Below are 98,309 nucleotides of genomic sequence, written 5' to 3'. Positions count from 1 at the left end.
CTGGCATGCGGGCGGTGCCAGTTGTACTGATGAAGCCAGGCAGGCAGGTGCCTGCCGCGCTCATCCGAGCTTGCATATGAGCGCGCGTAGGCCCACTCGCGCAGCGCCGTCTGGATGAACCTCTCCGCTTTACCGTTGGTTCGTGGGCTGTACGGCTTGGTCCGGCGGTGTTTCAGCCTCAGCCGCCGGCACAGGCGCCGAAAGCGGCGGGAGCGATAGCAGGCGCCGTTGTCGGTGAGTACCCGGGTAAAACGGATGCCCAGGCTGATGTAGTAGCGCATCGCCTGCAGCAGAGCTATACAAGCGCTCCAACTCGTCTCGTCCGGGTGAACGCTGCTGAAGGCCACTCGCGAGTGATCGTCGATGGCTACATGGACATACTCCCATCCAGCGCCAGGCGTGCTCTGTTGGCGGTCACCAGTCACACGATGCCCCGGTCGCTCGAAGCAACCCAGCTTCTTGATGTCCAGATGCAGGAGATCCCCGGGGGCATCGTGTTCGTAGCGGTTGTCGGGCCTGGCCGGGGACAGGGCAGCCAAGCGGTTCAACGCCTTGCGCTTGAGAATACGCGCCACTGTGCTCTGACCGACCCCCAGCGCCTGGGCAATCTGGCGGTAGGTCTGGCGCTGCTGACGACGTTCGATGATCCGGTCCACGGTAGTCGTGTCGGTCGCAAAGGGGCTTCGGGCTGGGCGTGACGTACGGTCCTGAAGGCCCGTGAGGCCTTCTTCGCGGAAGCGACGCACCCACTTGAAGACCGTTCTCACACTGACGCCCTGAGCTTGAGCCACCTCTCTTGGGCGTAACCCTTCATCGATCACACGAGCGGCCAGCAGGGCTCGACCATGCGGAGTAAGACGGGCATTCTTATGGGTGTTCATCCGGGCCTCCTGGAGGTTGGTTTGGTTCGCACCCCCAGTTTTCCGGGTAGGCTCCGGATGAACAACCTACCGAGAGATCACACCTAGAGGGCGATCACCACCTGCTGGGCGTCGAGCGGTTCCTCATCGACCAGGCCGATGCGCTGCAGGCGAGCCACCACGCTGGGTTTGGTCCAGGCCAGGTAGAGCTTTCCACCGCGCGCATGACAGCGACGCGCCTGGCGCTGCAACAGATGAAAGAAGGCGCCCCCCAGATTAGCGACCCCCTGACCGATGAACTCTTGATTGTTGTCGAGCCGCTGCCCGGTGCTGGCCGCAATGGCGCGCGAGATGGCCACGGCCTGCACCAGGCCGAGCAGCCCCAGCGCCATGGCGCCGGGCGTCAGGAGGCGCAGGTTTTCCAGCGACAGATCAGGCGCCGAGAGCGGCGGCAGTCCTGCCTGCACCTCGGTTACCCGCTGAATGCTCTGGCCCTGCGGATCAAGCCAGGCCGCCAGCAGGGTCGTTGCCAGAATCGCCACGATCATACCGGGCCAGCGTGGCAGCCAGCGCTGAAAGGCCAGGCACACGAGGATGGTGGCCGCCGTGATCAGCAGCGCCAGAGGCTGAATGGCATCGAGACGCGCCACAAGCTGGGGCCACAACGACAGGAAGCTGCCGTTTTCGACGGCCTCGAGACCCAGTGCATGGGGTAACTGGCTGGCGGCAATGATCAGCGCCGCCCCGGCCGTGAACCCCGTGATCACCGAATGCGAGACCAGCTCGACCAGAGCGCCCAGGCGCGCCAGGCCCAGCAGGATCTGGAACACGCCCGCCAGAAAAGTCAGGGTCATCGCCAGGGTGATAAACTCGCTGGTTCCCGCTTCGGCGAAGGGTTGCAGGGTGGAAAACAGCGCGATCGACAGGGCCGCTACCGGGCCACTGACCATTTGCCGCGATGAGCCGAACAACGCCGCCAGGATGACCGGCACGATGGCCGCATACAGCCCGTATTCCGCGGGTAGGCCGGCCAGCAGGGCATAGGCCACGCCCTGCGGCAGCACCAGGACGGCACCGATCAGGCCGGCAATGGCGTCGGTGCGCAGCGAGCGCGGCGTCTGTCGCGGCATCCAGTCGAGAAACGGCAGGCAACGCCGCCAGCGGGTATGGCCAGCGCCTTTCATCAACGAACCCCTGACCGCGCCATCCAAAACAGCGTCTCGGCAGGAGGGAGCAGCCAGCAACGACCTGGCAGCTCGAGCACCGGGGTCCAGTCATCGGCATGCGTCATGGAAACCACCTTGACGAGAAGGCCATTGCCGGGCTGACAACAGCGTGAATCGACTCCCGCACAATGCCGACATCGTCCTTTGCAGACCAGCGATTTATTTGCACCCTGAACCCAGCTGAGGTTGGCCTAATACGCCATGCGCGGCCATCGCCTCGGTGCCGAAGGCCTACGGACAGGCGCTGTCATCAAATAGTAATGCGCGACAGCGCATAGTAACCGGCTTGATCATGATGGCCGGGCCGAGAGCAAACCCTTGGCTGGAAGGCCATGATGCAACGCCTCTTGGCTGACCCGACTGCGATGACCACCTGTTACTACACCGACAAGTTGATACCCTCGGCCTCATGACGACACTCATCACATTGCTCGAAGGCCTGGCCCTGCACCTTGCATGGTGGGGCCGGGCACTGACCCGCTGGCGCGATCCCCGCGCCCCCATGACGCTGCGCCGCGCACTACTGCTGCTGGTGGCGTTGCCGGTGTTCATGCTGGTACAGGGCCTGCATGCGGTCTGCCTGCTACTGGATGAGCTGCTGTTTCCAGGATACCGCCGAGTGCGCGTCGGCCAGGCGCTGTTCATCACCGGCCTACCCCGCAGTGGCACCACCTTCCTGCATCGCACCCTGGCCATGGACCGCCGGCGCTATACCACGCTCACCACCTGGGAGGCCCTGCTGGCGCCCTCGATCACGCAACGCAAGCTGCTGCACGGGCTCGGCAAGCTGGACTACGCCCTGGGCGGATGGGGGAGGCGCGGCCTGGACGCCGTCATCCGGCGCGCGGTCGGTGACTTCGCCGAAATCCATGATGTCGGCCTGAACGCCGCCGAAGAGGACTACCTGACGCTCTTGCCCGCCGGCGGCTGCTTCATTCTCATGCTGGTATTCCCGGGCAGCCCCGGCCTCCTTGAGCTGGGCCACTTCGACCGCCGAATGAGTCCCGGACGACGCCGGCGCCTGTTACGCTTCTACGAGCGCTGCCTGCAACGCCAACTGTATGCCGATGGGCAGCAACGACACCTGCTCTCCAAGAATGCCGCCTTCGGCTCCTGGCTGGAGGGGCTCCGGCAGCAGTTTCCCGAGGCTCGCTTCATGGTCTGTGTGCGCAATCCCATCACGGCGCTGAGCTCCCAGCTCAGCTCGGTGCACAGCGCCGCCGAGCTCTGCGGCACCAAGGCCGACAGCGCCCGGTTTCAACACGACTTTCTCGCCATGTTCGGCGAGACACTCGACCACCTGAACGACACCCTGGCCAACGAGTCCATGTCCCCGGGAGCCGTCATCGACATGGACGACCTGCGTGAGCAGCCGTCCCTCATCATCACCCGAGCCATGGCAGGGATCGGCGAACCAATGGGTCCGGAGCTGGTGCACCATGTACAGCAGTTGCCCACCGGTACCGCGAGCCGACACCAGCATTCGGCCGAGTCACTGGCAATCCCGCGTGACACCATGGAAGCCGTCATGCAGCCGGCTTACCTGGGCCTCCTAGCCCTGCCTCAGCGAATCAGGATCAGCACGTGAACGAGACCGCCACCCCCTTACCGCCCGAGCCCGGCATCGACGCGCGGAAGTTGCGCATTGCCTTCTTCTCCGACTCCCTGGCCGAACGCAATGGCACCGGCTCCTACTACCACGACCTGATCGATCAACTGCGTTCCCGCGTCGAATCTGTCGAGATCCTGCAGCCCGAAGCGTCGAACGGCTTCCACCCTTTCCGTTTCCCCCTGCCGGGCGATGCCACCCAGCATGTCGCGGCACCCAACCCCGTCAGGATTAGCCGAGCCCTGGCGCGGCTTCAACCGCATGTCATCGTCAGCGTGACACCCGGCCCTTACGGCCTGCTGGGCCCCTGGATGGCGCGTCGTCAGGGCTGCGCCTTCATCTCCGCCTACCATACGCACTTCGAGGGCCTGGCCGACCTGTACTGGCGCCCCTTCAAGCGGCAACTGATTAGCGGTTGCCTGAGCTCCGCCAATCGCTTTCTCTGCCAACGCAGCAGCACGGTGCTGATCCACAATCAGGCGCTGGACGATACGGTCATGGGCCTGGGCGCCAGGCGATGCGATGTCATGGGCACCCCCCTGGCCCGCCACTTTGCCGAAACACCGCCCGCCCCGCTGCCGGAAGACCTGCAACAGGTCTGCTTCGCAGGCCGACTGGCGGCGGAAAAGAACATCGACACCATCCTCGAGGCCGCGCGCCACTGGCCGTCCATCCGCTTCGTGATCGGCGGCGATGGCCCGCTCAAGTCGCGGGTCGAAGCCGCCGCCAGCGAACTGCCTAACCTCGATTACCGGGGCTGGCTGTCGCGGGATGCCTTGTGCCAACTGATAGACGACTCCAGCCTGCTGGTACTGCCCTCCCACCAGGAAACCTTCGGTTCCATCGCCCTCGAAGCCATGGCACGCGGACGCCCGGCCCTGGTGTCGGACAACATCGGCATTCATGACTGGCCACAGCTCGCGAACGGACTCTGCAAGATCCATCACGGCGAAACCCTGAGCGATGCCATCGGCCGTCTACAGGCCAGTCCGCCCGGTTTCCTTACCGAAGTGGCCTCCCGCGCGCGGGAGGCGGCCCTGCAGCTCAATGACGACACGCTCGAGCAATGGCTTGGCGTGCTGACCGCACAGGCCACCGCCCGACCATGAAAACCCTGCTCTCGATCCACGATGTTATGCCGCACACCCTGGCGCGCGTCGCCTCGATCATCGACACGCTGAGAGCCCAGGGTCACGCGAATCTGACGCTGCTGGTCGTGCCCGGCAAGGACTGGCAGCACGGCGACATCGCCACCCTGACCCGCTGGCAGCAGGAGGGGCTGGAACTCGCCGCCCATGGCTGGCACCACCGCGCCTGGCGGATCAAGGGGCTCCGGCATCGCCTGCACGCCGCCCTGCTCTCGCGTCGCGCGGGGGAGCACCTGGCGCTCGACGGCGACGCCATCGCCCGGCTCATGCAGGCCGCCGCCGACTGGTTCCCGCAGCACGACCTGGCACCCCCCAGCACCTATGTGCCACCCGCCTGGGCACTCGGCACAATTCCGCGATCACGCCTCATGACCCTCCCCTATCAACGCATCGAGGTCACACGCGGCATGCTTGACCTGCACAGTGGACAGCTCGACAAGCTCCCGCTGGTCGGTTTCGAGGCCGACACGCGCTGGCGTGAGCAGGCACTCCGGACCTGGAACCGGCTCCAGATCCGCCAGGCACGCCGCGGCGCCCGCCCGTTACGCCTCGGCATTCACCCCTACGACCCCGAGCTGCGCCTGGCACAGGACCTGCAACGCCTCATCGCCGAACCCTGGCAAGCCCTGCGTTACGACCAGCACCGAGGCTAGGCCGACATCGTCCCTGCGCCCGGTACCGATACATGCACCCCGCTGCTGGCTAGATAGAGCTCGGTGACTCGAAGGCATCTGCTCCCTGCCGCCCCATGGCGAGAAAAAGCAACGTTGCACACATCGTCGAGGAGACTGACGGCAAGGTGCATGGCGTCGTAATCGCGCGCCGGGCGTGAGGCCGAGTGGAGGAGGAGGATCAGGAAGGAATCTGTACGTCGCATGATCCGCAGACACAAAAAAACCGCCTTCGAGGGCGGTTTCTTGTGCTCTGCAATCTGTTGATCTGCTGGGAAAAAATTCCGATGGTGCCGACACCAGGAGTCGAACCCGGGACCTACTGATTACAAGTCAGTTGCTCTACCAACTGAGCTATGTCGGCTCGGAACGATCTCAGCCTGTAATGCAGAACATGAGAGCGTTGGCGTGGCTGGGGTAGCAGGATTCGAACCTGCGCATGCTGATACCAAAAACCAGTGCCTTACCACTTGGCGATACCCCAGCATTTGTGGTGGCCAGAGACGGAATCGAACCGCCGACACGAGGATTTTCAATCCACTGCTCTACCGACTGAGCTATCTGGCCGCGCCAACGGTGCGTATTAAACCCCAAATCCCGTTTTGCGTCAACCTTTTCCGTGCAATTCTCTCTGTGCGTTTCAGACAACCGCCGAATCGGCTGACTGACGCGTTCGCCCAGGCAGTCTTTCGGCCCTGTTCAGCGGCGGGTCACGCCTCGGGCGGTACGTAGCCTTCCGCCTGGTCGGTCTCCTGGTTGTCGAAGAAGCGTTCCATCTGCTCCATCAGATAGGCGCGGTCCGTGGCGTCGAGCATGTTGAGGTGTTTTTCGTTGATCAGCCGTGTCTGCTGTGCCTGCCATTCGTCCCAGGCACGCTTGGACACACTGGCCTGAATCTCGCGGCCTTTCTCGCCGGGTAGCGGCGGAAACGGCAGCGCTTCGAGCTCTTGTTGATACTTGCGGCAGAATACGGTCTGGCTCATCGCGATGGCTCCTTGGCTGAAGCAGGGTCTCAATCCGGGTCGGCGTGGCCTGCCGGAGCTGACAGGGTGAAGGGTTGCAACGCCTCCAGCAAGCCTTTCACCGGCGCGGCCAGGCCAATGCTGGACGGCTCGGCCGGGTCGTACCAGTGCCAGCCTTCGGCGACGCTATCGCGCCGCGCTACCCTCGCCGGTTGCGGCGTGATCTGCAGACGGAAGTGGCTGAACACATGGGTGAAGGTCGGCCAGCAGGCAGCAAGTTCGGCCCCGGCCGCATGCTGGTCGCGCCAGGCCTTCAGCGATGCCATGTCGTCGAACTGCGGCAGGCTCCAGAGCCCGCCCCAGAGACCGCTGGAGGGCCGCTGCTGAAGCAGGACGCGCCCATGCTCGTCCTGCAGCAACAACATCAGGGTCTCCCGCGTGGGGGTGGCCTTCCTGGGCTTGGATTCCGGAAAGCGCTTCTGCTCGCCCCTAGCATTGGCCACACAGTCCGCTTCGAAGGGGCAGCGACCACAGTCCGGCTGACCGCGCCGACACAGGGTCGCGCCCAGGTCCATGATGGCCTGGGTGAAGTCGACCACTCGCTGGTGCGGCGTGTAATGCTCGGCCAGGGCCCACAGACGACGTTCCACCGCCGGCCGGCCCGGCCAGCCCTCCACGCCGTGCAGACGGGTCAGCACGCGCTTGACGTTGCCGTCCAGAATCACCGCACGCTGACCAGTGCTCTGGGCGATGATGGCCCCGGCCGTGGAGCGCCCGATGCCCGGCAGGGCGGCCATGGCCTCGAGGCTGTGTACCGGAAATGCCCCACCATGCTCGTCCATGACCACGCGTGCCGCCTTGTGCAGGTTGCGCCCCCGGGCGTAATAGCCAAGGCCGGTCCACAGGTGCAGTACCTCGTCCTGCTCAGCCCCGGCCAGCGCGGCAACATCGGGAAAGCGCGCCATGAAGCGCTCGAAATAGGGAATCACCGTTGTCACCTGGGTCTGCTGGAGCATGATCTCCGAGACCCAGACCCGGTAGGGCGTTCGCTGTTGCTGCCACGGCAGATCATGCCGACCGTGGACGTCGAACCAGTCCAGCAGGCGTCGCTGAAAGGTTTCGGGTGGCAGAATGGCGGGCGGTATTTCGGTCATGGTCGGGCTCGACACGCAAAAAAGCGCCGATCGCGGGGACCGGCGCAGGGACTGGCTTACGCTTTGCTCACTTCAATAGACTCTCGATGGCGTTACGAAGTTCACTGCCCGTCCTGTTTTCGAGCTGATCCATGGCATCGTCGAGTCGCTTGTTGACTTCCTCGCCGGCACGCTCGGAAACCTCCTCACGCAGCAGGGCGCCGAGCGAGGCCTGAAGCGCCTGACGATCGAAGCGACACCACTGGGCACTGTCACCGCTCAACTGCCCCTCGCAGTGGACCGGGAAAGGCACCTCCTGCAAGCGCGGGTTGACCTCGCAGGCGGCATCGACCGTGTCGGTAAAGCGCGCCCGGGCATTCAGGTCGAAGCGCTCACTGGCCACGTCGAGCTGACCCTGGCCTTCGATACCGATCCCCGGAATCGACGCGCTGAGGTCATCACTTTGCGCCACGCCATCGCGAATCACGAAGCTCGCCCGGGCCGACTCGATCGGCGTGACTGCCTGCCATTCGCGGCTGGTGCGCTTGCCTTCGAGACTGGCCACGGTGCTGCAAAGCTGGCGAGAGATGTTGACCTCACCAAGCTGCCCCTTGTCGAGCCGGGCATCCAGCCGGCCGCTCAGGGCACGCTTCAATTCGGGGAGGGTGTTGCCCTGGCTTTCCAGCGAGCCGCTGCTCTGCAACCGTCCCTGGATGGCCGTGGGCTGCTCGGCCAGTGACGCCATCAGGCTGCCCAGGCGAACATCGCTGACCGTCGGCGAAAGCTGCCAAGCCAGGGGGCTCTGGCGCGCATCGAGGACGCCGGTGGCAGACAGCCGGCCTTCATGAAAACCGGCCTCTAAGTGTGTCAGCCGGTGCTGGCCCTGTTCACCCTGCAGGCGCAGCACCACATCCCGGAATGACTGCTTGAGCAGCTGCAACTCGCCGAGCTCGAGGCTGGCATCAAGGTCCAGCCCGCCAAGCCAGTCCGCTGGCAAAAGGCCCGAGGTCGGTTGAGCATGCGCCTGCTCGACCGGGTTCAGGCTGGCACTATCCTGGCCTTCAGCATCGGGCGCCTGGGGCGGCAGATAGGCATCCAGGTTCAGGCCGTCACCCTGCAGGTCGAGCATCAGGCGCGAGCCATCGAAGCGCCCGCCCAGCTGCCCGTTGAAGGTGCGGTCATCCAGGTTCAGCGTCAGGTCGCTGAGCGTGAGGCCGTGGCGATCGCCCTCCAGCGAGCTGGTCAGCCCCAGCGAGTCGAGGGCGGTGTCACTGGAGGTGGTCGGCAGGGCATCGAGGCGTGTCAGCCAGGGGCGAAGCGACAGCGGCTTGAGGCTGACCTGGCCCGCATAGGCCCAGGTCGGCACCAGCTCGCTGAACTTGAGGCGGCCCGTCGCTTCCAGGCCATCCGGGCCGGTCAGCGTGATCTCGCGGAGCTGGGCCGTCTGCTCTGCCAGGTCGGCATCCAGTTGAAAGCCTATGGCCAGTGGCAGACGCTTCTCGCCGAGCCGCGGGTCGAGCAGGCTGACATCCAGCTGGCCATCGGTCAGCTCGAGCTGCTGCTGATCCTGGTCGAAGATCGCCTCGGCGGCATTCAGGCTGGCCTTCTGCGTGGACTCATCCCCCGCAAAGCGTGAATCGGCCTGCAGGGTCAGCTTCTGGAGCACATGTCGTCCCTCGGCCAGCCCCAGGTCGACCCGAGTCTTGAGGGTGACATCACTGATCAGCAGCGGCGCTTCATTGGCCCGACTGTCGTCGAGGACCAGGCGCAGACTGGCATTGAGCGGAAAGGCTTCATCCGGGTTGACGTTGCTGCCCGTCATGCTGAACTGCTGCAGGGTGACTTCATTGCCGGACTGGCGATCCCGGTAATGGATCTGGCCCTGGCGGACCTGGACGCTGGCAATGTTCAGCGCGACCGAAAGCACCGTGCCATCCGGGCTCGGGCCGGCGCTGGCCGGCGCCAGGGCCTGCTCAGCTTGTTCACCACGATCGCGCAGGCGGTCGACCAGCCCCTGCCAGTTGCCACGCCCCTCGGCATCACGCTCCAGGTTGAGGCGCAGACCATCGAGGGTCAGCCCCTCGATGGCGATCTCGCCCCCCAGCAGCGGCGCAAAGGCCAGGCTGACCTCGCCGTGCTCAAAGGCGGCAAAGGGGCGATCCTGTAGGCCCTGCTCGGGCAGCCTGGCCTCCGCGGAGGCGACACTCACCCCCAGGCGGGGGTAGAAGGACCAGGTGAGCGGGCCATCAAGCTCCAGTTCCAGGCCACTGTGCTCGCGCACCACATCGACCAGACGCGGCTTGAGATCATCGGGATCAAAGAAGGTCGTGACAAAGACCACCGCTGCCACCGCCACCAGGCCCAGAATGCCGATGGTGGCTAACAGGGTACGCAGGATTCGCTTCATGGCCCGGCTCCTTTGGGCGGCAGGTCGAGTTCGAAATAATCACCCGTCTGTGTCAGACGATAGCCCAGGCGTCTCAGCAGCAGCTGGTCCGCCATGGCCAGCTGCGAGCTTATCACGCGCAGCTGACGCCCTTCCTGGCTGGCCGACTGGTGCGTCAGGGTAAGCAGTCGCGACCCGACCCCGCGGCGCCGGGTCGACTTGCGCACACACAGGTGGCCGAGCCACCAGGCCTCGGACTGGGGCGTCACGGCCACCGCCCCGAGCAGCCGGTCATTGAAATGCGCGCAGCAGAAAAAACGGGCCGCCTCGGCCAGATGCTCGCTCACGAAGTCCTCCGGCGCCTGCGGCATGCGCTCGGCGGGGGCGTCTTTATAGATGCGCAGAAGATCGGTTCGCACCTGGGCATCTGCCTCCCAGGCGGCCTGATCGACTCGCTGGAGCGTGACCGGCATGCAGGATCCTCGCGTTGGGGGGGCAGCGGATGCCGCTACCGCTGAGTGGTTCGCATTGTAGCGGATCGGGGTGGCGTTTCACTATAATGGCAAAGCGTCGCCGCCCCACCCGGGCATCCGCGGCTATTCGAGCCCTCGCGGCCGGCCCAATTCCGACAAGCGCCCCGGCGCTGGAGACCCAACATGTCCGAGCGTACCGCCACGGTCAGCCGTGATACCCAGGAAACCCAGATCACGGTCGCCCTCAATTTCGACGGAGAGGGGCAACTGACCGGCACATCCGGTGTCCACTTCCTCGATCACATGCTCGACCAGGTGTCTCGGCATGGCCTTGTCGACATCGACATGCAGGTCAGCGGCGACCTGCACATCGATGCCCACCACACGGTCGAAGACCTGGGCATCACCCTGGGCCAGGCCGTCGCCGAGGCCATCGGCGACAAGCGCGGCATTTACCGTTACGGCCACGCCTATGTGCCTCTGGACGAAGCCCTGTCACGAGTCGTGATAGACTTCTCGGGACGCGCTGGCCTGTTCCTGAACGTCGAGTTCACGCGTGCCGTGCTGGGTCAGATGGACACCCAATTGTTTCAGGAGTTCTTCCAGGGCTTCGTCAACCATGCCGGCGTGACGCTGCATATCGACAACCTGAAGGGCCACAACGCCCACCACCAGGCGGAAACCATCTTCAAGGCCTTCGGCCGCGCGCTGCGCATGGCCGCCGCCGAAGACCCGCGCATGACAGGCCGCATGCCGTCCACTAAGGGTAGCCTGTGACAGCGGCACTCGACAGACACGCCAAGCACCGTGCCATCGGGAGGGCAGTTCCGCCTCTCTTCACGCCGTGCTTCCTGAACCCGTCGACTGATACGAGGAAGTTCCCATGACCATTGCCGTCATCGACTACGGAATGGGCAACCTGCATTCCGTCGCCAAGGCATTGGAGCACGTGACCCACGAAAACGTCGTGATCACCCGTGACGCACGACGCATCCACGGCGCCACGCGGCTGGTACTGCCCGGCCAGGGCGCCATTCGCGACTGCATCGGCGAGCTGGAACGCACCGAACTGCGCGGCATGGTCGACGAGTTGCTGGCCCGCCAGAACAAGCCCTTGCTGGGCATCTGCGTCGGCCAACAAATGCTTCACGAGCACAGCGAGGAAAATGACGGCGTCGACTGCCTGGGCTTCATGCCCGGCGAGGTACGCCGCTTCCCCGCCGACATGAGCGACGAGAGCGGCAATCGCTGCAAGGTGCCGCACATGGGCTGGAACCTGGTGCACCAGCATCAGTCGCATCCGCTCTGGGAAGGCATCGACCAGAACGAGCACTTCTACTTCGTGCACAGCTACTATGTCGAGGTCGAGGACGACAGTGTGCTGTTCGGCGCCACCGATTACGGCCGCGTCAAGGCCCATGTCGCCACCGGACGCGATGCCACCTTCGCGGTGCAGTTCCATCCGGAAAAGAGCTCCCGCGCCGGCCTCAGGCTGCTCGAAAACTTCGTTCAATGGATGCCCTGAACGGCGCCCGCTCTGGAGGATTCAACATGTTGGTAATTCCCGCCATCGACCTCAAGGATGGCCAGTGCGTTCGCCTCAAGCAGGGGCGCATGGATGACGCGACCACGTACGGGGACGACCCGGTCGCCATGGCGGCCCGCTGGGTCGAGGCCGGCGCCCGGCACCTGCATCTGGTCGACCTCAACGGCGCCTTCGAAGGACGGCCGATCAATGGCGAGGCGGTCACCGAGATCGCTCGCGCCTACCCCACGCTGCCGATCCAGATCGGCGGCGGCATCCGCAGCGCCGCCACCATCGAGCACTACCTGAACGCCGGCGTGTCCCAGGTCATCATCGGCACCAAGGCGGTCAAGGAGCCGGACTTCGTCACCCAGATGTGCCGCGACTTCCCGGGCCACATCACCGTCGGCCTGGATGCCCGCGATGGCTTCGTGGCCACCGATGGCTGGGCCGAGGTATCGACGCTCAAGGCCACCGAGCTGGCCAAGCGCTTCGCCGACGACGGTGTCTCAGCCATCGTCTACACCGACATCGCCCGGGACGGCATGATGGGCGGGGTCAATATCGAGGCCACCGCCGAACTGGCCCGCCAGGGCGGCCTGCCGGTCATCGCCTCCGGCGGCGTCACCAACCTAGATGACCTGCGCGCCCTGGTGGAAGCCGAGGAACCGGGTATCCTCGGCGCCATAACCGGCCGTGCCATCTACGAAGGCAGCCTGGACCTGGCCGAGGGCCAGCGGCTGTGCGATGAACTCACCCGCCACCGAACCGAGAGCTGAATCATGGGACTCGCCAAGCGCATCATTCCCTGCCTGGACGTCGACGCCGGACGGGTGGTCAAGGGCGTCAACTTCGTGGGTATCCGCGATGCCGGTGACCCGGTGGAAATCGCCCAGCGCTATAACCACCAGGGCGCCGATGAGATCACCTTCCTCGACATCACCGCCAGCCACGAGGACCGCGCCACCACGGTGGAAATGGTCGAGCGCATCGCCGGGGAGGTCTTCATCCCGCTGACCGTGGGAGGTGGCATTCGCACCTGCGACGACATTCGCACCATGCTCAATGCGGGTGCCGACAAGGTCTCGATCAATACCGCCGCCGTGCACGACCCCGACTTCGTGTACGAGGCCGCCGAACGCTTCGGCAGCCAGTGCATCGTCGTGGCCATCGACGCCAAGTGGGTTTCCGCGGACGGCGAGACCCCGCGCTGGGAAATCTTCACCCATGGCGGACGTCGCCCCACCGGGCTCGACGCCGTGGAATGGGCACAGAAGATGGTCGAACTGGGCGCCGGCGAACTGCTGCTGACCAGCATGGACCGCGATGGCACCCGCCAGGGCTTCGACATCGGCGTGACGCGTGCCATCAGCGACGCGGTCAGTGTCCCGGTGATCGCCTCCGGCGGCGTCGGCAACCTCGACCACCTGGTGGAAGGCATCAAGGACGGCGGGGCCGACGCGGTACTGGCGGCCAGCATCTTTCACTTCGGGGAATACAGCATCCCTGAAACCAAGCGCCACATGACCGACAACGGCATCGAGATGCGCCGCTGAGGCGGCCGCGACCGGCTCAGGGAGCCGGCGAGACCGCCTCGAGGTGCTCCGCCAGCGCTGCCAGGCCTTGCTCGGCGCTGGCGGCCACCTTCACCGCAAAGAGGTCATCGGCTCGGGTGCGGCCCAGATTGAGGCACGCCAAGGGCTGCCCTGCCTGGGACGCCCGGCGTGCAAACCGATACCCCGAATAGACCATCAACGACGAGCCGACCACCAGCAGGCCAGCGCTTTCATCCAGCAGCGCGAAGGCCTCCTCTACCGTGTGGCGCGGCACGCTGTCGCCGAAGAAGACCACATCCGGCTTCCAGATGCCTTCACGGCAACCGGCGCAGGCCGGTACCCGAAAGTCGCTGAAATCCCGTTCCAGGTCAGCATCGCCATCCGGCGCAGCATGCGCCCCCAGCGCCAGCCACTGCGGGTTGAGGCTACCCAGCTCGTCATGCAGATCCTGACGCGGGCGCGTCGCGCCACAGCTCATGCAACGCACCACATCGGCGCGCCCATGCAGGTCGATGACTCGCCGAGAGCCAGCACGCTGATGCAACCCGTCGACATTCTGGGTAATGATCCCGGCAATGCTGCCTTGCCGCTCAAGGCGCGCCAGGGCATGGTGAGCCAGATTGGGCTGTGCCTCGTGCAGGGTGCGAAAGCCAACCAGGGCGCGTGCCCAGTAACGCTGACGTGCCGCCGTGGATGACATGAATGCCTGATGCTGCATGGGCGGCGAGCGCTTCCAGTCACCCTGGTCGTCACGGTAATCGGGGATGCCGCTGGCCGTGCTGATGCCCGCCCCCGTCAATACGGCCAGCCCCGGCGTATCGGCCATGAAGACGGCCAGTGAGGCGATCGAGTCTTGCTGCATGGGGCTCCCTGCTTGGCTGTCGAGCTTCGAGAATGGCCTTGTTGGACCGAAGTTGTCTAGAATGGGTTTCCTATCCTGGGCAAGGACTTTCGATGGCCTGGCTAGAATACCTGCTACCGCTGATCTTTCTGTTTCCGCTCGCGGCCACCGCCATGGTCGTGCTTGCCCTGCGCAACCTGCATGACGCCCGGGTCAGCTCGCCGTTCGATGCCCATCGCCTGCGTGAACCGGGACAATCCCTGCGTGACCGGCTCGACCAGGCCTTCACCGGCCTGTTCCTGAATGGCGCCTTGGGGCCGATCATCACCCTGACCCCACTGGTCTACGGCATGGGGCGCATGCTCTTCGCCGACCAGCAGAACTGGTTGGAGTGGAGCCTCTATGGCGCCCTTTCGACCGTCCTGGTGCTGGTCTTCTGCCTGCGCCTGATCCGCGACTTCCAGCGCATCCGACGCCTCAAGCTGGGGCTGGCCTGCGAACTGGCCGTGGGCCAGGAGCTGTCGCGCTTAATCCGCCCGGAGGCCCACCCTTACTTCGTCTTCCACGACGTCAGTCTCGACACCAGCCTGGACCATGTCGCGGTCACGCCGGAGGGCGTCTTCGCTATCGAGACGCGCGCCCGCACGCCGGCCGTGCTGCCCTCCGGCGAGCAGAGCAATGTCGTAGTCGTGGAAGAAGACCGGTTGCGATTCCCGGGCTGGAAGGAACGCCAGCCGCTACGCGAGACCCGTCAGGCCAGTCGCTCGCTGGCCAGCTGGCTGGAAGAGCGGACCGGTCAGTCGGTGCCGGTACAGGGCGTACTCGTCATGCCCGGATGGCAGATCGAGCAGGCCGACCGAGCCGGCGACCTGCTGGTGGTCAACGGCGAGGGACTGGCCGATTATCTCGACCAGCCGCCCTCGAACCGGCAAGCGGCCCGGGCGTTCGACGACGCGACCCACGACGCCGTCATCCGCGTTTTGCGCCAGCATGCGCTGTCGAACCCGGGCAAGACGGCTTAAAAGGCCGCGATCTTGACCCGGGCCGGGCAATTCCCCAGGCCCAGCCTCACCAGGCTCTCCGGCGCCGGAAAGTCCGTCAGGCGTTGAGCATCGATACCGATGCGCACCTCGGTCAAAAGCCGGTTACCGCCTCCCCCGCACTCCAGGCGCAGAGCGCGCCCGCGGCCCTCTCCGAAGGCAGACTCGAAGGCACTGATCAGGTCATTGCGACGCACCTCGCCGCCACGCTGGGTGACCACGAAGTCGGTGAAGACACTGGCATTGACCGCCTCGACCAGCGCCACCGAGGCGCCGAACAGGTCTTCGGCGGAGAGCCTCAGGCAGGCCGCGTGCTTGGCATACTGGTAGCGCCCCAGACAGCTCGCCCGCCCCGGCATGACGACGTCCAGCTGCGCATCCAGTCCCTCGTTAAGCCCCAGCGTCGGGTGCCCACAGAAGCCGCCGGCGGGACGCTCACGCTCGATGAAACACCCCTGCCGCCGCCAGCGCTGCCGCTCCACCCCACGCTGATCCAGCCGATGCGGCAGAGACGGCCAGAGCCCATGCAGCACAAAGCCGGTCTCGCTGCCACGCCGCAAGCTCGCCTCGCGACACTCGCGGGGCGGATCATGGCGAGTGGCACAGAAGCCCGGGTGCCAGGTCAACGCCAGGGTGTAGTGATCGAAGCCCTCGGCCGCGATCGACCCCACTTCGCCGGGCGTCTTGGCCATGGCCGGCAGTGAGCCCAGCAGACTGATGCCCAGCATCAGCGCCATCGCCAGACGAAACCGCCCCCCTGAGGACCAGGCAGTGAGTAGTGCTTGCCAGCGGCATCGGCGCGGATAATAGTCCGCTAGCCCCGACAGAGATATAGATCTTCTATCCATGAATCTGATCACATTCGATGTTTTTCGCACCCTGGGCATGCCCGGTGTGCGTTATATCAAGCCCGATCACATGTTCGAGCATCTCGAGAAAATTCGCCATGCATCCAGCGCGTGCTGAGCGCCAGCGGCGCCGGTCGTTACCCGGACGGCGTCTCCCTGCCCATTCGCGCCTGAACCGCGGCCGGCCGCTCAGTCGCCCTTGAGACGCCCGCCCATCTCCTGGGCCAGATCCACGGCGTAGTGGTCGGTCATGCCACCGATGAAGTCGAGCATGCGGCGATAGCTGTCATACAGCGACCAGGAGCGCAGCGGCGTGTTCTCGCCGATCAGCGCCAGCACCCGCTGGTGCTTGAAGTTGGAGTGCCCGGTGTGGTGCAGCTCGTGCGCGGCGCCGATGAAGGCCTCAAGCAGAATGCCCAGGGTCGTGTAGGCGCCGATCTCCAGCTTGGCCTTGCGCTCATTACGGAAGATGCGCTCACGGGCCAGATCCTTGGCGGCCTTCACACCCCAGTCCAGGTCCGGGTGGCAGAGCTCCAGCAGGTCATGCTGCAGGGTGCCGGCCAGCAGTTCGCCCTCGTGCTGTACGAAGACCCTGGTCACCTCCTTGACCGCCTGCTCCATGGCCGCACCGCGCAGGGCGGCGATGCGCCGCCGCTGGGAGACGCCATCCTCGCGCATGGTGGCATAATCCGGCGGCTCGCCACCGGCAATCTGGGTCAGGATATCGGCCACTTCCTCGAAGCGCAGGATGCCCATTTCCAGGCCATCCTCGAGATCCAGCAACGCATAGCAGATGTCATCGGCGGCCTCGACCAGCCAGGCCAGCGGATGCCGGCACCAGCGGTTCTCGCCCTGGGGGAGCAGACCGAGGCGGTCGGCCACCTCATTGAGCAACGGCAGCTCGCTCTGGTAACAGCCGAACTTGCCCCGCGATCCGCCATGATCCACCGCCCACGGGTACTTGAGCAGCGTCCCCAGGGTAGCGCCGGTCAAGCGCATGCCACCGCGAAACTGGTTGTACTCGATCTGGGTGACGATACGAAAGCCCTGTGCATTGCCCTCGTAGGTCAGCAGATCTTCACGCTCCATGTCCGAAAGGCCGTCCAGCAGGCCACTGCCATCCAGGGCGGCCCGCTTGAACCAGTCGCGGATGGCGTACTCCCCGGCATGGCCGAAGGGCGGGTTGCCGATGTCATGGCCCAGGCAGGCCGCCTGCACGATCACCCCCAGATCCGCCGGCGTGATACCGGCAGGCAGGCGGTGGTGCAGCTCCTCGCCGACACTCATGCCCAGCGAGCGCCCCACGCAGCCCACTTCCAGGGAATGCGTCAAGCGGGTGTGAATATGATCGTTGTCGGTCAGCGGATGCACCTGGGTCTTGCGCCCCAGGCGACGAAACGAGCCGGCGAAGACAATGCGATCGTGATCCTTGTGAAACGGGCTACGGCCTGTCTCGCCGCGCGCCACGCCGCGTTCATCGTGCAGGCGGGCCGGGTCGAGCAGGCGCTCCCAGGTCATCTGCGTCATGGAGCCTCCTTGAGACGCCCATTCTGGCACCAAGGCCCGGTCGCGCCCAGCCATTGGCGCGGATTTTTGCGCTCCTGTCGTGCGTCCTAGCTGTGTTAGTGCGTGCACCAGGTATGGCTTATATAACGCCCTGGTCCCTCAAGGCCTGCCGGGCGGCGTCATCCAGTCCCAGCTCGGCGAGCAGGCTCGCGGTGTGTTCGCCGAGCCGGGGCACCGGAAAGTGCAAGTCAGCTGGCGCTTCGCTCATCTTCACCGGAAAACCGGTGGTCGGCACCTGGCCGTGTTCGCCCTGGTCGAGCTGCAGCATCATCTGCTGGGCCACCACCTGGGGATCCTCGAAGGTCTCCTGGAGGTCCTGCACACGCCCGCAGGGCACACCGGCTTCATTGAAGTGGGCAATCCATTCCTCGACGCTGCGCTGTGAAATGACCCGGTTGAGCAATTCGCGCAGCGGCTCGCGGTTGGCCATGCGCCGGCGGTTGTCGGCGAAGCGCTCTTCCTCCAGCAGCTCCTGCATGTTCAGGGCACCCAGGAAACGCTCGACCATGATGTCATTGCTCGGCGCAATGGCGACCTCGCCATCGCTGGCCTGGAAGAGCCCGTAGGGATAGAGCATGGGGTGGTCATTGCCGGTGCGCTGCGGCACCTCGCCGGTGGCGAAGTACTCCGCCGCCAGGTAGCCCATCATGCTGATCAGGCCATTGGTCAGCGCCGTCTCGACGATCTCGCCCTGCCCGGTGCGCGCGCGTCGCACCAGGGCCGCACTGATGCCGAAGGCCAGGTTCTGGCTGGCCACCATGTCGCTGATCGGCGGTGCGGCGCGCATGGGCTCGCCGTCCGGCGGCCCGTTGACGCCCATGAAGCCGCTCATGGCCTGGGCGATGAAGTCGTAGGCCGGCCGGTCACGATAAGGCCCGGTGGAACCGAAGCCATTGATGCGCCCCACCACCAGGTGGGGAAAGCGCTCGCGCAGGGTGGCGTCATCCAGCCCCATCTTGGCCATGACCCCCGGGCGGAAGTTTTCCACCAGCACATCGGCGTCATCCAGCAGGCGACAGAGGATCTCCCTGCCCGCCTCCTGACGCAGATCCAGCGTCAGCGAGCGCTTGTTGCGATTGAACTGGGCGAAGTACCAGCTAAAGCCGTTCACCATATTGCCCTGGGAGCGCACGATGTCGCCCCGGCCGGGCGGCTCGACCTTGATGACTTCGGCACCATGGTCGCCCAGCATCTGGGTACAGAAGGGCCCGGAAATCACCCGGGTCAGGTCGATCACGCGAATGCCCTCGAGAGAGCCTCCGGACCGGGACGGCGTATCTGACATCATCATCCTCGTGCAGTGGGAGCGGCGGAAGCATCATGCAGCGCCAGGCGCGGCCCCGCCCGGGAAACCCCCGCCCGGGAAACCTGGGCCGGCAGCGTCCGACCCATCAGGCGGGAGGCGATACCGGCGGCCTCTATCATGCTGTCGAGGCTCAGGCCGCTGTCGATGCCCATTTCGTCGAGCAGGTAGACCAGATCCTCGCTGGCGATATTGCCCGAAGCGCCGGGCGCGAAGGGGCAACCGCCCAGCCCGCCGATGGCGCTCTCGTAGTCCTCGACCCCCAGCGCCAGCCCCTGCATGACATTGGCCAGCCCGATGCCGCGGGTGACAAGCGATCGGTCGCTGCAATATAGGACGCCAGCCAGCATTTCGCCCATGCCCCTTTTGGTTAGGAAAACACGGCTCCCTCGGGGAGCGCAGTGCCGAGTCGCAATATGCTATGGTCCAGACGCTGTCATCGTATCCCTCTGCAACCGGAGCCCGACCCATGTCCAGTGAAGCCCCTGCTACCCCGGCAGCCCGTCTGGCGGCCCTGCGCGAGGCCATGCGCGAACACGCCATCGATGCCTGGTGGCTGCCGTCTTCCGACCCGCACAACTCCGAGTACCTGCCGGCGCACTGGGGTGGCCGCGCCTGGCTGTCAGGCTTCGATGGCTCGGTGGGCACCCTGGTGGTGACGCAGGAGCGCGCCGGCCTCTGGGTCGACAGCCGCTACTGGGTCCAGGCCGAAGCACAGCTGGCCGGCAGCGGCATCGAGCTGATGAAGCTCCACCCCGGCCAGGGCGACGCGCCGATCGACTGGCTGGCCGAGCAGTTGCCCGCCGGTGCCACCCTGGGCTTCGATGCCCAGGTGGTTTCTCTGGCCAGTGCCCGGCGGCTGGAAGCGACCCTGTCGGCCGCGGATATCCGGCTGCACGGTGACAGCGACCTGCTCGACGCCATCTGGCCGGACCGCCCTGCCCTGCCCGAGGCGCCGCTCTATGCCCACGATCCAGCCTATCTGGACGAGAGCCGCGCCGCGCGTCTCGCCCGCGTGCGCGAAGCAATGGCCCAGCATGATGCCGACTGGCACCCCATCTCGACGCTGGACGATATCGCCTGGCTGACCCAGCTGCGCGGCAACGACGTCGACTTCAACCCGGTCTTTCTGGCCCACCTGCTGCTCGGCCGCGAGAGCGCGACGCTGTTCATCGCCCCCGGCAAGCTGAATGACTCGCTGACGCAGGCGCTCGCCGACGATGGCATCGAGGTGGCGCCCTACACGGAGTGGGCGGCTCGTCTGGCCGCACTGCCCGAGGCATCGCGCGTGCTGATCGACCCGGCCCGCCTGACCCTGGGCACCCGCGAGGCCCTGCCGGGCATGACCGACCTGATCGAGGCCTACCAGCCCAGCACCCTGCTCAAGGGGCGCAAGAGCGAAAACGACCTCAAGCACGTCCGCCAGACCATGGAAGAGGACGGCGTCGCCCTGTGCGAGTTCTTCGCCTGGCTGGAAGCGGCGCTCGAGCGCGGCGAGACGGTCACCGAGTTGACCATCGACGAGCAGCTCACCGCCGCACGTGCCGCACGCCCCGGCTTCGTCAGCCGCAGCTTCTCGACCATCGCCGCCTTCAATGCCAACGGCGCCCTGCCGCACTATCACGCCACCCCCGAGGCCCACTCAACCATCGCCGGCAATGGCCTGCTGCTGATCGACTCCGGTGGCCAATACCCCGGCGGCACCACCGACATCACCCGGGTGGTGCCGGTCGGCGAGATCAGCGCGGCACAGCGCGAGGACTATACCCTGGTGCTCCAGGGCACCATCGGGCTCTCGCGTGCCCACTTCCCGCACGGTATTCCCTCGGCGCAGCTCGACGCCATCGCCCGGGCGCCGCTGTGGCGCACCGGCCGCGACTACGGGCATGGCACCGGGCATGGCGTGGGCTACTTCCTCAACGTACACGAGGGCCCGCAGGTCATCGCCTGGCAGGCACCCACGGCCCCGCACACCGCCATGCAACCGGGCATGATCACCTCCATCGAGCCCGGTGTGTACCGCCCCGGCCAATGGGGCATCCGCATCGAGAACCTGGTGGCCAATCGACCGGCGAGCGAGAGCGAGTTCGGTGACTTCCTGTACTTCGAGACACTGACGCTGTGCCCCATCGACACCCGCTGCATCGAGCCCAGCCTGCTCGACGCCAGCGAGATCGACTGGCTCGACGCCTATCACGCCGAGGTCCGCGAACGGCTCGCCCCCAAGCTCGAGGGCGACGCTCTGGCCTGGTTGGAAAAACGCACCCAGCCGCTGGCACGCCAACAGAAGTAGCGAGGAACGAGAAACGAGAAACGAGCAGGATGGTGGCCCCAGCCGCTCAGCCTCCAAAACCTCACGCGAGACACGCGGCTCGAATCTCGCAGCTCGTGGCCCGTGGCTCGTGGCTCGCTAGCTCAATCCTCCGCCATCTCCGGCAGCAGCGTCTTGAGCTTGCGGGTCAGGGTGTTGCGGCCCCAGCCGAGCAGCTCGGCGGCGTCGCCCTTGCGCCCGCCGGTGTGCTTGAGGGCGGTCTCGATGAGGATCTTCTCGAAGTCGGGCACGGCTTCCTCCAGCAGGTGGGTGTGGCCGGCGGCCAAGGCACGGTCCGCCCAGTCGCGGAAGGCCACGCGCCAGTCTCCGGAGGCCCCGCCGCTTGAAGCTTCGCGCAACTCCGGGGGCAGGTCCTCGACCATGACCTCGCGCCCCGAGGCCATCACGGTCAGCCAGCGGCAGGTATTCTCCAGCTGGCGCACATTGCCGTGCCAGGGCAGGCGAGTCAGATGCGCCTCGGCGTCCTCGGTCAGCACCTTGGCATCCGTCGACAGCTCCTTGGCAGCCTCGATCAGGAAGTGCCGGGCCAGCCGCGGAATGTCCTCGCGGCGGTCGGCCAGCTTGGGCAGATGCACGCGGATCACATTGAGGCGGTGGAACAGGTCCTCACGGAAACGCCCCTCCTGGACCAGTTCCTCGAGGTGCTGGTGAGTCGCCGCGATGATGCGCACGTCCACCTTGACCGGGGTGTGGCCGCCGACACGATAGAACTCGCCATCCGCCAGCACGCGCAGCAGCCGGGTCTGGGTCTCGGCCGGCATGTCGCCGATCTCGTCGAGAAACAGGGTGCCACCATCGGCCTGCTCGAATCGCCCCTGACGCTGCGCCGTGGCGCCGGTGAAGGCGCCCTTCTCGTGGCCGAACAGCTCGGACTCGATGAGATCGCGGGGAATGGCTGCCATGTTCAGGGCGATGAAGGGCTTGCTGCCGCGCGGGCTGTGCTGATGCAGCGCCTGCGCCACGCGCTCCTTGCCGGTCCCCGACTCGCCGTTGATGAGCACCGTGATGTGCGACTGCGCCAGCCGGCCGATGGCCCGAAAGACCTCCTGCATGGCCGGGGCCTCGCCGATGATCTCGGTCTCCAGTCCCTCGGGCGGGGTGGTCGGTCGTTGGCGCTCCCGGGCATGCGCCACGGCACGCCGGACCAGGGCCAGGGCCTCGTCCACATCGAAGGGCTTGGGCAGATACTCGAAGGCACCGCCCTGATAGGACGCCACGGCACTGTCGAGATCCGAGTGCGCCGTCATGACGATCACCGGCAGATCCGGATGCGCCTCGCGCACCCGGGCCATCAGGTCCAGGCCGTCGATGCCCGGCATGCGGATATCGGTCACCAGCACATCCGGTGGCTCCTCGAGCAGGCGTGGCAGGACGTGATCGGCACGCTCGACGCACTCGACCGCCAGGTCGGGCTGCGCCAGCGCCCGCTCCAGCACCCAGCGGATGGCGCGGTCGTCGTCGACGATCATGACGCGAGCGGCTTCACTCATGAGGTTTCTCCAACGGAATAAGCAGGCGGAATTCGGTATGGCCGGGCGCGGAGTCGCATTCGATCAGCCCGTGGTGGCGGTGCAGGACCGACTGAGCAATCGACAGCCCCAGCCCACTGCCCTCGGCGCGCCCCGAGACCATGGGATAGAAAAGGGTTTCGCGCAGCCGCTCCGGAATCCCTGGGCCGTTGTCGATGAGCGACACCTCGCAGACCAGACGGTGTCGCTCGGCGCCCAGGGTGAACTGGCGGCGCGCCCGGGTGCGCAGCATCAGGCTGGGCGCCGGCACCGCGGACTCGGTCATGGCCTCCACGGCATTGCGCGCCACATTGAGGATGGCCTGGATCATCTGCGCCTCATCGCCGGTGAGTTCCGGCAGGCTCGGATCATAGTCGCGGATGATGGTCACCCCCGGCTGCTCGACCACCAGCAACGAGCGCACGCGCTCCAGCGCCTTGTGGATGTTCAGCGGCGCATGCCGCCCGACCTGATTAGGACCGAGCATGGCATCCACCATGTCGCGCAGCCGGTCGACCTCCTCGATGATGATTCGCGTGAACTCCGTCAACTGCGAGTCTCCGAGGTCGCGCTCGAGCAACTGCGCCGCCCCGCGGATGCCCCCCAGCGGGTTCTTGACTTCATGGGCCAGCCCCCGCGCCAGCACCTTGATGGTCTCCTGACGGGTCTGCAGGGCTTCTTCCCGCGAGATGCGCAGCAGCCGATCACGCGGCTCGACCTCCAGGAGCAGCTCGTCGGCCGTCAGCGGCGTGACGGTGTAGTCCACGGTCAGCGTTTCGCCGGTCGCCAGGGTCAAGCGCGCCTCACGCTGGGTGAAGGGGTGAAACTCGTCACGCGCCTTGGCCAGCAGCTCGCCCATGTCCTCAACGCTGGTCACCAGTTCTGGTAACGCCTGGCCCTGCACCCGCATGAAACTGATCGCCAGCAGCGCCTCGGCAGCCGGGTTCATCCAGCGCAACTGCAGGCGCCCATCGAGCAGCAGGACAGCGGTAGTGAGATGCTCCATCAAGCGTTGGTACATGGACAGGCTCGCGATGATCAGGAAATGGGTAGCCGGGACCGTTTCGCCAGGCACGATACGCCGGCCTCGGCCGCACTGATGGAAACCGCTGCAAAAAGCGCGCCACCCTGAAGCACCGCGCGACATGGGGATTCACAAAAGGTGATGGGATACGTCACGCACCATTTTAGTGCACCCGCATCCCGCCTGCACAGAAGGATGCCGGCAAACCACCCTGCTCGCACCACCAGGGCCCAGCCCCGGCCTCATGGCTCCGCACCGGTGTCCTCGGAGCGCCCGGGCCGGGGAACGCTGGCCCGCCGCACATGCAGGATCACCGGCGCGGAGCGCCGCAGCACCCGTGCACCCTGACCGAGCAGCTCGGCCTCCAGGCGGTGCCGGCCGCGCGCCAGATTGGTGAGCGGCAGGGCCGGCTCACGTGTTGCCTGGCCAACGGGCTCGCCATCGAGCCGCAGACGCCACCGATGCCCCGCGCGCAGGGCCGGCCGAATGGCCAGGCGCACCATCACATTGCCCGCGGCACCGTTGGGCAGCGTGCTCTGATCGGCCGGTTCGTCAATGGCAAAGCGCGCATAGGGCGGCGCTGCCGTCTTGTCTTGCGGGGCCGGGGCAGGAGTGGACGTGGCCGATGACCGCGCCGGGACGATGCTGATCGGCGCCAGCTCGACGAGCTCGCCGCCGCTGGCCGGATCATCCGAGTAGCGCACCAGCCCCTGGGCATCGGTTGTGCGATATAGTGTCTCGGCCGAGGCGGCCAAGGAAAGAAAGAGAGTCAGGCAGAGCACCAGGCCCCGCCGGCCAGTCCGCTTCATGCTCAGGCTCCCGGCGTTGGCCACGCCGACATGGCTCACGCCCCGACTATAGATGAGCGCCGCGGCCTTTGCCGGGCCGGGGCCCAGCAGCCTTCACGCATCGCCGGTACCACTGGCCGGTGACGCAGTAAAAAAAGGGCACGCCCGCAGGCGTGCCCTTGTCGATACCGGAGTCGGCCGCGCCTCAGCAGCTGTAGTACATGTCGAACTCGATCGGGTGCGTCGTCATGCGCAGGCGCTCGATGTCCTCGGACTTGAGCTCAATGTAGGCATCGATCGTCTCGTCGGTGAAGACGCCGCCTTCGGTGAGGAAGCTGCGATCGGCGTCCAGGGCTTCCAGCGCCTGATCGAGGCTTTCGGCCACGGTGGGAATGGCCTTGCCCTCTTCCGGCGGCAGGTCGTAGAGGTTCTTGTCCATGGCATCGCCGGGATGAATCTTGTTCTTGATGCCATCGATGCCGGCCATCAGCATCGCCGCGAAGCACAGGTAGGGGTTGGCGGTCGGATCCGGGAAGCGAAGCTCGACGCGCTTGCCCTTCGGACTGGCGGTATACGGGATACGGATGGAGGCGGAGCGGTTACGGGCGCTGTAAGCCAGCATCACTGGCGCCTCGAAGCCCGGCACCAGACGCTTGTAGGAGTTGGTCGAAGCGTTGGCGAAGGCGTTCAGGGCGCGTGCGTGCTTGATCACGCCACCGATGTAGTACAGCGCCATTTCCGAGAGGCCGGCGTACTCGTCACCGGCAAACTGGTTCTGGCCGTCCTTCCAGAAGGACTGGTGAACGTGCATACCGCTGCCGTTGTCGCCCACCACCGGCTTGGGCATGAAGGTCGCCGTCTTGCCGTAGGCGTGGGCCACGTTGTGCACCACGTACTTCATTTCCTGAAGTTCGTCGGCCTTCTTCACCAGAGTGTTGAACTTGACGCCGATCTCGTTCTGGCCAGCGTTGGAGACCTCGTGGTGATGCACCTCGACGCTCTGGCCGATGGCTTCCAGGGTGTTGCACATGACACCCCGGATGTCGTGGAAGCTGTCGACCGGCGGCACCGGGAAGTAGCCCCCCTTGACGCGCGGGCGGTGGCCCATGTTGCCGCCCTCGACGTGGCGGTCGGTGGCCCAGGCCCCTTCCTCGGAGCTGATCTTGTACATGGCGCCTTCGGCATCGGCCTTCCAGTGCACCTCATCAAAGACGAAGAACTCGGGCTCCGGGCCGAAGAAGGCGGTGTCGCCCAGACCGGAGGACTGCAGATAGGCCTCGGCACGCTTGGCGATGGAGCGCGGGTCGCGCTCATAGCCCTGCATGGTGGCCGGCTCGATGATGTCACAACGCAGCACCAGGGTGGCGTCTTCGGTGAAGGGATCAAGGTAGCCGGTGCCGTCTTCCGGGCGCAGAATCATGTCCGACTCGTTGATGCCCTTCCAGCCATTGATAGAAGAGCCATCGAACATCTGGCCATTCTCGAAGAACTCCTCATCGACATCCCGCGAAGGGATGGTCACATGCTGTTCCTTGCCTTTGGTATCGGTGAAGCGCAGGTCGACCCACTTCACATCGTGCTCTTCAATCAGGGCGAGAGTCTTGTCGGACATGAGATCCTCCACAAATGAGCTTGGCTCGTTAACTCTGAATCGGCTTCAAAGCGTCGTGACCGCTGGTCGGGCAGCCATTGTTGTAGCACGCCGTGGTGCAACTGCCCACAATCGCCAGGACGACCGTGGCGTTTGCAATAATTAAGCAGAAAGCATGCCAAAATGGCGCATGCCACACTGAAGAAATATTAACCGCATGATAAAGAAGGAAAAATTTAATATCGTGCAATGCCCCACATGAATGCCGCGGCCGATATTCCCCGCGTCAGGGGCATCCAGGGCCCGTTTCAGCGAACCAAAACAGGGCACGAAAAACCCTTACGCACCATAAAGGTGCACCGTTGCGACTCGCCCGCGTCCTGGCACTCGACCGGCCAGGCCAGCCGCCCGCACTTCGCACTCACGCCCTTGCCAACCCTACCGTGGTGCGCCTTGTACCCGGCCCGCCGCGCGTATCACACAAATACGCTATTACCCAGGCGGGCTAGCCTGTACAATGCGCGCCCTAAACTTCCCTGCCCCGCGCCTAGGGTACTGAACACCACGTGTACATAGGTGCGTACAAATTAGTGATCCACACCCTATGAGCACGAACGCAAGTTCCAACATCGAAAACCTTCGCAATATTGCCATCATCGCGCACGTCGACCATGGCAAGACCACCCTGGTGGACAAGCTCCTCCAGCAGTCCGGCACCCTGGACCGCAAGGCGGAGTCCCAGGAGCGCATCATGGACTCCAACGACCAGGAGAAAGAGCGCGGCATCACCATCCTGGCCAAGAACACCGCCATCCGCTGGGAGAGCCCGGAGGAGCGCGACTATCACATCAACATCGTCGACACCCCGGGACACGCCGACTTCGGCGGTGAGGTCGAGCGCGTGATGTCGATGGTCGACTCGGTGCTGCTCATGGTCGATGCCGTCGACGGCCCCATGCCGCAGACCCGCTTCGTCACCCAGAAGGCCTTCGATCAGGGCCTCAAGCCGATCGTCGTGGTCAACAAGATCGACCGTCCGGGCGCGCGTCCGGACTGGGTCATCGACCAGATCTTCGATCTGTTCGACAACCTCGGCGCCAGCGACGAACAGCTCGACTTCCCGATCGTCTACTGCTCCGCTCTCAACGGCGTGGCCGGCAACGAGCCGGACCAGCTGACCGAAGACATGACGCCGGTCTTCCGCGCCATCGTCGACATCGTTCAGCCGCCGCAGGTCGAGCTCGACGGCTCCCTGCAGATGCAGATCTCGGCGCTGGACTACAACAGCTATGTCGGTGTCATCGGCCTGGGCCGCATCACCCGTGGTGCCATGCGTCCCGGCCAGCAGGTCAGCGTGGTCACCAAGGAAGGCCAGGAGCGTCGCGGCAAGATCGGCCAGGTGATGACCCACCTGGGCCTGGAGCGCGTGCAGACCGACGAAGCCACCGCCGGCGACATCGTCTGCATCACCGGCATCGAAAACCTGGCGATTTCCGACACGATCTGCGACCCGAGCAACGTCGAGGCCCTGCCGGCGCTGACCGTCGACGAGCCGACCGTCTCCATGACCTTCCAGGTCAATGACTCGCCGTTCGCCGGCAAGGACGGCAAGTTCGTCACCAGCCGCAACATCAAAGAGCGCCTCGAGCAGGAGCTGATCCACAACGTGGCGCTACGGGTCGAGCAGGGCGACAGCCCTGAGAAGTTCATCGTCTCCGGGCGTGGCGAGCTGCACCTGGCCGTGCTGATCGAGAGCATGCGTCGTGAAGGCTTCGAACTCTCCGTGGGCCGCCCCGAGGTCATCATCCGCGAGATCGATGGCGTCAACCAGGAGCCCTACGAAGAAGTCATCATCGACTGCGAAGAGCAGCACCAGGGCGCCATCATGGAAGAGCTCGGCTACCGCAAGGGCGAGCTCAAGAACATGCACCCCGACGGCAAGGGCCGGGTACGCCTCGACTTCACCATCCCGGCGCGTGGCCTGATCGGCTTCCGCGGCCAGTTCCTGACCCTGACCTCAGGCACCGGCATCCTGACCAGCCGTTTCGACTGCTATGGCCCGCTGCGTCCCGAAGCCTCCGTCGAGCGCCGCAACGGCGTGCTGGTCTCCATGGTCAGCGGCAAGGCCCTGGCCTATGCCCTGTTCGCCCTGCAGGATCGCGGCAAGCTGCTCGTCGAGCACGGCACCGAAGTCTACGAAGGCATGCTGATCGGCATCAACAACCGTGCCGAAGACATGGTGGTCAACCCGACCAAGGCCAAGAAGCTCGACAACATGCGTTCTTCCGGCAGTGACGAAGCCCTGGTGCTCACGCCGCCCGTGCGCTTCACCCTGGAGCAGGCCGTGGAATTCCTCGACGACGACGAAATCGTCGAGGTCACTCCCAACCACGTCCGCCTGCGCAAGAAGCTGCTATCCGAGAACGAGCGCAAGCGTTCCAAGAAGAACTAAGCCCCAGCCGGCCTTTCGGCATCACGCCAAGCCCACCCTCAGCGGTGGGCTTTTTGTTGGCTGGTCGTGTCCGGCAAGATGTTCTGGTTGACGCGGAAGGTGTTGTCCGGATCATAGCGCCCCTTGATCCGCGCCAGCCGTGGATAGTTGGCGCCATAGATCGCCTGAATGCGCTCGCTGCCCTCGTCCATCATGAAGTTGATGTAACCGCCCCCGTCATGGAACGGGTGCAGGGCCTCCCAGTAATCGCGCGCCCAGCGGCTCACGGTCTCGGCTCTGGCCGGGTCCCGGTCGATTCCGGCGATCACCATCGACCAGGTCGCCTCGCGGCATGGCCAGGCCATGGCATCGCTATGGGTATCGTGCACGGCGCCATCTATCGGATACAGGTGCATCAGCGACAGGCTACCGGAAGGAATCCGCGCGGCATGCTCGAGATGCACCTCGATGGCACTGTCGCTGAGCTCGTGCACGAAATCACCTTTCCAGTACCACTGCAGGCCCTTGGGCAGGATGGCATCGAAGGCGGACTGCCAGGCGGGAAATGGCATGCTCGTCATGCCATCCATCAACGGCTCCGGCAGCGCCTCCCTGACCGACTGCATGATCGCCATGGCCTCGTCCTCGGGCCCGGTATGGCAGCACAGCAACGCACAAACCAGGCGGTCCCACAGCGCTTCCGGAAAAGGCGCCATCGAAGGCACACGCTTCAGCCCCAGAAACATGCCCAGCTGTCTGGGCGCCTCGGGCAGAAAGTCGCGGTACCACGCCATGATCTGCCTGGCATGGGCCAGATCCCATAAGATGGGCCCGGCGAAGACGGTATCCACCGGATGGGCCTGCAGCAGGAAGCTGGTCACGATGCCGAAGTTGCCCCCGCCGCCACGTAGTGCCCAGAACAGGTCCTCATGACGGTTGATATTGGCAATCACGATCCGACCATCGGCGAGCACCACTTCGGCCTCAAGCAGGTTGTCGACGGTCAAGCCGTGCAGCCGGCTCAGGTATCCATGCCCACCGCCCAGGGTCAGCCCGGCCATACCGGTGGTACTGACGATGCCCGCCGGCACGGCCAGCCCATAGGCATGCGTGGCATGATCCAGATCGCCCTGGGTACAGCCGGGCTGTGCCCTGACGATTGCACTGTCCGGCTCGACATGAATCCCCGTCATCCGCGACAGATCGATCAGCAAGCCATCATCACAGCTGCCCAGGCCCGGACCGTTATGACCACCGCCACGCACGGCGATCAACTGCTCCTGCTCGCGGCCGAAGCGCACGGCCGTGGCCACATCGGCCGTATCCGTGCACTGCGCGATCAGCCGTGGGCGTTTATCGATCATGCCGTTGTAAAGCGCTCTGACGTCATCATAGGCCGCATCCTCGGGCAGGATGATGCTGCCTCTGAACGCCTCTCTGAAATTGTCGACTGTTGCCGTATCCATTTCGATCACCTCTTGGCCCACCGCTAGGAAAACCACATCAGGCCCGCAGGAAGGGGCCCTGAACTCAACCTAGGCGTGACCTAAGGCGGCCGGCATGAGGCAGGTGTCCCGAATCGAGCCGGAGAATTCCTCCAGGCTTGAGACGGATGTCCCGAGTGGCGCATCAGGCATGGCCAAAGCCCGCTTCTCGCGCCTTGACGATCATTTCCGCACGGCTGGACACCGACAGCTTGCTGCCGATGCGACTGACGTGGTTACGCACCGTCTTGGAGGAAATGGACAGCTCATCGGCAATGCCCGGATTGGCCAGGCCCCGGGCCACGGCATCTAGGATGGCCTGTTCACGACGCGTCAGCTCATCGAAACCGGGTGGCGGGGCGACGGCATGGGCCGACATACCACTCAGGAACCGCCGCAACTCGGTGACCAGCAACGGCCAGCCAGGATCCGAGGTCTGCAGGATATGGTTCCGGCCCTCCAATGGCAGAAAATGCGCGTCCGGAACCCGTGCGGCCAGGCGCCGTCCCGCCTCAAAGGGCACCATATGGTCGCCCTTGACGTGGGCCACCAGTGTGGGCGCCTGGACCTGCGGCAGCTGGGGGCGAATGTCCAGTTCATGAAAGCCCCGCCATAGTCGCACCGCATCATCCGGCTCCGCGGTATAGCGCTGCAGCTGCTCCCACCACACCACCTGCTCAGCCGCTTCGCGGGGTGACATCAGCCGGGCGAAGACCTCACGAAAGGCGCTGTTGGGGTGGCCCCAGCCGACTTCGATCAGCTGCTCCAGTGCGCGGGCTTCATCGGACTGCTGTTGGTTGACGCCCGCAGAATAGGCGCCATGGGCATAGGCATTGTAGAGAATCAGGTGACTGACCCGTTCGGGATAACGCGCGGCATAAGCGGCCGCCACCGCGCCTCCCTGGCAGATGCCGAATAACGGAAAGCGTCGCCATCCCAGGGCGTTGGCCACCGCTTCCAGATCATGTAGCCAGGCTTCCAGCCCCTGCTCGTGAACCCGATGGTCGGACAGGCCAGATCCACGAATATCGAAACGCGCCAGAGTGTGCTCGCGGGTCAATTCACGCAGCCAGTGGCGCCAGATGGGGCTGTCCCAGTCACGTTCCAGGTGGGTCATCCACCCGCCCACACGCAACAAGGGCGGGCCTCGCCCGGCCGTTGCATAGGCGATACGGACACTGTCCGACGTTGTGCAAAAATTGATCACCTGCCTCATATACTGAGGCTAGCGTATCCCCTGGCGACTTGCGAAATGCCCCGCCAACAGGCAGTCGTCGCGACGACTGCCGAATGATAGGCTGAAGGTTCCTTACTCACTGCAATGGAGTGACGTCCCGATGGCCGATTTTTCACTCAAGCCCGTTGAGGCACCCGACAGCAATGCCAAGAAGCTGCAGGAAGGTCAGGAGTTCTTCGTTCAGGACAACGTGGGACGCGTGCTCAACTGCCGCGTCACCAAACGCCTGCCGGACGGCAAGTTTGTCGCCGAGATCGTCGGTCTGGGCGGCGAGGGCGCCAAGTCCGTCAAGGAACTGATCGGCGAGACCATCACCGTGGGCTGGGAAGAAGTGCGCTTCGATGCACCGCCTGGGGTGACCACCGTCCAGTAAGGGCGGCGAACAACGCCGGCCCCGCTTGGTGGCCGGTCACCACTCGCACTACGCTAGAGAAAGACGCCTGACCGCGAGGTACCGCCATGCACAAGCACATCGAATGGGAAGCTCCCGGCGCCGACAGCGTCATGGACCATTTCGCGAAGCACCCGGACCAGCACTCCGCTCCAAGGCCCGGTGACATCCTTTCGGCGCGCTATCGCGGAAGCGCGGTTCGCATCAAGGTCGAGGCCTACGTCGAAGGCGTCAGCATCGGCAGCGTGGCGGCTATCATTGATCTCGAGAACGGCCAGCGGCGCGACGCCCATCACGACCTGTCGCTGGGTGACACCGTCCGCCTGCCCGACGAAAAGCGCGCCATGGAACCCAACTACCCCGACGAGGACGACGACGCACAGGACTGAAACAACGTCACTTTACCAGCCGCCGGGCCAACGACACCTAAACGCTCCAGCACTGGCCAGATAGCCCCCGAATGACGCAGAGTTGACGCCGATGCGGCAAAGCAGCAAAGTGCGGCATCCTTCGGCCTGCTGAGCTTGTAGGACCACCCCTTCGCCCGCGCCAGGCGGCCAGGGTCAGGAGGTTCGGATACCAGCAGCCACTCATACTTAACGGATGTCGCATCTGACACAGCCGGTGGCAGCGACACGGCCAAAGCAGGACCTCCATGAGCACGAACAACATCTGGACGCACAAGGGGACCTTCCTGCTGGCCGCGGTCGGCTCAGCGGTCGGGCTCGGCAACCTGTGGCGCTTTCCCTATCTGGCCGGCGAGAACGGCGGTGGCGCCTTCCTGCTGGTGTACATCGTCACGCTGTGCATCGTCGGCGTGCCCATCCTGATCGCCGAGATCCTGCTGGGACGCAGCAGCCGACGGAGCCCGATCATGGGCATGCGCTTTCTGAGCCGCACCCACAAGGCTTCGCGAGCCTGGGAGTCGATCGGCTGGCTAAGCGCCGCCGCGGCCTTGATCATCCTCAGCTTCTACTCGGTGATTGCCGGCTGGGCGCTGCACTACACCTGGCGCATGCTCACCGGCGCGCTAATCGACGCCGATGCCGCCACCGTCGCCAGTGGCTTCGAAAGCCTGCTGGCCTCGCCCTCGCTACTGACGCTCTATCACACCCTGTTCATCGCCGCCTCGGGGTTGATCGTAGGCCTCGGCGTGCACCGCGGTATCGAGAACGCCCTGCGCCTGATGATGCCAGCGCTGCTGGTCATTCTACTGGTGATTCTGACCTACAGCGTCATGCATGGCGACATGCCGGCCGCCGCCGACTTCCTGCTGACCCTGCAGCTCAGCGACCTCAGCTTCGAGGGCTGGCTGGCCGCCATGGGCCAATCCTTCTTCACTCTGAGCCTGGGCATGGGCGCGCTCATGGCCTACGGCGCCTACATGCCCGGCAAAGCCTCGCTGAGTCGCACCGCCCTGGCCATCGTGATCATCGACACCGCCGTGGCGCTGATTGCCGGCCTGGCCATCTTCGCCCTGGTATTCGGCGCCGAGCTGGACCCTGCCGAGGGGCCGGGCTTGATGTTCACCACCCTGCCGCTGGCCTTCACCGAAATGCCCGGCGGCTCGCTGATCGGCGCCGTATTCTTCGTGCTGGTGATCGGCGCGGCCATCAGCTCGGCCATCTCGATGATCGAGCCGGTGGCGGCCTTCCTGGTCGAACGCTTCGACCTCAGCCGCGCACAGTCCGTGGCCATCATGACCATCGCCTGCTGGGGCCTGGGGCTGCTCTCGGTGTTCAGCTTCAACGTCTGGGCCAGCGACAGCCCCTTCCATACTGCCCTGAGCATCAGCGCCTTCGAGCTGATGGAGCTGCTGACGCACATTCTCATGCCGCTGGGCGGCCTGATGGTGGCGCTCTTTGCCGGCTGGGCGTTGACTCATGGTGAAATAATGAAGGAATTGCAGACCAGTGAGGGCTGGCTGCACACCTGGCGCTTTCTGGTACGCTTTGTATCGCCGGCAGCAGTGGCCTTTATCTTTCTGAGAGCCATTCCGCAGATTGAAGGCTATCTGATCCCTCTGATCGGCGCCGTGGTGATTGTCGGGGCCTTTGCCGCCAGTCGCCTGTTCCGAGCGAAGCACCAGCCGAAGCACTGATGGCCAGCCAGTCGCCGTGGCCCCCAGTGCAGCGTGCTGGGCCACCGAACAACAAGCCGGGGCATGTGCCCCATGGCAAAACAACGCAGAAAACCGACGGAACCCCACACCATGTCTGCCATCATCGACGTCCAAAATGTCAACAAGGCCTTCGGCGGCCTGCAGGTCATCAACGACTGCTCGATCCAGGTCGCCGAAGGCTCGGTCACCGGGTTGATTGGCCCCAATGGCGCCGGCAAATCGACGCTTTTCAATATCATCGCCGGCGCCCTGCCCCTGGACAGCGGCCAAATCTTTCTGGCGGGCGAGGACATCACCAACCGTCCCGCCAATGCCCTGTTCCACAAGGGCCTGTTGCGCACCTTCCAGATCGCCCACGAGTTCGGCCAGATGACGGCGCTGGAAAACCTGATGATGGTGCCGCCCCGCCAAGCCGGCGAGAACCTCTTCAGTACCTGGCTCAAGCCCGGCGCCGTGGGGCGTGAGGAAGCCGAAGTGCGGCGCCGTGCCCTCGAGGTCATCGACTTCATCGGCCTGCACCATGTGCGCAACGAGCTGGCCGCCAACCTCTCCGGCGGGCAGAAGAAGCTGCTCGAACTCGGCCGCACCATGATGACCGATGCCCGGGTCGTGCTGCTCGACGAGATCGCCGCCGGGGTCAACCGCACCCTGCTGGGCGACCTGATCCGCAACATCGAACGCCTCAACCAGGAGATGGGCTATACCTTCCTGGTCATTGAGCACGATATGGACATGATCGCGCGGCTGTGTGATCCGGTCATCGTACTCGCCCAGGGCAGCGTCATGGTCGAGGGCACGATCGAACAGATTCGCAACGATGAGCGCGTCATCGAGGCCTACTTCGGCGCCAATGTCGCCTGAAAACACGCCCTACCTCGGCAGCTCATGAACCACAACGGGGCGGGGTGGAAAGACTGACGGAATCACCGGCCCGACCATCATCCGGAGCCGCCCGTCAGGTTTCCGCCGCCTCATACGCAGAGACTCACACACTATGCCACTACTCGACGCACGCGACGTGTATGGCGGCTACGGCGGCATGAACATCCTCAACGGGGTGGACATGGCCATCGAGGCCACTGAGGTCGGCGTCATCGTCGGCCCCAACGGCGCCGGCAAGTCGACCATGCTCAAGGCCATCTTCGGCCTGCTCTCGGTCAACCAGGGCGAGATCCTGCTCAACGGTGAGACCATCCACAACCTGCCGCCTAACAAGCTGGTGCAGCGTGGCATGGGCTTCGTGCCCCAGGAACACAATGTCTTCCCGAGCATGACGGTCCAGGAAAACCTGGAAATGGGCGCCTACCTCAAGCCCGACAACATCAAGCGCATGCTCGAGCGCGTCTACGAGTTCTTCCCACCCTTGAAGGAAAAGCGCCATCAGCCAGCCGGCGAGCTCTCGGGCGGCCAGCGCCAGATGGTGGCCATGGGCCGCGCACTGATGCCCGAGCCCGACCTGCTGCTGCTCGACGAACCGACCGCCGGCCTCTCGCCGCTGTACATGAACGAGATCTTCGAGCGGGTCAAGGAAGTCAACGCCGCCGGTGTCGGCATCCTGATGGTCGAGCAGAACGCCAAGCAGGCGCTCGCCATTGCCGACAAGGGCTTCGTGCTGGCCGCGGGCCAGAACCGTTTCACCGATACCGGCGCGGCCCTGCTGGCCGACCCGGATGTCGCCAAGAGCTTTCTGGGCGGCTGAGCCTGGCTCGGCATCGACGGAACCATCTGGAGGCTGTGCCTTGAACGAACTCGTCTTTTTCATCAACAACGTGGTGATCGCCGGCAGCGTATCCGGCTCGATCTATGCCATGGGCGCCGTGGGCGTGACGCTGATCTTCAGCATCATGCGTTTCGCCCACTTCGCGCATGGCGACATGATGACCTTCGGCGCCTTCATGGTGCTGCTGCTGACCACCCTCTTTCCGCAGGCCGGTGCGGCCATCGGCATTCCCACGCCGATTCTGCTGATGCCGCTGGCCATGGCGCTGACCGCCGCGCTGGCGGTGGGCATCGACCGCACCTTCTACAAGCCGCTGCGCGCCCACGGCGTCAAGCCGATCGTCATGGTGATCGCCTCGCTGGGCGTGACCCTGATGCTGCAGGGCCTGATCCGGCTGTTCGCCGGCACCGGCGGCTCCAGCCTGTACGTGGATGACCGCAAGGAAATCTTCCGCCTGCCGGTGCCCATCGAGAGTGTGCGCGTGCCCGTGGTCATCACCGAGCCGCAGCTCTATCTGTTCGGCCTGACCATCCTCAGTGTCATCGGCCTGCATCTCTTTCTCAGCCGTTCGCGGCTCGGCAAGGCCATGCGTGCCATGTCCGACAACCCGGACCTGGCCCAGGCCTCGGGCATCAACACCAACACCATCGTCGCGGTGACCTGGATGCTCGCCGGCGGGCTGGCCGCCATCGCCGGCACCCTGCTGTCGCTGGATGTGACCTTCAAGCCCGACCTCAGCTTCTTCCTGCTGCTGCCGATCTTCGCCGCGGCCATCGTCGGCGGCGTGGGGCACCCCTTCGGCGCCATTGCCGGCGGCTTCGTGGTCGGCTTCGCCGAATCCCTGGCGGTGTTCAACTGGAGCGTGCTGCTGCGGCCCTTCCGCGACAGCCTGCCCGAATGGCTGGAGCTGCCGGCCAACCTGGCCTTCGTCGGCACCGAGTACAAGATCGTGGTGCCCTTCTTCATCCTCGTCGCCATCCTGGTGTGGCGCCCCACCGGTATCTTCAAGGGCAAGGTGATCACATGAGCCAGTCACAGCCAACACAACCGTCACGGGAGCCCGAGCGCGCCGATAGCGTGGCCACCCCACGGCGTTTCCCGCTGCGCGAAACGGTCCTCTTCCTGGGCTTGCTGGGTGTGGTGCTGGCGGTCTACGCCGCCATGGGCAGCGCCTACGGCACCCGCATGCTGGTCGAGTCGGCCTGCTACGCCATCCTGGCCCTGGGCCTGACCATCCAGTGGGGCTATGCCGGCCAGTTCAACGCCGGCGTGATGGGCTTTGTCGCCCTGGGCGGCTTCTGCGCCATGTTCTTCAGCATCCCGGTCAACGACGCCTTCTGGAACAGCGAGCTGCCCGGCGAGCTGGGCCTGGCGCTGCTCTACATGGTGGGCGCCATCGTCCTGGTGGTAGCCGCCTCACGCCTCGACCGCCTCGGCGTACCCCGGCGGCTGCGGACGATCTTCGCCGTAGTGCTCGGCGTGGTGCTGTACATGCTGGTGATCAGCCACTTCCGCGAGGTGGCCGGGCAGATCGAGTCGCAGGCCGGCTTCATCGGCGGCTTGAACCTGCCGGTCTGGTTCGGCTGGATCATCGGCGGCGCCCTGGCCGGCGGCGTGGGCTACTTCATCGGCCACGTCTGCCTGGGCCTGCGCAGCGACTACCTGGCCATCGCCACCATCGGCATCGCCGAGATCATCAAGGCGTTTCTCAAGAACGCCGACTGGCTGACCCGCGGCACCGCCACCGTCTCGCCCCTGCCCTGGCCGGTCCCCGGCCCCTCGGAGGTCGGCTTCACCCTGGCGCGCGCCCTGTACCTCTCGGTGACCGCGGTGATCATCGCGGCCATCTTCTTCCTGCTGCACCGTGCCTATAACGCCCCCTGGGGCCGCATGATCCGCGCCATCCGCGACAACGAAGTCTCGGCCGCGGCCATGGGCAAGGACATCAACAAACGCCGGCTGGAAATCTTCGTGCTGGGCTGCATCCTGATGGGCATCGGCGGTGCCGTGCTGGCCAGCTTCAACAGCATCTTCGACCCCCAGGGCTATCTGCCGCTCAACCACACCTTCCTGGTGCTGGTGATGGTCATCCTCGGCGGGCCGGGCAACAACCTGGGCACCATCTTCGGCGCCGTGGCGGTCTACATCATCTGGATCATGTCCGGACCGCTGGCACTGAGCCTGATGGAATGGGCCGCCAACGCCGGTGCAGGCGTGTTCGGCTGGGAGGTCCCGACCAACCTGGACAGCCGCGCCCTGCAGGCGAGGGTCTTCGTCATCGGCCTGCTGATCAGCCTGGTACTGCGCTTCGCCCCCAAGGGCATGCTGCCCGAGAAGGTGCGCCACCACGGCTGATGAAGCACCTCCGCCCCTGGCGACTGCACGAAAGGGGCGGGACACCCCACTCACGCATGAAGCGTAAAAAAAGGGCCCCACCGAAGTGGGGCCCTTGTCGTGGCGGGGCGTAGCCCCGTGGCAGGCGGGTGCGTTACTCGGCGTCACCCTCGCCGGATTCACTCTCTTCTTCATCAGCACTGACGAAGCCCTTGCTGACGAAGGAGCCGTCCTCGACGGCCATCTCGACCACCACGCCCGGCACATCACCGTTCTCGTCGAACTCATGCGTACCGGAGGCGCCTTCGTAGTTGACCTCGGTCCCCGCGGCGATCAGCTCCTTGGCCTTTTCCCACTCACCCGGCAGGATGACCTCGCCCGGCGCGGAAGACACGCTGCGCAGCGCCTCGGACAGCCCCTCGCGCTCGGCGTTGCCATTCTGCTCGATGGCCAGGCCCAGCAGGAAGGCAGCATCGTAGGCCTGAGCGGCGAACACCGCACTCGGGTCGACATCCGCGGCCTTGGCGGCCTCGTTGAAGAGCTCAGTACCCGGCAGGTCCGGGCTGCCCGGGCGCGTAGCGATCATGCCATCCAGAACATCCGCGCCAACGGCCTCGACCAGGCTGTCGCCGACCATGCCATCCGCCCCGATGTACTGGGTGAACATGCCACCCTCGTAGGCCTGGCGCATGACCGTCTGACCGGAAGTATCGGCATAGGCCAGCACCACCAGGTTGGGCACACCGGTGGAAGCCAGTTGGCCCAGCTCGGCGCGATAGTCGGCCCGGTTATCCTCGTGGGGCAGGTTGGCCGCCACACTGCCGCCATTTTCCTCGAAGGCGGTGGTGAAGGCATCGGCCAGGCCACTGCCGTAGTCGTTGTTGACGTAGGTGACCGCGACTTCCTCGATCCCCTTGTCCATCAGCAGCTTGGCGAGCATCTTGCCCTGGAAGGCATCCGACGGCACGGTGCGGAACACCAGGTCGTTGTCGTCGATATCGGTTACCGCCGGTGCCGTGGACGCCGGGGACACCATGGTCACACCGCCCGGCACGGCCGCATTGTTGGCCGCCGCCACGGTGGCGCCGGTGCACAGAGCGCCGACGATCGCCGTTACATTCTCGGTGTTGACCATGCGGTCCGCCGCGTTGGAGGCCGCCGAGGCATCCGAACAGGTCGTATCGCCGGTGGGCATGACGATGTCCTGGCCGTCCAGCAGACCGCCCTGCTCGTTGATCTGCTGGGCTGCCAGCTGAGCACCATCGAAGATCGGCGGCGTCAGGCTCTCGATGCCCCCGGTGAAGCCACCGAGAAAGCCGATCTTGACTTCCGCCTGGGCCATGCCCGTGAACGCCACGGAAGAGGCCGCTACTGCCATCGCTAGAACGCGTTTCTTCATGATTGTTGGTCTCGTTTCAGGTTGCACAGGAACACACATACACAATCTGGAAGGAAGGGGCCCAAAACTCAAGCCATGGCTGCCAACGGTAGGCAGAAGGCGCCGCCATGGGTCTACACTCTCAAGCGCAGCCCACGCCGCGCCCCTGCGGCGTTCGCCAACCAAATACCGGGAGACCGACCATGATCCACCGCACCCCCTGTCACGGCGCGCGACTGATGCTCGGCAGCCTGCTGCTCGTCGGCCTCAGCGGCACCGCCATGGCCGACGCGAGCCGCGGCCAGACGATCGACTACCAGCAAGGCGACGACACCTTCAGCGGCTACCTCGCCAGCGCTCCGGACGAAGCCCGCGGCACCGTGCTGATCATCCACGACTGGGACGGCCTGACCGACTACGAACGCCAGCGCGCCGACATGCTCGCCGCCCAGGGCTATGACGCCTTTGCCGTCGACCTCTACGGCAAGGGCAACCGCCCGGTGGAAACCGACGCCAAGAAGGCCGAGACCGCCAAGCTCTACGATGACCGCGAACGCATGCGCCAGCTGACCCTGGCCGGCCTGGCAGAGGCCCGCCAGCAGGGCGCAGCACGGCCCACCGTGGTCATGGGCTACTGCTTCGGCGGCGCGGTGGTGCTGGAAATGGCGCGTTCCGGCCAGGCCGAGGATGTGCGCGGCTATGCCACCTTCCACGGCGGCCTGGGCACCCCCGAAGGCCAGTCCTACCCGGCCGGGATGCCGCCCCTGCTGGTGGCCCATGGCGCGGCCGACAGCATGATCTCCATGGCCGATGTGGCCAGCCTCTCGCAACAGCTCGAGGCCGCCGATGCCACCTACGAGATCGAGGTCTACTCCGGTGCACCCCACGCCTTCACCGTGATGGGCAGCGACGCCTACCAGGAACGCGCCGATCAGAAATCCTGGGCCGCCTTCCAAGCCCTGCTCGACGAGGCGCTGTAAGCCCAGTCATTCTGACTCCCAAGAATGCAAAAAGAAGATAAAGAGGCGCCTTTCTGAAAACGAAGGCGTGGATAATTCGGTAGAATCGCTGATCGGTATGCGAATTTAACGAATCCACGCCAACCCACAGAAAGGAGTCCCTCTTGTCCAACAACGCCCCAGCTGCCGGCCCCAACCTCTGGCAGCGAATTCCCCTCTGGCAGAAAATCCTCGCCGGCCTGGCACTAGGTGTTCTGGCCGGCGCGCTGATGGGCGAACAGGCCAGCGTGTTCAAACCGATTGGCGATATCTTCATCAACGCCATCAAGATGCTCATCGTGCCGCTGGTGTTCTCTACCTTGGTGGTGGGCATCACTGCTATGCGCGACCCGCAGAAAATGGGCCGCATCGGTGCCCGCACTATCGCCCTCTACCTACTGACCACGGCATTTGCCATCGCCATTGGCTTGCTCGCATCCTGGATCTTCCAGCCTGGTGTCGGTCTCGACATGACCTTCGAATCCGGCGTCGAGGCCAAGGAAGCACCCAGCCTGACGGAGATCCTGGTGGGGCTGGTACCCCAGAACCCCATCGATGCCCTCGCCAACGGCAACATCCTGCAGATTATCGTCTTCGCCATTGGACTAGGCATCTCGCTCACCCTGATCGGCGAGAAAGGCGAGCCCGTAGTGAAAGTCTTCGAGAGCTTCGCTGACGCAATGGTCAAGCTAACCAACATCGTCATGGCCTTCGCCCCCTTCGGCGTCTTCGGACTGATCGCCCACGTCTCGGGTAACTATGGCCTGGAGGTCCTGTTGCCATTGGCCAAGGTGATCGGCGTTGCCTACCTGGCCAGCGCCCTGCACGTGCTGCTGGTATACTCCGGCCTGCTCGCCTTGATTGGCCGCCTCAACCCATTGCGCTACCTGCAAGGCATTCTCGACGCCCTGGTCGTCGCCTACTCCTCGGCCTCGTCTTCCGGCACGCTGCCCGTCTCGCTGCGTTGCGCCCGGAACAACCTCGGCGTTTCGGAAGGTGTAGCCGGCTTCGTGCTGCCAGTGGGCGCCACCATCAACATGGACGGCACTGCCATCTACCAGGGCGTAGTCGCCGTTTTCATCGCCCAACTGCTGGGCGTCGACCTGAGCATGGCCGACTACGGCATGATCATCGTGACTGGCACCCTAGCCTCGATCGGCACTGCCGGCGTCCCCGGCGCTGGTCTGGTCATGTTATCCATCGTCATGGCCCAGATCGGCCTGCCATTGGAAGCCATTGCCGTGATCGCAGGCATCGACCGCATCCTCGACATGGCGCGCACCAGCGTGAATGTGGCCGGCGATCTAATGGTCACCACTCTGGTTGGCAAGAGCGAGGGCGAGCTGGATGAAGACATCTACAACGCCAGAAGCTCACACTAAGTCTGCATGAGGCACGGCCGGCCGCTACGGGACGCGGCCGGCCCTCGGACGCCAGGCAAGCACTGCGCTACCTGCGTGCTTCACTCTGCCAGTGCCGCCTCGACGAGCTCCTTGGCCTCCTCGCTCATCGGCAGACCCAGCGCCAGCTCCCGCGCCTGGGGCGACATCTTGCCCCAGGTCTTGCGCACGATGCGGATCAAGTGATCCCGCTCCACCTGGCGGGAGAAGTCGGCGAAATAATTTTCCAGGAAGACCAGGCAGGCGCAGTCTTCTACCGCCTGGGTCCCGGCCTCACGGCCAAGCCCCTGCTTGCGGATCATGCGCGCCACCTGCTCGGCACTCTGCTCCTCGAAGCCGGCCTCGCGCATCAGGCGCGCCGTGGTCTCGCCGGCACGCTTGCCCTGATCGCGCCGCCAGGTGAGATACCCCACCCGGCCCTGCTCATATTCATCGCGCGGCACTTGCCAGCGCTGCAGGTGCTGGCCCCGCACCGCCAGTTGCACCAGTTCATCCGGCGCCGCCTCCAGCCGCTCAAGCCAGGCACTCATGCGTCCGGCGTGCCATAGCTCCTTCGCGACAGGCAAGGACCGGCCCTCGACTTCCACCTGGCGCGGATCCTCGGCATGCAGGGCATCCAGCGCCTCAAGCACTCGCTGCGCCTCAGCGGATATGGCCATGCTGGCCTCCCTCGATCGGTTCCAAACGGTAATGGTGCCATCTAAACACAGCACGCCCGGAAGAGGGGCGATTTGCAGGGCCGAGGCAGGCCGGTTAGGTTATTGGGCGAACATTCAACAAAAGGACTGCTCCTTGACTACGATGCGTGCGCTACCCGCCTGCCTCACCGTGCTCGGCACCGCCGGCCTCCTCGCCCCCATGGCCGCCCAGGCCCAGGACAACGCCCTGGCTCAGCAGCGCCAGGATCTCCAAGCCTTCCAGATCATCGCCCACCGCGGCGCCAGCGGTCACGCCCCGGAACACACCTGGCACGCCTACGACAAGGCCGTGGCTATGGGCGCCGACTACCTGGAGCTGGACGTGCACATGAGCGCTGACGGGCATTTGCTGGCCATCCACGACACCACACTGGAGCGCACCACCGACGGCCAGGGGCCGGTGAAGGAACACGACCTCAGCGAACTCAAGGCACTCGACGCCGGAAGCTGGTTCAACGCGACCCACCCCGAACACGCCGACGACGCCTACCAGAACGCCCGGCTGCTGACCCTCGACGAAGTGATCGAGCGCTACGGGCAGGACGTGCGCTACTACATCGAGACCAAGTCCCCCGCGGACTACCCCGAACTGCAGAGCGCCCTGGTCAGCCAGCTCGAAGCCTCAGGCCTCGTCCAGGCCGGCAAGGTGGTCATCCAGTCGTTCAGCCAGCCCAGCCTGCAGGAAGTCCAGTCGCTCAACCCCGAGATCCCCCTGGTGCAGCTGCTCTGGTACTCCCCCGGCGATGACGGCAGCCTCGAGGAATGGACCGGCGTGACGCCCGCTCCCGCCGAAATCACCGACGCCGATTTCCAGGCCATCGCCGACTACGCCGTGGGCGTCGGCCCCAACTACCAGTACGACGGCCAGACCGTCATCGACGAGAGCTTTATCAAGCAAGCCCACGCCAACGACCTGCTGGTGCACAGCTACACCATCAACGACCAAGCCAGCATGCGCCAACTGCTCGACTGGGGCGTCGACGGCCTGTTCACCAACTTCCCCGATCGCTTGGAGGAGGTGCTGGAGGAAGGGGAGTAAGCGGGCATGGCGTGCTGTGGCCCACCCAACTCCAGACAAGCACGCGACCAAGCTACAAATCCAGCTCACCGCGCTGGATAGTGCAACAGGCCCTGAAGACATGAACGCGCTGCATCCACTCAAGGGCAGTTTGAGCGGACACTGGACCATCACCGTCAATGGGCACTGGCGACTCACCTTCACTTTTGATGGCAAGGACGCCATCTTGGTGGACTGTCAGGATTACCGCCAGGAGGTCGCATGAATCGCTTGCACAACCCCGCGCATCCCGGCACCGTGCTGCGCGAGTACATCGGCGACATCTCGGTCACCGAAGCCGCCAGGCGCTTGGGCATAACGCGCGCCACGCTGTCTCGCATCCTCAACGGCAACGCCGGCATTTCAGCCGACATGGCGCTACGCCTTGAGCAGGCGCTTGGCACCAGCGCAGAGATGTGGCTGGAGATGCAGCTCAAGTACGAGCTCTGGCAGGCGGCACAGCAGCCGCGCGCCCGGGTCACACCTTTACACGCCGCGGGGTGAGACCTCACTCCACACAATCATCACTCTTTGACGCTACAGCCAATCCTTCTCCTGGATCATACCCGGATATCGGCATAAGTTTCCCCGGCCATTAACAGGGAGAGACCAACATGCGCTTGTACCCACACTTCTTGTTGATGTTCTATGCTGGCAATGAGCTTGTCCTGGGCATGGCTGCCGACCCCTTCGCGGATATAGGCGTTGATGAGGGCTAGCGCGGGTGCCTCCCGCGCGGCAAGCTCCCCCTTTGCTACGTTCTTCCTTACTCTCTCCAGCTAGCCTTGCGCCCCGACAGTCATCTCGGCATATGCTTCCATCACACGGCGTAAGAGACCAATATTCGTCTGATGTGCCCTACGCAAGCAGCGTGGGGCATCTGGGGATGGCGAACCAGCCTTGCGCCGTGCCTTGCGTGTGCCCCCTCTCATAGCGCTTCGCCACATGGGCTCGGGTCAGGACAAAGCGGATGTTAACCACACAGCGCCCGACAGGCATGGATGAAGATGCCGCTTCATCCCCGCGAGTGCGGGGATCGGCGCCCCGACAGGCTCAGGTACTTCCAGCAATACGGTTCATCCCCGCGAGTGCGGGGATCGGATGAATCTTTCATGATTACTCGCCCCGTATTTGCGGTTCATCCCCGCGAGTGCGGGGATCGGCGCATGGACTCCTATGAGGACGGCGCGGCCTACGGTTCATCCCCGCGAGTGCGGGGATCGGAGGGTACGAAGGGTGTTCGCCATCTCGACCATCGGTTCATCCCCGCGAGTGCGGGGATCGGTAAACCATGTATAAGAGCATCGGTTTCACGACCGGTTCATCCCCGCGAGTGCGGGGATCGGATGCTCGGTATTCCGGAAGACGCCTTCCCAACCGGTTCATCCCCGCGAGTGCGGGGATCGGTTGTGCCGGCAAATCCTCCAGGAACTCGCCGCCGGTTCATCCCCGCGAGTGCGGGGATCGGGGCGGCAAGGCGACCATGGCCGACGCCTACGACGGTTCATCCCCGCGAGTGCGGGGATCGGAGCAGATGCGACAACTAAAGGCGGCGCTTCGGCGGTTCATCCCCGCGAGTGCGGGGATCGGAGCGGGCAGCGCGCCGCGCCCGGGTGCCAACCCGGTTCATCCCCGCGAGTGCGGGGATCGGGCCGTCGAGAACGTAACCGGCGATGTGTCACGCGGTTCATCCCCGCGAGTGCGGGGATCGGTTCTCCAATCCGTCGTCGACGCTCCCAAGCTGCGGTTCATCCCCGCGAGTGCGGGGATCGGGCGCCCATCGAGCGCCACAAGCGCGGCCACGTCGGTTCATCCCCGCGAGTGCGGGGATCGGGCTCGGCGTTGGGGACGCTGTTCAATATCGGCCGGTTCATCCCCGCGAGTGCGGGGATCGGCGTGTCGGTATCCCAAGTACCGTAGAAAGCGGCGGTTCATCCCCGCGAGTGCGGGGATCGGAAGTTTCTACTCCGTAGCTAAAAACCAGAATGCGGTTCATCCCCGCGAGTGCGGGGATCGGCGCCTTGTTGCATTGAATGTGATTCGCGATCTCGGTTCATCCCCGCGAGTGCGGGGATCGGCAGGCCAGCGCCATCTGACTCAAGCGGGGAATCGGTTCATCCCCGCGAGTGCGGGGATCGGATCTGCCACAAGCTCGATGACGCGCAGGACATCGGTTCATCCCCGCGAGTGCGGGGATCGGTAGCTGTGGCGCAGGTCATGGAAGCGCAGATCCGGTTCATCCCCGCGAGTGCGGGGATCGGGTGGGGTGTAAGTGTGAAGCCTATATATCAGCCGGTTCATCCCCGCGAGTGCGGGGATCGGGTCGGCGCAGACCGAGTCCGGAGCGCAGCCTGCGGTTCATCCCCGCGAGTGCGGGGATCGGGCCTCATCGATCCAGGCTAATTGAATCTTTGCCGGTTCATCCCCGCGAGTGCGGGGATCGGGTTATATTTTGATTATTGATTTAAAACTTATGCGGTTCATCCCCGCGAGTGCGGGGATCGGTGGGTTGAGGTGTCAAGCGGCGACGGGAAATCCGGTTCATCCCCGCGAGTGCGGGGATCGGTGGGCGATGCGCTGAATGACATGGTGAGCGACCGGTTCATCCCCGCGAGTGCGGGGATCGGATAGTTAGTGCCGACCCACTTGTAGTCTGCACCGGTTCATCCCCGCGAGTGCGGGGATCGGGCAAAGAAGACGTTGAAGCCTGCATTACCAAGCGGTTCATCCCCGCGAGTGCGGGGATCGGCGTATCGCGGAAAGCCCAGCAGCCACTGGAAACGGTTCATCCCCGCGAGTGCGGGGATCGGTGATCAGCAAGAGTCAGGGCGCCGATTCCTGCCGGTTCATCCCCGCGAGTGCGGGGATCGGCGCGCCGGGCTGGAGCGTATCGACCCCTGGGACGGTTCATCCCCGCGAGTGCGGGGATCGGCGCCAGTCGCGCTCGATAGCCTCCCAGTCGTACGGTTCATCCCCGCGAGTGCGGGGATCGGGTCCAGCGTATGGCTCCGCAAGCTGTTTGTGGCGCGGTTCATCCCCGCGAGTGCGGGGATCGGGCCGCCTCGATGCGCGGCAGGCCGTCACGGTGCGGTTCATCCCCGCGAGTGCGGGGATCGGAGCAGGGGGAACGGGCCGTCATCCGGGTAACGCGGTTCATCCCCGCGAGTGCGGGGATCGGGCCTCGTAACTCGGGGCGGGCTGCACCAGCCACGGTTCATCCCCGCGAGTGCGGGGATCGGACCGTCAGGCTGATCGGGCCGTCCGGGTCGAGCGGTTCATCCCCGCGAGTGCGGGGATCGGCTCGTGAAAGCCGAGGATACGGCACCGTGGTGCGGTTCATCCCCGCGAGTGCGGGGATCGGAGGTTACGACGACTCATACAGCAAATAAAGTACGGTTCATCCCCGCGAGTGCGGGGATCGGTGTGTCGGTTTGGCGTTAAGCATTTGTTCGAAGCGGTTCATCCCCGCGAGTGCGGGGATCGGGTCGGCATTCGGTGTGATGAAAGCATTAATCGCGGTTCATCCCCGCGAGTGCGGGGATCGGTCCCGGTTCGAACACCCCCAGAAGTGCCCGTTCGGTTCATCCCCGCGAGTGCGGGGATCGGTTCTTTAAGCGACTGGGTGCGGGCGACGGCCTCGGTTCATCCCCGCGAGTGCGGGGATCGGGGGCCGGACCATTACCCAGAGGTGGCCTGATGCGGTTCATCCCCGCGAGTGCGGGGATCGGCGCACCAGATCCGAGCGCAGCTTGTCCATTATCGGTTCATCCCCGCGAGTGCGGGGATCGGGGGCCTGAGCTACCCCCTCAAGCCATAGAAGCCGGTTCATCCCCGCGAGTGCGGGGATCGGTTCTTCGTTACCAGCCAGACTATGCTGAGTTGCGGTTCATCCCCGCGAGTGCGGGGATCGGGGTGATCGCCCGCACCGCGTCCATATCCAGCCCGGTTCATCCCCGCGAGTGCGGGGATCGGCTCTATGCATTGCGAGTGCGCTCCACAATCGCCGGTTCATCCCCGCGAGTGCGGGGATCGGCTCTGGAAGAGCTGCGCGGGACAATCTTGAGCCGGTTCATCCCCGCGAGTGCGGGGATCGGCCGCTGGCGTAGCGCAAGCTTGAGCATGGCGCCGGTTCATCCCCGCGAGTGCGGGGATCGGGCTGGTATTCAGGCGAGTCGTGCCGGTACTGGCGGTTCATCCCCGCGAGTGCGGGGATCGGTAGCATTGTTGGCGGGCAAAGCCGTTCTATCGCGGTTCATCCCCGCGAGTGCGGGGATCGGCTCGTCTTCGCTATCCATCTCGCTATTGACGACGGTTCATCCCCGCGAGTGCGGGGATCGGAGCAACTGATGACCGGCGACGAAGGTGGCGTGCGGTTCATCCCCGCGAGTGCGGGGATCGGGTCGAAATTCGCGTATTGGTCGAAAAGGTATCCGGTTCATCCCCGCGAGTGCGGGGATCGGCAATTAGCCTCAATGTTGGCGACATCAATGTACGGTTCATCCCCGCGAGTGCGGGGATCGGACTTATTGTAGACACCTGTTTTGCAAATGAAAAATCGCCAGCGGAAAATCCACCAGCGATTTTGTTCATTTTTTGACCAGACTGAATTGTTAAAGAGCCAGTAAAATCAATTAGTTGTATCTATAGGCAAAAATCGCACCAAACGTAACCCATCATGATCTACCGGTTCCCGACGATTTTGCCCATATGTCTGGAACTCAAAACCGGACTCATGGTTACTCGACCAGGCCATTGCTACATTGCCATCCTCCGCAAGTGCGTTGATCTGCTCCCATATCATTTCGCGTACCCGCTTGGTCACGTCCCCGACGTAAACACCAGCGCGGATCTCAAGAAGCCAGACGGCAAGCCGGCCACGTAGACGCGGTGGTACCGCTTCAGTTACCACAACCAACATCGCCATCGTTACTTGCTCCGATGCCCTTGGTCGCCAACTGACTCCGGTTCCGGGATAGCCGTCGGCATCGCTTCGGGAGCAGGGGGAGGCGGTTCAATTTCACCCGCCGCCAATACGTCTTCAATCATAGGGATCAACCGTTGGAGCAACTTGGTCTGCTTGAAGGCGTCACGGCAAGCGATCCGCACTTCACGATCAGGCGCCACAGGGTTACGGGCCGCAACTCTAAAAGCAGCAGGAACGACCGTCTCGAATTTCACGATGTCAGCAATGTCGTAAACAAAGCTCTGCGGTTTGCCAGTATGCAGGAAGCCAATTGCCGGGGCGTACCCGGAGGCCAATATCGCTGCTTCAGTAATGCCATACAGACAAGCCGTGGCAGCAGAAAGACACTGATTGGCGACATCTGATGCATCCCACTGGGACGGGTCATATCGCCTGCCATTCCATTTGACCCCATACTGCTTAGCGAGAAGCTGATAGGTCTTGCGAACTCGTGCACCCTCCATACCCCGCAGTTGATCGACACTACGTCTTGAGGGCGGCGGCTCTCCAAAGCGGAGCTCGAACATCTTGCGCACGACTTTTAACCGCAGCTTGTCATCCAGCGCCAGCTGAGCTTGATAAAGTAGTTTATCGGATCGAGCGCCACCGGGCTGACCAGCACTGTATAGGCGTACACCGGCATCACCGACCCAGATCAGCAGTGTCCCGACAACCGAAGCCAGTTTGACGGCGGCATGCGAAACCCGGGTTCCCGGCTCCAGGAGCAAGCACGCCACCGAGCCAACGGGGATATGCATACGTTCCCCGTTGACGTCGTCGATGACAACGAAAGCACCATCACGCACATCGATCTGCCCCATGCCAACGAAGATCATCGACATGCGGTCTTTCTCGGGGATCGGCTTGAGTGGGATGAATCCCATATCGACCTCCTTGCCTACCCCCTCAAGGGTGTCGCAGCAACAGCAAGCCACAGCCAAAAGCCTTGGCCCGCCCTATACCATGTGACAGAGTTTCGATCAGTCGACCTGGGTCGGTGACCTCCAGCAAGCCTTCATAGTCGATGCTGGAAAAGCGAATCGGCTCTCCGCTATTCTTCGGTAAGGCATGCTGACGATACCCTCCCACTTCGGGTGGCACAGGCAAACGAACTCCCCAGGACTCGGCACGCTTCTCCAGCCACTCACGAGCAGCCGCGTCCATTGCATCGGCACAGGCCTGATTTTTTCTGTTTCCACCAGACTCGAATGGATACTTGGCAGCCATCAGCACATCGGCGCGCCTGCCACGCTTGCCAGCCACCGGCTTGGCCACAGTGGGATTGGCTCTCAGGCGGAAGGCAAGTTGTTCTCCAACCTCCAACGCTGGGGAAAATGACTTGGACTGAGACTCCAGCACGCCAGGAATCCCTTCCGGTTCACGATCGGACAACACATAGAAATTCGGTAGGCCCCGTGCTGCTCCCCCATCTTCAGGCTCTTCCATTTCTTGTCGAAATAGAAAAGGGCGCGCTCCCTGATGGTCAGGAAACAATCTCCACAGGAGTTGATGGGCGGTATAAGCACGCCCATCCATGATGTCGAACAAAGCCCCACGGGAGAGGCCATTGAGATCGACTCGCACTCGAGAAAGGTACATTATCTTTCCCCCCTTGGCCGTACCATGCGGCGGTATTCAGTACGTGGTCCGAATTGCCAGCGGCGTCTATTAAGCGGCACATCCCATGTTTCACTGGATTCCACACCCTGACCATTGCCATCCAGCAAGGTAGCGCTACCCTCCCAAACGTAGATCACACTATCCGGGAGCCTTAAAGCTCTGCTTTCAGCGTCTTTGTCATTGCCATGCAGAGGCGGAAACTCTGCATCCAGGGCATCGCGCAAGTGATCGCAGGCTGCTATTCGAGGCGCCAAAGGCGCACCGGGTGGACAGGCCTTGCGACCCAAGTAGAGCGGGAAGTACGGCTTATTGAGGGACCGCTCCAGTTGTTCGAGTGCAAGCTCTGCCTGTGGTGTGAGCCAGACAGCGACGTGCCATAGTCCATCACAGCGATAATCTCGGCTGGAGAGAATGGTGTTGATGACCTTCTGGGGTGCGCTCAACTCATCTCGCCGAGTGCGGTAAACCACTTTGGACTGCGACGCAGGGACCTGTACCGTGTGGTAGTCGCGCATCAGACTTCCCGGAGAGTACTGTTTAATGGCGATCGCGACACTCTCACGAAGGCGGCGTTGTCCTTCATCATCATCACGGCGTACCCCCAAAGCAGCCCCTAGCAACCCGACAATGGCGCTACGTCCGGGATACGTCGCGGTAGGGCGAGACTCGCCCACAGCAGCCTCTCCCCAGCTAGCGAGGGGCGCATAGAGCCGAAAAACCAGGTACTGGGTCATAACGGCTCCTTACTGATCAGTCGCCAGAAAGCCAGTCAGCTCGGTAAGGCTGCCCACGGCGACATTGCCATCAAGACGAGGTTCCTGGTAATCGGGGTCAGCCGACAGGATAAAACGCTTGTCGGCGCCAGCACCGTAGGCATCATCGAAGGATTTAGCCTGGCGTTCCAACCGCATAACAGCATCCAACGTCTGATCCTGACCAGCCACCGGCCGCAGGAAGGCAGGCGCCAGCGAGCGCGGTTGCTGATCCCCCCGCTCGGCCAAGACATAACTGGCATGCGCACGCGAGCCGAAACTATTCTGCTTACCCTTCGGCGAGGTTTTCACTGCGGCCTCTACCAGGGCGGCGATTGCCCGGTCGGCAAGTGCTTCCTCGCCATTGAGGTTCTCGATCAACTGCCGTCGATCGATACAGATATAGCTATAGAACAGGCCGGCACCGAAACCGGCTTCACCAACATGTGCCGCACCGCGATGCTCGTCGCCAGTGTTTAGATCGTCTACCGCCGTGAAGTAATCATCCTCGACCTCGGCAGCATGTACCGTGATGGCATGAGCGACCTGACAAGCAGCCTCCACATTGAAGGACGGTGACGCAGCCAACATGCGGCCGAACAAGGCAATATCCACAGCGGACGGTTTGTGGCGCAGTAAATTGAGGTCTTCCTTCTCCGGCGCGCGCTTTTCGGTTGCCAATTTCTCAACTAGAGCATCAACCTCTGCCTGCTCTTCGGGGCTGATATGAACCAATTGACTGGTTTCCAGTTCTCCCTTGGCCACATCACCGAAAACCTTGGCGATCTCGGTGGCCCAGAGTCTCGCCTCATTCTCATTCACCCCTTTTTCCTGCAGGCATTTCGCAGCCTGGATCCCCACTTTCTTGGTACGCTGCCCTTTATGCTGACCCACGGCCTCTTCGAAAAGCTCCGAAGTTCGCCAGGTACGCTTGAGGCTCTGAGACGAGACACGAAGACGCTTCGCCCCTCCCATGAACGCCGTCTTGGGCCGGCCAAGATCATCGCGATTAAGGTTGGCCGGTGGATAGGCAGTCAGTAGATGCAGCTGGATAAAGTTGCTCATTGGTTGGTCTCCCTGTCTTGATTGACGGATTACTGGTTGTCTTGCCGGTAGGCGGATGTGGCGCCGAAGTAATCATTCGCCCAGATAAAGCCAAGCCGGTGGGTCGGTCTCGACGACATTCCGCCATGGTATTCTCGCCACCACAGCGCGATGTTGTCGGCCAGGTGCACAACACTGACGCCTCGTTTGTCGATGAGTGCCAGCGCACGACGCAGTCGCTGAATCAACTCTTCAGGTGTTCGGGATGTCATTAACTGCTGAAAGCGAAGCTCGCTCATATACGGCTTTCCGGTTTCACGCTTCTGTTGACCAAGGCCAGCACCGAGGGGCATCTTGGGAGCATCCTCTCGCAGCTCGGCCACTACCAGTGCGATACATGACCAGGTCTGTAGGCGCTGGTTACGACGCCATTCGGAGTCGATTTCTTCGTCCGGCAAGTAGTGCCAAAGATGCCGAAATGCTTCTGTCAGCATCGCAGCTTCGCCACTTTCGCAACGACGCAATGTCGCTCGTACACCCTTGGGCCAGGGCGGCGCATCGGTATGCAGCTTGAGTTCCTCTGCCGATAGAGTCAGGCGCTGCCACCATCGCCGCAAAGCGTCAGCTTCCCTGCGTTCTATCGCAAAAGGCCGCTCGGGTACGCGAGGTGGAGTTTCTGTTTCGGGAACAACTTCTGTTTCACTCACGATATTCTCTCCTCAGTAGCAGCCGGCTTGGCGGTCAAGGAGAAGCCGCCGGTCTCGGCAAATTGACGTATAACCTTGCTTCCTTTGCTGCGCCCCACAAGAAAACTCTGCAACTGACGCCGGGCGGCAGTCGCACGTTGAAGGTCCGCCGCCTCCAGCGCTCCACTCAGGGCTTGTTCCTCAAAAAGCGCCATCGCCTTGCGATAAAGGGCGCGATACCAGCTTTCAGCAACCTCAGCGGGTAAGGTCGGGCTATCGTGAGAGACCAAGAGCACTTCTTTAAAACTCTGGAGGGCATTAAAAAAGTCGCCTTGGGTGGCGTCATAGAACGCCATATCGATATGACTCATATCGCCCTTGGCTTCGGCAGGACGGTCGAACCAGGCATTCTTGATTTGGTTTCGAACCATCCAAGCGACTTGTCGAGCCAGGTCGATGAAACGTTGGACCCAAGCGCGCAGCCTATCCTGCTGCGCTGGTGGAACCGCGACCAGCGGCATCTCAACGCTGTACCAGCCGCGTGGTTTCATGTTGTCCATGTCATAGCCGAAGGCCCATAGCCGGGCGTGTTTAAGCAGCGCGGCGACCTCTTCTCCGGCGTCCCTCTCGCCCTCGACTATTTGCACCTTCTGGGAGACATGGTCATTTACCACCAGGGCAGGCAAGGCTCCGCTACCATCGGTATCGTTCAACACGAGGTTCGACCAGTGCTGATAGCCTAGTCCGCCTGGCTGCCCTTTGGTGGACAAGGGTGGCTCATTGGGCTTTTTGGGGTCGCGGCGATAAGGCGTCAGCGGGTGCAGCCAGGGACCACCGTAGTTGGCGCCTTGCTTCTTGGAACGAACCCGACGCACGGCCCGCGAAACCTCACGCCCACAGACATCACAACGACATGCCTCGTCTTCGAAAAGCAGGCGGAAGCGTCGCGGCATAGACCAATATGGGTGAAGTGGATGCATACCCTCGGGAAAAACTTCTGTGCCTTTCCTGTCGCTGACCCGGGTCGGCGCTATCCAGAGGAAAAGGCTTTCGTCATCAGCTCGAGGCTCCGTCCACGACTGCCCGGAGCGAGTCAGCGACTCGGTTGTCACAACGTTACCCCAGAGCCGGGACCATAGACTGGCCGCATTCGACTCCGGCATTACCAGTGTCGTCAGCGGACCACCGCCACGGAGACCGACACGAATGCCTGCGCCACCAGCCGGGGCGTTTATCTGCATGGTGAAAAGGGCAAGGGCGGCGCAATCTTCACACATCGCCTCGACACACCCGCGTTTTACGAAAACATCAGTGTTGTTCTTGATGCCATTCGCTCCCGGCGCATCAATCAGCAAGCCACTGACAGTGGCCTCCTTGACGTCGTCGAGTGGGTCAAGGTCCTGCATGAAACGTGGCCCTTCGCCATCCAGCTCGAAGGCATCGACGAATGGAGCAAAGACTGTTTGCAGTTCATCAACGCCGGGCGGCTCGAGCAAGCGGTCCACCCAGTCGCCGTGATCCTGCGGCGGCAGTGTGGTTTGCAACAGGCCGATCAGGAACTGGTAAGCCGCGCCCTGAAAGTCCGCTCGAGGCAGGGCGAGATCAATGATGTCGGGGTCTGCCACCGCTGTAGGCGGCAGGTAGACGATAGCGCCATTCCGGTTACGGAATGGCAGCCAACACGCTGTCATCAAATTCATTCTGGCCTCCATGGGTGCGCTCTTCAGAGTGCTGCCACAGCTGTAAGCTGTGGCAGCACCAGCATCGGACTACTTCTTAGGCTTCTTCTTCACACGCCGCCTGGGTTTGATCGGCCAAGCCTCATACCCATAGTCCCTGGCATCGAGCACCTTCCCGTTCTTGGTTCGACGGTAGCGCCGAAAAATCATATTTGCCTCCTATTAATAGGCAATCTTCATGTCGATTGTGACGACGCCCACTTGCGCAGGAATACCAGAACGCTTAGCTTGTTAATGTGAGCAACAGGCAGGTTCGGTGACTCGTCGCCGTTCCATGCCTCTCTAAACCAAAAGGTTCATAGCAATTTTTTAGCTTAACCGAGAGTGCATGGCAATTTGTAGCCCACCTAGCGAAATCTGTCAACCTAAGCAATAATGGCTCCTGCGTTCACTGCCCCCGCGGTGATGAACCGGTTCATAGCAACTCTATGGCACGTTCCCCGCGTCAGCGGGGATTTACCCTTCCTTGCAAAACCCCACTCCCCACTGGGCGTCATAGGCACATACAGGGTCAGCTTCGACCAGCCAGGGCCTGACGAAACGCAACGCCTTGTAACGCTCTTGAAGGGCCTCCCAGGCCTCCTGATCGGCCGCCGGCAGGCCAGCCAGCTTCTCTGCCTGGCTCTGGCGCAGCTTTACCTGGCTGAGCATGGCGGCATGACGCTCACCTTCAGCCCACAGTGTTAGCTCGCCCTCTGCGGTGTGCTTGAGCAGCACGACGTTGAGTGTTGGTTCATCGACAAGGCGCGTACCGATTTCCAATTCTTCCTGCCATTGATCGGCCTCCTGGTGTCGCAGGTAGCCCCGCTCGAGAGGCAAGACGTTGAAGTTGGCCATGGAGACGGCCACTCCCTGCATACCCCTTTGCTCCCATCTCGCTTCCTGGAGCCCGTCCGGCACCTGGTCGGCGACCGAACCATAGACACCCTCAATGAGCGCCCGGGCCTCATCCGGCATGCGGATCGCACCAAGCTCGCGTAGCACACGCTGAGTCAGCCATAGCAGGGAAGTGTCGCGGTAGACCGCCTGAGTGCCGGGCAGAGTACGCTTCAGCCACTGACCATCGGGTTGATCACTCCACTCTGGTGCCAGCACAGACAGCATCGGCGCGCGACGCATGCCACGCACATGGCGCTGCAGGCGTCCCGCACGCTGAATCAGCAGATCGATGGGCGCCAGGTCACTGACCATGAGGTCCACATCGCAGTCGAGGGATTCCTGGAACACCTGGGTACTGATCAATACCTGGCCGCGACGCCGGTCGGAGGTAGAAGCCTTGCCCAAGCGGTCGATGACATCCGACTCGATACGTTGACGGTCTGACATCGCGAAACGGCTATGGAAAAGTAGGCAACGCTCGGGATCGGGATGACGCAGGAGTAGTTGCTCATAGGCGCGAATCGCATCGTCTACGGTGTTGCGTACCCAGGCAACGCACTCACCCGCCTCGACTGCTTCCAGAACAGTGGCAATCGCTTGTTCCTCGGTGGTCAGCCAGTCGATGCCGACCTCACGCGACACTTCAGGGCGGGTGGCCAGCGGAGTCTCGCATGCCTTTTCCGGGCCTATCTGGGTCAACAACGGGAAGGCCTCTTGCTCAAGAGCGGCCGACTTTTGCCCCAAGCCTTCACACCATGCCGCGGCCAGAGACGCGCGCATGTCACGCGGCATGGTAGCCGTCAGCAGGATGGCACTGCCGCCCTGACGTGCATGATGGGCCAATAGCTGATTGAGCAGAGTCTGCATGTAGTGATCATAAGCATGCACCTCATCGACAATCATGACCTTTCGCGCCAAGCCATAGAGACGCAACGACTGGTGACGAAACGGCAGCAGCCCCATCAAGGCCTGGTCGATGGTGCCGACGCCGACGTCGGCCAGCAGTGATTTCTTGCGCGAATCGGCCAACCAGCGATTGCAGCGCGTAGTGGCAGTCATGTCATCGGCGGCGTAGTCACGATCTGAAGGCTGCTCGCTGGCTACCGCCTTCATGAAGGTGTCATTCAGTTCACGGGCACCATGAGAAAGCACGCAGGAAGGTTGTGATGCCTCGGTATAAAAATGCTGATGCAAATGTCCGAGTCGTTCGTACATGGCGTTGGACGTCGCCATGGTCGGTAGCGCGAAATAGAGCCCCTCTCCATGACCGGCCGCCAAGAGCCGCTGCGCGAGAATACAGGCCGCCTCGGTTTTACCGGCTCCGGTCACGTCTTCGAGAATGAAAAGTTGCGGGCCCTCGCTGATCGTCAGCGTTTCCGCTTCCCGCTGTAGCGGAGTTGGTGTGACCGACTGATCACCAAACCAACTGGCAAGTCCGGCATAGGGGATTGGCTCAGGAGGCCGCGCAAACCCACTTTCCTGCAACGCCCTATCGGCGCGCTCGAGCGCTATCGGCCAGTAATCCGCCAGCGGCACCTCCTTCTGGCAGTAGATAAAATGCTCTCGGTTCGATCCCAACCAATCGCTCAGAGTCGCCCAGCCAGCAATCGTCCAGCTCACGGCCAGTAAGGTCTCTCTCCATTCCTGTGAAACCAGCTTGTCGAGCGGCCACTCGACGTCGATCAGGGCAGCCAGGTCGGCGACAAACTGCTGGGCTGCTTCGCTATCAGCGGCGTACTCGTCATCCGCAAAGAAATCATTCACGTCCAGCCCGCCGGCTTCCACAGGTTGACCGTGATGGCCAAACATTGGACCCAGCAAGGCACGCAGTGTATCGGCCAGTTGGCGGCGCTCCCGCCGAGGTGGCATCTCTCCAATGCCACCCAGGGTGCCGTCTTGCCACCACTGCCTCCAGCAGGACTGCCAAAGCAACGCCCCCAGTCGGTCATGTCGCTCGATATAGGCCAACCGCTCGACCGGTGGTACAAGGCCGGAACACTCCGGGCGAGCCACTCCCTGGAAAGCACGGGCGAACTTGCCCAGATCATGGATTCCGAGCAGAAAGACGAGAAGCCGTCGTAGAACATCCGGGGAAAGCCCCAACTGGCGGGAAAGGTGCTGGGTCAACGGTCGCTCGGGCGCCAGGAGGAACCACCCGACGGCAGCCACATCCAGACTGTGATAAGGCAACAGGTGACAGCTATCAGCCCCCTCTTCAGGCTTAGCTTTCCCCCAATAGCGAAAATACAACATCCTTGTCTCCAGGCTGCGACAGTCAGGTACATCCAAGCACACCCACTTGCCCCCCGCCACCACTGGACATTCATCCACAACACTCTTCAACCCGGCCTGTTGAAGGTGAGCTAGAATGCGGGGGATGATGAGCAACCTGGAATATGACAGCCATGGAGGGAGTCATGTCATCGTTGACGACCATCCCCTGGGATACGCTGGCCCGTTACCGCTTGATCGAGATTCTGGCGCTGTGGGAGGGGCGCGTGGCGGCCAGCCAGATCGGCGAGGCGTTCGATATCGGCCGCCAGCAGGCGCAGAAGGTGCTGCGCGCGTATCGCGAGCTGGCACCAGATAACCTTCAGTACGACGGGAGCCGCCATGGCTACCTGCCGAGCGAGGCCTTCGTGCCGCTGTATACCCAGGGCCGGGTTGATGAGTACCTACGCCTGCTGCATATTCACGACACCCTGGATTCGCCGTTTGCCGGCTTGAGCATGGGGGCGGCGAACACCGAGTCGTTGCCCATGCCGAGCCGGGCGATCACGCCGGCGGTGGTGCGCGAGCTGGTGCGGGCGTCGCGCGAGAAGCGTCGCCTGGAGGTCACCTATGCCTCCTTCTCCAGTCCGGCGGGGGATGAGCGGATCATCGTGCCGCATACCCTGGTGTTTGCCGCCGGGCGCTGGCATGTGCGTGCCTACTGCGAGAAGCATCGCGACTACCGGGATTTCGTGCTGAGCCGCTTCCGCGGTGTGCCGGAGGATGTGGGCGAGATGCTGGGCCTGCATGATGCAGAGAATGACGAACGCTGGCAGACGCGGGTGGCGGTGCGGCTGATTCCTGACCGCCGCCTGCCCGAGGCCGAGCGGGAGTTGCTGGCGATGGACTACGGCATGCCGGATGGCGAGCTGGAGCTGCACTGCCGCGGGCCCCTGGCGCGCTATGCGCTGCGCGAGCTGGGCGTCAACCCGCATCATGCCGAGGCCAACCCGCGCGCTCAGCAGATCGAGATTGCCAACCGCGACTCCCTGGCCTCGTGGATTCTGTGGTCCTGATTCCCCTGGCCCGATGATGGCGGTCAGTGGCGCAGCCCGGCTGGTGGGCCACGCCGGCCTGCCCGCTGCTCAGAAGGTATAGACCACGCTGGCGGTGACCATGTCGAGGTTGCCGATGTCGTCGGTATCCAGACGCTCGACTTCCAGGCGCCCAGTGACATCGAGCAGGCCGGCCCGCACGCCCAGGCCATAGACGGGCGAGGTGCCGGAGAGGTCGGCGTCGATGCCGGTGCCACGCCGCTCAGCGTCCCAGTCGGCCATGCCGGCCTTGCCGTAGAGGCCGAGCGGCCCGAGGCTCCAGCCCAGCACGCCGGTGGCCTGCACGCTTTCCACGTTCAGGCTGGCCGAGCCACCGTTGGCCGTGCCCTCGAGGGTGCCGGCGTTGACGTAGGCTAGCTCACCGCCCACATCGAGGAACGGCAGCCAGCTGAAGTTGTAGCCGCCGATCAGCTTCCAGTGCTCGGCCTCATCGTCGAAGCGCTGATCGCCATGGGTTTGGCCGGCGCCACCGCCCAGGTAGAGCCCGGTTTCACCGGTAGCGAAGGCATTGGGGGCGGCCAGGCCCAGCAGGCCGGCCAGGCCGAGGGCGCCGAGAATCGGCAGTGTCGCGTTGCGCATTATCGTCACGTCCATTCGGGGAAGTTGCCGAGGTATTTTATCAGTCTTGCCGGGTTGGCGGCCCAATGATGTTATGTTATAACTTCCGCGCATTTCGGAGGTCGACCCCATGGCGCACCGCTCTCACCGACATCGCCCCGAGGGGCCGTGTCATTTTTCCCTGATGTCGTTGTCGGCCGCACGCCGCTTGATGCTAGCCGTGGTGCCACTGGCGGCGTTGTGGCTGGCCGTGGCCTGGGTGCTGGGGGGTGCGGGCTGATGGCACGCCTGACCCTGCGCAACCTGCAGCTGGCACGTGGCGGCCAGACGGTGCTCGAGCACCTGGACGGCAGCTTTCAGGATGGTGCCATCACCGCCCTGATCGGTGCCAACGGGGCGGGCAAGAGCACCCTGATCTCGGCGCTCATGGGCATGCTGCCGCCGGTGGCCGGGCGAGTGAGTTGCGAGGTATCGCGGGAGCGTTGTGCCTGGCTGCCGCAGCAACTGGCCCTGGATCTGACCTTCCCGATGAGTGTCGAGGAGCTGATCATGACCGGCACCTGGCCGAGCCATGGTGCCCTCAGGGGCTATTGCGCTGCGCATTATCGGCGTGGCCGCGAGATCATGGCGCGCCTGGGCATCTCGCATCTGGCGCATCGCCAGTTGGGCGAGCTCTCCGGCGGTCAGCGCCAGCGCGCGCTGATCGGCCGGACCCTGATGCAGGAGGCCGAGCTGCTGCTGCTCGATGAGCCCTTCGCCAACGTCGATGGTGAGACCGTCGAGGTGATGATGGAGGTGCTGCGCGACATGGCCGCCGCGGGCGCGACCATTCTGGTGGTGCTGCACGACATGGAGCAGCTGTCGCGCCTGGCCGATGATGTGCTGCTGCTGGCCGGAGGCCATGGTCGCTGGGTCGGCACCGAGGCGCTGCTCGATCATCACACCGGGCAACCGGCCCGGGCTCCTCGTTTACCCATTGATTTTGCGGATATTCGCCATGCTGGCACTGCTTGACGCCTGGCTACTTGCCCCCTTCGAGTACGGCTTCATGAACCGTGCCGCGGTGGCCGGCCTGGCCCTCTCGCTGGCGGCGCCGCCACTGGGCGTGTTCCTGATGCTGCGCGGCATGAGCCTGATCGGCGATGCCATGTCCCACGCCATTCTGCCGGGCATTGCGCTGGGCTTCCTGTTTGCCGGCTTCTCGCTGCCGATCATGAGCCTCGGCGGGATTCTCTCCGGCCTGGTGGTGGCGGTGCTGGCGGGCAGCGTCTCGCAGATGACCGGGCACCGCGAGGACTCGGCCATGGCGAGTTTCTTTTTGATCTCGCTGGCCGCCGGGGTGATGCTGGTCTCGCTGGGCGGCAGCAGCGTGGACCTGACCCATGTGCTTTTCGGCTCGGTGCTGGCGGTGGATACCACGGCGCTGCTGCTGATCGTCGGCATCGCCACGCTGATCGTGCTGATGCTGGCGCTCATCTTCCGGGCGCTGGTGGTCGAGTGTCTGGACCCGCTGTTCCTGCGCGGCCAGGGCGTGCGCGGCGGCCTGGTGCATGGCGTCTTCCTGGGCCTGGTGGTGCTCAACCTGACCGCCGGCTTCCAGACTCTGGGCACGTTGATGGCCGTGGGCCTGATGATGCTGCCGGCGACCACGGCGCGCTTCTGGAGCAAGCGGCTGGAGGGCCTGATTGCCCTGGCCATCGTCATCGCGCTGGTCGCCAACCTGGGCGGCCTGTTGCTGTCGTTCCACCTCAGTCTGCCGTCCGGCCCGGCCATCATCCTGGTGGCGGGGCTGGCGTATATTCTTTCGGCGCTGTTCGGCCGGCACGATAGCTTCATGGCCCGCCACCGCTTGCGTGCCGCCCCGCTCGAAAGCACCTCCACCGACTGACCCGGGAGATTTCACATGCCATCCGCTCATCGCTTCACACGCCGCGCCAGCCTTGTCACCGGCCTTGCCGCCCTGCTGGCCATGCCCTCCGTGCTGGCCGCCGAGCGCGTCCAGGTGATCGCCAGCTTCAGCCTTCTCGCCGATATGGTCGAGCAGGTGGGGGGCGAGCATGTCGAGGTGACCGCGCTGGTGGGTGCCAATGGCGATGCCCACGTGTATTCGCCACGCCCGGATGACGCGCGCAACCTGACCGAGGCGGACCTGGTGGTGTTCAACGGCATGCACTTCGAGGGCTGGATGGAGCGCCTGCTGGAGTCCGGTGACTATGCCGGTCCGCGGGTCGTCGCCACCGAAGGCATCAGTGGCCCGCGAAATGCCGCCTCGGCGGAGCATGGCCATCAGGATCATGCTGCACACGGCCAGGATGACCATGACGATCACTCAGAGCACGATCACTCAGAGCACGCCGAGCACGAGCAGGCCAGCCAGTCGCCCGAGGCGCACGCCGGGCACGACCATGGCGACGAGGACCCGCACGCCTGGCTCGACCCGATCCTCGGCCAGACCTATGCGGCCAACATTCGCGATGGCTTGATCGAGGCGGACCCGACCAACGAGGAAGCCTATCGCCAGCGTGCCGAGGCCTACCAGGCCGAGCTGGAAGCGCTGGATGCCGAGATTCACGACAAGCTGGCCGCCCTGCCCGAGACCACCAGCGTGATCACCGGGCATGATTCCTTCAGCTATTTCGCCCAGGCCTATGATGTCGAGTTTCTGTCACCGGCCGGGCTGACTACGGCGTCGGAACCCAGCGCGGCGAACATGGCCAAGCTGATCGACGTCATCAAGGCCAACAATGTGCAGGCGCTGTTCCACGAGAACATGACCAGCCCCGCCATCATCGACCAACTGGCCGAGGAAACCGACCGCCCGGTGGCCGGCACCCTCTACTCCGGCGCCCTGGCCGCCGAGGGAGAGGCCAGCCGCTATATCGGCATGCTGCGTCACAATGCCGATGTGCTACACGAGGCCCTGGGTCAGGAAGCGACCGCTGGCGCGACCCATGAAGATGAACACGACCATGGCGAGCATGACCACGATCACGGCCACGATCATGACCATGAGCACTGACGCGCTGTAAGGACCCCGGCCAGCAACGCTTGCGTATCGTGTTGCTGGCCGCAAGGTGCATGGTGCTAGACTCGACGTAAGAGCATTTGACGGAATAGCGCCATGCGCCTGAACAAGCAACAGCGGCAACTTATCCTCGATATCACCCGTCAGATCGTCGGACATGATGTCGAGGCTCGCCTGTTTGGCTCGCGCCTCGACGAAACTCGGCGAGGAGGTGACCTGGACCTGCTGCTGATTTCCAGTAAACCGATTGCCCTTCTGGCACGTGCCGAGCTTAAACAAGCACTGGAAGCCCGTTTACAACTACCTGTGGACATTCTGACTTATACACAAGAGGCAGAGCCGACGCCGTTTCAGTCCATCGCCCTGCAGCAATCTCGGTCCATCCTGCCAGCAGATTGTCTCGTAGCTCGTAGCTCGTAGCTCGTAGCTCGTAGCTCGTAGCTCGTAGCTCGTGGGCGATGTTAATCGCCCTTGCTGGCCATGCGCTCGGCCTCGACGACCTCAATCCAGTAGCCATCGGCGTCCTTGACGAAGATCACGTCCGGCATCTTGCCCTGATCGGCGCGCTTGATGAACTCGACGTCATTGGCGTCGAACCAGGCCTGGGCGGCGTCCAGATCCGGCACCGAGAAGCAGATATGACCGAAGCCCTGCGGCTCGGCGTTGCCGTCGTGATAGGCGAAGTCTTCCTGGTCTTCGGTGCCCCAGTTGTGCGTCAGCTCCAGCAGGCCCTTCTGGCTGAAGGTCCAGACGCTGCGCTGGGCGGCATCCTCAGGCACGGCATCGCCTTCCTCCAGCCGGGCCAGGAAGTAGAGCGAGAAGCCCATTTCCTCGAAATCCAGCTTGCGCAGCACCTGCATGCCGAAGACCCGCGAGTAAAACTCGAGCGCGGCCTGCGGATCCTTCACGCGCAGCATGGTGTGGTTCAAACGAAACCCCTGGGTCTCGCTGGCCGGGGCCTGAACGCCGGGATGCTGTTCGCCCTGAAAGCTCATGTCATGCTCCTTGTCTGCTCGTGGATAGATCGGGCCGGTTGATACCCTTTCATCAGTTGTGGGGGCGATCGCCGCGGATTTCCACCCGCATCGGCATGGCGGTGAGGCCGGGAGGAATCTACAATCCGGTAGGATACCGCGACCAAAAGGGAGCCCGCATGACCACCAATGTGACACTGGGTGACCATATCACCTACAAGCAGCTGACCAAGGCCGTTTCCGAGGGTTTCTCGCCGATCGTGGAGCTGGAATCGCAGGATGGCATCTACACCGTGCGCTTTCACCACGCTGGCGGAGTCTCCAAGCTCTCCGACAAGGACGGCAAGACCTGCACCTACCTGGGCACCGGTAAAATCCGCGAGCTGCTGGGTAAGGCGGGCCTGACCCATGGCGTTGTGACCTGGGATGACCAGTGCGCCGACGAGATGATCGGTGTGCAGGGCCATGCCAAGACGCCGGAGGAACGGCTGAGCTACGGTACGCGTATCGCCTTCCAGTGAAGGCCGCCAGGCGTCAGGCTTGGCAAGTGATGCCACCCCCTTACCCAGTGCTTGAGAAGCCCCGCAGGCACTGGGCGAGATACGAGTCGCGAGAAACGAACTGCTGGCGAAGCTCGTATCTCGCAGCTCGCAGCTCGCAGCTCGCAGCTCGTGCTAACCATATCACCACAGGTTGTTTCCCCCACCCATCGCCCCCATGTAATGCTTAGGCCAACGATTCGGCAGCGCGTGGGCGATGCCATCAACGCAACCCAGAGGAGCCTGACATGTCATTGCAACTCGGCGACATCGCGCCAGATTTCACCCAAGAAAGCACGGCCGGCACCATCAACTTCCATGAGTGGGCCGGAGACAACTGGGTCATCCTGTTCTCGCATCCCAAGGATTTTACCCCGGTGTGCACCACCGAGCTGGGCGAGGTCTCGCGGCTCAAGCCGGAGCTCGACAAGCGACACACCAAGGCCATTGGTCTCTCCGTCGATCCGCTGGAAGACCACGAGAAGTGGGTCGGCGACATCCAGGAAACCCAGGGCCATGGCCTGAACTTTCCGCTGCTGGCCGATGGCGATCGCAAGGTCAGCGATCTGTACGGCATGATCCATCCCAATGCCAACGACACCCTGACGGTGCGTAGTGTCTTCATCATCGATCCGAACAAGAAGGTTCGCCTGACCATCACCTATCCGGCCAGCACCGGCCGCAACTTTGCCGAATTGCTGCGCGTGCTGGATAGCCTGCAACTCACCGATCAGCACAAGCTGGCCACCCCGGTGAACTGGCAGGATGGCGATGACTGCATCATCGTGCCGGCGGTGAGCAATGAAGAGGCGCAGACGCTCTTCCCGGAAGGCTGGGACGAACAGAAGCCGTATCTGCGCGTGGTCAAGCAGCCCAAGCGCTCGTGATCGAGCCGGCGGCGGTGGCAGATACCACTGCCGCCTCTTTACAGACGCGGCGCCACCGCGGATAGTAAAAGCCTGACGACAGGGGCGCCGGTGGCCATGCTCACCGGCTGAGACGCACCCTTACCACCTGATCCGGATAATGCCGGCGGAGGGAGTCGTGCCGGCTCGCTCCGCTGGCACCTCCTCCCGCCCGGGAGGCGCCATGCAAACTCTCGATATCGCCAGCTACCTGCGCCGCATGCGCCAGGTCCGCCCGCTGGTTCATAACATCACCAATCATGTTGCCATGAACAACATGGCCAATGTGCTGCTGGCGCTGGGCGCCTCGCCGGCCATGGCCCATGCCCGTGAGGAAGTCGCCGAGTTCGCGCGCCTGGCCGGAGCCGTAACCCTGAACATCGGCACGCTTTCGCCGCACTGGGTGGCGGCCATGGAGGACGCCGCCCGCGCCGCCAACCAGGCCGGCACCCCCTGGGTGTTCGACCCCGTCGCGGTAGGGGCCACCGGCCTGCGTCGCGATGCCGGGGCCCGCCTGGTGGCCCTTTCGCCGACGGTCATTCGCGGCAATGCCTCGGAGATTCTCGCCCTCGCCCAGCAGGGCAGCGGCGGCCAGGGGGTCGACAGTACCGACACCACCGAAGCGGCCGTTCAGGCGGCGGTGGCCCTGGCACGCCGCAGCGGCGCCACGGTGGCCGTGACCGGCGAAACCGATCTGGTGACCGACGGCCAGCGCCTGGCGCGAATCGCCGGAGGGCATGCATTGATGCCGCGGGTCACTACCCTGGGCTGTGCCCTGACCGGCGTGGTGGGGGCGTATCTGGCGGTGGCCGAGGATCCCTTCGAGGCCTGCGTGGCGGCCCTGGCAGGTTATGCCGAGGCCGGTCGCATGGCCGGCGAAGAGGCGCGGGGCCCCGGCAGTTTCGCCGTGGCCTTCATCGACGCGTTGTATCGGCTTGACCCCGAGACCCTCAACCAGCAGGCACAGGTGGAGCTCTCCGATGCGCCTTGATCTCTCGCTCTATCTGGTCACCGACCCTGAACTGTGTGCCGAGCGCGGCCTCGAGGCCACTGTGCTGGCCGCGGTGAAAGGCGGTGTGAGCATGGTGCAGCTACGCGACAAACAGGCCAGCGATGCCGAGCTGATCCCTGTCGCCCGGCGCCTCAAGGCGGTGCTGGCCAGCAGCAGCGTGCCGCTTCTGGTCAATGACCGGCTGGAGGTGGCCCTGGCCAGCGGCGCCGATGGCCTGCATATCGGTCAGGACGATGGCGAGGTCAGCGAGGCGCGCAGCGCCCTGGGTAGCGAGGCCATGCTGGGGCTGTCGGTGCAGACAGCCCAGCAACTGGCAGGCATCGACGTCGAACGGCTCGACTATCTGGGGCTGGGGCCGGTGTTTGCCACCCCCAGCAAGCGAGACCATGCGGCCCCGCTCGGCTTCGATGGCCTGGCCGCCCTGGCCGGCGCCAGCCCCCTGCCCACGGTCGCCATCGGCGGCCTCAAGGCCGAACACGCCGCGGTCGTGCAGCGCGCAGGCGTCAACGGCATGGCCGTGATCTCGGCCATCTGCGGCACACCCGACCCGCAAGCCGCGGCCCGCGCGTTCCCGTCTTTCAGGCAGCGCGGCTGAGTCGCGCTGTCAGGCCGTGGGCCGCCGATTCAAGGCCACGCGCCGCTCATGATAGGCGATCGCCAGGCCACTGAGGATGATCAGCGAGCCGCCCACCAGCACCCACAGATCCGGCACCTCGTCCCAGATCCACCAGCCCAGCAGCACGGCCCACAGCAGGGCCGTGTAATCGAAGGGGGCCGCCAGCGCCGCCGGGGCAAAACGAAACGCCAGGGTCAGCCCGGCCATGGCGCCCACCCCGAGCACCCCGGCCAGCAGGAAGAAGGGCCAGTGGACCGGCGCCGGCATCTGCCAGACCCAGGGCAGGCTTGCCGCCGACACCAGCATCGGCACCAGGGTGGTGTAGAAGACCATCGCCCAGAGATGCTCACGTTCCCCATAGCGGCGCGCGGTGATCATCGTCAGGGCATAGAAGACCGCCGCGCCGACGACGATCAGCGCCGCCGGCTGAAAACTCTCGCCACCGGGGCGCACCACCACCAGGACCCCGGCAAAGCCCACCAGGGTAGCCAACAGGGTGGTGCGATCGACCCGTTCGCCCAGCAGTGGTACCGAAAGCAGATTGACGAACAAGGGCGCAGCAAAGGCAATCGCGGTGGTTTCGGCCAGCGGCAGCAGCGTCAGCCCCCACATGAAGCAGACCATGGTGCCGGTAAAGATCAGCCCGCGCAGCAGATGTATCCCCGGCCGGCGTGTCTTGAGCTTGCGCAGCCCACCGCTGAAGCGCGCGATCAGGGCGATCAGCGGCAGCGAAACCAGGGTACGGAAGAAGATGATCTGCAGCGGCGAGTGCGTCTCGCCCAGCCACTTGGTGATGGCATCACCGAGGGCCAGACACAAGACCCCGCCGCACATGCACAGAATACCCTTTAAGGATGACGACATGGATGCTCCTGAGCGTCTCGAAGGCCGAACCACAACCACATGAAACACCCCACCGACAGGGCCGGTGGGGTGGGAGTCAGCGCATAGCTAAGGATTTTGACGCTAACGGCGCCGGCAGGGGACGACAACCCCACCCTTGGTCGTAGCGACGATCAGAACGCCGCCTGCACCACCATGCAGTCCATGCCCTGGGCCTGCAGGCGACGGCAGGCATTGCGTGCCTGGGGTTCCGCCATGTCGACCAGCCGGGCGCGATAGACGTTGGCGTCGGCCACGTGCGGCACCGCTACACGGGCATCGGCCAGCTCGGCGGTGAGACGCTCGGCGGCTCGGGCCGCGAGGCGGCGAGCATTGTCGGCATCGCTGAAGGCACCTACCTGAACCCCCCAGTCCCCCAAGCGCGGCGCATCGGCGCTGGCTGCCGTCGAACCGGAAGCCTGGCTGGTGGAAGCGACCTCGGGCGTGGATGCCGGCGCTGCCGAGGCAACCTGGGCCGGCTCGGCCGAGGCGGGCTCGGATGCCGTCGCGGCTGCGCTGGTGGAGGGCTCGTTGAGCGACGAGACCACGGGGCCGGTCGAGGAATCTGCCGGCTCATCGGTCGAGACGACGGCCGAATCCGCGCTGTTGGACGCTGTGTTGGTGGCGTTAGCGATATTCGGAGAGCTCGACGTCGTCGCGGAACTCGAGGTGTTCGAAGCGCTAGCGGTGCTGGAGGCATTCGCGACGATGGTTTCATCCTGCGAGGGGGTGCTGGCCGTGCCACCGCTCGCGGCGTCGGTGTCGACCGGCGGCGATGCCGGAGAGGACGGCAGCGAGGCCACCGAGTTGCCGCGGCTCGCCATCATGCCACCGGAAGGCAGCATGGGGCGCTCGCTACGTGGCAGCAGGTAGTCATTGGCAATACGCGTATTGGCCAGAAAGCCACGCCCATTGTTCAGTGAGGCACGCATGAAGCCGCGGTCCAGGAGGTCGGCCATGTGCTCATCCCGCGAGGAAGACGAGTAACCGCCCATCACCACGGCAAGCATGCGGCGGCCGTGACGCTTGGCGGAGGTGGCCACGTTGAAGCCGGAAGCCCGAATGAACCCCGTCTTGAGGCCATCGGCCCCCGGGTAAGTATCAAGCAGGTTGTTGTGGCCGGTCACCGTCTTGCCGCGCCAGCTGAAGCGGCTCTTCGAGAAGTAGTGGTAATACTCGGGGAAGTCGAGCATCAGGCGTCGCGCCAACATGGCCATATCGCGCGCCGTGGTGACCTGGCGGTCATCCGGCAGGCCGGAGGCATTGCGGAAGATCGTGTCCTGCATGCCCATTTCGTGTGCCCGAGAGGTCATCATGCGCGCGAAGTGGTCCTCGCTGCCGCCCAGGGCTTCGGCCACCACGACCGCAACGTCATTAGCGGAGCGCACGACCAGCGCCTTGATGGCCGTTTCAACCGGCAGGCTGCTGCCCGGCTTGAGCCACAGCTTGGTGGCCGGCATTTTCGACGCTGTGGACGACACCGGCAGCGGCTGATTCAGCTTCATGCTGCCTCGCTCGAGCGACTCGAACAGCATGTAGAGCGTCATCATCTTGGTCAGCGAGGCCGGGTAGCGCGGCGCATCGGCATTCTCGGCGTAGAGAATCTCGCTGGTTTCGGTATCGACCACAATCCCGGCATACCGCGGGTTCTGCGCTTGAGCGGTGCTGGTCAAAAGTGTCGCGATGCAAAACAGAATCAGGACGAAGCACCATCGCCGTGTCGTTATGCGCCCCATGGACTATTCCTCTGGAGGTGTGACGTCTACGCTGCAGGCTGCATTATGAACCAGATTGGCGCACAGTGCAGGGAAAAAGCCTGCATGATTCAGCCTATTTCACGACATTGCCGTCATTCCGGCTGTCGGAAACCGCCCGCCTCACCTTGCCGACTCAACTCATGCCGGCCCCACCCCGACCAGCAGCAGCGAGACACCGCCATCGAGCGGTGAGAGGCTATTCAGCCATGCCAGGCTATCCAGCATCACTCAGCGCGGCCATCACGGCATCGCGCGAGGCCTGCTGGCGCTTTGCGTAGAGCGCCAGCTCGTCGGTCACGGCCGCCCCCAGGGCCGCCTCGAAGGCCTCGCGATTGGCGTTGCCGGCATAGGCCTGGTTCTGACCACCGCCGAGGTTGGACTGGAAGATGCCCGCGGCACTCACCGGCAGGAAGTCCTCGTAGGTAATGGGCTGAGCACTGACCAGCCCCTGCTCGATCAGCGCCTCCAGATCGGTCTCGGCCACCAGACCGGCCTCGCGCCCGGCCTCGGTCAGGCGGTAGTCGAAAAACGCCAGCCCCTGACGACGCAGCTCGGCGTGGGTATCCGGGAAGGCTTGAAAGACCTCGCCGAGCACCTGCTGGTGCGCCTCGTTGGCCAGCCCGGCGGTGCGCTGACGCGACTCGGTGAGCAGGCGGTCATAGAGCGCACGGCCTTCGGGGGTCAGCGCCACCCCGCGCTGCTCGATCTCGCCGAAGCGGGCGGTGTGGCTGCCCTGGCGCTCGCCGACGAAGCGTGTCGGCTCTTCCAGGGCCTTGAAGCTGGTCTGGCGCAACAGAATCGGGCAGTTGCGGCGCGGCGGCCCCTCGATGACTTCCTTCGGGGTGATGCCGGCCGCCGGCATGCGCCGCTGCACCTCGTCGATATCCAGAGTGCGCGGCGTCAGATGGTTGATGTGCGGCCCGCGAAAGCAGACCACATCAGCGATCAGGCGGTGCTCGGCGTGCAGGGCTTCATAGGTGTCGAGATCCACGGTGGCATCCTGGTGCCAGCGAAAGGTCTCCAGCGCCTCGGCGACGAATTGATCGGCCTGCTCGCTGGTCAGCCCGCCCTGGCGTTCGCTGAGCTCGATCAACTCGCGTGCCTTGGGCGTGAAGATATCCCGCTTGGCCAGAATCTCGGCGGCGCGCTCGCGCAGCTCGGGGCTTTCGATGAGTTCGAGGCGCAGCAGCGAGGTAAAGACCCGGAACGGATTGCGTGCCAGCGCCTCATCTTCAACCGGCCGAAACGCCGTCGAGTGCACCGGCACCCCAGCCTCGGAGAGATCGTAGTAGCCCACCGGATGCATGCCCATCACTGCGAACAGGCGACGCAGCATGCCAAGCTCCTCGGACGTGCCAACGCGAATGGCACCATGCCGCTCGACACCCAGGCGGTTTATTTCATCGTGGGCTTCGAGTCGCTCGGCCAGTTCAGGGTTCTGTTGAAGGGTCTGCTGATTGACCTCCGCCACCAGCGCCAACAAGGTGCCGTACTGCGGCACTTCGTCCTGATACATGGCCGACATGGCGCGGGAAAAGCGATCACGAATATCGTGATGAGATACCGGGGACGTCATCGTGCCTACCTCTGGGTTGCGTTCGCCCGGGCGGGCACTCGGGGTGACCTGCCCGGACGTAAAGAATCCACGGGTCGTCGGCAACCGACGACCATCCTGTCATGGATGAGAACAGAGCAAGGCTATCGCCGGCAAACGAAAAAAAGCGGGCTACCCATTCCTCTGGCTCATGCATTACCCTTTCCATACCATGAAATGAGTGTAAGCGGCGCTATACATGAGATTCCAGCATCCAAAGAGCCCCGAACCGGGCCGCGGAGAACGGCCATGAGTGCGCGTCATCTGCCATCGACCATCACCATGCAATGTTTCGAGGCCGCGGCGCGTCACATGAGCTTCACACGGGCCGCCGATGAGCTATGCATTACCCAGAGCGCGGTCAGCAAGCAGGTGGCTCAGCTTGAGGCTTACCTGGCTCACAAGCTGTTTCGGCGCGTGCGCCGCAGCCTGGTGCTGACCCCGGAGGGCTCGCAGTACCTCACCGAGGTGCGCCGGATACTGGCGCAGATCGAGATGTCGGCGCACTCGATCATGACCTACCGCGGCCAGGCCGAGCGCCTGCGTGTCGCCTGCCTGCCGACCTTCGGTGCCCGCTGGCTGTCGCGGCAGCTTCCGGCCTTCCTGGAGGCCCATCCACGGATCGACCTGAGCATTCACGACCATGTCGAGGCATTTGATCTGGAACACGAAAACATCGAAGTGGCCATCTTCCACGGCCATGGCCACTGGCCGAACCTGGAGTGCCACAAGCTGTTCGATGAGGCGGTCGTCGCCGTCGGCGCCCCCGACTATCTAGCGCGTCAAACGATCCGGGCGGCTCATGACCTGGCCGAATGCCGCCTGCTGCACCTCTCGACACGCCCCGATGCCTGGCATCGCTGGTTTGCCGATCAACACATCAGCAGCGAGCACAGTTATCACGGTACCCGCGTCGAAACCTTCCAGATGCTGATCGCCACCGTGCTCAATGGCGGCGGCCTGGCCCTGGTGCCGCGCTTCTTCGTCGATGAGGAACTGGCCGCCGGACACCTTGCCCTGGCCTGGCCGCATGTGCTGCGCGGGCCGGATGCCTACTATCTGGTTCACCCCGAACACCTCGGCGAACTGCCCCGGGTGCGACATTTTGTTGAGCACCTCCTGACGCGGGCCGCCGCGGACACGCCCATCAACTAGCTGGTGGCGGCAGGCCGCTCGAGATGCTCGAGTATCCAGTTGGTGAAGCCCTTGACCCTGGCAACTTCGGCCTTGTGTTCCGGGTAGGCCAGATAATAGGCCTCGCGGCTGGTCAGCCCGAACGACCAGGGCACGATCAGTTGACCGGCGGCCAGCTCTTCCTCGGCCAGAAAGCGCGGCACCAGCGCCACGCCGCAGCCAGCTCGGGCAGCACGCAGGGCCATGTCGAAGGTATCGAATCGCGGGCCATGGTAGCTGTGCTCGGTATAGCAGCCCTGGGCCGCGAACCAGTCATGCCAGGCCTCGGGGCGGGTGGCGTTCTGCAACAGCACCAGTCGGGTCAGCGCCAGCGGCTCATTGATGCCGCCGGGCGGAACCGCCGCGGGCGCGCAGACCGGCACCCGCTCCTCGTCGCACAGGCGGATGCACTCGGCCCGCGGCCAGGCGCCATGACCGAAGAAGAAGGCCACATCGACCCGCTCTTCCTCCAGGTCGAAGGGCTCCGAGCGGTTGGTGATGTTCAGGTAGGTACGCGGGTGGCGGAAGCGAAACCCATAGAGCCGCGGGATCAGCCAGCGGGCGCCGAAAGTCGGCAGGGTGGTGACATTGAGCACCTCGCTCTGCCCGCCGTAGGACTGCATGTAGCGCGTGGACATCTCCACCTGGGCGAGGATCTTGCGCACCTCGGTGAGGTAGAGCGCGCCTTCCGGCGTGACCTGCAGGCGCTTGCGAACCCGGCGAAACAGCGGATGTTCCAGGGTCGCCTCGAGTTGCGCCACCTGCTTGCTGACCGCGCTCTGGGTCAGGTTCAGCTCATCGGCGGCGCGGGTGAAGCTCAGGTGCCGCACCGAGGCCTCGAAGCATTGCATGGCGGTGAGGGTGGGCAGGTGTCGACGGCTCATGCAGTGCTCCGAAAGGCAGACAGGACGCTTCACGAAAAAAAGGAATGACCTTCATATAAAACGTCGTTTGAGCGCCGTCAATCGGCGCGTCAATACTGGCCTCATTTCCGCCATTCTGGAACAGACGCTTGGCGTCAGGCTCGGACACAAGAGGACACACCATGATCGACACGCTCATGCACAAACTCGGGGTCGACGAGGCCCGTTATCGTCAGGGGGATTTCGTCATCACCTCTCCCACCGACGGCGGCGAGATCGGCCGCGTCAGCCTGGAAGGCGCCGATGCCATCGAGGAGCGTGTGGCGCGTTCCCAGCAGGCCTTCGAGCAGTGGCGCCAGGTGCCAGCCCCTCGGCGCGGCGAGCTGGTGCGCCTGTTCGGCGAGCAGTTGCGTCGCCACAAGGAGGACCTGGGCGCCCTGGTCACCCTGGAATGCGGCAAGATCTACCAGGAAGGTCTGGGCGAAGTGCAGGAGATGATCGATATCTGCGACCTGGCGGTGGGCCAGTCGCGTCAGCTCTACGGCCTGACCATCGCCTCCGAGCGCCCGGGTCACCACATGCGCGAGAGCTGGCATCCGCTGGGCCCCATCGGTCTGATCACCGCCTTCAACTTCCCGGTCGCACCCTGGGCCTGGAATTCCGCCCTGGCGCTGGTGTGCGGCAACAGCCTGCTGTGGAAGCCGTCGGAAAAGACCCCGCTCACTGCCCTGGGCTGTCAGGCGCTGCTGGAACGCGCCATGGCCGAGTTCGGCGACGAGGCACCGGCCGACCTGAGCCAGGTGATCATCGGCGACCGCGCCGCCGGCGAGCGCCTGGCCGACGACCCCCGTGTGCCGCTGATCAGCGCCACCGGCAGCACCCGCATGGGCCGCGAGGTGGCGCCTCGTGTGGCGGCCCGCTTCGGTCGCAGCATCCTCGAGCTGGGCGGTAACAACGGCATGATCCTAGCGCCCAGCGCCGATCTGGATATGGCCGTGCGTGCCATCCTGTTCTCGGCCGTGGGCACCGCCGGCCAGCGCTGCACCACCCTGCGCCGCCTGATCGTTCACGAGTCGGTGCGCGACGAGGTGGTCGAGCGGGTCAAGAAGGCCTATGCCGGCGTGACCATCGGCGATCCCATGGCAGGTAGCCTGGTCGGCCCCTTGGTCGATGCCCAGGCCTTCGAGCAGATGCAGTCGGTGCTCGACCAGGCGCGCCAGCAGGGCGCTACGGTGTTCGGCGGCGAGCGCCAGCTGGCCGATCAGTATCCGCATGCCTACTACGTCACGCCGGCCATCGTCGAGATGGAAGAGCAGAATGAGCTGGTCAGGAACGAGACCTTCGCGCCGATCCTCTACGTGATGAGCTACCGCGACTTCGACGAGGCCATGGCGATGCACAATGACGTGCCCCAGGGGCTGTCGTCGTGCATCTTCACCACCGATGTCCGCGAATCCGAGGCCTTCGTCTCGGATGTGGGCAGCGACTGTGGTATCGCCAACGTCAATATCGGCCCGAGCGGTGCCGAGATCGGTGGCGCCTTCGGCGGCGAGAAGGACACCGGCGGCGGACGCGAGTCCGGCTCGGACATCTGGAAGAGCTACATGCGCCGCCAGACCAACACCGTCAACTACTCCCGCGAGCTGCCGCTGGCCCAGGGCATCAAGTTCGACTGAGCCCTCGGCCCCCGCCGTCGACACCCGGTGACGACGGCGGAACCCGGTCATTCCCCATGGCATTGGCCTGAAGCTGTCAGGAGCGCCGTATGCACTCGACCTGCGTCTGGACGTCCACATCCCTCGAGCCGTTGCATGACGCTACGCCGCTGTCAGGCGAGGCTTCGGCGGATGTCGCCGTGATCGGTGGTGGCATAACCGGGCTGAGCACGGCCATTCATCTCGCCGAAGCGGGCGTGTCGGTGGCCCTGCTGGAAGCCGGCGAGATTCCCAGCGGGGGCTCAGGGCGCAGCGTCGGCCTAGTCAACGCCGGAATGTGGATTCCGCCGGACGACATCCTCGAGGCGCTCGGCCCGGAAAACGGCGAGCGGGCCAACAGCGTCCTCGGTGAGGCACCCGCCGAAGTCTTCGCGCTGATCGATCGCTACGCCATCGACTGCCAGGACACCCGCACCGGCACCCTGCATCTGGCGCACAATGCCGGGGGCGAGCGGGAGCTGGCGCGGCGTTACCAGCAGTTTTCTCAGCGTGGCGCGCCGGTGGAGCTGCTCGAGGGCGAGGACTGTCAGCGGCGCATCGGCACACAGCGTATTCGGCGCGCCCTGCTCGACCGGCGCGCCGGCACCCTCAACCCCACCGCCTACACCCGGGGGCTGGCCCGCGCCGCCCGGCAGGCGGGTGCCCATCTGTATACCCACAGCCCGGCCGAAGGCATCGCTCGAGAGGAAGAGGACTGGCGGGTCGACACACCAGCGGGCTGTGTGCGGGCCCCGCAGCTGGTGATCGCCACCAACGCCTACAGCGAGGATCACTGGAATCAGGTGCGCGATGTCTTCTTCCGCGGGCACTTCTACCAGGTGGCTTCGCCGCCGCTGCCCGACGACATCGCCGGCAATATCCTGCCCGAACGCCAGGGCGCCTGGGATACGCGCATGGTGCTCAGCAGCATGCGCCGCGACGCTCAAGGGCGCCTGATCCTGGGTAGCCTGGGGCGTGGCGAGACCAAGCCGGCGGCCTTCCTGCGCTGCTGGGCCGACCGCATCCAGCGCCATTACTTCCCACAGCTAGGGCGCGTCGACTGGGAATGCAGCTGGACCGGCCAGGTTGGCTTCACGCCAGATCACACCCTGCGCCTGTTCGAACCGGCCCCGGGCATTCTCGCCGCCGCCGGCTACAACGGCCGGGGCATCACCACCGGCACCGTAGTCGGCAAAGGCTTTGCCCGCTACCTCACCCACGGCGACGACAGCAGCCTGCCCCTACCCGTGCGACGCGCCCCGCCACTGCGCGCCAAGCCGCTATGGAGCAAGGCCTACGAAAGCGGCTTCACCCTCTACCACGCCGGACAATGCCTGCGCATCGTCGCTTGAGATGCGCCCCTCAGCCGGCAAACATTCGCCACAGCTCGCAACACGGGCCAGAACGCAAAAAAGCGTTCGTACTGTGAGCACGGCCATTCATGACCACGGGCGCCGGGGACAGGGCGAAGCGAGGGTCATCCGCCATGAATGGCGGATGTAGCGCCCATGGACGGGTTTACAGCGCCCTCGCCGAGCCCTGTCGCCGGAAAAGCCCCTGCCGGCCACTGGGCCTAGTGCCCCAGAATCTGACTCAGAAACAACTTCGTCCGCTCGGATTCGGGATGGTTGAAGAAGGTCTGCGGCGGTGCCTGCTCGATGACCTGGCCTTGGTCCATGAAGATCACCCGGTCGGCCACCGTCTTGGCGAAGCCCATCTCGTGGGTCACGCACAGCATGGTCATGCCGTCCTGGGCCAGCTCGACCATGACATCCAGCACTTCCTTGATCATTTCCGGGTCGAGTGCCGAGGTCGGTTCATCGAACAGCATGACCTCGGGGCGCATGCACAGGGCCCGGGCAATGGCCACGCGCTGCTGCTGACCACCGGATAACTGCCCCGGATACTTGTGGGCCTGATCGGCGATTTGCACCCGCTCGAGAAACTCCCGGGCGGTCTTCTCGGCCTCGGCCCGAGGCTTTTTCTGCACCCAGGTCTGGGAGATGCAACAGTTGTCGAGCACCGAAAGGTGCGGAAACAGATTGAAATGCTGGAAGACCATGCCGACATTGCGGCGAATCTGCTCGATGCGCTTGATGTCCTGGGTCATGGTCACGCCATCGACCGTGATGCGGCCCTGCTGATGCGACTCCAGATGATTGAAGCAACGGATCAGGGTCGACTTGCCCGAACCCGAAGGCCCGCAGACGACGATGCGCTCACCGCGCGCCACCGTCAGGTCGATGTCGCGCAGCACATGAAAGTCGCCGTACCACTTATTGAGCCCCTCCACCTCGATCATCGGAGTATCCGCGGAGGAAGCGCTTGCCGAATTGTTTGCCGTCATGACGATATATCCTTGTTCTTAAACGCGAGCAATTCTCTGAGCCCGGTGCCGTCGCAAAAGACACCTTGGCTGAGAGGTGGCAATCAATGATTGATTGCTCCTCTCAGTGGCCGGTATGCAGGCGTCGCTCTATATACTGACTGTAGCGCGACATGCTGAAACAGAAGACCCAGAACATCAGCGCGGCGAAAACATAGCCCTCGGTGGCAAAGCCCAGCCAGTTGCTGTCGGTGAGACCCGCGCGAATGATCGCCAGCAGATCGAACAGGCCGATGATCAACACCAGCGAGGTGTCCTTGAACAGCGCGATGAAGGTGTTGACGATGCCGGGAATCACCAGCTTCAGCGCCTGGGGTAGCACGATCAGCCCCATGCGGCGCCAGTAGCCCAGCCCCAGTGCCTTGGCCGCTTCCTCCTGGCCGGAGGGAATCGCCTGCAGGCCACCCCGCACGACCTCGGCCATGTAGGCACTCCAGAAGAACATGATGCCGATCAGGGCGCGCAACAGCTTGTCGAACTCGACCTCGGTGGGCACGAACAGCGGCAGCATGACCGAGGCCATGAACAGCACCGTGATCAAGGGCACGCCACGCCAGAACTCGATGAACACCACGCACAGGCTGCGCACCAGCGGCATCTGCGAACGCCGCCCGAGAGCCAGCACCACGCCGATCGGCAGCGAACCGACGATGCCCACGGTGGCCACCGTCAGGGTCAGCATCAGCCCGCCCCACTCGCGGGTCGGTACCACCTCGAGACCGAAGTGGCCACCGATCAGCAACACATAGGCCACGATCGGGAAGCCGACCAGGGCAAAGGCGCCCACCCAGCGCTTGGCCGGCAGCCGCGGAATGGCCAGCCAGGCCACCAGCAGCGTCAGCATGGCCAGCACGATATCCACCCGCCAGCGCTCCGGGTCGGGATAGAAGCCATAGATGATGGTCTCGAAGCGCGCACTGATGAACACCCAGCAGGCGCCCTCGCCCGTGCAGGCCTCGCGAGTCGAGCCCAGCCAGTCGGCGTCGATCAGGGCCCACTTGGCCATGGGCCACAGCATCATGGCCAGCAGCACCATGGTAATCACGCTGACCACGCTGTTGAGCGGGCCATTGAACAGATTGGCGCGCAACCAGCCGACCGCGCCACGGCGCATGTCCGGCGGACGACGCGCCTCGATCATCTCGGTTCGTGTCGTCATCTCATCGCTCCTTGAGCAAAGTGCGCGCGTTGTAGAGGTTCATCAGCGCCGAGACCACCAGGCTGATCACCAGATAGACCGCCATGGTGATGGCGACGATCTCGATGGCCTGACCGGTCTGGTTGAGAGCCGTTCCGGCAAACACCGCGACCAGATCCGGATACCCGATGGCGGTGGCCAGCGAGGAGTTCTTGGTCAGGTTGAGATACTGGCTGGTCAACTGCGGCACAATGACCCGCATGGCCTGAGGGATGACGATCTTGCGCAGGGTCACATCGCCGGGCAGGCTGATCGCCTTGGCCGCCTCGGTCTGCCCCTTGGGCACCGACTGAATGCCCGAACGCACGATCTCGGCGATGAACGACGCCGTGTAGATGGACAGCGCCAGCCACAGCGCCACCAGCTCCGGGATGACGGTCACGCCGCCCTGGAAGTTGAAGCCGGCCATGGCCGGTATCTCCCACTCGAGCGGCTGGCCGGTGAGCAGGAAGACCAGCAACGGCAGGCCGATCAGGATCAACGCGCCGAGGCGAAAGACGGGCAGTGCCTTGCCGGTACGGGTCTGCAGGCGCCGCGCGTAGATCGTCAGTGCCACCACGGCGACCACGGCCAGCAACAGCGCCCAGAGCGTCGCCGAGAAGCCCGGCAGGGGCTCGGGCGCCGGCACCACCAGGCCACGCACGTTGAGGAAGAAAGCCTCGAACAGCGACATGCTCTGGCGCGGACTCGGTAACGCCTGCAGGACGGCGAAGTACCAGAACAGAATCTGCACCAGCAGCGGGATATTGCGAAAGATTTCGACATAGGCGGCGGCGAGCTTGGCCATCAGCCAGTTGCTCGACAGTCGCGCGATGCCCACCGCAAAGCCGATGATGGTCGCCGCCACGATGCCCATGGCAGAAACCAGCAGGGTGTTCAGCAGGCCCACCACGAAGGTACGGGCATAGCTGCTGTCACCGCTGTATTCGATCAGGGTCTGGGGAATGGAGAAACCGGCCCGTTCCTGGAGAAAGCCGAAGCCCGTGGTGATGCCACGCGCCTCCAGGTTGGACAGGGTGTTGCTCACTATCATGGCGATGAAGCCCAGCAGGGCCAGCAGCAGAACCGCCTGGATCACCAACGCACGAACGGCGGGGTCACGCCATAGCGGCCCCCGTTCGGATGTAGAAGAACGCTGCATGTCGAGCCTCGAACGGGATATCACGATCCGCCACCCCGAGAGGCGGCGGAAGCAGAAATCAACGGAACATGACACGACCCGATCGCTGCAGCGGCCCCGACATGTGCCGGGGCCGCTGGCTGCCACCCGTCAGGGTGGCGCGAACACGATCATGGGCCGGGCCGTCCCGACCCGGGAAACGTGGAATCCGTCAGTGACGCTGGCTCAACGGACCGGCGGCGCGTAGAGGATGCCGCCTTCGTTCCACAGCGCGTTCATGCCTCGGCTGATGCCCAGCGGGGAATTCTCGCCCACGGTATCGGCGAAGACTTCACCATAGTTACCCACCTGGGAAATGATGTTGTAGGCCCAGTCATTGCTCAGGCCCAGCTGCTCGCCATAGGTGCCGTCGACACCGAGCAGGCGCGCCACACCGGGATTGGGCGGGTTTTCCTTCATCTCATCGACATTGTCGCTATTGATGCCCATTTCCTCGGCATTGATCATGGCGAAGATGGCCCACTGCACGATATCCAGCCACTGGTCATCGCCCTGGCGCACCACGGGGCCAAGCGGCTCCTTGGAGATCAGCTCGGTGAGGATCTCGACGCTGTCGGGCTCGGGGAGCTGCAGGCGCAGGGCGCTGAGCTGCGAGGTATCCGAGGTCAGCACATCACAGCGACCACTGGCAAAGCCCTGGGCCGTCTGGTCCGGGGTATCGAAGGTCACGGTGTTGATGTCGATGTCGCGGGAGGGGAAGTAGTCGGCGAGGTTGAGCTCGTGGGTGGTGCCGGACTGGATGCAGATCGAAGCACCATTGAGGTCCTCGAGGCTCTCGATTTCCAGGTCCTTATCGACCATGAAGCCCTGGCCGTCGTAGAAGGTGGTGGCGGTAAAGTTCAGGCCCAGGGAGTTATCGCGAGTGGCCGTCCAGGTAGTGTTGCGCGAGAGAACGTCAATTTCGCCGGACTGCAGCGCCGTGAAGCGTTCCTTGGCGGTAAGGGGTGTGAATGCCACGTGTTCGGGGTCACCGAAGATGGCAGAGGACAGGGCGCGGCAGGTTTCCACATCCAGGCCCTGCCAAGTGCCGTCTTCGTCGGAGGCCGAGAAGCCGGCAAGGCCGACATTCACGCCACAACGCAGTTCACCGCGTTCCTTGACCTCGTCCAGGGTAGCGGCCGAGGCGGTCGCGGCGGTTCCAAGCGACAGGGTAGCGAGGGATAGGGCTACCAGCGTCTTGTTGTTGTTACGCATAACCAGAAACTCCAATTTGTTGTCGTGTTATGTGCACGCATGAGTTCGCAATGCGACCCTTGCGAATCTAGCAACGCTGCTATTGATTCGGCAACGCTGCCATTAAACGTTTGTCACATTGAGACTATACGCATGCGTCCTGTCACTTTTCTGGCGCGCGGCTTGCTCGCCGGCCTGCTGGCCTGGTTGCTGGTGGCCCCGGCCCTGGCCACGAGCTATAACATCCGCGATGCCCAGCCCCATGGCGACTGGCATTCCTTGCGCCTGACCCTGGGCGAGGAGCGCCATGTGCGCGCTATCGAACAGAGCAGCTACTCGGACAGCGTGCTCAGTGTCAACGCCACGCCCGGCGCCTGCGGGCAGCGCTGGCTGGAGATTCGCGTGATGCTCGACGAGGTCCAGGCCGAGAGCACCACCTGGGATCGGGTGCCGGTGGATGTGATGATCGATCAGGGCGATGTGTATACCGGCGAGGCGGCCTTTATCACCGAGCGCGGCGACGACGGCTTCTATGTGCGCCTGACGATGCCGGATACCAGCGCCCTGCTCGATGGCATGCGCCACGGCGAGACACTGCGCCTGCGCATTCACCGCGCCGCGGAGGACTACTGGTTCATGGTCTTCAGCCTGAAAGGCGCCGACCAGGCGCTGACCCGCATGAACCGCCTGTGCGAGACGCATCCTGCAGACAACGCCGCCCCACACGACAACGCCCCCGCCGGTAAACCGACGAGGGCGTCATCCACCACGCAATGATGGCTTGCGCTTTTCCAGCTCGCAATGTCGATGGTGGGCGCCGGGGGCAAGGCGAAGCGAGGGTCATCCGCCATGGGTGAGGCGCGTGCCGCCGAACGGGCTGGCCATGGAAGGCCAGCCCAGGTCCTGCAAGCGGCGCAGGATGCAAGAGCGCCGCAGGGCGGATGTAGCGCCCATGGAGGGGTTCACAGCGCCCTCGCGAAGGCTTGTCGACGGAACAGCCCACCTTTCCCGACGGTTTGAGGGTGACCGTGAGAAATGCAGCCTCTCACTGGCGAATCAAGTAATCAAAAGCCCCAAGCGCCGCCCGCGAACCTTCGCCCAGCGAGATGACGATCTGCTTGTAGGGCACCGTGGTCACGTCGCCGGCGGCGAAGATGCCCGGCACCGAGGTCATGCCGCGCTCATCGGTGATGATCTCGCCATGCGAGGAAAGCTCGATGGGCGAGTGCTGCAGCCATTCGGTGTTGGGCACCAGGCCGATCTGCACGAAGACGCCTTCCAGCTCGATATCGCGCAGCTCGCCACTGGCGCGCTCTTCATAGGTCAGGCCGGAAACCCGTGCGCCGTCGCCGTTGACCTGGGTCGTGCGTGCGCCCTTGATAATCTCGACATTGGGCAGGCTGGCCAGCTTCTTCTGCAGCACCTCGTCGGCACGCAGCTCATCCATGAACTCGATCAAGATGACTTCCTTGACCACACCGGCCAGATCGATGGCCGCCTCGACACCGGAGTTGCCGCCGCCGATCACGGCGACACGCTTGCCCTTGAACAAGGGACCGTCACAGTGCGGGCAGTAGGCCACGCCCTTGTTGCGATACTCGGCTTCGCCGGGCACGTTCATTTCCCGCCAGCGGGCACCGGTGGAGAGCACCAGCGTCTTGCTCTTCAGGCTGGCACCCGAGGCGAAGCGCACCTCGTGCTCACCGCCCGGCTGGCTGGCCGGCACCAGCTCGGTGGCTCGCTGCAGGTCCATGATCTCCACGTCGTACTGCTTGACGTGCTCTTCCAGGGCCGCGGCCAGCTTGGGACCTTCGGTGTAGGGCACGGAGATCAGGTTCTCGATGCCCATGGTGTCGAGCACCTGGCCGCCGAAACGCTCGGAGGCGACACCGGTGCGAATGCCCTTGCGCGCGGCATAGATGGCGGCGGAGGCGCCGGCCGGGCCGCCGCCGACCGTCAACAGATCGAAGGCCGGCATCTCGTTGAGGCGCTCGGCTTCGCGCTCCTCGGCGCCGGTATCCACCTTGGCGAGGATCTGCTCGAGACTCATGCGGCCCTGGTCGAAGGGCTCGCCGTTGAGGAAGATGCCGGGGACCGACATGACCTCGCGGGCATCCACCTCGTCCTTGAACATGGCACCGTCGATGGCCACATGGCTGATGCCGGGGTTGAGCACAGCCATCAGGTTCAGGGCCTGGACCACGTCCGGGCAGTTCTGGCAGGACTGCGAGAAGTAGGTCTCGAAGTGCAGGCCACCCGGCAGCGCCTTGATCTGCTCGACGGTTTCTTCACTGGCCTTGGGCGGATGGCCGCCGACATGCAGCAGGGCCAGCACCAGCGAGGTGAACTCGTGGCCCATGGGAATACCGGCGAAGACGATCCCGGTGGACTCGCCCTCACGATGAAGCGCGAAGGACGGCGCACGTGCGTCGTCGCCATCCAGGCGCAGACTGATCTGCTCGCTCAGGCCGGCCACGTCTTTCAGCAGGCCATGCATTTCCCGGGACTTGTCGCCGTCATCGAGGGTGGCGACGATCTCGAAAGGCCGCGTGACCTTCTGCAGATAGGCATTGAGCTGGGATTTCAGATTGTCGTCCAACATAACGGCGATTTCCTCGTCGCGGGTCATCAGGACACAGCTCCCCTGTGGCCACCACTCGGGTAGCGCATCCTGTCGTCAATTCGGTAATGCAAACCCGGGCAGCACCCGGGCTTGTCAGGCAGGCATCGGCGGCCACGTCATCAGGCCGCCGATTCAGGCAACATGGCCTCAACAGAGGTGTTACCCACAGGAAGCAGGCTTCCTCAAATCTTGCCGACCAGGTCCAGAGACGGCTCGAGAGTTTCCTGACCTTCTTCCCACTTGGCCGGGCAAACCTCGTTGGGGTTAGCACGCACGTACTGAGCGGCCTTGACCTTGCGCAGCAGCTCTTCGGCGTTACGGCCGATGTTGCCGGCGTTGAGCTCGACGATCTGGATCTTGCCGTCCGGGTCGACCACGAAGGTGCCACGATCCGCCACGCCGTCTTCCTCGATCAGCACGTCGAAGTTGCGCGAGACAACGTGAGTCGGGTCAGCCAGCATCGGATACTGCAGCTTGCCGATGGTCTCGGAGCTGTCGTGCCAGGCCTTGTGAGTGAAGTGAGTGTCGGTGGAGACGCTGTAGATTTCCACGCCGAGCTTCTTGAACTCTTCGTAGTTGTCGGCCAGATCGCCCAGTTCGGTGGGGCAGACGAAGGTGAAGTCGGCCGGATAGAAGAAGAAAATGCTCCACTGGCCCTTCAGGCTTTCATTGGTGACGTCAATGAACTCGCCATTGTAGTAGGCAGTCGCCTTGAACGGCTTCACTTCAGTGTTAAGAATCGGCATTGATGGATGACTCCTTGCTGTATGGGTGGTCGGCTCAATACAGGCCCTAGGGTATCGGCCAAGGCCCTATAGGGTAAATTGAACGTGCTGATCCAGCTGATAGGGCTTCCCTAAGGAAGCCCCATCAGCCGGCGGCCATCATCGCGCGAAGCGCGTCGCGCATTGCCGTGTTGGCGATCAGCGTTCTCCCGAGGCATTGTCCCGGGCGCACGGCTGGGACAATGCGCGAGGTTGGGCACCGAACATGGCATGCAGCCAGTGCCGCCAACAGGCCATGGGCGCATCAGCCGCCTGCGAAGGCGGCATCAGCCCCCGGTGCAGGCCAAAATCCGCAAACGCCTGGATCAGTTGGGCATCACGACTGAACACATGGACCGGCACATCAGGACTGGCCTCGGCGCCGGTCACCACCGGTGCCGCGGGATGATCCCCCATCACCATGACGAGAGCGTCGTCTGGCAGATAGCGCGCCACCCACTCCAGCGTGACCGTCAGCGAGTAGCGCACGGAGTCCGCATAGTGGCGTTGAACCTCCGCCATGTCACGCCAAAGTTGCTCTGGCGGCGGACCGGCATCGGCCCACGGCTGGAAACCACTACCATCGCCGATACTCGCCCAGTCACGCACCGGCAGAATGGGCGTCCAGGGGGCATGGCTGCTGACCAGCGCCACCTGCGCGAAAACCGGCCCAGAGGGCTCGCTCAGCCAGCGCGTAGCCAGCGACTTCAGCGTGAACTGGTCCGGCATGGTCACCCAGTTGAGGGCGGGCCCGGCATAATCCATGGCTGCGGCATTCACCAGGGTATCGAACTCATAAGCTCGCCCTTCGGGCCATGGCTGGGTAATCGCCGGCATCAGGGTCATGGTGTGGTGGCCGGTGGCCGCAAAGTCCTGTACCAGAGTGAGCGGTTGGCCTTCCAGCAAGAGCCGATAATCCAGGCCGTTGTCGATGGTCAGCCCCGCCAGCACACTGGCATGCGCCAGCCAGGACTGTCCACCACGCACCGGCGAGCGAAGACGCCCGGAGGCGGTGGCGATGCCATCTGCGGCCAGCGACTCGCTGGTTCGCGCCAGCAAGGTCGGCATCCCGGCCGCCCCGCGCTCAAGTAGTGACATGCCATAGGATTCGATGAAGATCAGCACGACATCCCGGCCGGCCAGTTCTGTCAGCGGAGCCACGTCTGGCTGCTGGCGTCGCTGACGGTCCCCGAAGCGTTGGCGCGCCGCCAGGGTGATGGGCAGTTGCTCGGCCTGCTCGCTTACCGCCGAGGCCAGCGGGGCATCGAGGCCCAGCCGCGGCTCATCAAACCACTGGTCCAGCCCCCAGATCATGAGGATCAGCCCAGCCACACCGGCGGACCCGGCGATGCGCCAGGCCCTGGAGTATCCGGCTGACTGCCGACAGACCGAGAGCAGCAAACGCCACATCCCCCAGGCCAGAATGGCCAGCCCACCCAGCAGCAAACCCGTTACCAGGAGCGCCGCCGGCTGCCCGAGGTTGGAGGACAGCAACTGATAACCGGCGGATAACAAGGCGACATCCAGCCAGACATTCAGCTCTCGGCCGAAGACTGCCAGCGTCACCCCCGAGGCGAGGTTGAGCATCACCGACCCCGTCAGGCTCAGCGCGATGAACCCGAGTAACCAGCGCCACGGCGGCAGCCAGAGCAACAGCAGAGCCAGCAGACAGGCGTCAAGCGGCAGCCACCACAGCCAGCCGGCGCCCCAGCCGCCTGTGCTGCCCGCGGCGGTCAGCGCCGCCATCAAGAGACCACCGAGCCGCGCCAGGACCCACAGGGCCAGCAATGCCAGACACCACCTCATGTGGCCCGGACCTCGCAAGACCGGCCGGCACAACGTAGAGTCTAGGCATTGTCCGAAAACTGTCTGCGCTCGGTTATACGGCGTTGAAAATCTTCTCAAAATGCTCATTTACTCCTTGTAAACTCCGCGTTTTCGTAGATTTTCGCCTTGCCTAACCTTCGCTCGTCGACTTTTCAGACAGTGCCTAGAGCATCGCCCACCGTCAGGAGGACTGTCAGCGACATGGCCATTCATCACTGGGAGACGCTGCATGCGCCGGATATCCCGGCACTGATCGACGATAGCAGCGTCGCCATCATGGTCCTGGGGGCCATCGAACAACATGGCGCCCACCTGCCCTTGTCGACGGATCGCGACATCGGAGAAGGGCTGCTTGCCGCCATGCTGGAGCGAACCTCGCCCGAACAGTCGGTCTTCGTCATGCCCAGCCTGCAGGTGGGCGCCAGCGAGGAGCACCTTGGCTTTCCCGGCACCCTCTCGCTGCCTGCCCCCGTGGCTCAGGCCACCATCGAGGCCATCGGCGACGGCCTGGCGGCCAGCGGTATTCGGCGACTGATGCTGCTCAACAGCCACGGTGGCAATCAGGCCATCATGCAGCAGGCAGGGCTGACCCTGAGGCGCCGCCACGGCATGCTGGTGGTCAAGGCGCCCTACATGAAGATTGCCCTGCCCGAGGGCTGGCTGCCGCCGCAGGAGCTGGCGCACGGGCTGCATGGTGGCGCCCTGGAAACCGCCATGATGCGACACCTGCATCCGCAACGGGTCAACACCCGGGCGATGGGGCACCCGCCTTCGGTGGGCGAGCGGCTGGCCAGCGAGCAGACCCGCTTGGGCCCGGAAGGCATTGCCTCCTTCGCCTGGCTGGCCCAGGACCTTCACCCGGACGGCGTCGTGGGGGATGCCGGACTCGGCAGCGCCGCTTTGGGCGAGCGGCTCATCAACCATTATGCCGGGGCGCTGGCGAAAACCCTGGAAGACGCAGCTCGACTGGATATCCGTCACTTTCAAGCCGAGTCATCCTGATCGAGGATGGATTCCAGCCAGTGACCGGACCGCCCGGCCTTGGTGGTCAAATAGGCGCGGTTCTGCTCGGTCACCCGACCGTAGACGGCCTGCCGCTTGGCTACCTCGATACCCGCCTCGGTCAATGCCGCCAGCTTGCGCGGATTGTTGGTGAGCAGTTGCACACGCTGAATATCAAGATTCTCCAGCATGGCCACGGCCGGGGCATAGCAGCGTTCATCATGACCGAAGCCCAGACAGGCATCCGCATCGAGCGTGTCCAGCCCGGCTTCCTGCAGGCCGATGGCACGCAGCTTGTTGGCCATGCCGATGTCGCGCCCTTCCTGATCAAGGTAAAGCAGGACGCCGCCGCCCAGGGCATGGATATCGCGCACGGCATTGCGCAGTTGCTCGCCGCAGTCGCAGAGCAGGCTGGCGAATAGATCGCCGGTCAGACAGGCCGAATGCAGCCGAATGGGCACCGCTGCCGGCCAGGCGTGCGGATCGCCGATGATCACCGCCAGATGCTCGCGCATGCCATCCGCCTCGCGGAAGAGAATGAAGCGGGTCACCTCCGCATCGGCCAGCGGCACCCGGGCCTCGCTGATGCGGGTCACGGCACGTCCCAGGTTGGCCAACGCCAACTCCGCCTCGCCGGCGTCGAGCGCCAGAAGGGTGCCCGCCGCCACCATAGGCTGCACCTCATCCTCGGCCGCGGGCGTCACCATCAGCGCCGCCGGCATCAATTGCCCCCGGCGCAGCATGCCCAGGGCCACGCGCTCGGCCGAGGTGGCCGGCAGCATGGCCTCATGGGGCGGCACCTCGCCTTCGGCCAGCGTCTCGGGCAGCGCCTGTGCGCTCAACAACAGCGTGACGATATCGCTGGGGGCCTGATAACCGGCAGCCGCCAGGCGATGCTGGGTCACCACCAGCCGAGGCTGAGCGCCGCGCTCGAAAAGTGTCGCCAACTCCCCCTCGTGATGCCCTTCCAGCGGTCGCACCAGTCGGTCGCCATCGGCACCGGTGATCAGAACCGGTACGCCGCGACGCAAGTCAAAGATGGCTCGTTCAAGTTGATACATGACGCTTTCCTCGTGTCGGTGGTACCTGCCCTGTGCTGCCTGCTGTCAGGTGCGTGGCCCGGTTGTACCGGGCGCGCATTGGCCGCATGATGTGGCGGCCTGTTGTGATGGAGCCTGCCATGTCATCAATGTCCGATTCTTACGCTGGAGCCTGCTGGCAGGCACTGCTTCGGGCGCGTGACCATGACTGGTCGAGCGGGCCACTGAGGGTGGCGCTCGCCCCGGGGCAACTGACCCTCCACGCCGATGGTCGCTGGCATGCCGAACCCGGCCTGGCCGGCGCCGATGCCGAAACGCTGGATGCCCTGCTGCCGCTTCTCTGCCCGCCCACAGGCTGTGTCATCGGCCAACTGGGGCAGAGCCTGGATGGCCGCATTGCCACACCCAGCGGACACTCGCACTACATCAACGGCCTCGAGGCACGCGGGCACCTGCATCGCTTGCGTGCCCTGGTCGACGCCGTGGTCGTCGGCGCCGGTACCGTGGCGGCGGACGACCCCGCGCTGACGGTGCGCCACGTCGAAGGCCCCCAGCCGCTGAGGGTGGTCCTCGACCCCGCCGGGCGGCTCGGCGACCATTACTGCCTGTTCACCGATGGGCAGGCGCCCACCTGGCAACTGGTCGGCACCCACATTTCGAAACCTGCGCCCCTGACCGGCGGGCGCTGCGAACGTCGTGCGGTACTGCCCCGGACGAATGACCACGCCTTTCCTGAAGCCGTCATCACGCATTTGCGCGCGGCAGGCTATCGCCGCATTCTCATCGAGGGCGGCAGCACCACCCTGTCGCGCTTTCTCGACGCCGATGCCCTGGATCGACTGCATCTGCTGGTGGCGCCATTGCTGATCGGTTCCGGCAAGCCCGGCCTCGAACTGCCCGCCATCGAGACGCTTGAGAGCGCGCGGCGCCCGCCCTGTCGGCGTTTCTCGCTGGGCGACGACAGTCTCTTCGACCTTGACCTGAGAGCCGTCTGACAGCCGCGCCTTCGACGTGCCGGAACGCCCGCCACGAGGCGCCAGCAAGGCGGCCAGCAGCACCAGCACGCCGGGCAGGCTGGAGAGCAGCACCAAAAGACCATAGGCCAGTGACACCGCCACCCCATCGGCGGCCGAGAGTCCCACCAGCGGCCATACCAGGGCCGCGGCCCCCTCGCGCCAGCCCCAGCCCGCCAGACTCAGCGGCATGACCATGGCCAGCAACAGCAGCGGCGCCAGGGCCAGCAGCGTGAGCGAGTCCGTCTCGATACCGATGGCCCGGGCGGCACACAGCATGACCAGGGCATAACTGAGCACCGTGGCCAGCGAGACCAGCAGATGCAGCGCCAGCCGTCGCGGCCTCAGCAGGCTCTGCCGCACATCCTGCCAGGCACCTGCCAGCACGGCGGGGCGCACCTGGCCCCGCCAACGGCGTGCCCCACCCATGGCCAGCCCCGCTAGCCCCGTCAGCACCATCAACAGCACCATTAACAGCACCACCAAGCTGATCAGATGGTCGCTCAGCAGTTGCCCCAGCTGACCACGCAGCGACTGCCAGATCGGCAGCACCGCCAGGCTGGAGAGCACGATCACCGCCAGCGCCAGCTGACCCGAGACACGTTCAATGATGACTGCTCGAAGCGCCTGCTGGCGGCGCCGATCTCCCCAGGCCTCGCCCGTGCGCCGGGCATGTCGCCAAGCGCGTGCCACATCGCCCGCCACGCCACCCGGCAGCACTTGGTTGAGAAAGGTGGCCAGATAATATTCCTGCCAGGCGCGCCAGGGGCTCATCGGCAGGTCCAGGCAGCGCAGGGTGAACCACCAGCGCCAGGCCGACATGGCCACCTGCGGCAGCGAGATCAACAGGCCGGCGACAATCCAGCCCGTCTCGAGCGTCGCGAAGCGCTCGCTGACCCGGCTGCCATCAACCAGCCAGCAGACTAGGGCGACCGCCGACAGAGCCAGCCCCCAGCGCCCCAACAGCCAGAGCCCGCGACGCCTAGCCATGAGCGGCTCCCCACGTCGCCGGCAGCGCCAGCAGGTCACGATGCCCGACCCGAATCACCAGCTCGCCCCGTTGCCAGCTGGCCCGCCGTGCCGCATGCCAGTGCCGCACCGTTTCCATGGCGTGCGGCTCTTGCTCGCTCACGGCATCCCGCCAGCCCTCGAGCAGGGCCTCGCCCAGCGCCAGGTCGCGTGGTGCTTCCAGCCGCCAGGGGCTCTCGGCCACCTCTACCCGATAACCATTGGCCCGCAGCGCCGTCGCCATGGCCTCGGGTGCCTGGCCGCCCAGGGCGGTGCCGGCTCCCTTGTCGGAGGCCTGATGGGCGCGATAGTGGCGGCGCATCCACTGGTCTTCGCGGCGCCGTCGTGCGGCCTCCTCCGGCTGCGCGGCTGTCGTCTCCAGCCACCAGTCACCGTCCACACTCAGGGCGATCAGCACGGCGGCCTGCCGTGTGGCGACGGCGGCAGCCAGCGTCTCGACCCAGGACTGCGACACCAGGTCGAGCAATGCCGAGGCAGTGACCAGGTCCACGCCGTCCAGCCAGGCGTCCAGCACCTGCGGCGCCTGGCTCCAGCGCCCCATATCGTCCAGGCGCGTCATCACCTCCAGGGGTTCGCCGGTGGGCGGCAGCGCATCCCGGGCGCGCTCCAGCAAGTCGGCGTCATGATCCAGGAGAGTCCACTGCTGGGGCAGCGACAGGCGCGGCGCCAGGTATCGCAGGTTGCTGCCGCTGCCGGCGCCCAGGTCGAGCACTGTGACGGGGCGCCGGCGGTCTGCCAGCCAGGCGCAGAGGGCCTGATTCAGGTGGTCAACTCGCGAACGCGCATCGACCGGCTCACGCAGCGCCAGCCAGTCAGCAGCGAAGTAACTGCCGTCACTCATTACCGGCTCCCGGCATGGTGGATGCCAGGCTCAAGGCACCGGCAAACCGCGTGACCACCGTGTCCCAGCTCACCAGCGACGCCCGCGCCTCAATCGCGGCACGGCGCCGGGGCTCACGCGCCTCGTCGCACCACCACTGGTCAAGGGCCGCGGCGAAGGCGCCACTGTCCCCGGGCTCGACCCGCCAGCTCGCCGCGGCCGGCACGGTATCGCGCAGGGCACCCCCGAGGGTGGCGACCAGCGGCAAGCCATGCGCCAGCGCTTCTGTCACCACCATGCCGTAGCCTTCATACCAGGACGGCACCAGCACCAGGTCGCTTTGCTGGTAGGCCTCGGCCAGCGCATGCTCATCAAGGCTGCCGGAAAGCGTCACCCGCTCCTCGAGACCCAGCGCCGCTATCCGCTCGCGAATCGCGTGCCCATGCGATACATCCCGCCGGTCATCCCCGATGCATTCCAGATGCCAGTCGCGGTGACGCAAGGCGGCCAGCGCCTCGAGCAGCATCAGGTGGCCCTTGCGCGGCGTCAGGGTGGCCACACACAACAGGCGCGGCGCCTGTGAGGCCGCGGCCGGCCAGGCCGACTCGGCCGGCGGCGCCGCCTCGACACCGGGCTCGACAATGGTGATCGGCGTGGCATCAACCCCCAGCTCGGCCAGGCGTCGTGCCGTGAACGGACTGGTCACGACGATCCGCTGCAGGCGGTTGAGGATCTGCGCCTCGCGACTCAGCAGCTGCTCGCTGAGCGACGAAGCCAGGCCGGCCTCATCACCCAGCGGATGGTGGACCAGGCCCGTGATGTCCAGGCGCTCGGCATGCGGAGCAGCCACCTCCCCCAGATTGCCCAGTGCCAGACCATCGATGACCACCGCATGGCCGTCGGGCAAGGCGGCCAGGGCTTCATCAAGGGACTGGCGGGCCAGGTCATCACCCTCGGGAAATTGCCCCGCCAGCTCATGCACACCGACCTGCCAGCCACGCTCACGCAGCCCATCGACCAAGCGTGCATCATACCGATAGCCCCCCGTGGCCTGACGCAACGAGCCCGGCACCATGAAGGCCAGACGCGAGATCATCACGCCGGCACCTCGAGCGGCGCTTCATAGCTCGCCCAGGCGATGTGCGACTCGTGAAGCGTCACCTTCATGGCACTCAATGCCCGGGCCCCTTCACCCAGGCGCCCGTCGTGGATGGCTGCCGCCATGCGCTGAAAGACCGCCTGAGACATGAACTCGGTGGTGGTATTGCGCCCCGCGAAGGCGTCGTGATCATCCAGGTTGGTCAGGGTGAGCCCCTTCAGCACCTCGCCGAGGGTCTCGCTGGCCAGGCCGATATCCACTACCAGGTCATGCTCATCAAGCGTCGGCCGGTAGAAACTGACATCCACGACATAGGTGGCGCCGTGCAGCTTCTGCGCCGGCCCGAATACCTCACTGTTGAAACTGTGGGCGATCATCATGTGATCGCGAACCGTCAGGCTGAACATCGGTTACTCCTTTGATGGGGCACTTCACCCTCGGCCCCGGGGCCATAGCGAACGACCTGGCAGAGCGTATCGCCACCAGGCGAGGTGATATCAGGCATCCTGCTAGGCAGGTCTTCGAAGGGGCAGTCAGGCTCCAGCAGCGCCTCGTAACGGGGATCGCACAGCAGCCGCAAGGCCAGCGCCATGCGCCGCCCGCCACCCCAGCGTACGGCACGATCTCCCCGCAGATGACCGACCTGGGAGGCCTGCAATGCCAAGCGGCGTGAATGGAACGCCTGCCCCAACGGCACGCTGACCTCCTGGGTGCCATACCAGCTCAGCTCGACGACCCGGGCTTCGTTGCCGGCCAGCGCCAGGGCCTGCTGGAGCCCTTCAGCACTGCCGCTGACATGAAACACCAGATCACATTCGGTGGGTGCTGCCGCGGGCTCGCAGAAGGTCACGCCGAGAGCCCTGGCCAGCGCCGCACGCTGCGGATTGGTGTCGATCAGGCTGACCTCGGCGCCGGGAATCCCGGCCGCCAGTGCGGCGACCAGAGAGCCCACCACACCGGCCCCGATGATGGCGATACGATCGCCGACCATCGGCGCCGCATCCCAGAGGGCATTGACCGCGGTCTCCATGTTGGCGCCCAGCACCCCCCGCCGCGCCGGCAGACCATCGGGCAGCGGCACCACGGCGGAAGCCGGCACCACATAACGATCCTGGTGAGGGAAGAGACAGAACACATCACGCCCTTGAAGGTCCGGCGGACCCTGCTGGACACGACCGACATTGGCGTAGCCGTACTTGAGTTCCGCGTTGAACTCGCCCTGCTGAAAGGGAGCGCGCATGCGTTGAAACTCGGATGAGGGTATCCGGCCATGAAACACCTGGGACTCGGTGCCACGGCTGACCGCGCTGAAGCGGGTCTCGACCAGTACTTCGTCAGCCTGCGGCGCGGCCAGCGCCTGCTGACGCAGCTCGCCGCGCGGGCCGGGAACCCGCCAGAACGCCCTCGCCTGCAACATTTGCCCGTACTCCCTGTCTGACGTATCGATGCGCGGCCTTTACCGGAATGACCGCCTTGAAACTATACAGATCATGTACAAAGTCATCAGACAGCCCTGGCGCATCAGATGTTTCATGACCACACTCATCACTATATTCAGGGTCAGGCCAGGATGTCACGGCCGCGGGACCGGACCTCGACCATGGCAGCATACTCGAGCCTGCCTCGACAGCTTGCGCTCGACGTACAAGATTGGTGAAAGGAGCGATCCGGCGACATGCCTCAAACCGAGCAGCTAACAACCCGGCGGATATGGCCGGACCTGGCCCTGGGCATGGCGCTGGCAACCGCCATCAGTCTGGCGCTGTGGCCTCACCATCAGGCCCCGCAGGTGCTGGGCGCGGCGGTGCTGGCACAACTGGCGCTCAGCGTCCTGATACTGAGCGCATGGCGTGGTGAACTGCCCAACTTTGGCTGGGCCAATCGCGTGACCCTGTTGCGCGCCGCCATGATCACCGCCTTGGCCGGCATCGCCCTGACGCCCCTGTTTCGCCAGGCCGGCTGGGAGGGAACGCTCTGGCCCCTGAGCCTGCTCGCGCTGCTGGCACTGCTGCTCGATGGAGTGGATGGCTGGGTCGCACGCCGCACGCGCAGCCTGACACGCTTCGGGGCACGCTTCGACATGGAGCTCGATGCCTTCCTGATGCTGCTGCTGTGCGTGGCCCTGATCACCCATGACAAGGCCGGCCCCTGGGTACTGGCGCTCGGCGGCATGCGCTATGCCTTCGTCGCCGCCGGCGCTCGCTGGGCCTGGCTCCGGGCTCCCTTGCCGGAAAGCCTGCGCCGCAAGACCATCTGCGTCATTCAGGTGGGCGCCTTGATCATCGCCTGCACGCCCTTCACACCACCCGCGCTCGCCACTCCCATGCTGGCTATCGCACTCATCCTGCTGAGCGGCTCCTTCCTGCGCGATATCCTCTGGCTTTACCACCAGGCGCGAGGCACCTGAGCCACAGAGCCCCCGCCCCAACCGGCGCCCTGCGCGCCCCAGGAGATCCCATGCACCTCGTCACGCCACTACCCAGTCTGCGCCGCGATTGCCGCATCCCAACCATCTGCGTGATGGCCGTGCTGCTGGCCATACCCACCAGCGGCGCCGCCGAGCCCCGGACCTACCGGATCGACCCCGACCATTTCGCGGTGAGCTTCAGCGTGGCCCACGTTGGCTATGCCGATGTGCTGGGCCAGTTTCTCGAAGCCAGCGGCGAATTCGTGTACGACGAATCAAGCCAGGAGCTCATTTCCGGCTCGGCCACCATCGACGCCGCCAGTGTCTTCACCAACCATGAAGCCCGCGATGCCCATGTCCGTGATGACGACTTCCTCGACACCGAGGCGTTTCCCACCATCGCGTTTGTCGCCGAGAGCCTGACGGATATCGAGAACCAGCAGGGCACGCTGAACGGGCAATTGACGCTGCTCGGCCAGACCCGACCGGTCAGCCTCGACGTGACCCTCAACAAGGCCGCGCCCTACCCCTTCGGCCATGAAAAGCACACCCTGGGCATCTCGGCGACCACCACCCTCGAGCGCAGCCAGTGGGGCATGGACTACGCCGTCGACAACGGCCTGGTCGGCGATGAGGTCGACATCCGCCTCGAGTTCGAGGCCATTCGCCAACCTCCCGATTGACGCAGCAGGCCGCCATGACAGTGTTCAGGCGAAAGCGGCTCTGATTAACCTCTTTTGCAGTGCTCGGCACAAGCGTCGCGGCCTGGTGCTCGGGGTCGGCATGCTGGCGGGCGAGAGCCTCGCCAATGAAGGCGCACGACGCAGGCGGATCCTCGAATTCTTACTGCAGCTCAACGACATTCATCGGTAAGCTGTCGGGAAGCGCACCACCCAGGCCATCCTGGGCTTTCCATCCTTAGCGGAGGCCACCACATGCATGTCGTCATCATCGCGGGCGGTTCCGGGTCCCGACTTTGGCCAATCTCACAAAAAGCGCACCCCAAGCCCTTCATGCGGCTGGATGGCGCCACCTCCCTGCTGCAACAGACCTATCGACGTGGCCAAGTCATCTGTGGTGAGGATGGCATGGAGAGTGTCACGACGGTCACGCATCGCGAACTGTTTTTTCGTACCGAGGATGAATACCAGGCCCTGGCGCCTCAGCAACCGCTGCACTACCTGCTGGAGCCCTGCGGACGCAACACTGCCCCTGCCATCTGCGCCGCCGCGCTGGAGCTCAAGCAACGCTATGGCGAAGACGCCATGCTGCTGGTGCTGCCTGCGGATCACCAGGTCAACGATGAACCTGCCTTTGCCGAGGCGGTGAAGCATGCTGCCGTGGCGGCGGCCGATGATCAGTTGGTGACCTTCGGTATCAAACCGACTCGCGCCGAGACCGGCTTCGGATATATCGAGATCCGTGAAGCCGTCCACCAGGCAGGATCGCCCATCCAGCCGGCACTGGGTTTCACCGAAAAGCCGGACCCGATCACGGCCGAACACTACCTGGCCAGTGGCCGATACTTCTGGAACTCGGGTATGTTCTGCTTTACCGCCGCAACGCTACTGGCAGAGCTGGCACAGCATGCCCCTGCCCTGCTGGAGCATACTCAGGCGGCCCTGGATGCTGCCCGCTACAGTGAGGGGGGAAAACACAGCGTGGCGCAACTCGATCCCGAGCTTTTTGCCGCCCTGGCCGGCGACTCCATCGATTGCGCTCTCATGGAGCACTCGTCGAAGCTAGCGGTCGTGCCCTGTGATATAGGCTGGAGCGATATCGGCTCCTGGCAGGCCATGGCGGAACTCACGCCTGCCGATGCGCGAGGCAACCGTGTCCAGGGTGACGTGGAAATGGAAGACACGAAGGACTGTTACATCCATAGCCACCATGCGCTGACCGCGACACTCGGCGTACAAGACCTGGTGATCGTGGATACGCCTGGGGCCCTCCTCGTGGCTCACCGGGATCGCAGCCAGGACGTCAAGCAACTTGCCGAGCGCCTGGCGTCCCATGACAGCCAACACCAGTGGCACCAAGGCAAGGTACACCGACCCTGGGGCACTTACACGGTCCTCGAGGAAGGACATCGCTTCAAGATCAAGCGCATCGAAGTCAAGCCCGGGGCCTCTCTATCGTTGCAGATGCATCATCATCGCAGTGAGCACTGGGTAGTCGTCAGCGGCACGGCAAGAGTCACCAATGAGGACAGTGACTTCCTCCTGCGGACCAATGAGTCTACCTATATTCCTGTCGGTTTCCGCCATCGCCTGGAAAACCCGGGTCTCATGCCCTTGGTGGTCATCGAGGTGCAGAGTGGTGACTACCTGGGGGAAGATGATATCCATCGCCTTGATGATGTCAGTGGCTCAGGCCTGCATTGCTTCACGTGAAACATATCCGAATCGATACTGGGGGGACAAACCCTCGCGAGTCGCTGGACGCGCCACCGGGCGGCTGGGATGATTCGTGTCACTAGCGGACGAATTCTCGGAACAGCCCGGTGAAACAGAGATGAAGCACATGGTTCGATGGCAGAAGTGGTTGATACTGGTCGTGCTCGTGCTGGCCAGTACCAGCATCGCCATGGCCCATGACGGCGCCAGTGAACAGGGCTGGTATAGCGTCGACGCCCTCAATAGCGGTCTCGGTCAGGCGCCGGAGCTGGTCGACCGGCGCACGCCACGTGAGGCCATGCGCACCTTTCGCAACCTCACCGAACAGGGCGAGTTCGAGGCCGCGGCGCATGTCTTGAACCTCAACGACCTTTCCCCGCCGCAACAGCGCAAACGCGGTGCCCAGCTCGCCGAACACCTGGCGACGATTCTGCAGCGCGGCAAGTGGTTGCAGATTTCCGAACTGCCCAGCCGCCAGGATGGCAGTGTCAGCGGCAGCACGGGCCAGGGCGCGCAAGCCCGGCCTGCGGGACGCACCATCGAGCTGGCATCCCTGGATACCCCGGACCACATGTACGACATCCGTCTGGGCCGCTACAAATCCGGTGATGCAAGCCCGGTATGGCTGGTCACCCCGGAAAGCGTGGCGGGTATTCCGGCGCTCTACGAAATCTACGGCCCACGCGAGTTTGAGAAGTACATCCCCGCCAGCATGAAGGACTCGCTGGGCGTACTGAAAATCTGGGAGTGGATCGCCCTGCCCCTGGTTCTGCTCGCGGTTGCCATGATCGGCAAAAGCGTTCACAGCCTGCTGGGCATCATCAAGCCGCTGATTCCCACCGGCTCACGCAGCATCTTTGTCGAACGCATCCGGGTGCCCATGGCGCTGATCGTGATGTCGCTGGTCACTCAGGGGGTACTCAATTATGTGGTGTCCTTCTCGGCGGCAGCGACCACGACCCTGAGAGTCCTGCTTTTTGCCGTACTCGCCTGGGGTGCCGGGGCGATGGCACTGCGTCTGGTCGATACCATCATGCTCAAGATGACACGACGCATCGTCGGCGATATCGATGACACCAAATCCCAGGACGACCGCAAGCTGCTCACCACGCTCTATGCCATTCGCCGGGTGGTCATCCTGGTCTCCGTCACCGTGGTGACCATCTATGTGCTCGGCCAGGTCCAGCTTTTCGAGTCACTGGGACTCTCGATCCTAGCCTCGGCGAGTGTGCTGGCCGTGCTGGTGGGTATTGCCGGCCAGGCCGTGCTCGGCAGTATCCTCTCGTCCTTTCAGCTTTCTCTGGCCAAGCCCGTGCGGGTGGGTGACCTGGTGTATTTCGAGGGTCAGTGGTGTCATGTCGAGGGCATATTCTTCACCTTCATACGCCTGAGGATCTGGAACGAGCGTCGCCTGGTCGTGCCGGTCATGTACTTTGCCTCCAAGCCGTTCGAGAACATGTCCGCCAAGGAGGCAAAGGAATACCGTTGTGTGGAGCTGACGCTGCACCTGAGCGCGGATATCGAGCAGATTCGCGAGAAGTTCGTCGAATTCGCCAAGGCGGAAGAGGATGTCATCGAGCACCACAAGCTGTTCTGCTGCGTCACGGCGCAGAACGCGCACTCGCAGGTCATCTCCTGCTACCTGATGGCCGCCAACCCGATTTCCAGCTGGATGGCCGAGGCCAACGTCAGGGAAAAACTGCTGACCTTCGTGCGCGATGAGCACCCGGAGTGGTGGCCGCGAGATGTGGTCGTGCTCAGCCGGCAGGATATCGCCCAGGGGCATGGGGCGGGGGAGCCGTCCTAACCAGTAACCATGCCCTCGGGGCCGGCGTCAGTTCTTCGACGACTCGCGGGATATGGCAGCCCCTGCCAGGCTTGTATCTCGCGGGCACATGGCATCACGCGTTGCAGACTGGCCTTGAGGTACAAATGGCGGGGCAGCAATAGAAAAGGGCCTGCGATTGCTCGCAAGCCCTTGATTTGTCTGGCGCGCCCTGAAGGATTCGAACCTTCGACCTTCGCCTCCGGAGGGCGACGCTCTATCCAGCTGAGCTAAGGGCGCGTGTTTCCAAATTGTCGGAGCCTTCAAAACTCCGCTCGCCGGCAGC

Annotated in this window: 87 protein-coding genes, 4 tRNA genes, 1 pseudogene, 1 CRISPR repeat array and 1 riboswitch; of the genes and pseudogenes, 42 read left to right on the top strand and 50 right to left on the bottom strand. The window is 64.3% G+C overall.

Going from position 1 to position 98,309, the window contains the following annotated elements:
* The coding region (locus QWY74_RS12915; RefSeq protein WP_290314462.1) for an IS481 family transposase at nucleotides 1-881 on the bottom strand (881 nt) is incomplete at its 3' end.
* Between the two features lie 83 nt (nucleotides 882-964).
* Complete coding sequence (locus tag QWY74_RS12910; protein ID WP_264826916.1) at nucleotides 965-2,044, bottom strand: SulP family inorganic anion transporter; 1,080 nt, start codon at nucleotides 2,042-2,044, stop codon at nucleotides 965-967.
* 451 nt (nucleotides 2,045-2,495) lie between these two features.
* Between QWY74_RS12910 and QWY74_RS12905 the strand changes: the two genes are divergently transcribed.
* Genes QWY74_RS12905 through QWY74_RS12895 form a run of 3 tightly spaced genes read left to right on the top strand, consistent with a single transcriptional unit; the run spans nucleotide 2,496 to nucleotide 5,496 of the window.
* Nucleotides 2,496-3,674, top strand: coding sequence for a sulfotransferase (locus tag QWY74_RS12905; protein WP_290314461.1), 1,179 nt, complete (start codon nucleotides 2,496-2,498; stop codon nucleotides 3,672-3,674).
* On the top strand, nucleotides 3,671-4,804 hold the full coding sequence (locus QWY74_RS12900) for a glycosyltransferase (RefSeq protein ID WP_264826919.1): 1,134 nt from the start codon (nucleotides 3,671-3,673) through the stop codon (nucleotides 4,802-4,804). Before QWY74_RS12905 ends, QWY74_RS12900 begins: the two co-directional genes overlap by 4 nt.
* A complete protein-coding gene (locus tag QWY74_RS12895) occupies nucleotides 4,801-5,496 on the top strand; it encodes a polysaccharide deacetylase family protein (RefSeq protein ID WP_264826920.1) in 696 nt (231 codons plus the stop codon). Before QWY74_RS12900 ends, QWY74_RS12895 begins: the two co-directional genes overlap by 4 nt.
* 306 nt (nucleotides 5,497-5,802) lie before the next feature.
* On the opposite strand, the gene QWY74_RS12890 is transcribed toward QWY74_RS12895, so the two are convergent.
* From QWY74_RS12890 to QWY74_RS12860, 7 genes are all read right to left on the bottom strand, one after another.
* A tRNA-Thr gene (locus QWY74_RS12890) sits at nucleotides 5,803-5,878 on the bottom strand.
* A 45-nt stretch (nucleotides 5,879-5,923) separates the two neighbouring features.
* A tRNA-Gln gene (locus QWY74_RS12885) sits at nucleotides 5,924-5,998 on the bottom strand.
* Between the two features lie 7 nt (nucleotides 5,999-6,005).
* Nucleotides 6,006-6,081: transfer RNA gene (locus tag QWY74_RS12880), tRNA-Phe, on the bottom strand.
* A 143-nt stretch (nucleotides 6,082-6,224) separates the two neighbouring features.
* The gene (locus QWY74_RS12875; protein WP_264826921.1) at nucleotides 6,225-6,497 is read right to left on the bottom strand and encodes an oxidative damage protection protein; all 273 of its coding nucleotides are present in this window, start codon (nucleotides 6,495-6,497) and stop codon (nucleotides 6,225-6,227) included.
* Nucleotides 6,498-6,526: 29 nt separating this feature from the next.
* The gene (gene mutY / locus QWY74_RS12870; RefSeq protein ID WP_290314460.1) at nucleotides 6,527-7,630 is read right to left on the bottom strand and encodes an A/G-specific adenine glycosylase; all 1,104 of its coding nucleotides are present in this window, start codon (nucleotides 7,628-7,630) and stop codon (nucleotides 6,527-6,529) included.
* Between the two features lie 67 nt (nucleotides 7,631-7,697).
* Complete coding sequence (locus QWY74_RS12865) at nucleotides 7,698-10,016, bottom strand: AsmA family protein (protein WP_264826923.1); 2,319 nt, start codon at nucleotides 10,014-10,016, stop codon at nucleotides 7,698-7,700.
* Nucleotides 10,013-10,468, bottom strand: a complete 456-nt coding sequence (locus tag QWY74_RS12860) for an acetyl-CoA sensor PanZ family protein (protein ID WP_290314459.1) — start codon at nucleotides 10,466-10,468, stop codon at nucleotides 10,013-10,015. Before QWY74_RS12860 ends, QWY74_RS12865 begins: the two co-directional genes overlap by 4 nt.
* A 183-nt stretch (nucleotides 10,469-10,651) precedes the next feature.
* Between QWY74_RS12860 and hisB the strand changes: the two genes are divergently transcribed.
* From hisB to hisF, 4 genes are all read left to right on the top strand, one after another.
* Nucleotides 10,652-11,245, top strand: a complete 594-nt coding sequence (hisB, locus tag QWY74_RS12855) for an imidazoleglycerol-phosphate dehydratase HisB (RefSeq protein ID WP_264826925.1) — start codon at nucleotides 10,652-10,654, stop codon at nucleotides 11,243-11,245.
* Between the two features lie 106 nt (nucleotides 11,246-11,351).
* Entirely contained in the window at nucleotides 11,352-11,993 is a 642-nt protein-coding gene (gene hisH, locus QWY74_RS12850) for an imidazole glycerol phosphate synthase subunit HisH (protein WP_264826927.1), read from the top strand.
* A 26-nt stretch (nucleotides 11,994-12,019) separates the two neighbouring features.
* A complete protein-coding gene (hisA, locus tag QWY74_RS12845) occupies nucleotides 12,020-12,772 on the top strand; it encodes a 1-(5-phosphoribosyl)-5-[(5-phosphoribosylamino)methylideneamino]imidazole-4-carboxamide isomerase (protein ID WP_264826928.1) in 753 nt (250 codons plus the stop codon).
* Between the two features lie 3 nt (nucleotides 12,773-12,775).
* Nucleotides 12,776-13,549, top strand: a complete 774-nt coding sequence (hisF, locus tag QWY74_RS12840) for an imidazole glycerol phosphate synthase subunit HisF (RefSeq protein WP_290314458.1) — start codon at nucleotides 12,776-12,778, stop codon at nucleotides 13,547-13,549.
* 16 nt (nucleotides 13,550-13,565) lie between these two features.
* Here the strand turns inward: hisF and QWY74_RS12835 are convergent, their stop codons facing one another.
* A complete protein-coding gene (locus tag QWY74_RS12835) occupies nucleotides 13,566-14,411 on the bottom strand; it encodes an NAD-dependent protein deacetylase (RefSeq protein ID WP_264826930.1) in 846 nt (281 codons plus the stop codon).
* Between the two features lie 92 nt (nucleotides 14,412-14,503).
* Between QWY74_RS12835 and QWY74_RS12830 the strand changes: the two genes are divergently transcribed.
* On the top strand, nucleotides 14,504-15,412 hold the full coding sequence (locus tag QWY74_RS12830; RefSeq protein ID WP_264826931.1) for a nuclease-related domain-containing protein: 909 nt from the start codon (nucleotides 14,504-14,506) through the stop codon (nucleotides 15,410-15,412).
* Here QWY74_RS12830 and QWY74_RS12825 read toward each other — a convergent pair.
* From QWY74_RS12825 to QWY74_RS12810, 4 genes are all read right to left on the bottom strand, one after another.
* Nucleotides 15,409-16,278, bottom strand: coding sequence for a ribonuclease T2 family protein (locus QWY74_RS12825; RefSeq protein ID WP_290314457.1), 870 nt, complete (start codon nucleotides 16,276-16,278; stop codon nucleotides 15,409-15,411). The two genes, QWY74_RS12830 and QWY74_RS12825, sit on opposite strands and share 4 nt — an antisense overlap.
* A gap of 189 nt (nucleotides 16,279-16,467) precedes the next feature.
* Nucleotides 16,468-17,805: a deoxyguanosinetriphosphate triphosphohydrolase gene (locus QWY74_RS12820; RefSeq protein ID WP_264826935.1), complete on the bottom strand. Its 1,338-nt coding sequence runs from the start codon at nucleotides 17,803-17,805 to the stop codon at nucleotides 16,468-16,470.
* Between the two features lie 118 nt (nucleotides 17,806-17,923).
* The gene (locus QWY74_RS12815) at nucleotides 17,924-19,129 is read right to left on the bottom strand and encodes a CaiB/BaiF CoA transferase family protein (protein ID WP_264826937.1); all 1,206 of its coding nucleotides are present in this window, start codon (nucleotides 19,127-19,129) and stop codon (nucleotides 17,924-17,926) included.
* 2 nt (nucleotides 19,130-19,131) lie between these two features.
* Nucleotides 19,132-19,497 (bottom strand): beta/alpha barrel domain-containing protein, encoded by a 366-nt coding sequence (locus tag QWY74_RS12810; protein WP_290314456.1) that lies wholly within the window; start codon nucleotides 19,495-19,497, stop codon nucleotides 19,132-19,134.
* 119 nt (nucleotides 19,498-19,616) lie between these two features.
* On the opposite strand from QWY74_RS12810, the gene QWY74_RS12805 reads away from it, so the two are divergent.
* The gene (locus tag QWY74_RS12805; protein ID WP_290314455.1) at nucleotides 19,617-21,440 is read left to right on the top strand and encodes an aminopeptidase P family protein; all 1,824 of its coding nucleotides are present in this window, start codon (nucleotides 19,617-19,619) and stop codon (nucleotides 21,438-21,440) included.
* Between the two features lie 122 nt (nucleotides 21,441-21,562).
* On the opposite strand, the gene glnG is transcribed toward QWY74_RS12805, so the two are convergent.
* The 4 genes from glnG to glnA form a co-directional block, all read right to left on the bottom strand.
* Nucleotides 21,563-22,969, bottom strand: coding sequence for a nitrogen regulation protein NR(I) (gene glnG / locus QWY74_RS12800; protein ID WP_290314454.1), 1,407 nt, complete (start codon nucleotides 22,967-22,969; stop codon nucleotides 21,563-21,565).
* Entirely contained in the window at nucleotides 22,962-24,008 is a 1,047-nt protein-coding gene (gene glnL, locus QWY74_RS12795) for a nitrogen regulation protein NR(II) (protein WP_290314453.1), read from the bottom strand. Before glnL ends, glnG begins: the two co-directional genes overlap by 8 nt.
* A gap of 245 nt (nucleotides 24,009-24,253) precedes the next feature.
* A complete protein-coding gene (locus QWY74_RS12790) occupies nucleotides 24,254-24,820 on the bottom strand; it encodes a DUF4124 domain-containing protein (RefSeq protein WP_264826943.1) in 567 nt (188 codons plus the stop codon).
* A 184-nt stretch (nucleotides 24,821-25,004) separates the two neighbouring features.
* Complete coding sequence (gene glnA / locus QWY74_RS12785; protein ID WP_264826944.1) at nucleotides 25,005-26,411, bottom strand: glutamate--ammonia ligase; 1,407 nt, start codon at nucleotides 26,409-26,411, stop codon at nucleotides 25,005-25,007.
* A gap of 583 nt (nucleotides 26,412-26,994) precedes the next feature.
* On the opposite strand from glnA, the gene typA reads away from it, so the two are divergent.
* The gene (gene typA / locus QWY74_RS12780) at nucleotides 26,995-28,842 is read left to right on the top strand and encodes a translational GTPase TypA (protein WP_264826945.1); all 1,848 of its coding nucleotides are present in this window, start codon (nucleotides 26,995-26,997) and stop codon (nucleotides 28,840-28,842) included.
* 38 nt (nucleotides 28,843-28,880) lie between these two features.
* On the opposite strand, the gene QWY74_RS12775 is transcribed toward typA, so the two are convergent.
* Nucleotides 28,881-30,287 carry an FAD-binding oxidoreductase gene (locus QWY74_RS12775; protein WP_264826946.1) on the bottom strand — a complete coding sequence of 469 codons (1,407 nt, stop codon included), beginning with the start codon at nucleotides 30,285-30,287 and terminating at the stop codon, nucleotides 28,881-28,883.
* 163 nt (nucleotides 30,288-30,450) lie between these two features.
* On the bottom strand, nucleotides 30,451-31,422 hold the full coding sequence (locus tag QWY74_RS12770) for an alpha/beta fold hydrolase (RefSeq protein ID WP_290314452.1): 972 nt from the start codon (nucleotides 31,420-31,422) through the stop codon (nucleotides 30,451-30,453).
* A 220-nt stretch (nucleotides 31,423-31,642) separates the two neighbouring features.
* Between QWY74_RS12770 and QWY74_RS12765 the strand changes: the two genes are divergently transcribed.
* The 7 genes from QWY74_RS12765 (at nucleotide 31,643) to QWY74_RS12735 (ending at nucleotide 38,130) form a co-directional block, all read left to right on the top strand.
* Nucleotides 31,643-31,915, top strand: coding sequence for a hypothetical protein (locus tag QWY74_RS12765; protein ID WP_290314451.1), 273 nt, complete (start codon nucleotides 31,643-31,645; stop codon nucleotides 31,913-31,915).
* An 86-nt stretch (nucleotides 31,916-32,001) separates the two neighbouring features.
* Entirely contained in the window at nucleotides 32,002-32,322 is a 321-nt protein-coding gene (locus QWY74_RS12760; protein WP_264826951.1) for a hypothetical protein, read from the top strand.
* Nucleotides 32,323-32,588: 266 nt separating this feature from the next.
* On the top strand, nucleotides 32,589-34,034 hold the full coding sequence (locus tag QWY74_RS12755; protein WP_290314450.1) for a sodium-dependent transporter: 1,446 nt from the start codon (nucleotides 32,589-32,591) through the stop codon (nucleotides 34,032-34,034).
* A 111-nt stretch (nucleotides 34,035-34,145) separates the two neighbouring features.
* Entirely contained in the window at nucleotides 34,146-34,916 is a 771-nt protein-coding gene (locus tag QWY74_RS12750; RefSeq protein WP_264826954.1) for an ABC transporter ATP-binding protein, read from the top strand.
* A gap of 133 nt (nucleotides 34,917-35,049) precedes the next feature.
* The gene (locus tag QWY74_RS12745; RefSeq protein WP_264826955.1) at nucleotides 35,050-35,754 is read left to right on the top strand and encodes an ABC transporter ATP-binding protein; all 705 of its coding nucleotides are present in this window, start codon (nucleotides 35,050-35,052) and stop codon (nucleotides 35,752-35,754) included.
* Between the two features lie 40 nt (nucleotides 35,755-35,794).
* Complete coding sequence (locus tag QWY74_RS12740; RefSeq protein WP_264826956.1) at nucleotides 35,795-36,802, top strand: branched-chain amino acid ABC transporter permease; 1,008 nt, start codon at nucleotides 35,795-35,797, stop codon at nucleotides 36,800-36,802.
* Nucleotides 36,799-38,130, top strand: a complete 1,332-nt coding sequence (locus tag QWY74_RS12735) for a branched-chain amino acid ABC transporter permease (protein WP_290314449.1) — start codon at nucleotides 36,799-36,801, stop codon at nucleotides 38,128-38,130. Before QWY74_RS12740 ends, QWY74_RS12735 begins: the two co-directional genes overlap by 4 nt.
* 133 nt (nucleotides 38,131-38,263) lie before the next feature.
* On the opposite strand, the gene QWY74_RS12730 is transcribed toward QWY74_RS12735, so the two are convergent.
* The gene (locus QWY74_RS12730) at nucleotides 38,264-39,511 is read right to left on the bottom strand and encodes an ABC transporter substrate-binding protein (protein WP_264827008.1); all 1,248 of its coding nucleotides are present in this window, start codon (nucleotides 39,509-39,511) and stop codon (nucleotides 38,264-38,266) included.
* Nucleotides 39,512-39,690: 179 nt separating this feature from the next.
* Between QWY74_RS12730 and QWY74_RS12725 the strand changes: the two genes are divergently transcribed.
* A complete protein-coding gene (locus QWY74_RS12725) occupies nucleotides 39,691-40,467 on the top strand; it encodes a dienelactone hydrolase family protein (RefSeq protein WP_290314448.1) in 777 nt (258 codons plus the stop codon).
* A gap of 143 nt (nucleotides 40,468-40,610) precedes the next feature.
* Nucleotides 40,611-41,867, top strand: coding sequence for a dicarboxylate/amino acid:cation symporter (locus QWY74_RS12720; RefSeq protein WP_264826959.1), 1,257 nt, complete (start codon nucleotides 40,611-40,613; stop codon nucleotides 41,865-41,867).
* A gap of 80 nt (nucleotides 41,868-41,947) precedes the next feature.
* Here QWY74_RS12720 and QWY74_RS12715 read toward each other — a convergent pair whose 3' ends face one another.
* Nucleotides 41,948-42,544 (bottom strand): DUF4202 domain-containing protein, encoded by a 597-nt coding sequence (locus tag QWY74_RS12715; protein WP_290314446.1) that lies wholly within the window; start codon nucleotides 42,542-42,544, stop codon nucleotides 41,948-41,950.
* Nucleotides 42,545-42,686: 142 nt separating this feature from the next.
* Here QWY74_RS12715 and QWY74_RS12710 point away from each other — a divergent pair, with 142 nt between their 5' ends.
* The 3 genes from QWY74_RS12710 to QWY74_RS12700 are packed head-to-tail and all read left to right on the top strand — an operon-like array spanning nucleotide 42,687 to nucleotide 44,144.
* Nucleotides 42,687-43,622 carry a glycerophosphodiester phosphodiesterase gene (locus tag QWY74_RS12710; protein WP_290314463.1) on the top strand — a complete coding sequence of 312 codons (936 nt, stop codon included), beginning with the start codon at nucleotides 42,687-42,689 and terminating at the stop codon, nucleotides 43,620-43,622.
* A 16-nt stretch (nucleotides 43,623-43,638) separates the two neighbouring features.
* Nucleotides 43,639-43,866, top strand: a complete 228-nt coding sequence (locus QWY74_RS12705; protein WP_290314445.1) for a type II toxin-antitoxin system RelE/ParE family toxin — start codon at nucleotides 43,639-43,641, stop codon at nucleotides 43,864-43,866.
* Entirely contained in the window at nucleotides 43,863-44,144 is a 282-nt protein-coding gene (locus tag QWY74_RS12700; RefSeq protein WP_290314444.1) for a HigA family addiction module antitoxin, read from the top strand. The genes QWY74_RS12705 and QWY74_RS12700 overlap by 4 nt, the downstream gene beginning before the upstream one ends.
* 507 nt (nucleotides 44,145-44,651) lie before the next feature.
* Nucleotides 44,652-48,161: direct repeats of the CRISPR family, unit length 29 nt; unit sequence CGGTTCATCCCCGCGAGTGCGGGGATCGG.
* Nucleotides 48,162-48,267: 106 nt separating this feature from the next.
* Here QWY74_RS12700 and cas2e read toward each other — a convergent pair.
* The 8 genes from cas2e to cas3 form a co-directional block, all read right to left on the bottom strand.
* Complete coding sequence (cas2e, locus tag QWY74_RS12695; RefSeq protein ID WP_290314443.1) at nucleotides 48,268-48,564, bottom strand: type I-E CRISPR-associated endoribonuclease Cas2e; 297 nt, start codon at nucleotides 48,562-48,564, stop codon at nucleotides 48,268-48,270.
* A 2-nt stretch (nucleotides 48,565-48,566) separates the two neighbouring features.
* A complete protein-coding gene (gene cas1e, locus QWY74_RS12690; protein WP_290314442.1) occupies nucleotides 48,567-49,487 on the bottom strand; it encodes a type I-E CRISPR-associated endonuclease Cas1e in 921 nt (306 codons plus the stop codon).
* A 22-nt stretch (nucleotides 49,488-49,509) separates the two neighbouring features.
* Nucleotides 49,510-50,202 carry a type I-E CRISPR-associated protein Cas6/Cse3/CasE gene (gene cas6e / locus QWY74_RS12685; RefSeq protein WP_290314441.1) on the bottom strand — a complete coding sequence of 231 codons (693 nt, stop codon included), beginning with the start codon at nucleotides 50,200-50,202 and terminating at the stop codon, nucleotides 49,510-49,512.
* A complete protein-coding gene (gene cas5e / locus QWY74_RS12680) occupies nucleotides 50,202-50,957 on the bottom strand; it encodes a type I-E CRISPR-associated protein Cas5/CasD (RefSeq protein WP_290314440.1) in 756 nt (251 codons plus the stop codon). The genes cas6e and cas5e overlap by 1 nt, the downstream gene beginning before the upstream one ends.
* Nucleotides 50,958-50,966: 9 nt before the next feature.
* A complete protein-coding gene (gene cas7e, locus QWY74_RS12675; RefSeq protein ID WP_290314439.1) occupies nucleotides 50,967-52,040 on the bottom strand; it encodes a type I-E CRISPR-associated protein Cas7/Cse4/CasC in 1,074 nt (357 codons plus the stop codon).
* Nucleotides 52,041-52,069: 29 nt separating this feature from the next.
* Nucleotides 52,070-52,726, bottom strand: coding sequence for a type I-E CRISPR-associated protein Cse2/CasB (gene casB, locus QWY74_RS12670; RefSeq protein WP_290314438.1), 657 nt, complete (start codon nucleotides 52,724-52,726; stop codon nucleotides 52,070-52,072).
* On the bottom strand, nucleotides 52,723-54,405 hold the full coding sequence (gene casA / locus QWY74_RS12665; protein WP_290314437.1) for a type I-E CRISPR-associated protein Cse1/CasA: 1,683 nt from the start codon (nucleotides 54,403-54,405) through the stop codon (nucleotides 52,723-52,725). Before casA ends, casB begins: the two co-directional genes overlap by 4 nt.
* Nucleotides 54,406-54,900: 495 nt before the next feature.
* Nucleotides 54,901-57,576 (bottom strand): CRISPR-associated helicase Cas3', encoded by a 2,676-nt coding sequence (gene cas3 / locus QWY74_RS12660; protein WP_290314436.1) that lies wholly within the window; start codon nucleotides 57,574-57,576, stop codon nucleotides 54,901-54,903.
* Nucleotides 57,577-57,740: 164 nt separating this feature from the next.
* On the opposite strand from cas3, the gene QWY74_RS12655 reads away from it, so the two are divergent.
* Entirely contained in the window at nucleotides 57,741-58,610 is an 870-nt protein-coding gene (locus tag QWY74_RS12655; protein ID WP_290314435.1) for a WYL domain-containing protein, read from the top strand.
* Nucleotides 58,611-58,679: 69 nt separating this feature from the next.
* Here the strand turns inward: QWY74_RS12655 and QWY74_RS12650 are convergent, their stop codons facing one another.
* The gene (locus QWY74_RS12650) at nucleotides 58,680-59,228 is read right to left on the bottom strand and encodes an outer membrane beta-barrel protein (protein ID WP_290314434.1); all 549 of its coding nucleotides are present in this window, start codon (nucleotides 59,226-59,228) and stop codon (nucleotides 58,680-58,682) included.
* A 109-nt stretch (nucleotides 59,229-59,337) separates the two neighbouring features.
* Here QWY74_RS12650 and QWY74_RS12645 point away from each other — a divergent pair, with 109 nt between their 5' ends.
* From QWY74_RS12645 to QWY74_RS12625, 5 genes are all read left to right on the top strand, one after another.
* The gene (locus QWY74_RS12645; protein ID WP_264826965.1) at nucleotides 59,338-59,487 is read left to right on the top strand and encodes a hypothetical protein; all 150 of its coding nucleotides are present in this window, start codon (nucleotides 59,338-59,340) and stop codon (nucleotides 59,485-59,487) included.
* Nucleotides 59,487-60,221 carry a metal ABC transporter ATP-binding protein gene (locus tag QWY74_RS12640; RefSeq protein WP_290314433.1) on the top strand — a complete coding sequence of 245 codons (735 nt, stop codon included), beginning with the start codon at nucleotides 59,487-59,489 and terminating at the stop codon, nucleotides 60,219-60,221. Before QWY74_RS12645 ends, QWY74_RS12640 begins: the two co-directional genes overlap by 1 nt.
* A complete protein-coding gene (locus QWY74_RS12635; RefSeq protein ID WP_290314432.1) occupies nucleotides 60,205-61,095 on the top strand; it encodes a metal ABC transporter permease in 891 nt (296 codons plus the stop codon). Before QWY74_RS12640 ends, QWY74_RS12635 begins: the two co-directional genes overlap by 17 nt.
* 15 nt (nucleotides 61,096-61,110) lie before the next feature.
* Nucleotides 61,111-62,226 carry a metal ABC transporter solute-binding protein, Zn/Mn family gene (locus QWY74_RS12630; protein WP_290314431.1) on the top strand — a complete coding sequence of 372 codons (1,116 nt, stop codon included), beginning with the start codon at nucleotides 61,111-61,113 and terminating at the stop codon, nucleotides 62,224-62,226.
* Nucleotides 62,227-62,328: 102 nt separating this feature from the next.
* Nucleotides 62,329-62,652 carry a nucleotidyltransferase domain-containing protein gene (locus tag QWY74_RS12625; RefSeq protein WP_264826970.1) on the top strand — a complete coding sequence of 108 codons (324 nt, stop codon included), beginning with the start codon at nucleotides 62,329-62,331 and terminating at the stop codon, nucleotides 62,650-62,652.
* Nucleotides 62,653-62,693: 41 nt separating this feature from the next.
* On the opposite strand, the gene gloA is transcribed toward QWY74_RS12625, so the two are convergent.
* Nucleotides 62,694-63,227 (bottom strand): lactoylglutathione lyase, encoded by a 534-nt coding sequence (gene gloA / locus QWY74_RS12620; protein WP_264826971.1) that lies wholly within the window; start codon nucleotides 63,225-63,227, stop codon nucleotides 62,694-62,696.
* Between the two features lie 158 nt (nucleotides 63,228-63,385).
* Here gloA and QWY74_RS12615 point away from each other — a divergent pair, with 158 nt between their 5' ends.
* The 4 genes from QWY74_RS12615 to thiE all read left to right on the top strand — a co-directional run bounded on the left by QWY74_RS12615 (nucleotide 63,386) and on the right by thiE (nucleotide 66,257).
* The gene (locus QWY74_RS12615; protein ID WP_264826972.1) at nucleotides 63,386-63,727 is read left to right on the top strand and encodes a hypothetical protein; all 342 of its coding nucleotides are present in this window, start codon (nucleotides 63,386-63,388) and stop codon (nucleotides 63,725-63,727) included.
* A 266-nt stretch (nucleotides 63,728-63,993) separates the two neighbouring features.
* Complete coding sequence (locus tag QWY74_RS12610; protein ID WP_264826974.1) at nucleotides 63,994-64,632, top strand: peroxiredoxin; 639 nt, start codon at nucleotides 63,994-63,996, stop codon at nucleotides 64,630-64,632.
* 70 nt (nucleotides 64,633-64,702) lie between these two features.
* Nucleotides 64,703-64,803, top strand: a riboswitch (TPP riboswitch).
* Between the two features lie 31 nt (nucleotides 64,804-64,834).
* Complete coding sequence (gene thiM, locus QWY74_RS12605) at nucleotides 64,835-65,641, top strand: hydroxyethylthiazole kinase (RefSeq protein ID WP_264826975.1); 807 nt, start codon at nucleotides 64,835-64,837, stop codon at nucleotides 65,639-65,641.
* Nucleotides 65,631-66,257, top strand: a complete 627-nt coding sequence (gene thiE, locus QWY74_RS12600; protein WP_264826976.1) for a thiamine phosphate synthase — start codon at nucleotides 65,631-65,633, stop codon at nucleotides 66,255-66,257. The genes thiM and thiE overlap by 11 nt, the downstream gene beginning before the upstream one ends.
* Before the next feature lie 9 nt (nucleotides 66,258-66,266).
* Here the strand turns inward: thiE and QWY74_RS12595 are convergent, their stop codons facing one another.
* The 3 genes from QWY74_RS12595 to hglS all read right to left on the bottom strand — a co-directional run bounded on the left by QWY74_RS12595 (nucleotide 66,267) and on the right by hglS (nucleotide 70,493).
* Nucleotides 66,267-67,142: a DMT family transporter gene (locus tag QWY74_RS12595; protein ID WP_264826977.1), complete on the bottom strand. Its 876-nt coding sequence runs from the start codon at nucleotides 67,140-67,142 to the stop codon at nucleotides 66,267-66,269.
* A gap of 152 nt (nucleotides 67,143-67,294) precedes the next feature.
* Complete coding sequence (locus QWY74_RS12590) at nucleotides 67,295-68,896, bottom strand: serine hydrolase (protein WP_264826978.1); 1,602 nt, start codon at nucleotides 68,894-68,896, stop codon at nucleotides 67,295-67,297.
* Nucleotides 68,897-69,131: 235 nt separating this feature from the next.
* A complete protein-coding gene (hglS, locus tag QWY74_RS12585) occupies nucleotides 69,132-70,493 on the bottom strand; it encodes a 2-oxoadipate dioxygenase/decarboxylase HglS (protein ID WP_264826979.1) in 1,362 nt (453 codons plus the stop codon).
* 267 nt (nucleotides 70,494-70,760) lie between these two features.
* Here hglS and QWY74_RS12580 point away from each other — a divergent pair, with 267 nt between their 5' ends.
* On the top strand, nucleotides 70,761-71,666 hold the full coding sequence (locus tag QWY74_RS12580; RefSeq protein WP_290314430.1) for a LysR substrate-binding domain-containing protein: 906 nt from the start codon (nucleotides 70,761-70,763) through the stop codon (nucleotides 71,664-71,666).
* On the opposite strand, the gene QWY74_RS12575 is transcribed toward QWY74_RS12580, so the two are convergent.
* Complete coding sequence (locus QWY74_RS12575) at nucleotides 71,663-72,568, bottom strand: LysR family transcriptional regulator (RefSeq protein ID WP_290314429.1); 906 nt, start codon at nucleotides 72,566-72,568, stop codon at nucleotides 71,663-71,665. The two genes, QWY74_RS12580 and QWY74_RS12575, sit on opposite strands and share 4 nt — an antisense overlap.
* Nucleotides 72,569-72,729: 161 nt before the next feature.
* Here QWY74_RS12575 and amaB point away from each other — a divergent pair, with 161 nt between their 5' ends.
* A complete protein-coding gene (gene amaB, locus QWY74_RS12570; RefSeq protein ID WP_290314428.1) occupies nucleotides 72,730-74,223 on the top strand; it encodes an L-piperidine-6-carboxylate dehydrogenase in 1,494 nt (497 codons plus the stop codon).
* Between the two features lie 89 nt (nucleotides 74,224-74,312).
* Nucleotides 74,313-75,593 (top strand): L-pipecolate oxidase, encoded by a 1,281-nt coding sequence (gene amaA / locus QWY74_RS12565; protein ID WP_264826983.1) that lies wholly within the window; start codon nucleotides 74,313-74,315, stop codon nucleotides 75,591-75,593.
* Between the two features lie 221 nt (nucleotides 75,594-75,814).
* Here the strand turns inward: amaA and QWY74_RS12560 are convergent, their stop codons facing one another.
* The 4 genes from QWY74_RS12560 to QWY74_RS12545 form a co-directional block, all read right to left on the bottom strand.
* Nucleotides 75,815-76,588 (bottom strand): amino acid ABC transporter ATP-binding protein, encoded by a 774-nt coding sequence (locus QWY74_RS12560; protein WP_290314427.1) that lies wholly within the window; start codon nucleotides 76,586-76,588, stop codon nucleotides 75,815-75,817.
* A 103-nt stretch (nucleotides 76,589-76,691) separates the two neighbouring features.
* Nucleotides 76,692-77,786 carry an amino acid ABC transporter permease gene (locus QWY74_RS12555; RefSeq protein ID WP_264826985.1) on the bottom strand — a complete coding sequence of 365 codons (1,095 nt, stop codon included), beginning with the start codon at nucleotides 77,784-77,786 and terminating at the stop codon, nucleotides 76,692-76,694.
* A gap of 1 nt (nucleotide 77,787) precedes the next feature.
* Nucleotides 77,788-78,966 carry an amino acid ABC transporter permease gene (locus QWY74_RS12550; protein WP_264826986.1) on the bottom strand — a complete coding sequence of 393 codons (1,179 nt, stop codon included), beginning with the start codon at nucleotides 78,964-78,966 and terminating at the stop codon, nucleotides 77,788-77,790.
* A gap of 204 nt (nucleotides 78,967-79,170) precedes the next feature.
* Nucleotides 79,171-80,199 (bottom strand): amino acid ABC transporter substrate-binding protein, encoded by a 1,029-nt coding sequence (locus tag QWY74_RS12545; protein ID WP_264826988.1) that lies wholly within the window; start codon nucleotides 80,197-80,199, stop codon nucleotides 79,171-79,173.
* A gap of 132 nt (nucleotides 80,200-80,331) precedes the next feature.
* On the opposite strand from QWY74_RS12545, the gene QWY74_RS12540 reads away from it, so the two are divergent.
* Nucleotides 80,332-80,955 carry a hypothetical protein gene (locus tag QWY74_RS12540; protein ID WP_290314426.1) on the top strand — a complete coding sequence of 208 codons (624 nt, stop codon included), beginning with the start codon at nucleotides 80,332-80,334 and terminating at the stop codon, nucleotides 80,953-80,955.
* A 268-nt stretch (nucleotides 80,956-81,223) separates the two neighbouring features.
* Here QWY74_RS12540 and ahpF read toward each other — a convergent pair whose 3' ends face one another.
* The 3 genes from ahpF to QWY74_RS12525 all read right to left on the bottom strand — a co-directional run bounded on the left by ahpF (nucleotide 81,224) and on the right by QWY74_RS12525 (nucleotide 85,371).
* On the bottom strand, nucleotides 81,224-82,780 hold the full coding sequence (gene ahpF, locus QWY74_RS12535) for an alkyl hydroperoxide reductase subunit F (RefSeq protein ID WP_264826991.1): 1,557 nt from the start codon (nucleotides 82,778-82,780) through the stop codon (nucleotides 81,224-81,226).
* 203 nt (nucleotides 82,781-82,983) lie between these two features.
* Entirely contained in the window at nucleotides 82,984-83,547 is a 564-nt protein-coding gene (gene ahpC, locus QWY74_RS12530) for an alkyl hydroperoxide reductase subunit C (RefSeq protein WP_141321772.1), read from the bottom strand.
* Between the two features lie 177 nt (nucleotides 83,548-83,724).
* On the bottom strand, nucleotides 83,725-85,371 hold the full coding sequence (locus QWY74_RS12525; RefSeq protein ID WP_264826993.1) for an alkaline phosphatase family protein: 1,647 nt from the start codon (nucleotides 85,369-85,371) through the stop codon (nucleotides 83,725-83,727).
* A 222-nt stretch (nucleotides 85,372-85,593) separates the two neighbouring features.
* On the opposite strand from QWY74_RS12525, the gene QWY74_RS12520 reads away from it, so the two are divergent.
* Nucleotides 85,594-86,394: a creatininase family protein gene (locus tag QWY74_RS12520; protein ID WP_264826994.1), complete on the top strand. Its 801-nt coding sequence runs from the start codon at nucleotides 85,594-85,596 to the stop codon at nucleotides 86,392-86,394.
* Here QWY74_RS12520 and ribA read toward each other — a convergent pair.
* Nucleotides 86,376-87,455 carry a GTP cyclohydrolase II RibA gene (gene ribA / locus QWY74_RS12515; RefSeq protein ID WP_264826995.1) on the bottom strand — a complete coding sequence of 360 codons (1,080 nt, stop codon included), beginning with the start codon at nucleotides 87,453-87,455 and terminating at the stop codon, nucleotides 86,376-86,378. The two genes, QWY74_RS12520 and ribA, sit on opposite strands and share 19 nt — an antisense overlap.
* A gap of 86 nt (nucleotides 87,456-87,541) precedes the next feature.
* Between ribA and QWY74_RS12510 the strand changes: the two genes are divergently transcribed.
* Nucleotides 87,542-88,429, top strand: coding sequence for a RibD family protein (locus tag QWY74_RS12510; protein ID WP_353960327.1), 888 nt, complete (start codon nucleotides 87,542-87,544; stop codon nucleotides 88,427-88,429).
* A gap of 93 nt (nucleotides 88,430-88,522) precedes the next feature.
* On the opposite strand, the pseudogene QWY74_RS12505 reads toward QWY74_RS12510, so the two are convergent.
* From QWY74_RS12505 to QWY74_RS12485, 5 genes and pseudogenes are all read right to left on the bottom strand, one after another.
* Nucleotides 88,523-89,437: pseudogene (locus QWY74_RS12505) on the bottom strand (lysylphosphatidylglycerol synthase transmembrane domain-containing protein); the annotation flags it as partial.
* Nucleotides 89,430-90,317, bottom strand: a complete 888-nt coding sequence (locus tag QWY74_RS12500; RefSeq protein ID WP_290314425.1) for a class I SAM-dependent methyltransferase — start codon at nucleotides 90,315-90,317, stop codon at nucleotides 89,430-89,432. The pseudogene QWY74_RS12505 and the gene QWY74_RS12500, both read right to left, overlap by 8 nt.
* Entirely contained in the window at nucleotides 90,310-91,392 is a 1,083-nt protein-coding gene (locus QWY74_RS12495) for a glycosyltransferase family 4 protein (RefSeq protein ID WP_290314424.1), read from the bottom strand. Before QWY74_RS12495 ends, QWY74_RS12500 begins: the two co-directional genes overlap by 8 nt.
* On the bottom strand, nucleotides 91,392-91,802 hold the full coding sequence (locus QWY74_RS12490) for a 6-pyruvoyl trahydropterin synthase family protein (RefSeq protein ID WP_290314423.1): 411 nt from the start codon (nucleotides 91,800-91,802) through the stop codon (nucleotides 91,392-91,394). Before QWY74_RS12490 ends, QWY74_RS12495 begins: the two co-directional genes overlap by 1 nt.
* Complete coding sequence (locus QWY74_RS12485) at nucleotides 91,790-92,812, bottom strand: zinc-dependent alcohol dehydrogenase (protein ID WP_290314422.1); 1,023 nt, start codon at nucleotides 92,810-92,812, stop codon at nucleotides 91,790-91,792. Before QWY74_RS12485 ends, QWY74_RS12490 begins: the two co-directional genes overlap by 13 nt.
* A 258-nt stretch (nucleotides 92,813-93,070) precedes the next feature.
* Here QWY74_RS12485 and QWY74_RS12480 point away from each other — a divergent pair, with 258 nt between their 5' ends.
* The 4 genes from QWY74_RS12480 to QWY74_RS12465 all read left to right on the top strand — a co-directional run bounded on the left by QWY74_RS12480 (nucleotide 93,071) and on the right by QWY74_RS12465 (nucleotide 98,005).
* The gene (locus QWY74_RS12480) at nucleotides 93,071-93,802 is read left to right on the top strand and encodes a CDP-alcohol phosphatidyltransferase family protein (RefSeq protein WP_264827002.1); all 732 of its coding nucleotides are present in this window, start codon (nucleotides 93,071-93,073) and stop codon (nucleotides 93,800-93,802) included.
* A gap of 50 nt (nucleotides 93,803-93,852) precedes the next feature.
* A complete protein-coding gene (locus QWY74_RS12475; RefSeq protein ID WP_264827004.1) occupies nucleotides 93,853-94,485 on the top strand; it encodes a YceI family protein in 633 nt (210 codons plus the stop codon).
* 252 nt (nucleotides 94,486-94,737) lie between these two features.
* Entirely contained in the window at nucleotides 94,738-96,195 is a 1,458-nt protein-coding gene (locus tag QWY74_RS12470; protein WP_290314421.1) for a mannose-1-phosphate guanylyltransferase/mannose-6-phosphate isomerase, read from the top strand.
* A gap of 130 nt (nucleotides 96,196-96,325) precedes the next feature.
* The gene (locus QWY74_RS12465) at nucleotides 96,326-98,005 is read left to right on the top strand and encodes a mechanosensitive ion channel family protein (protein WP_290314420.1); all 1,680 of its coding nucleotides are present in this window, start codon (nucleotides 96,326-96,328) and stop codon (nucleotides 98,003-98,005) included.
* Between the two features lie 181 nt (nucleotides 98,006-98,186).
* Here QWY74_RS12465 and QWY74_RS12460 read toward each other — a convergent pair.
* Nucleotides 98,187-98,263: transfer RNA gene (locus QWY74_RS12460), tRNA-Arg, on the bottom strand.
* Nucleotides 98,264-98,309 lie beyond the last annotated feature (46 nt).

It is taken from the genome of Halomonas almeriensis (assembly GCF_030409235.1).
GTDB lineage: Bacteria > Pseudomonadota > Gammaproteobacteria > Pseudomonadales > Halomonadaceae > Halomonas > Halomonas almeriensis.
This window is presented reverse-complemented; position numbering and strand designations above follow the sequence as displayed.

Excerpts from the sequence above, each read along its gene's own strand:
- QWY74_RS12775 (WP_264826946.1), bottom strand. The coding sequence starts at position 30,287 with ATGGATACGGCAACAGTCGACAATTTCAGAGAGGCGTTCAGAGGCAGC.
- QWY74_RS12625 (WP_264826970.1), top strand. The coding sequence starts at position 62,329 with ATGCGCCTGAACAAGCAACAGCGGCAACTTATCCTCGATATCACCCGT.
- ahpC (WP_141321772.1), bottom strand. The coding sequence starts at position 83,547 with ATGCCGATTCTTAACACTGAAGTGAAGCCGTTCAAGGCGACTGCCTAC.
- QWY74_RS12560 (WP_290314427.1), bottom strand. The coding sequence starts at position 76,588 with ATGACGGCAAACAATTCGGCAAGCGCTTCCTCCGCGGATACTCCGATG.
- QWY74_RS12765 (WP_290314451.1), top strand. The coding sequence starts at position 31,643 with ATGGCCGATTTTTCACTCAAGCCCGTTGAGGCACCCGACAGCAATGCC.
- thiE (WP_264826976.1), top strand. The coding sequence starts at position 65,631 with ATGCGCCTTGATCTCTCGCTCTATCTGGTCACCGACCCTGAACTGTGT.
- glnA (WP_264826944.1), bottom strand. The coding sequence starts at position 26,411 with ATGTCCGACAAGACTCTCGCCCTGATTGAAGAGCACGATGTGAAGTGG.
- cas1e (WP_290314442.1), bottom strand. The coding sequence starts at position 49,487 with ATGGGATTCATCCCACTCAAGCCGATCCCCGAGAAAGACCGCATGTCG.
- QWY74_RS12500 (WP_290314425.1), bottom strand. The coding sequence starts at position 90,317 with ATGAGTGACGGCAGTTACTTCGCTGCTGACTGGCTGGCGCTGCGTGAG.
- QWY74_RS12540 (WP_290314426.1), top strand. The coding sequence starts at position 80,332 with ATGCGTCCTGTCACTTTTCTGGCGCGCGGCTTGCTCGCCGGCCTGCTG.
- typA (WP_264826945.1), top strand. The coding sequence starts at position 26,995 with ATGAGCACGAACGCAAGTTCCAACATCGAAAACCTTCGCAATATTGCC.
- QWY74_RS12595 (WP_264826977.1), bottom strand. The coding sequence starts at position 67,142 with ATGTCGTCATCCTTAAAGGGTATTCTGTGCATGTGCGGCGGGGTCTTG.
- QWY74_RS12590 (WP_264826978.1), bottom strand. The coding sequence starts at position 68,896 with ATGGGGCGCATAACGACACGGCGATGGTGCTTCGTCCTGATTCTGTTT.
- QWY74_RS12815 (WP_264826937.1), bottom strand. The coding sequence starts at position 19,129 with ATGTCAGATACGCCGTCCCGGTCCGGAGGCTCTCTCGAGGGCATTCGC.
- glnG (WP_290314454.1), bottom strand. The coding sequence starts at position 22,969 with ATGAGTGAAGCCGCTCGCGTCATGATCGTCGACGACGACCGCGCCATC.
- QWY74_RS12820 (WP_264826935.1), bottom strand. The coding sequence starts at position 17,805 with ATGACGCAGATGACCTGGGAGCGCCTGCTCGACCCGGCCCGCCTGCAC.
- QWY74_RS12655 (WP_290314435.1), top strand. The coding sequence starts at position 57,741 with ATGTCATCGTTGACGACCATCCCCTGGGATACGCTGGCCCGTTACCGC.
- QWY74_RS12545 (WP_264826988.1), bottom strand. The coding sequence starts at position 80,199 with ATGCGTAACAACAACAAGACGCTGGTAGCCCTATCCCTCGCTACCCTG.
- QWY74_RS12630 (WP_290314431.1), top strand. The coding sequence starts at position 61,111 with ATGCCATCCGCTCATCGCTTCACACGCCGCGCCAGCCTTGTCACCGGC.
- QWY74_RS12490 (WP_290314423.1), bottom strand. The coding sequence starts at position 91,802 with ATGTTCAGCCTGACGGTTCGCGATCACATGATGATCGCCCACAGTTTC.
- QWY74_RS12725 (WP_290314448.1), top strand. The coding sequence starts at position 39,691 with ATGATCCACCGCACCCCCTGTCACGGCGCGCGACTGATGCTCGGCAGC.
- QWY74_RS12480 (WP_264827002.1), top strand. The coding sequence starts at position 93,071 with ATGCCTCAAACCGAGCAGCTAACAACCCGGCGGATATGGCCGGACCTG.
- QWY74_RS12805 (WP_290314455.1), top strand. The coding sequence starts at position 19,617 with ATGTCCAGTGAAGCCCCTGCTACCCCGGCAGCCCGTCTGGCGGCCCTG.
- glnL (WP_290314453.1), bottom strand. The coding sequence starts at position 24,008 with ATGTACCAACGCTTGATGGAGCATCTCACTACCGCTGTCCTGCTGCTC.
- hisA (WP_264826928.1), top strand. The coding sequence starts at position 12,020 with ATGTTGGTAATTCCCGCCATCGACCTCAAGGATGGCCAGTGCGTTCGC.
- QWY74_RS12895 (WP_264826920.1), top strand. The coding sequence starts at position 4,801 with ATGAAAACCCTGCTCTCGATCCACGATGTTATGCCGCACACCCTGGCG.
- QWY74_RS12640 (WP_290314433.1), top strand. The coding sequence starts at position 59,487 with ATGGCACGCCTGACCCTGCGCAACCTGCAGCTGGCACGTGGCGGCCAG.
- QWY74_RS12760 (WP_264826951.1), top strand. The coding sequence starts at position 32,002 with ATGCACAAGCACATCGAATGGGAAGCTCCCGGCGCCGACAGCGTCATG.
- hisB (WP_264826925.1), top strand. The coding sequence starts at position 10,652 with ATGTCCGAGCGTACCGCCACGGTCAGCCGTGATACCCAGGAAACCCAG.
- QWY74_RS12550 (WP_264826986.1), bottom strand. The coding sequence starts at position 78,966 with ATGCAGCGTTCTTCTACATCCGAACGGGGGCCGCTATGGCGTGACCCC.
- cas5e (WP_290314440.1), bottom strand. The coding sequence starts at position 50,957 with ATGACCCAGTACCTGGTTTTTCGGCTCTATGCGCCCCTCGCTAGCTGG.
- QWY74_RS12485 (WP_290314422.1), bottom strand. The coding sequence starts at position 92,812 with ATGTTGCAGGCGAGGGCGTTCTGGCGGGTTCCCGGCCCGCGCGGCGAG.
- QWY74_RS12905 (WP_290314461.1), top strand. The coding sequence starts at position 2,496 with ATGACGACACTCATCACATTGCTCGAAGGCCTGGCCCTGCACCTTGCA.
- QWY74_RS12745 (WP_264826955.1), top strand. The coding sequence starts at position 35,050 with ATGCCACTACTCGACGCACGCGACGTGTATGGCGGCTACGGCGGCATG.
- QWY74_RS12610 (WP_264826974.1), top strand. The coding sequence starts at position 63,994 with ATGTCATTGCAACTCGGCGACATCGCGCCAGATTTCACCCAAGAAAGC.
- QWY74_RS12495 (WP_290314424.1), bottom strand. The coding sequence starts at position 91,392 with ATGATCTCGCGTCTGGCCTTCATGGTGCCGGGCTCGTTGCGTCAGGCC.
- hisF (WP_290314458.1), top strand. The coding sequence starts at position 12,776 with ATGGGACTCGCCAAGCGCATCATTCCCTGCCTGGACGTCGACGCCGGA.
- QWY74_RS12865 (WP_264826923.1), bottom strand. The coding sequence starts at position 10,016 with ATGAAGCGAATCCTGCGTACCCTGTTAGCCACCATCGGCATTCTGGGC.
- QWY74_RS12710 (WP_290314463.1), top strand. The coding sequence starts at position 42,687 with ATGCGTGCGCTACCCGCCTGCCTCACCGTGCTCGGCACCGCCGGCCTC.
- QWY74_RS12465 (WP_290314420.1), top strand. The coding sequence starts at position 96,326 with ATGGTTCGATGGCAGAAGTGGTTGATACTGGTCGTGCTCGTGCTGGCC.
- amaB (WP_290314428.1), top strand. The coding sequence starts at position 72,730 with ATGATCGACACGCTCATGCACAAACTCGGGGTCGACGAGGCCCGTTAT.
- QWY74_RS12770 (WP_290314452.1), bottom strand. The coding sequence starts at position 31,422 with ATGACCCACCTGGAACGTGACTGGGACAGCCCCATCTGGCGCCACTGG.
- QWY74_RS12520 (WP_264826994.1), top strand. The coding sequence starts at position 85,594 with ATGGCCATTCATCACTGGGAGACGCTGCATGCGCCGGATATCCCGGCA.
- QWY74_RS12510 (WP_353960327.1), top strand. The coding sequence starts at position 87,542 with ATGATGTGGCGGCCTGTTGTGATGGAGCCTGCCATGTCATCAATGTCC.
- QWY74_RS12910 (WP_264826916.1), bottom strand. The coding sequence starts at position 2,044 with ATGAAAGGCGCTGGCCATACCCGCTGGCGGCGTTGCCTGCCGTTTCTC.
- QWY74_RS12825 (WP_290314457.1), bottom strand. The coding sequence starts at position 16,278 with ATGGATAGAAGATCTATATCTCTGTCGGGGCTAGCGGACTATTATCCG.
- hglS (WP_264826979.1), bottom strand. The coding sequence starts at position 70,493 with ATGACGTCCCCGGTATCTCATCACGATATTCGTGATCGCTTTTCCCGC.
- cas3 (WP_290314436.1), bottom strand. The coding sequence starts at position 57,576 with ATGTTGTATTTTCGCTATTGGGGGAAAGCTAAGCCTGAAGAGGGGGCT.
- hisH (WP_264826927.1), top strand. The coding sequence starts at position 11,352 with ATGACCATTGCCGTCATCGACTACGGAATGGGCAACCTGCATTCCGTC.
- QWY74_RS12755 (WP_290314450.1), top strand. The coding sequence starts at position 32,589 with ATGAGCACGAACAACATCTGGACGCACAAGGGGACCTTCCTGCTGGCC.
- QWY74_RS12750 (WP_264826954.1), top strand. The coding sequence starts at position 34,146 with ATGTCTGCCATCATCGACGTCCAAAATGTCAACAAGGCCTTCGGCGGC.
- QWY74_RS12525 (WP_264826993.1), bottom strand. The coding sequence starts at position 85,371 with ATGAGGTGGTGTCTGGCATTGCTGGCCCTGTGGGTCCTGGCGCGGCTC.
- QWY74_RS12860 (WP_290314459.1), bottom strand. The coding sequence starts at position 10,468 with ATGCCGGTCACGCTCCAGCGAGTCGATCAGGCCGCCTGGGAGGCAGAT.
- QWY74_RS12645 (WP_264826965.1), top strand. The coding sequence starts at position 59,338 with ATGGCGCACCGCTCTCACCGACATCGCCCCGAGGGGCCGTGTCATTTT.
- QWY74_RS12835 (WP_264826930.1), bottom strand. The coding sequence starts at position 14,411 with ATGCAGCAAGACTCGATCGCCTCACTGGCCGTCTTCATGGCCGATACG.
- ahpF (WP_264826991.1), bottom strand. The coding sequence starts at position 82,780 with ATGTTGGACGACAATCTGAAATCCCAGCTCAATGCCTATCTGCAGAAG.
- QWY74_RS12575 (WP_290314429.1), bottom strand. The coding sequence starts at position 72,568 with ATGAGCCGTCGACACCTGCCCACCCTCACCGCCATGCAATGCTTCGAG.
- QWY74_RS12735 (WP_290314449.1), top strand. The coding sequence starts at position 36,799 with ATGAGCCAGTCACAGCCAACACAACCGTCACGGGAGCCCGAGCGCGCC.
- QWY74_RS12635 (WP_290314432.1), top strand. The coding sequence starts at position 60,205 with ATGCTGGCACTGCTTGACGCCTGGCTACTTGCCCCCTTCGAGTACGGC.
- cas7e (WP_290314439.1), bottom strand. The coding sequence starts at position 52,040 with ATGAGCAACTTTATCCAGCTGCATCTACTGACTGCCTATCCACCGGCC.
- QWY74_RS12700 (WP_290314444.1), top strand. The coding sequence starts at position 43,863 with ATGAATCGCTTGCACAACCCCGCGCATCCCGGCACCGTGCTGCGCGAG.
- cas6e (WP_290314441.1), bottom strand. The coding sequence starts at position 50,202 with ATGTACCTTTCTCGAGTGCGAGTCGATCTCAATGGCCTCTCCCGTGGG.
- casA (WP_290314437.1), bottom strand. The coding sequence starts at position 54,405 with ATGAATTTGATGACAGCGTGTTGGCTGCCATTCCGTAACCGGAATGGC.
- QWY74_RS12475 (WP_264827004.1), top strand. The coding sequence starts at position 93,853 with ATGCACCTCGTCACGCCACTACCCAGTCTGCGCCGCGATTGCCGCATC.
- gloA (WP_264826971.1), bottom strand. The coding sequence starts at position 63,227 with ATGAGCTTTCAGGGCGAACAGCATCCCGGCGTTCAGGCCCCGGCCAGC.
- QWY74_RS12715 (WP_290314446.1), bottom strand. The coding sequence starts at position 42,544 with ATGGCCATATCCGCTGAGGCGCAGCGAGTGCTTGAGGCGCTGGATGCC.
- amaA (WP_264826983.1), top strand. The coding sequence starts at position 74,313 with ATGCACTCGACCTGCGTCTGGACGTCCACATCCCTCGAGCCGTTGCAT.
- QWY74_RS12830 (WP_264826931.1), top strand. The coding sequence starts at position 14,504 with ATGGCCTGGCTAGAATACCTGCTACCGCTGATCTTTCTGTTTCCGCTC.
- ribA (WP_264826995.1), bottom strand. The coding sequence starts at position 87,455 with ATGTATCAACTTGAACGAGCCATCTTTGACTTGCGTCGCGGCGTACCG.
- QWY74_RS12650 (WP_290314434.1), bottom strand. The coding sequence starts at position 59,228 with ATGCGCAACGCGACACTGCCGATTCTCGGCGCCCTCGGCCTGGCCGGC.
- QWY74_RS12810 (WP_290314456.1), bottom strand. The coding sequence starts at position 19,497 with ATGCTGGCTGGCGTCCTATATTGCAGCGACCGATCGCTTGTCACCCGC.
- QWY74_RS12875 (WP_264826921.1), bottom strand. The coding sequence starts at position 6,497 with ATGAGCCAGACCGTATTCTGCCGCAAGTATCAACAAGAGCTCGAAGCG.
- QWY74_RS12615 (WP_264826972.1), top strand. The coding sequence starts at position 63,386 with ATGACCACCAATGTGACACTGGGTGACCATATCACCTACAAGCAGCTG.
- mutY (WP_290314460.1), bottom strand. The coding sequence starts at position 7,630 with ATGACCGAAATACCGCCCGCCATTCTGCCACCCGAAACCTTTCAGCGA.
- QWY74_RS12470 (WP_290314421.1), top strand. The coding sequence starts at position 94,738 with ATGCATGTCGTCATCATCGCGGGCGGTTCCGGGTCCCGACTTTGGCCA.
- QWY74_RS12580 (WP_290314430.1), top strand. The coding sequence starts at position 70,761 with ATGAGTGCGCGTCATCTGCCATCGACCATCACCATGCAATGTTTCGAG.
- cas2e (WP_290314443.1), bottom strand. The coding sequence starts at position 48,564 with ATGGCGATGTTGGTTGTGGTAACTGAAGCGGTACCACCGCGTCTACGT.
- QWY74_RS12555 (WP_264826985.1), bottom strand. The coding sequence starts at position 77,786 with ATGACGACACGAACCGAGATGATCGAGGCGCGTCGTCCGCCGGACATG.
- QWY74_RS12790 (WP_264826943.1), bottom strand. The coding sequence starts at position 24,820 with ATGAAGCGGACTGGCCGGCGGGGCCTGGTGCTCTGCCTGACTCTCTTT.
- thiM (WP_264826975.1), top strand. The coding sequence starts at position 64,835 with ATGCAAACTCTCGATATCGCCAGCTACCTGCGCCGCATGCGCCAGGTC.